This is a genomic window from Bartonella pachyuromydis (assembly GCF_039543065.1).
Taxonomy (GTDB): domain Bacteria; phylum Pseudomonadota; class Alphaproteobacteria; order Rhizobiales; family Rhizobiaceae; genus Bartonella; species Bartonella pachyuromydis.
The window spans coordinates 1-115,343 of sequence record NZ_BAABJA010000002.1 but is presented as its reverse complement, the minus strand read 5'-3'; the positions used below and the strand labels follow the sequence as shown (position 1 = coordinate 115,343).

The window sequence follows — 115,343 nt, the reverse complement described above, 5'->3', positions numbered from 1 at the left end:
TAAGTACAGTAAAAGTTTGTCGAAAAAAGAGGGCGAAAAACGCATACATAAAGAAAAAGCCTTGAAACCTTGTTTTTGAAAAACACTCGAATTTTTTAGAAGAGAAGCGTGAAAAACGAGTTAACATAGGCTGATCTTTTAAAGAGGTACCGGAATTGAGGAAATATATATTAAACCTTGTGAGAGCTATTGTGAAATTCATCTTGCTTCAATAACAGAGCGAGATTATGTTCTATCATGGGGTAATTTATAAAGGCCATTTTTATAAAATAAAAAGAACATTAGAGGGAGTTTATCATGCTCAAGGGAGCCATAACTGCGCTTATTACACCGTTTGATGATAAAGGTGTGATTGATGAGGAGGTATTTTGCAATTTTGTTGAGTGGCAGATTGCACAAGGTATTAACGGTGTAAGTCCTGTTGGAACAACCGGTGAATCGCCGACTTTAAGTCATGAAGAGCACAAAAGGGTCATAGAATTATGTGTTGAACAGGTTGCTAAGCGTGTTCCTGTTGTTGCAGGAGCAGGATCAAACAGCACCAGTGAAGCTGTAGAGCTTGCGCAACATGCACAGAAAGCGGGTGCAGATGCTGTTTTGGTTGTCACTCCTTATTATAACCGGCCTAACCAGGTTGGTTTGTATACGCATTTTTCTTCCATTGCGAAGGCTATTTCTATACCTATTATAATTTATAATATTCCCAGTCGTTCTGCTATTGATATGAGTGTGGAAACGATGAGAGATCTATGTCAAAACTTTAAAAATATCATTGGCGTTAAAGATGCGACGAGCAAAATTGAGCGTGTGAGTGAACAACGTGAAAAATGTGGTAAAGACTTTATACAGCTTTCTGGTGATGATTGTACAGCATTAGGTTTTAATGCACATGGAGGTATAGGGTGTATTTCGGTTTCCTCTAATGTTGCTCCAAAGCTGTGTGCAGAGCTTCAGGCTGCTTGTTTACGTGGTGATTATGAGGCAGCACGTGAATTAAATGATCGTCTTATGCCTCTCAATCGTGCAGTCTTTATTGAACCAAGTCCTGCAGGGATTAAATATGCTGCTACAAAATTAGGGATTTGTGGGAGTGCTGTTCGTTCACCGATTGTTCCATTAGCGGATACCACAAAGAAGATTATTGATGCAGCTTTGCATCATGCAGGTCTGCTTAGAGAATAGTGTAGCCATGAACAAAAAAAAGAACGCCCCAGTACGAAAAATAATTGCAGACAATCGTAAAGCTCGTTTTCATTATGAAATTCTTGATAATATTGAGGCTGGTTTGGTATTACAGGGAGCTGAAGTGAAGTCTTTGCGTTCTAATCATGCCAATATTGCTGAAAGTTATGCGAGCTTTGAAAATGGAGAATTATGGTTAGTGAATAGCTATATTCCTGAATATACGCAAGCTAATCGCTTTAATCATGAACCACGTCGTTTGCGTAAGTTATTAATTTCAAGACGTGAAATGGCACGTTTTTTTAATGCAACTTCTCGTGAAGGAATGACACTTGTTCCTCTCAAACTCTATTTTAATGAAAAAGGACGTGCTAAATTAGAAATTGCTCTGGCACGTGGAAAAAAGCTTCACGATAAACGCGAGACAGAGAAAAAACGGGATTGGGGACGTGAAAAAGCAAGACTTTTAAAAAGCTATGGGTAACAGATTTGTTGTATACTTTTATTATAGCACGATGAAAGAGATTTTAGCATTGATCCAGATATGTCCTTGCTGCTTGGAAAATCTGATGGAACATAGCATCTGTTAAGCGACCAGTGTTGGTGTTATAGCGTGAACAATGATAGCTTGAAAAGATGCGTAATCTACCAATGTTGTTTATTTTTCCATGTCCAAAGGGGTGCGCTAAAATTCTCGCATTAAGAGCACGAAGTGTTGAATGGTGTGCGATGGTACCAAGGGTAATAACAGCTTTAAGCTTGGGAAGATTTGTTAAAAGAGGCGAAAAGAAATATCGGCAAGTGTTAATTTCTTCTCCAGTGGGTTTATTTTCTGGCGGAACGCAGCGAACTGAATTAACAATTGCTGCGTCAATCAATTCAAGACTATCATCGGCCCTTTCTTCGAAGTTTCCTTGGGCAAAACCAAACTTTTTCAGAGTGGAATAAAGCAAATGTCCAGCATAATCACCAGTAAACGGGCGTCCAGTTCGATTTGCTCCCCGTAATCCAGGAGCAAGACCAACAATGAGAAGGCGTGTTGTGGCAGCACCTTTATAGGGAAAGAAAGGGCGCACCGGTGCATTATGCCAGCTTGGTTCTTTAATGCGCCAGTCCGAGATAAATTTATGCAAGCGTGGACATAAATTACAATTTTGCGGCGGTTCTGGGCAAAGCGATGTTGATTGGCAATTCATGAGATAGTATGCATTATCTTTTATAAAAATTCTTTTGAGTTGGTTTATCAAGCTATATGACGAATCATATCTTTGTGAACAACCCTAATGAATACAAATGCGTTATTTAATAACAAACTTTAACACAAAATATCGCTTTTTAGTTTTCAAAAAGTGCTAATTACTTTAGTGGTTTACTTGGTGAATAAGAGAGATGAATGTGACGTCTTATGGGATAAAAGTTTCTATTTTAAAATAATTACATTAGCATGGATAATGTGTATCTAAAATTACCATTATAGCAAAAGATTTTTAATCATTTGAATAATGAGTATAATTTTAAAAGATGTATTTTCCAAAGGAACGAATCGTGTGAGAAAATAAGTATAGTTTTTGTTTAAAACCAGCACTCTTTTTAGCCTCTCATTTTAAACGGTAATAATAGTAGACGGAGAGAGGTTATACCTTTTTAAAAGTTTTCAAGAAGTTTCAAATGAGCTCTTTGAGCAAAAAATATGAAAGCTTGTATTGTTTTTCTTGTGTTTTATTTTGTTTATTGTATATATTCTATCCTTATTATGAAGTTTTTTAATATTTAAGAAAGAAGCATAAATGGCCCGCGTAACGGTAGAGGATTGTGTTGATAAAGTCGATAATCGCTTTGAGCTTGTGCTTTTAGCTGGGCATCGGGCGCGTCAGATTTCACAGGGGGCTCAGATCACTGTGGATCGTGATAATGATAAGAATCCAGTGGTTGCTTTACGTGAAATAGCGGAAGAAACATTATCTCCTGCCGATTTGAAAGAAGATCTTATTCATTCGTTGCAAAAGCATGTGGAAGTGGATGAGCCAGAAATGGCCAGTGAATTTATTACACATTCGAGTGAAGCTGAAAATATTTTTGGAGCCTCAATGGAAGAAGAGGGTGGGGCATTTGATCATATGTCGGAAGAAGAGCTTTTAGCGGGCATTGAAGGTTTAGTCGTTCCGGAGAAGAGTGACGATTATTAATTGCGGCGGTTTGTTACGAGAGTAAATATACTTGTGTCATGCGGTAGTGGTTATTTTTCTTCTTTTATTAATGAAATATTCATATTCAACAAGGATTAAATTGTGAAGATATAAAGGATATACTCGTATGATGCGTCAGTGTGAGCTTGTTGGGCGTGTTAAACGTTACAAGTCTGACGTAGATGAGTCTCTATTAAAGAGGGCCTATGATTATGCAATGCGAAAGCATGGTCATCAGAAACGTGCTTCGGGTGATCTCTATTTTTCTCATCCTTTAGAAGTTGCTGCTATTTTAACGGATATGCGTTTGGATGAAGCAACAATTGCTGTTGCTCTTTTGCATGATACTATTGAAGATACAAGTGCTACACGAGCAGAAATTGATCAACTTTTTGGGGCCGAAATTGGTAAGTTAGTTGAAGGGCTCACAAAACTTAATAAGCTTGATCTTGTATCGAAGAAAGCTGTACAGGCAGAGAATTTGCGTAAACTTCTCATAGCTATTTCTGATGATGTTCGTGTTCTTTTAGTTAAACTTGCTGATCGTCTTCATAATATGCGTACCCTTGGTGTTATGCGTGATGATAAGCGGCGGCGTATTGCTGAGGAAACGATGGATATTTATGCGCCTCTTGCAGGCCGTATGGGGATGCAGGACATGCGCGAAGAGTTAGAAGATCTTTCTTTCTATTATTTGAATCCAGAAGGTTATCGTACGATTACTAACCGACTTTCTGAATTATCAAAGCACAATCGTGATTTACTTTCTCGGATTGAAAATGAACTAGCAAAACTTTTTTTCGAGAATGGCATTAAAGCAGATGTTAAAAGTCGTCAGAAGAAATCTTACTCTGTTTTTCGTAAAATGGAAAGCAAGGCATTATCTTTTGAACAATTATCTGATATTTTTGGATTCCGTGTTATTGTTGACACAGTGAATGATTGTTATCGTGCTCTTGGTGTTATCCATACGACATGGCCGATGGTCCCAGGCCGTTTTAAAGATTATATTTCTATACCAAAGCAGAATGATTATCGTTCTATTCATACCACAATTGTAGGCCCCTCAAGACAACGTGTTGAACTCCAGATTAGAACGGCTGCTATGGATGAAATTGCCGAATATGGCGTTGCTGCGCATTCCATTTATAAAGATCATGGTTCCAATTATTCGACTGCGAAGTTATCAAATGAAACCAATGCCTATGCTTGGTTACGTCAAACGATACAATCTTTGTCAGATGGTGATAATCCAGAAGAATTTTTAGAACATACCAAGCTTGAGCTTTTTCAAGATCAAGTTTTTTGTTTTACTCCAAAAGGTCGGCTAATTGCCTTTCCAAAAGGTGCTACCCCTATTGATTTTGCTTACGCAGTTCATACTGATATTGGTGATTCTTGTGTTGGAGTAAAAATCAATGGTCGTATTATGCCTTTAATGACAAAATTAAAAAATGGTGATGAAGTTGATATTATACGTTCACAAGCTCAAATTCCGCCAGCAGCATGGGAGTTTCTTGTCGTAACAGGTAAAGCGCGCTCAGCTATTCGCCGTGCAACGCGTGCGGCAGTACGTAAACAATATTCAGGTTTAGGATATCGTATACTTGAGCGTTCATTTGAGTATACGGGAAAACAATTTTCAAAAGATGTTCTTAAGCAAGTTTTGCCACGTTTGGCACGTAAAGATGTGGAAGACGTATTGGCGGCTGTTGGACGTGGTGAGTTGCCCTCAGCGGATGTGATTAAAGCAGTTTATCCTGATTATCAAGATCACCGTGTTGTACAAAAATCATCTTTTAAGCCTGGGGAAGAAGGTTGGTTTAACATTGAAAATGCTCAAGGTATGATTTTTAAAGTTCCGGAAAGTGAAAAGGATGCAACTGCAGGGAATCGTCAATCTAAGGCATTACCTATTCGGGGAACCCGTGGTGATATTCCCGTGCGATTTTCTCCTGAAGGAGCAGTTCCGGGAGATCGGATTGTTGGTATAATGCAACCAGGGTCGGGGATTGTCATTTATCCGATACAGTCTTCGGCTTTGATGGCCTATGATGATCAGCCGGAACGATGGATTGATGTTCGTTGGGATATTGATGCTCAAATGAGTGAACGTTTTCCAGCTCGGATTAATATTTTAGCTGTTAATAGCCCTGGTTCTTTAGCTGAAATTACCCAAGTGATCTCTGCGAATGATGCTAACATTCAAAATTTATCTCTTATTCATACCGCACCAGATTTCACAGAAATTATGATGGATCTGGAAGTTTGGGATTTAAAACATTTGAATCGTATTTTTTCTCAGTTAAAAGAGGCTGGTTCGGTGAGTGCAGTACGGCGGGTTCATGGATGAAAAAGAGAGATTTTATGATGAATACACAAGATGTGATTACTATTTTTAAACAAGCAGATGCTATTTTGGAAGGACATTTTATTTTAACTTCAGGCCGTCACAGTGCTATTTATATGCAGAAAGCAAAAGTATTTATGCATGCCGATTTGACGGAGAAATTATGTCGTGGGTTGGCCGAAAAAATCAGAGAAACTATCGAGGATCATATAGATTATGTGGTTGGTCCTGCAATTGGTGGTCTTATTCCCTCCTATGAGACTTCACGTCACCTTGGTGTTCCTTCTCTATGGGTAGAGCGTGTCAATGGTGTATTTGAGTTGCGTCGTTTTGAAATCAAGAAGGGAGCACGGGTTGTGATCGTTGAAGATATTGTAACAACAGGTCTTTCTATTCGTGAGACGGTTGAGGCTTTGGTTGCAGCAGGAGCAGATGTATTGTCGAGTGCGTGTATTCTTGATCGTTCGGGTGGTAAGGTTGATGTTGGAGTTCCCTTGATTGCACTTGCTGAATATGAGATAGCTTCTTATGCTAGTGATGCGCTTCCTGCTGAACTTGCCGCACTCCCAGCGATCAAACCAGGAAGTCGAAACATTTAATTGTCTTTCTATTGTTTTATAGGCAAAAACTGGGAGAAATCCGTTTGAATTGTACAAATTATTTTATTGTCATAGGATATATATTGAGAGTTATATGCTTTTTCGTCGTCGAGAACCAATAGATTTTATAAAGCGTATTCGACTTTGGTTATGGCCACGTCGTTCATTTTCTCGCTCATTTAGCTATATACGTAAACGTATTTTGCGTATATCAGCAACGCCGCATAAAGTTGCCTTGGGATTTTCTATAGGAATTTTTTTAGCTTGTTCGCCTCTCTTTGGTCTGCATATTGTTTTAGCAATATTTTTTTCGTGGGTTTTGCGGGCAAATTTTGCAGCAGCAATCATTGGAACGGTTTTTTCTAATCCACTCACATTTTTGCTTATCGTTATGGCCGATTATAAGATAGGCTATTTTTGCTTATCATTTTTTAGCAATGTAGACGAGATTTCTCTTTCGCAAATTCGTGCTCTGTTTGATGGTTTGACACTGTCAAATGTATCTCTGCTTTTCAAGGGGGCGTGGGTCTCAATTATGAGACCGATGATTTTAGGTGGTACTCTTTTAGGTATTATTTTTAGTAGCCTCTCTTATATAGGTGTTTACAGGGCAATTGCCCGTTTTCAACAAAAGCGATACCAAAGAATTATAAGAAAGAGCGTTTTTGGCAAAAAAAAGTCTGGTGATGTTTTATGATCATTGGTCTTGGAAATGATCTGGTTGATATAAGACGCATTGAGAAAATGTTGATCCGCTATGGTGATCGTTTTGTTCAACGTATTTTTACCGACATTGAGCAGATCAGATCTGAAAATCTTCAAAAAAGATCTTCTTCTTACGCTAAAAGATTTGCTGCCAAAGAAGCATGTGCTAAGGCTTTAGGGACGGGAATTGCTTGTGGTGTTGGGTGGAAAGATATGGGAGTGGTTAATTTACCATCTGGCAAACCGATTATGAAACTAACAGATCGTGCGCAAATGCAATTACAAAAATTATTACCTCCTTCTTGTGAAGCTGTCATTCATCTAAGTATAACGGATGATTTTCCTTGGGCACAGGCATTTGTTATTATCGAAGCACTTCCGCGTGGATAGATATTGTGAGAGATTGTACTTTTATTATTTGAACATTATGATAGAGAATAAATTATATTTGTGATGGGAAGGTGATCTGTAATGATCCAGAAAGAGAAAATGTATAAAAAGGAAGAAAAAGGCGGGGTGCTTGAATTTATTTGGGTTTTGATACAGGCTCTGTTTTTAGCAGCGCTTATTCGGACACTTTTTTTCCAACCTTTCAGTATTCCTTCCGGCTCCATGCGTCCTACGTTGCTTGTGGGAGATTATCTGTTTGTTTCTAAATATGCCTATGGGTATTCTCATTTTTCTATACCTTTTTCGCCTCCTCTTTTTTCGGGGCGTATTTGGGCATCTCAGCCTCAGCGTGGAGATGTTGTCGTTTTTCGTTTACCGAGTGATCCGAGCATTGATTATATAAAACGTGTTGTTGGGCTACCAGGTGATCGTATACAGGTGCGTCAAGGTGTTCTTTATATTAATGATGAGGCTGTTCCACGTCATTTTATGGGGAAGATTGATAATTCTGATATAACAGAGATGAATTACCCTGTTGACGTTTATCGCGAAACACTATCGAACGGTGTAAGCTACGATACACTTGATTTAGCTTTTATTCCAAAAGTTGATGACACGAAAGTCTTTGAAGTGCCACAAGGCTATTATTTTATGATGGGTGATAACCGAGACAATTCCGACGATAGTCGTTTGGATGTCGGCTATGTGCCAGAAGAGAATCTTATTGGTCGAGCAAGTGTGATTTTTTTCTCTATCAGCAATGGATCAAGTGCTTGGCAGATTTGGCGTTGGCCATTCGATATACGCTGGAGTCGTTTATTTTCTTTGATCAATAAAGTTCATGGTTTGCCGCTTGTACAGCAAGGAAACAATAATGAAGCGTCCAGTGATTGATCGGCTTGAGAAGCTGACGGGGCATCGCTTTAGAGATGAAGAGAGATTAAAAACAGCATTAACACATTCTAGTGTTCAAGATTTGGAACAGGAGAATTATGAACGACTAGAATTTCTAGGTGATCGGGTTCTGGGGCTTTTGGTTGCAGAGATGCTGTATCAATGTTTCCCGCAAGCAAGTGAGGGAGAATTATCGGTACGTCTAAACGGTTTAGTGAATGCACACACATGTGCTGACATTGCGCGAGAAATGGGGTTGCCTGATATGATCCATGTGGGTTTCGAGATGAGAAACTTCGAAGGGCGTCGACTTATCAATATGCATGCTGATGTAGTAGAAGCTTTGATTGCTGTGATGTATCTAGATGGAGGATTAGAAAATGTTCGCCCTTTTATTCAAAGATATTGGCAAAGCCGAGCAAAACAGATGGATGCTGGTCGACGTGACGCCAAGACAGAATTACAGGAATGGGCTCATATGCAGGGTAATGTACAACCACATTATCAAATTATAAAGCGTTCGGGACCAGATCATGATCCTGTTTTTATGGTAGAAGTGAGCGTTGCAGGTTTTGCTCCAGAGATTGGGCATGGCAGTTCTAAGAGATATGCCGAAAGAATGGCAGCTGAGAAGATTTTACGACGCGAAGGTGTATGGAAAACAATAGGAAAAAGTGATCATGGATGACGTTATAAAAACGTGTTCTGGTTTTGTTGTACTTATTGGGATGCCTAATGCTGGAAAATCGACATTAGTGAATCAGTTGGTCGGTACAAAGGTTTCAATTGTAACGCATAAAGTACAAACAACACGAACTTTAATCCGTGGTATTGTCATTCATGATAATACGCAAATTGTGTTGGTGGACACACCGGGTGTTTTTCGTCCTCACAAGCGGTTAGAGCGCGCGATGGTGTCTACTGCTTGGGGAAGTGTTAAGAGTGCTGATGTTCTGTTAGTTTTAATTGATGTTCAAAATGGTCTTTCAGATGATGTTTATACAATGTTAGATCATATCAAAGATATTAAACAGGATAAAATCCTCGTCCTTAATAAAATTGATACAGTTGCTAAAGAAACCCTTTTAGCATTAACTGCCAAAATTAATGAGCGTGTTAAGTTTTTGCAAACTTTTATGATTTCTGCTCTCAATGGTTCTGGTTGTAAGGATTTGCTTCATGCGTTGAGTAATATGATGCAGGAGGGGCCATGGTATTATCCAGAGGATCAAATTTCGGATATGCCCATGCGCCATCTTGCTGCTGAAATTACGCGTGAAAAGCTTTTTCTTCGTCTTCACGACGAACTCCCATATTCTTCAACAGTTGAAACAGAAAACTGGGAGGAACGTTCAGATGGTTCAGTTAAAATTAATCAAATTATTTATGTAGAGCGTGATAGCCAGAAAAAAATTGTTTTAGGAGCAAAAGGCGATACAATTAAAGCAATTGGTCAAGCAGCCCGTAAGGAATTAATGGAAATCATGGATCAAAAAGTTCACCTTTTTCTCTTTGTGAAAGTACGTGATAATTGGGATAGCGATCCAGAACGTTACCGTGAAATGGGATTGGATTTTCTGAAATAAAATGAAATGGAAAGAGCAAGCCATTATTCTTGGCACACGCCAATATGGTGAAACAAGTGTTATTCTTGAGATTATGACACGTCAGCATGGCCGTTATATGGGAGTGGTGAAAGGTGGGCGTTCGCGTCGTATGGCAGCTGTTCTTCAACCAGGGAATTTTGTTGAGGCTGAATGGTGGGCACGTTTAGATGAGCATTTGGGACTTTTTCGGCTTGAAGCGCTTAATTTACATGCGGCACGGTTAATAGTTCTACCAGAAGCACTCTATGCTTTACAGTTGATGGCGTTTCATTTGCGTCTTCTTCCTGAACGTGATCCACATCCAAGCTTATATGATCTGTTACATCTTTTTATGCAAAATTTTGAGGAATCATCTGTTATTGCGGAATTGCTGGTACGTTTTGAAATGCGGCTTCTTGAGGAATTAGGCTTTGGTCTTGATTTATCTCGTTGTGCAGCGACAGGGAGCCTAGAAAAACTCTGTTATGTATCACCAAAATCAGGACGAGCTGTTTGTGAGAAAGCAGGATACCCTTGGAAAGAAAAACTTCTTATTCTCCCCCAATTTCTTGTACAAAGAACGACTCGTCCGGTGAATTTTAGTGATATAATAAATGGTTTTATTTTAACGGGCTTTTTTTTAATGCGTCATGTTTGGGAACCACGAGCTGTAAAACAGCCATCGGTGCGTATAAATTTGATACAGTTGTTTGAACGGCGGTTTCGTACCCAAGCATTCATTTATTAATTGAGTAAATGTGAAGAGAATATGAAGATGCAAATCTTAAAAACAATTACTGAAATGCGTCAATATATCGCTAAAGAACGACGTTTAGGCTCTTCAATTGGTTTGGTTCCCACTATGGGAGCACTACATGAAGGTCATCTTGCATTAGTAGAGAAGGCAAGAGCAATGTGTGATCGAAATGTAGTTTCTATTTTTGTTAATCCGAAACAATTTGGTCCTCATGAAGATTTTGATCAATATCCAAGAGATTTGCAGGGTGATTGTGCTTTGTTGCAAAAAGCGGGTGTTGATTATGTTTTTGCACCTTCTACGGATGAAATGTGGCCAATGGGAAATGATACAATTGTAAAGGTAGAAAAACTATCACGTATATTAATTGGGAGATTACGTCCAGGGCATTTTTGTGGGGTCACCAGCGTTGTTGCTAAGCTTTTTAACATTGTTCAGCCAGATAAGGCTTTTTTTGGAGAAAAGGATTTTCAACAAATTTTGATTATTCGACGTATGGTTGAAGATTTAGCTTTTCCTATTGAAATTATTGGTATTCCTATTTTACGTGAAGCAGATGGTGTAGCACGTTCCTCACGTAATCAACTTTTAACATTAGAAGATCGCAAAGCAGCGAGGATTATTCCTGAAAGTGGTAAAGCTGCTGAACAGCTTTATCGCCAAGGAGAACGATCAGTTAACAAATTATGCAAAATTGTTCACGATATTTTACAACAAGAATCGCGCGCAATAATTGAATCCGTAGATTTTCGGGATATGGAAACATTATGTGTTGTCAAAGGAAAACTAGAAAAACCTGCAGTTTTGCTCCTCACTGTTCGCTTTGGTGCTGTGAGGCTTATTGATCAATATATATTGCAAGAGAAGGCGGACAAATGAGTATACATAATAAAACCATGAAACGTATAACTTCTGCTGAGATACGCTCAAGAAAAGGGCAACAGCCAATTGTTTCGCTAACGGCTTATCAGGCTTATAGCGCACGGATTGCTGATCCTTATTGCGATTTTCTTTTGGTCGGTGATAGCGTTGGTATGGTTGTTTATGGGTTTGAAACAACACTTCCTGTTAGTTTAGATATGATGATTTTGCATGGGCAGGCAGTTATGCGTGGCTCTCAAAAGGCTCTTGTTGTTGTTGATATGCCTTTTGGTTCTTATGAAAAAAGTCCAGAACAAGCTTTTTTGAATGCATCGTGTATTCTTGCCCAAACCGGATGTGGGGCAGTGAAGCTTGAAGGTGGTGTTTATATAGCGGAGACAATTGATTTTTTATGTAAACGCGGTATCCCAGTGATGGGACATATCGGGCTTACTCCACAGGCTGTGAATCGTTTTGGTGGTTTTAAGACACAAGGGCGCAACGAGAGTGATTGGCAAAGGATTAAAGATGATGGAGTTGCAATTGAGGAGGCTGGTGCTTTTGCTGTTGTTTTGGAAGGAGTTGTCGAGCCTTTAGCAGTAGAGCTTACAGAAAAACTTTCTATTCCAACGATTGGTATTGGTGCATCTAATCAATGTGATGGACAGATATTAGTTATGGAAGATATGTTGGGCTATTGTAATTATGTACCAAAATTTGTACGTCGTTATGGTGCTCTTGAACAAGCAATGGAAACCGCAATCAAGAATTATGCAGAAGATGTTACATCTCGTGCTTTTCCAGCGGATAAAGAAGTTTATAAACCGAAATAAAATTCCATTTAACATGAAAACTATAACAAGGGAGTCTATTATCAAATGCCTGTGAAGGTATGCAAACACAAAGCCAAAGAATATTTATTGTTTTACAGAGGATTGATAGAAGCTCATACATCTATCCAACCCATATTTGCTCTATTGATAGCTTTATGAGGTTATCGTTTGTAAGTCGACATCTAGAGATCTAGCACTCCCACATATTTGAGATAGAAGATAAGGCGAATAAGAGCTCTATAAGCGGTTCCAATTTTTTGTATATTAGATTGGAGTATGAATATTATGCATACCTGTTTGGGTAAATTTTAAAACAGGGAGGACCGCTTAATTGGGGAAGAATATGAAGGTATAAAGGTAAAAATCAGAGTCCATCTTTATGATCTTCAAAAGTACCCATGACAATATCTTTTCAATAATGAGATTACGCATTGATTTGTACTTTTGTTATTGCTTTTTCATGGGGACATTCCTCACGCAATATAGAGCGTCATTGTGTAGTATATTTATGCGCTTGTTATAAAGCAATATCGTTCAATGTTTTTAAATCCATTTCACGAGCATAGCCTATAAATAGTATAACGATGATTCTATGGTGAACTACCATCTTTATACCTATAAGAAAGTCAGTCTTTAATGTTGCGATAACCCTCGCATTTGAGAATATTAATAAGAGGTATTTTTATTCCTTTTTTAAGTGTTGTGATTCATACATTAATTCTGCTTGTGATATACAGCAAGTGATTTACATTGATTTAATATAAGAGGGTTTAAGACAAGAAAATCTTACTGTCTTTGAAGTTATTGTTGAATATGACAAATAATTATTTATGATTATAAATCAATATGTTATTTATTTTTGATCATAAATGCTCGTTTTTATATATTGCTGATTTATGTTCAATTTGGGCAATGATTTACATATAGTTGATTCATAAAAACACAGTTTTTTTAAATTACTTGTAGGTAGTCTATTATAAAAAAACTTTAATGAAAGAATATCTATTTTTTTGATTTTAAGCGACTTTTTTATTAAGAGACAAGAATTATCAAATATCTATAAGAAGAATAGGGGATGAGAAACTTTCTTTCTCTAGTGATTGCATTCAAAAAGATATTCAGTGAAAGAGGCAGTAACCTCATTATCTTTTAATAAAAACGATTAGAATTAGAAGATGAATGATGCAAAGAGAATGATCATGACTTCTGAGTATCAAGGTCATTAAAACGTCTTAAAAAGGCGTTTTCAATTTGTTGTGTGGAATTGGGTTGTAAATCGAGATCATCGCCCAAAATATTGTCTGGGGAACCAAAATAGCGAAGGGCTTCTTCTGTATTAAATCCAGCAAGCGTAGTAGCTTCGTGGAATGCAGCAATACGGTCAGCTTGTTTAATTTTTTTTAAGAGCTTTTGAGAAGGATTAATAGGGAGAGAAAAACGCATGTGTATAGCATCTTGTATGCGTTTTTCGATGATCTCATATTGTTTTCCAATGACAGCTTTGAAGGGCGAAATAATATCACCAATAACATATTCTGGTGCATCATGTAAAAGAGCATACAGACGTTCAGTGTTGCGCGATTGAGGACAAAGTTTTTGAAATATTTGTTCTACTAACAGTGAATGCTGTGCAACAGAGTAGGAATGGTTGCCTTGCGTTTGTCCGTTCCAACGCGCAACTCGGGCAAGCCCATGAGCAATATCTTCGATTTCAATATCAAAAGGAGAAGGATTGAGGAGATCAAGTCGCCGGCCAGAAAGCATTCTTTGCCAAGCGCGTGCTTCTCCATTTTTTGATAATTCAGCTTTAGCCATTAGTGTGTTTCCACAGTGTCTTCAGAGAAGGTAAAATTCATATTCTCAGGAATGTTTATGGTGACGGAAATATCGTTTACTGTAAAGGGAATACTATTATCTATAGCTTCTTTAACATGGTCAATACGTGTTAAAAGGAGAGCTTCGTTTGCCGCACATGTTCCCAAATAACCCAGTACTTTGCTTCCTGCTTTAATGCTGGAACCTGGAGTTAATTTATGTTGGCTTTTTACAACTAAAATGCGACGGCGTATTGTGCGACGATGGTGCATTCGCGAAACAATTTCTTGTCCAATATAACACCCCTTGTTGAAGGAGAGTCCATTAATTTGATCATAATTAATATCATGCGGAAAGACTTTTCCTATTTCATAATCTTTATCGCTTTCCGCAATTGCATAACGAACACGCAATTGATTCCAATAATCATGATATTCTGAAATCAAAAAAGCTGTTGGTCCATAGGAGCGTATCATTTTTTCTTTTTTAGGAAAGCGTTTATCAATAAAACTTGAATCAAAATTTAAACTATTTGATTCATTATTCCAAGAAACTGTTACAAGTTCTTGTAATGGCTGTGTAATTCCTACTTTTTTATGCAGTTTATAGAGAAGCAGCCGTTTATAGAGAATATCAGCTAAAGGTGCAATAATATCAATTAGATAACCGTCTTCTCTTTTTCCGATAAGAAAATCAGCAATAATTTTTCCTTGTGGGGATAAAAGAGCTCCAGGAAAAATTTCTTGTTGGCCGATTTTTGTTACATCTGTTGTGATAAGAACCTGCAGAAAATCTGTTGCTTCTTCACCTGTAACTTTAATAATCTTGCGGTTTTTTAAGAGCATGGCATTTTGTTTTTCAATCATGGTTCTTGCCTTTCTAGCCAAAGTTACATAATCGATAAAGAAAGATATGTAAGAGGAGCACGGCTATGTTTAAAACATTTGATACAATTTTAAAAGGCGCAACAGTTGTGAATCATGATGGAAGTGGTAAGCGTGATATCGGTATTACAAATGGTCGTATTGCTGAAATTGGTGATCTTACATGTGCATCTGCTGGAGAAGTTATTGATTGTACAGAGTTACATATTTTGCCGGGGATTATTGATAGTCAAGTTCATTTTCGCGAGCCGGGCAATGAACATAAGGAAGATTTAGAAAGTGGTTCCTATTCTGCGGTGTTAGGGGGGGTTACATCAGTATTTGAAATGCCTAATACCAATCCATTAACGACATCGGAAGAAGCATTGTCTGATAAAGTAAAACGTGGATTTCACCGAATGCATTGTGATTTTGCATTTTGGGTTGGTGGAACGCGTGAAAATGCACATGCACTCTCTGAGTTAGAAAGGTTGCCTGGTGCTGCTGGAATTAAAGTGTTCATGGGTTCTTCTACAGGTGATCTATTAGTAGATGATGATGAAAGTGTACGTTTTATTTTGGAAAATACACGTCGTCGTGCGGCGTTTCATTCTGAAGATGAGGAAAGGCTTAGAGAACGTAAAATATTGCGTATTGAAGGAGATGCATCATCGCATCCGATTTGGCGGGATGAGATTGCAGCATTAAAATGTACACAACGTTTGGTAAAAATCGCACACGAAACGAAGGCCAGAATTCATATTTTACATCTTTCTACTGCCGAAGAAATTGATTTTCTAAAAAAACATAAGGATGTAGCAACAATTGAGGTTACGCAGCATCATTTGACGTTAACGGCCCATGATTATCAGCGCTTTGGTACATTAATTCAAATGAATCCACCGATCCGTGAGAGTCGCCACTGTGAAGCTCTTTGGTATGGTGTTCAGCAAGGTATCGTTGATGTGTTAGGTTCTGATCATGCTCCTCATACCATTGAAGAAAAACAACAGCCTTACCCTGCTTCCCCTTCAGGCATGACAGGTGTGCAAACAACAGCAGCAATAATGCTAACACATGTCAATGCAGGAAAGATATCTCTTGAACGTTTTGTTGATCTCACCTCGCATGGTCCTAGCCGCATTTTTGGTATAAGTTGTAAAGGACGCATTGCTGTTGGATATGACGCTGACTTAACCATTGTTGACTTGAAAAGGGAAGAAATGATTACCAATGCATTGATTGGTTCACGTGCAGGTTGGACGCCCTATGATGGTAAAAAGGTTAAAGGCTGGCCTGTTGGAACCATTATTCGTGGTATGCGTGTTATGTGGGAAGGGGAAATTGTTACACCTTCACAAGGCGAACCTGTTAAATTTGTAGAAACTTTGGTGTGACAAAATAAAATTGGTGGTTATTCTATGAAATAATTTCATTTACATAAAGGGTTTTTATGGTGATTTATCGGATAAATATAAAACCATGTTGAGGAGCTATTCTTCAAGAGTTACTATGTTTCTAAAAAAGCAGGTTCATTGTTCTCGTTATTTTTTGTCAATAGGATAATTCAAATCGAAGGTTTGGTCATTTGGGACAGGTTGGTTATTATAATGCGTCAGAAGATTTTCAGATAAGGATCTTCCTTCTTTCATATATTTTTGATTTGCTTCAATGGCTGATTGGGTACAATGATGATAATTTTCTGAAAAAGCACGATACGCGTCATTAAATGCTGCGTAAAAATAAGCGCGTCTTTGTGGCATTGGTTGTTCTGCTTCAATCAGCATATTCATATAATCATACCATTGATTTGTTGGCGTACCACAAAGATTTTGTAAAGAGTGTAGAGCCCCAAAAATTTCTGCTAGCCGTAATAATTTTGTCTCATAGGGTGGCGATTGTTGTGCAAAAGTAGGGGGTAAAGCAAAAAGCAATATAAAAAAAATAATTTTTATCAATATATTACGCATTCATTGTTACTGCCATAAATTTCCATACGATTACCATTGTAAACAAAATGATGCGGATAAAAGAGCTTGTGCATCGTTACCAAGAGAAGACAATTATAAAATTTAGGGCATGAAAGAGAAAAAGGAAAGCCTCATGGGGATATTGCCAATTCTGAGAAAGTTTTGTGTGGTTAAAAATTTCAGTTTTTTGCACATAATCCATTTTTGTATGAATTTACAATATATTGCCTATTGTAGATTTTCTTCTATGATAACGTCCTTATTAAAAAAATATGGATCAATAGAATAGCCCAATCAAATAAAATGGATTGTTTTTCTAACAGATGGTGGATACAGCCTAGGTAAAATGGGGGAGCTATAAGAATTTTACATGACCTGTATAAAAGCTTTAGCTTAAACCATGTAATGCAGTGATTTTTGGTAAAGTTCGCTTGGAGGGGCAGCGAGTCATATCGTTAACGGAGTATAATGATGAGTGAGTTGCGATTTTATAATACACTTACACGTAAAAAAGAAATTTTTACACCGATAGATGCAACAAACGTGCGTCTTTATGTTTGTGGACCAACAGTTTACGATTATGCGCATATAGGAAATGCACGTCCTGTAATTGTTTTTGATATTTTATTTCGTTTATTGCGTTATATTTATGGCAATGAGCATGTTGTATATGCGCGCAATATTACAGATGTGGATGATAAAATTAATGCACGAGCAGCCCACGAATATCCAGAGTTAGTACTTAATGAAGCTATTCGCCGATTGAGTGAGTGTACCTATTCTCAATTTCAACAAGATACAATGGCACTTGGCTGTCTTTTACCGACCAGCCAACCACGCGCAACCGATCATTTAGAGGAAATGCGCTGTTTGATTGAAAGGTTGATTGAAAAAGGGCACGCTTATAAAGCCGAAAATCATATATTATTTTCTGTAAGTAGCATAAAAAATCATCCCCATTATGGATCATTTGCAAAACGCTCGTTGGAAGAAATGAGAGCAGGTGCACGTGTCGATGTTGCTGCTTATAAAAGAGAGGAGATGGATTTTGTTTTGTGGAAGCCTTCTGTGGAGGGAGAACCAGGTTGGGCATCACCAGCAGGAATTTCTGTTTTAGGACGTCCAGGTTGGCATATTGAATGTTCTGCAATGTCGATGGCAAAGTTATTAGAGCCCTATGGTGGTGGTCTGAACTGTAATAATCCGATAGCAAATATTTTTGATATCCATGGTGGTGGGATTGATTTGATGTTTCCTCATCATGAAAATGAGATTGCACAAAGTTGTTCAGCTTTTGGAACTGAGCGAATGGCTAACTTTTGGATGCATAACGGCTTTTTGCAAGTTGAAGGCAAAAAGATGTCAAAAAGCCTTGGCAATTTCATTACTATTCGTTCGATTTTAGAGAGTGATTTTTTTGAATTTAATAATGTGTTAACCGATAAAATAAAGCAAAATTGGGCGGGTTTATCTGCACGTTTTTCAATGTTGCAAACGCATTATCGTGAACCATTAAATTGGACAGCTCAGCGTTTATCCCACTCTAGTAGTGAACTTTATCGTTGGTATGAGTTACTTCGCTGTGAAAGAGAGAAGGTGAACAATAATGAAGTGGTTGATGACACTTTGATAAGCGCACTAAGTGATGATTTAAATACTCCGAATGCATTTGCTCTTTTGCGAAAGTTTTATAAAACAGGGGACATTGTTTCTTTAGCAAATGGAATGAATTTATTTGGGCTGTTGCATCAAGAGTGGGTAGGGGATGTGGAGTGTCCATTGTTTACGCGACAAGCCTCTCTTGATACAAAATTTATTGATCTGCGCATTGCCGAAAGGCTACGACTTATCCATAATAAAGAGTGGGAAGCTGCGGATACAATTCGTGATGAGCTAGCAGCCGAGGGGATTATTTTACAAGATAAAAAAGATCCACAGACTGGTAAGCGTATAACTATGTGGGAAGTGAAGAGATTATGATTGTCCTATTCCAGCAGCTCTCATAAACAAGGGAGAATGTGATGGAATTTGTATATAGTTATGGATATGTTGCACTTAAATTAGCTGTAGGTCTTTTTGCTTTTCTATTTATTTTAAGAACGACGGGTCGCGGTAGTCTTAGTCAGATGACCCCCGTTGATTTGGTGAGCAATTTTGTAATGGGGGGTATTATTGGTGGCGTTATTTATAATCCCAATATTAGTAGTATTCGGTTATTGATTGTTTTATGTATTTGGCAAGCTTTGGTTACAGCTCTTAATTTTTTTGCACGTTATTCGGTTTTTTTTCGTCGCCTTGTTGCCGGAAGAAATGTCACGTTAGTTTTAGATGGTGTCTTTCAAATAGATAAAATTGAGAATTTGGGTCTCAGCGTTAATGATTTAATTACAATGTTGCGCATTAAAGGTTGTAGTTTACACGAAGCTGCCTTTGTTCGTTTAGAAACCAATGGCGATTGCACCATTATTAAAAAGGAAGAAGGTAAAAAATCTACTATTCTAATAGAAAATGGTGAAGTTATTGAAGAAGGACTTAAAGAGATTGGTAAATCAAAGACATGGCTTCAAGCAGAATTGAAAAAAAAGCGTATCAAGGTTGAAAGTTTATTTGCAGCAGAATGGTATGAGCATACAGATCAAAATAATAAACTGTATAAGGGATTATTTCTTGTTCCTTTTTCAAAAAAAGTCTAACCTCAAATGCTTAAGGAGATAGAGCTTATTGGAAGCGATAGAAGAGATGATATGACCAATAAGCAACAACAGGGGAGATCTTATTAGTACCTGTTGAGTAGATGATAAAGAAGTAAAGGCTTTATGAAACGTAATAAAACAATAAAAACTGTATCGTCAGAAACAGGTCAGACATTCCACACACTTTACAATTTATGGCCTTATATGTGGCCAGCGGATCGGCGTGATCTGAAAGTACGTGTTCTATGGGCAGTATTTTACCTTATTTTAGCCAAGCTATTTCTCATCTTGGTACCGTATTTTTTTAAATATGCTACGAATACGCTTGATGCGAACTTTAATCTGCCAGTATGGCTTTCATCCAGCTGGATTATTCCCATCATGCTCGTTTTAGCATATAATATCGCGCGCATTGTTCAGTCCGCATTAAATCAATTACGCGATTCTCTGTTTGCAACCGTTGGTCAACATGCTATTCGTCAACTTGCCTATAAGACTTTTGTACATGTTCATGGATTGTCTTTGCGATTTCATTTAGAAAAACGAACTGGTGGACTTTCTCGTGTAATTGAGCGTGGTACAAAAGGAATTGAAGCCATTGTTAGATTTTCAATTCTCAATACGGTGCCAACGGTTTTAGAGTTCATTTTAACAGCATTTGTCTTTTATATCAACTATGGGTGGTATTATGTCTCCATAGTCGTAATAATGGTTTGTTTATATACTTGGTTTACGATTAAGGCGAGTGATTGGCGTATTCGTATTCGGCAAGAAATGAACACAGCAGATACAGAGGCTAATACGCGTGCTGTAGATTCCCTTTTGAATTTTGAAACAGTTAAATATTTTTGCAATGAATCTCTAGAAGCGGATCGATTTGATTCTTCTATGGCAAATTATGAAAAAGCAGCAACGAAAATTTGGACATCATTAAGCTGGCTTAATTTTGGTCAGGCTCTTATTTTTGGTATTGGAATGACTATTCTGATGTTGATGTCAGCTTACGAAGTTTTTTATAAGACACAAACTTTAGGAGATTTTGTTTTTATTAATGCACTTTTAATACAGCTTTCTATTCCATTAAATTTTATTGGTTCGATTTATCGTGATATTCGGCAAGGGTTAACTGATATTGAAGCCATGTTTGATCTTTTAGATGTTAAGCAGGAAATCGTTGATAAATCAGATTCTCAGCCGTTGGTAGTGGACGGTGGTAATATTCGGTTTAATCGGGTAAATTTCTCCTATGATTCGTCTCGCCAGATACTCAAAGATATCAGTTTTGAGATTCCTAGAGGGAAAACAGTTGCCATTGTTGGTCCATCAGGCGCTGGTAAATCAACTATTTCTCGACTACTTTTTCGTTTTTACGATGTTAACGCAGGCTCTATTACAATTGATGGACAAGATATCCGTGATGTAACGCAAAAAAGTTTACGTGAAGCTATTGGAATGGTGCCCCAAGACACAGTATTATTTAATGATACAATAGCCTATAATATCTGCTATGGGCGTCCCAGTGCGACAGATGAAGAGATGCGCAAAGCTGCTGAAATGGCACAGATATCAAAATTTATTGAAATGCTTCCGGAAGGCTTTCAATCTATGGTAGGTGAACGCGGACTTAAACTCTCAGGGGGAGAAAAGCAACGTGTGGCTATTGCTCGGACATTGTTAAAAGCTCCCCCTCTTCTTATTTTGGATGAAGCAACCGCAGCTCTTGATACGGCAACGGAACAGGAAATTCAACAGGCATTGGATATTGTTAGCCGTGGGCGTACTACATTGATCATTGCACACCGTCTTTCTACCATTATAAATGCTGATGAAATTTTGGTTCTCAAAAATGGTCGTATTATTGAAAATGGGACACATGCAGAGCTCTTACGTAAAAAAGGTCTATATGCTTCCATGTGGAATAAACAGCTTGAAGCATCCCAAGCTGAAGAGAAATTACGTAAAATGCGTGAAGAAGATGAAATGGGCGTTGTTAATCGTAAAAAATAAGCTGCGAAAAATGTGATTTGTGACTATATGGAGTGACTAGTTTCGTACAGAAAGGAATAATGAGGAACAAAAAGGTTTATGACTTATTTAGGTTATACGATGAATAGGAAATTATATGAGTATTCTACAATCTATCCATAATGGTTTTACGCCAATCCATAAAGAAGGTTATCCTTTTATTGTAGCGTTTTTTATTGTTTCGCTTATTCTTGGTTGGATATGGGGGCCATTATTTTGGTGTGGTCTTATTCTTACCGTGTGGTGTATATATTTTTTCCGTGATCCAGATCGTGTGATTCCTTTGAATTCCGATTGGATTATGTCTCCTGCTGATGGGCGTATCTCGTTTGTTGAGCCATGTATTCCACCAGAAGAATTGGGATTAGGTAAAGAAGAGATGATCCGTATTTCTGTGTTTATGGATATTTTTTCATGCCATATTAACCGTATTCCCATAAGTGGTACAATAGAGTCTATCGTTTATCGTCCAGGCCGGTTTATCAACGCTGAACTTGATAAGGCTAGCCAATTTAATGAGCGTAATGGGATGGTGATTGATAGCAAACATGGTAAAATTGGTATGGTACAGATAGCTGGAATGGTTGCTCGGCGGATTGTTTGTTGGGCGAAAGAAAATGATTCCGTTACAGTTGGAGAGCGATTTGGATTGATTCGTTTTGGTTCTCGTCTTGACATTTATATACCCGCTGAAGTGAAGTTGCGCGTTGCAGTTGGCCAAGTAGCAGTTGCTGGAGAAACAGTGTTAGGTTCTTTTGATGAGAAAAGTACTACCACTGACTTTAGATTCGATTAGGGCGAACAATGAAAAATTTTTCGTTATTTTCTTCATTTAATCCTGAAGGACAACATGATGATGTTGCAAATCGGTGGCGTTCACCTACACCAATGCGGTATGTTGTTCCCAATATCATCACTATTTTAGCGATTTGTGCAGGAATGAGCAGTATTCGTTTAGCTTTTGAGCATCGTTATGAGGGAGCTATCTTAATGGTGCTTTTAGCAGCAGTTTTAGATGGTGTTGATGGCCGTATTGCTCGTTTGATAGATGGGACTTCATCTTTTGGAGCACAGATGGATTCTCTTGCTGATGTGGTTAATTTTGGTGTTGCACCTGCACTTATTGTTTATTCCTTTGTTTTAACTCAAGCGCACCAAGTTGGTTGGGTCGCGGCACTTGTCTATTGCGTTGCTTGTTGTTTGCGATTAGCACGCTTTAATGTGATGTTAGATAATCCTGATATACCCAAATGGAAAGAAAGTTATTTTGTGGGTGTTCCTGCACCAGCGGGAGCGTTATTGCTTTTGTTACCTATGTATTTAGGAGCTCTTGGTTTGACTCCAAGTTGGAGTTGGGCATTATTTTTTAGCCTTTATACTGTGATTATTGCGTTTCTTTTGGTTAGCCGTTTACCAGTATGGAATGCAAAAACAATTGGTCAAAATCTAAGACGTGATGTTGTCGTACCATGCATGTTGGGAATGGTTATTTATGTAGGTTTTCTTGCAACCTACACATGGTACACTTTATTGGTCACAGCCATTGGCTATATGATCTTTCTTCCTTGTAGTTTTGTGGCTTATAATAAACGAGCTATTTTGGAAGAAAAAAAAGACAATGTTAAAACTATCCAAGAATCATAGGCTTATTTTCAAAAGAGTTAGGAAAAGTAGAGGAGAATTCAATTCAGGTTGATTATTTCTCTTACGACGAGTAATACCTAGTTGCTTTGTTCATTCATGAATTTATTTTAAAGAGACTTTTTTGTTTCTTCTAATCTTGCTTCACGATGGTGATCGTAAAAGATATAAAGCCGCTGTTTATTGTGCATCCCTATCTGTACGCTACAAGCTAGCGTCATCATTGTATTTATCAGTTTTCAATGTTGTGATTTCTTTTGCATTTAGATGCTTTATGGGAGCGATATTGTTTTTTATTTCTGAGACGACCTTTATCATCAGGCCATTACCTGTTATGGCGTGTGAAAGAAATTTTTTATTTTATAACTAAGAAAGCTTAAAGTGGCAGGCTTTTGACTGTATTTGGCATTATCATGGAAGTTTTTAAAAAATACTTTTATAAATCAGTTCATTAAGTTAATCAGGAGTATGATAATCCATAAAACGATTTTTACGGACATTAAAGAGTTTGCCTGTTTCTTTTAAATCAGGTGAGGATAAATGTACGATCTTTGCAGCGACTTCTCGTGGTGAAGGGAGAGTTTGAGGATCTTCACCGGGCATGGCTTGTGCACGCATAGCAGTGCGTGTTGCACCAGGATCAACACAATTAATCTTGATAGGTGTTTGTTTTAGTTCTTCTGCCCAACAACGTGCAAGAACTTCTAAAGCGGCTTTAGAAGCTGCATAAGGTCCCCAGAAAGCGCGTGCAACATGAGCAACGCTTGAAGATAAGAGAATTGCTCGTCCAGCATCAGATTGACGCAATAAAGGTTCAACAGCTTTCATTAAACGCCATTGGCTGATAAGGTTTATTTGAAAAACATCTTCAAGGACCGTATTGTCAGTATGAGCTATTGGTGAAAGTGTTCCAAGAATTCCTGCATTTGCGACCATAATATCAAGCTTTTGCCAGCGTTTAGCGATTGAAACACTAAGAGTATCGATATTTTCCATATGATGCAAGTCAAGAGGAACAAGTGTTGCACGAGCACCTTTTTTTTGAATTTGATTATCAAGTTCAGTAAGTCCACTAACCGTGCGTGCAAGGGCGATAATATGAGCACCTCGTGTTGCGAGTTCTAAAGATAAATGGTAGCCAATACCTTTCGAAGCACCTGTAACAAGTGCCACGCGACCAACAAGACTAAAATCAAATTTTTTCATTATTAATTTCTTGTTTTAAGGACAGATGGTTGGCGAATTTGAGGGATGTTTTCTTGATCAACTAAATGTGTAGGATAACTTCCGGTAAAATAATGGTCAGTAAATTGTGGATCAGCATTATTTCGTTTTTCTCCTGATACAGCAAGATATAGACCGTCTGTTGAAAGAAATTCTAACGAGTCAGCTCCAACAAAATGACACATAGATTTTAAGTCTGGATATTGATTCGCTAACAAGCTTTCAATATTAGGTGTATCAATACCATAAAAATCAGGATAGAAAATCATAGGGCTAGAAATGCGCATATGAACTTCTTTTGCACCTGCATCACGGAGCATTCGTACAATTTTGAGGGAGGTCGTTCCGCGCACAATAGAGTCATCAACCAGAATAACGCGTTTGCCTTTGATGACAGAACGATTTGCAGAATGTTTTAACTTCACTCCAAAAGCACGAATTTGTTGCGTTGGTTCTATAAAAGTACGGCCAACATAGTGATTTCGAATAATACCAAGTTCAAAAGGAATGCCAATTTCTTGTGCATAGCCAATTGCAGCAGGTGTTCCACCATCGGGAACGGGAACCACAACATCACCCTCACAAGGTGCTTCCTGTGCTAAATGAATCCCCATGTTTTTACGTACAGTGTAGACATTTCGTCCTCCAACAATTGAATCAGGACGCGCAAAATAAACATATTCAAAAAGGCAAAGTTTTTCTGGTTTTTCACTTTCTGATTTTATTATTTTTTTAGTAATTTCTCCATTTTTTTGTATTTCACATATGATAATTTCCCCATTTTTGACATCACGCACATATTTTGCTCCAATAATGTCAAGGGCACATGTTTCAGAACAGAAGATTGGTTTACCATCAAGTTCTCCCATTACAAGGGGTCTAATACCTATTGGATCTCGTGCAGCAATAAGCTTGGTGCGTGTGAGCGCTAACATAGCATATCCCCCTTCCACTTGCCGAATAGCATCAACAAAACGATCAGAAGATGATTCATAGCGTGAACGAGCAATAAGATGGAGAAAAACCTCTGAATCTGATGTTGATTGACAGATAGCCCCCGAGGCAATTAGTTCGCGACGTAATGTAAGACCATTGGTGAGATTGCCATTATGGGCAATTGCAATACCTCCAGCTTTTAATTCCGCAAAAAGGGGCTGAACATTGCGTAACGCTATTTCTCCAGTTGTTGAATAACGGGTATGCCCGATAGCACGATTTCCCGGTAAACGAGCAAGGGTTGCAGGATTTGTATAATGGTCACCAACAAGGCCTAGATGCTTTTCTTGATGAAACATTTTATTATGATAAGAAACAATTCCAGCTGCTTCTTGTCCACGATGTTGAAGTGCATGAAGTCCAAGAGCTGTTAATGTTGCTGCATCTTCATGCCCAAGAATACCAAAAACTCCACATTCTTCATGAAGGGTATCGTCATCCAATAAAAAATCCTGACAGGAAATGTCACTTTTTGTCATCATATTCTTTCGGTTGTAATATCAGGAATGATTATATCATATTCATATGTTATTTGAAACGTTGTATCCGTAACAAACTATTTTCCATTTTGCTGAATTATTTTTTCATGAGAATGCTTATCCTGTGTATGAATATCGTCTTTTTTAAAAAAATTTTCAGCCTTTTCAAGAACAGTATCGAGATTTTTAGGCAGTCTTTCCCAAACTTTTTGTCCCAATGAATCTAAGATGGGTTTTGTTGTGGCATTTTTTAACCAATTTGCTTGGTTTTCTGGCTTTACAAGTGCATTAAGAAGCAACATGCCGATAACTACAATGAATAAACCGCGAAGCGCTCCAAAAACAAAACCGATAATACGATCAAGGATACCAATACGACTATCAATAATAAAATCGGAGATCTTCATTGTAATAATTGAAGTAATAATAAGAACAATAATAAAAATCGTGATCAATGTTGTGATCAATGCAATCATTTTATTAGAGAGATATTGTTCAAAAAAGGGCAATACAGGTTTGAACAAAAAGAGTGTAGCAATAGCTGCAAGTGCCCAAGAAACCAATGACAGCACCTCACGTGAAAATCCTCGGAGCATAGCGAGAAAAGCGGAAAACAGGATGACTGCTACGACAATTCCATCAAGGACTGTTATGATCATTTGTTTGTTCCTTATACATAAAGTTGTATTCTTTTAAGTGAGTATACAAATGCGTTTCTTGTTATGCCATTTTTTATTCTTATAGCAAGGGTCTTTTATCTTTTGTAGAGTTTTTTCTATATTATGATATCTGTTACGTAGAGCATTTTCTACCTGCAGTAAGTGCTGCAACAAGCTCGGGAAGATCAGAGAATGTTCTTTGTTGAAAATTGAGCAATTTCATTGTCTTAGTTGTTGTTGTGGGTTGAACAGCTCCTTGAAACCCTAGTTTTTTTGCTTCATTGATGCGTTGTTTTGAATGCGCAACAGCACGGGTTGCTCCTGAAAGACTGATTTCACCGAAATAGACATAATTTGTTGGAAGAGGAATGTTAGCAAAAGAGGATACCAAAGCTGCTGCAACGGCTAAGTCTGCGGCTGGTTCTGATATGCGATATCCGCCTGCAACATTAAGGTAGACATCGTGTTGTCCAAAGCGAATACCGCAATGCGCTTCTAAAACAGCAAGAATCATTGAAAGACGATTTCCATCCCATCCCACAACAGCACGTCGTGGTGTTCCAAGTGAAGAGGGAGCAACAAGCGCTTGAATTTCTACGAGTATCGGGCGTGTTCCTTCCATTCCTGCAAAAACAGCAGATCCTGGTGCTTTTTCATTTCGTTCACCTAAAAATAGCTCTGATGGATTAGCGACTTCCCGTAATCCTTTATCAGACATTTCAAAAACACCAATTTCATCTGTTGGCCCAAAGCGGTTTTTAACAGTTCTAAGGATTCGATAATGATGTCCACCTTCACCTTCAAAATAGAGAACAGCATCAACCATATGTTCGACAACACGAGGGCCAGCGATTTGCCCATCTTTTGTCACATGACCAACAAGAATAACAGCTGCTCCTGTTTTTTTAGCAAAGCGGATCATTGTTTGAGCACTGATGCGTACTTGTGTGACAGTACCAGGCGCTGAATCGGCTGCATCTGACCATAGAGTTTGAATAGAATCGATAATGACCATATCGAGATTTCTATGTTCGCTTAAGGTTGCAAGAATATCTTCAACATTTGTTTCAGCAGCAAGTTTAACCTTGGTATTGGCAGCTCCAAGTCTTTGGGCACGCAGACAAATTTGTGCAATAGCTTCTTCGCCTGAAACATAGATGATATTATATCCCTTTTGCGATAAAGTTGCAGCTGTTTGTGTGAGTAAGGTTGATTTACCAATACCTGGGTCGCCGCCAACAAGGAGTGCAGATCCACGCACAAATCCTCCACCTGTTACACGATCAAGTTCAGCAATACCAGAATGAATACGTGGAGCATCTTTAAGATTTCCAGAAAGAGATGTAAGAGGAATTACACGCCCTTTACGGATATTTTGTATAGGACCAGTGCCAATACCTCCATTCAGATTTTCTTCAACAAGAGAGTTCCATTCGCCACAAGAATTACATTTTCCAGCCCAACGTGAATAGATGGTTCCACAATTTTGGCAGATAAATTGAGTCCGGCTGCGTGCCATGATGATTTAACCAATTTGTTCTGGAAGATAATGACTATCTGCCAGATCACTAAAGCGTGTGAAATCAGACTGAAAAGCAAGAGGAACGGTTCCTGTTGGGCCGTGGCGTTGTTTTGCAATAATAACGTCGGCTTTTCCCATAATTTTATCCATTTCATCTTGCCATTTTGTATGTTCAAAAGTGCCTAATTTGGGTTCTTCATTTTTGAAATAATATTCTTCACGATAGACGAAAATGACGATGTCTGCATCTTGTTCAATCGAACCAGATTCACGTAAGTCTGAGAGTTGTGGTCGTTTATCGGTTCTATTTTCAACTTGGCGCGAAAGTTGTGAAAGAGCAATGATAGGAATATTCAGTTCTTTCGCCAATGCTTTTAATCCTGTGGTAATTTCTGTAATTTCCTGAACACGATTTTCTGAAGAACGTTTTGAGCCACTTGTCATAAGTTGAATATAGTCAATAAATAAGACATCCAAACCATGTTGCCGTTTGAGACGCCGTGCACGGGCAGCCAGTTGCGTAATTGATATGCCACCAGTTTGATCGATATAAAGTGGTGCTTTTTGTAAACGATTCATAGCGCGAATAATTTTAGAAAACTGCTCTTCTGAAATATTTCCACGACGGATATCAGAAGAAGAAACCTCTGTTTGTTCGGAAATAATGCGGGTTGCAAGTTGTTCTGATGACATTTCCAGCGAGAAGAAACCAACAATACCTCCTTCATTTTCTTGTATTTTGCGATCACGATTACAAGCATTAGCAATATTAAAGGCAATATTGGTAGCCAGTGATGTCTTTCCCATACCAGGACGCCCTGCTAGGATAATAAGGTCGGATGCCTGTAGCCCTCCCATTTTTTCATCAAGTGTTTTAATGTGAGTAGCTATTCCTGATAAGTGGGAAGAACGCTTTTTGGCAGCACTTGCCATGTCAACAGCTTTTTTGATAGCTTCATCAAAATTTTCAAATCCCCCTCCATATTTTCCTTTTTCTGCTAATTCGAACAACTGTTGTTCAACAGTTTCAATTTGTTTAGATGGTGTGAACTCTACAGGAGCATCAAAGGCTGTATTGACAACTTGAGTTCCGAGATTAATCAAGGAGCGTCGGATAAAAAGATCATAAATGACACGTCCATAATCTTCAGTATTAATAATTGTTACTGCTTCTTTTGCTAAACGAACAACATAATTATATACAGTGATATCGCCAATTTTTTCGTCAGCAGGAATAAAGGGCTTGATGGTAACCGGATCTGCAATTTTTCCTTTTTTGATAAGATGAGATAAAACATCGTAAATTTTTTGATGCAGTGGTTCAAAAAAATGTTCAGGTTTTAGAAAATCTGAAACGCGATCATGCGCATCATTATTGATGAGAAGTGCACCAAGCAACGCTTGTTCAGCTTCAATATTATGCGGGAGTTGTTGAAAAGAAGAGTTTTCTTCTTTTGGAGCAGGACTGAAGTTGACAATGCTTGTTTCTTCCATAACGATTTTTTCCACTAAAATTTCACCTTTAGCTATTTTAGGTTCTCAATTGAGTACTGTATACTAAAAGGATATAAAATGAGACCGTCCTTTTAAGTTAAGATAACATTTTTAATTTTTGGAGCCTCTTTTCAATTGCTGATTCACTGTCTGTATATTACCGATAACATCTTATTCCTTTATATTTTATTTTTATAATGTGGAAATTTTAGAGAATATATAAATTTTTCAGATTGCACTTTATGATGTTAAAAGAAAGTACAAGGCTATGTCTCGGGTATTTTGATATTATGTCATTTGAATATCAGTATGAGTAAAATAACTTTTTATGATCAAAATTATTTTAAATTATGGAGGGATGTTGTTGATTTACTGCTTCATTTTATGCGAACATCACTCTTTTGACGAGTAGAAATTTAAACAATTTTTCGTTTCTACTTTAACAAAATGGCAGGTAAGAATATTTTTCTCTTACCGCGTTTATAGTTTTTTGTATAGAATATTTATACTAGATTCTAGATACTGCTTTTCGATAAGAATAGAATTTATTTAATAATAAAACATCAAAGCACTCAACTTCCTTGGTTGAGTGCTTTGATAAAGTATCAATTTCTTAAACAATGTAAAATGTAAGAAAGATAAAAGAACAATTAAGCTTCTTCATTAACACTGTCTGTATCATTTTCATTATTTTTTTCTGTTAATAATTCTTCCTGTTTTTCCTCTATCAACTCTTCTTGAACATCATAGATTGCTTCAGCAGAAGTTAAATTTTCACCTTCTGCTTGTCGTTGTGCTTCACTGGCTGAGCGTGCAACATTGATGGTTACAGAAATTTGAACTTCAGGGTGTAAGCTAATAGTAATAGTATGAAGGCCGATAGTCTTTATTGGATGGTTAAGTTCAACTTGATTTCTACTAATAGAAAAACCTTCATTTGTTATAATTTCAGAAATATCACGTGTTGACACAGAACCGTAAAGTTGCCCTGTTTCACCAGCTGAACGGACGGCAACAAATGATTTATCATCGAGTTTTTCGGCAACTTTCTGTGCTTCGCTTTTGCGTTCAAGATTACGCGCTTCAAGTTGTGCACGTTGTATTTCAAAACGTTTTTTATTAGCTTCATTTGCACGTAAAGCCTTACCTTGAGGTAAAAGAAAATTACGTGCATAACCATCTTTAACTGAGACAATATCACCCATTTGACCAAGACGAGGAATGCGTTCAAGTAGAATAATATCCATAGTTTTTCCTTTCGAACAAATAAATTTAATGAAGTTTTTTGCGTGATTGAAAGTTGTATTGAATAGCTGCCCAAATACCCATTAAAAGCATCATGAAAGAAATAGGGGGAGCAAAAACGACGGTTAAAATGGCAATATACACAAGAGAAAGTATAATAATTCGTCCATTAATTCCTTTCGTAATATTATGGAGATATGCGAGGCCACTGATCGATATGATGACAGTGTATGCAGTGCTAAAAACACGTGTACTCAAATTAACAGGAGGACTCAATTCAATCATTGATGCTATGCAAACAATAATGAAAATAAAAATTCCAGAGATTGGCAGACGGAGAGTTTGGCTCCAATCATCGCGTGGTCTCTTTAACCATTTCATATGTTGTGCTGTTATCATTGAAAAATACAAATTACCAATGAGAAAAATCAAACTATAAATAGTCAAAGCAATAGCAGTAAAAGTTGCCGCATGTGTTATTAAAAACGCACTAAAAGCGTGTATATCAGTTTCCTTAATTGATCCTGATTGTTGCATAGCTTGTGCTATGTTTTCAGTGATTTTTTCTACAATAAGGGGAGTGGATGGACGGGTTTGGATATAAAATCCGATGAAGGTTGCTATAAGAGCGATAAAATTAGTTAAATGAAAAATGACCGATGACAACGGATACCATATCAGAATATTTTCCTTTTGTGTTAGCCGTGCAAGCCCAAGAAGCCAAGAAGCGTAGACAGCAGGAAGGAAAAATAATAGCATAAAGCCAAGAGCAATGTAGATATTAGTGGTGATAATAAGAACAACAGTGGCAATGATCAGCGCAACGATGCTAGCAAATGTTCCTTGACCAAATGCAACAATGAAAAGTGGTAATGAAAGAAAGCAGCCAAGAAGAAGAGAAAAATAAGGAGCAATATTTGCGACACTGATAATTGCCATGCCTATTACAACAGCAAACAATCCCGCTAAAGTACCAGTCATTATTTTATAGACATGAAGGTTTTCCATTTTTTGCTGTCCTGCTTTCTGCAGTTAGAGGCATTACAATGCCCCAACTTTTGGTACTTTATAGATTTTAATATAGCCTATAATCAGGCTATATCGTTAAATACATAAGAAAACTGGGGAATTCCCCCAGTTGGAAAGTTTATCTTATAACGTATGGGAGCAAGCCTAGAAAACGAGCACGTTTAATAGCATTCGCCAACTCGCGTTGCTTTTTCTGACTAACAGCTGTAATTCTTGAAGGAACAATTTTTCCTCGTTCTGAAATATAACGCTGTAACAACTTGACATCTTTATAATCAATTTTAGGAGCATTCGCACCAGAAAATGGACATGTCTTACGACGACGGTGAAAGGGACGACGCGCTGCAGTTTGATTAATATCAGTCATCATTCTATTCCTTCTATAGCATCCTCACGTTGATGACGTGAGGAGCGAGAACGCTCTTCATCTTGACCAATGTGATTATTACGATCAAGGCGTGAAAACGCAATAGATTTCTCTTTTTCGTGTTTTTCTACACGAATAGTCATGTAACGCAAAATATCCTCATTAATACGCATTTGACGTTCAACTTCAGCAATTGCTGCTGCTGGTGCATCAATATTAACCAGCACATAATAAGCTTTACGGTTTTTGCGAATACGATATGCGAGGGGACGTAGCCCCCAATTTTCTACACGCCCAACTTTTCCTCCGTGCGTTTCAATGACACCTTTGTAAACATTCAAAAGTTCATCGATTTGTTGCGGAGCAATATCCTGTCGGGCAAGGAACATATGTTCATAAAGAGCCATTGTTTTGCCTTTCTTCAACTAAACTTTACCGGTTTTAGCGCAAAGCCTCTGCGACTTGTCTTTTTTGGAGATACCAAAGAAGAAAGGACGCGTTTACAATTTGAGACATTCGAGAGCGGAGACACAGGAGGTCGAAAACCTTGTGTTTTCTACTGGTCACTATCCAGTCCTCCGTTCAATCCCCAGCTAAAGTGCCGGCAACAAACATTTGACATTTACAGCTTATCTTTAAAAATAGCAAGTTTATGTGCATAAAAAAACGTATAAAAATTGATTTATTAAATCTTGATATATTGTTCATATCATTTCTTTTCTAAAGAGAAGATGTTGTAAATATAAATATGAAGGAGAAAAGAATGGATTTTTTAAACCAGATTGACATTGAACTTTTGGGAATACTTACAGGCAATCATCAATCTTGGTCAGTTTTAGTATTATTTAGTATCTTTTGTGCAAAATTTTTAATTTATATTATTCCACTACATCTTTGTGCATTATGGTTTTGTGGTGAACAGATGGAACGACGCGTAGCATTAAGCATTTGCGTCAGCATTGGTGTGGCTCTTTTTATAGGTTATCTCATCTCACTTATTTATTTTCACCCACGCCCGTTTGTTGTCGGTTTGACAAGTCCACTCATTCACCATCGTCCTACAGCTTCTTTTCCGAGTAATCATGCCTTGACCATTGCACCTTATACAGCGAATCTGTACTTCTACCGATACAAAGTGGCTTCTAAGTTTGCAGCGGTATTTTTGTGTTTAATCTGTTGGGGGCGTATCTTCGTTGGCGTGCATTATCCTTTTGATGTTATCGCTGGGATTCTTTTAGGAGTTTTTATCAGTTGGGGTGTTATTCAATTTATATCTCCTTATTTCCCTAAGTTTTTATACAAAATTCCACCACTAAAATATAATTTTAAAAGAAATATCCATTTCAAATAAGGCACTTTATCTTGATTTGTGCTGATGAATAAGATCAAAAGAAAATAATTAAATTGCATAATTTTAGGAGTCGATAAATGACTACAGCTTTTATTTTTCCAGGGCAGGGGAGTCAGCTTGTTGGTATGGGCAAAGCGCTTACAGAGCAATTTTTTGCAGCACGGATGGTTTTTGAGGAAGTCGATGAGGCTCTAGGTGAGAAATTATCAGATGTCATTTTTGAGGGACCATCAGATGTTTTGACGTTAACAGCAAATGCACAACCAGCATTAATGGCTGTATCCATAGCTGTTATTCGTGTGATGGAACAATTGGGGCTAAATATAGAAGAAAAGGTGAAATTTGTTGCAGGCCATTCTTTAGGAGAATATTCGGCTCTTTGTGCTGCTGGTACATTTAGTCTTGCGGATACCGCAAAGCTCTTGCGTATTCGTGGCAATGCTATGCAAGCTGCTGTTGGTGTTGGTGAGGGCTCTATGGCAGCACTTATTGGTTTGAGTGAAGAAGAGGTAGAAGAAATTTGCGAAACTGTTTCTGTACAAGGGTTATGTCAGATTGCTAATGATAATGGGGGGGGGCAAATTGTTATTTCAGGTGAAGCGAAAGCTGTTGCGACAGCGGTAGAGGTTGCATCAAAAAAAGGCGCTAAACGTGCACTCCTTCTTCCAGTTTCTGCACCGTTTCATTCGAGCTTAATGCAGCCTGCTGCTGCTGCCATGAAGAAAGCATTTTTGACTGTTAACAAAATGGTTCCTCTTGTTCCTCTGATTGCTAATGTTTCTGTTGCACCAGAAATCGATCCAGAACGTATTGTTACGCTTCTTGTCCAACAAGTGACAGGAAGAGTGCGCTGGCGTGAAACAATAGAATGGATGGGTAGTAATGGGATTGATACACTGTTTGAAGTTGGTTCTGGAAAAGTATTAACAGGTTTATCGCGTCGTATTAACAAGGATATAAAGGGATTAACAGTTGGAACAGTTGAGGAAATAGAAGCAGCACTACAGGTGCTTGGTGTTTAATTTATCAAGGAGTTTAAAAAATGTTTAAATTAACAGGCCGTAAAGCTCTTGTGACAGGGGCGTCAGGGGGAATAGGTGAAGCAATTGCGCGTTGTTTTCATGCGCAAGGGGCAATTATTGGGCTCCATGGAACGCGTGAAGACAAGTTAAAAGAATTGGCAGCAGGCTTAGGACAAGATGTTTTTGTATTTCCTGCTAATCTTTCTGAGCGTCAATCTATTAAGAAACTCGCTGAAACAGCAGAAAGAGAGATGAGTGGTGTTGATATTTTGGTTAATAATGCTGGCATTACCCGAGATGGTCTTTTTGTACGTATGCAAGATCAAGATTGGGATGATGTCTTAGCAGTTAATCTCACAGCTGCTTTTACTTTAACACGTGAGTTAATGCATTTTATGATGCGGCGTCGCTATGGAAGGATTATTAACATAACATCTATAGTTGGTGTTGTCGGAAACCCTGGACAAACAAACTATTGTGCTGCAAAGGCCGGTTTGATAGGCTTTTCTAAAGCATTGGCGCAAGAAATTGCTTCGCGAAATATCACAGTCAATTGTATTGCTCCAGGATTTATTAAATCCGCAATGACTGACAAGCTTAATGAGAAGCAAAAAGAAACCATTATGGCGGCGATTCCAATGAAACGTATGGGGAAGGGAGAAGAAATAGCTTGTGCTGCTGCTTATCTAGCAAGTGATGAAGCGGCATATATGACAGGTCAAACATTACACGTCAATGGCGGGATGGCAATGATTTGAGTATTTGCTTTATTCCACATTGATTTATAATCTGTATTATTTTAGTAGTAATAAATGGAATGGGAAGATGCCCCCATTTTTCTTAATATTGTAGATTGATCAATTTATATCGGAATGTCAGATTGTTTCATTTTATGGGGATATCCACAGGATGTTTTAAATTGTTGCTAAAATCTTTAAAGGTAATACATCTATATGCTTGATAAGATGATCCGATATAGCTAACCAAATTATAGGAAAATAATATAAATTCGAGGATTTCAACATGAGTGATACAGTAGAGCGCGTTAAGAAAATTATCGTAGAGCATCTTGGAGTGAGTGCAGATAAGGTAGTAGAAAATGCAAGCTTTATCGATGATCTAGGAGCAGATAGCCTTGATACGGTTGAGCTCGTTATGGCTTTTGAAGAAGAATTTGGTGTAGAAATCCCAGATGAGGCCGCTGAAACGATTTTCACGGTGGGTGATGCAGTGAAGTTTATCGATAAAGCTTCTGCGTGATGATTGGAAAGCAAAAGCGTAAAGTGCTTTTGCTTTTGTTTTTTGCGATTTTGAATAGAGCTTTGAGAGGTGATCTCAATTCAGGGTTGGAAGTTATGAGACGTGTTGTTATTACTGGTCTAGGGTTAGTATCTCCATTAGCTGGTGATGTCGAATATAGTTGGAAACGCCTTCTTGAAGGAAAAAGTGGTGTTCGGCGCATTACTGAGTTTGATGTATCCGATTTACCATGTCAGATTGCTGCTCGTATTCCCTTAGGCGATGGAACAGAGGGTACACATAATGCCGATTTGTATATGGATCCAAAGGAACAGCGTAAAGTTGATGCATTTATTGTTTATGCAATGGCTGCTGCTGGTCAAGCACTTTCGGATGCTGAATGGTTTCCCAAAAGTGACGAAGATCAAATTTGCACAGGTGTGTTAATTGGTTCGGGAATTGGGGGTATTGAAGGTATTGTTGAGGCTGGCTATACGCTTCGTGATAAAGGCCCTCGGCGTGTTTCTCCCTTTTTTATTCCAGGGCGTTTGATTAATCTTGCTTCTGGCTATGTGTCTATTAAGTATGGTTTACGCGGTCCCAATCATTCTGTTGTAACAGCTTGTTCAACGGGCGCACATGCAATTGGTGATGCAGCACGTTTGATTGCATTTGGTGACGCAGATGTCATGGTTGCAGGGGGCACTGAATCTCCGATAAATCGAATATCTCTTGCTGGTTTTTCTGCTTGTAGAGCTCTTTCCACTTGTCGTAACGATGATCCTGAACGCGCGTCACGTCCTTATGATGCTGATCGCGATGGTTTCGTGATGGGAGAGGGAGCTGCAGTTGTCGTTTTAGAAGAACTTGAACATGCAAAAAAACGTGGCGCTCGCATTTATGCTGAGGTTATTGGCTACGGCTTATCAGGTGATGCCTATCATATTACTGCACCATCAGAGAGTGGTGAAGGTGCACAACGTAGTATGGTGACTGCTTTAAAGCGTGCACAAGTAAATGTAAGTGAACTTGATTATATTAATGCCCATGGAACTTCAACGATGGCAGATACCATAGAGTTGGCCGCTGTTGAGCGTGTTTTAGGGCATTATGCGCCACAAATATCTATGTCATCAACAAAATCATCTATAGGGCATTTGCTTGGTGCTGCTGGTGCGGCTGAGGCTATTTTTTGTGTTTTAGCTATACGTGATAATATAGCTCCAGCAACACTTAATCTTGATAATCCATCAATTGAAACGAAAATTGATCTTGTTCCGCATAAACCGCGTGAACGAAAAATTAATACAATTCTTTCCAATTCCTTCGGCTTTGGTGGAACAAATGCCTCTTTAGTGATGCGGCGCTTTGGGGAATAATAAATTACGTTTTTTCTATTTATGGGTTTTCTGCTTTGTTAGAAAATTATAAGAGTTTAAGTAAGACATTACAGTTGTAATACTTAAAGCTTGCTGAGGGTGAGAATTATGTCCGATGTGAAAAACAAAAAAACACTGAAGGACGTGAATGATTTCTCTTAAAATCATAGAGTAGATAATGGTAGCATGTTAGCACATAAGAAACAAAAGAAGTCGTTTGTTGTACGTAATCCATTGGTTATTCTAGGTCATTTTTTTCTGATGTTTATTGTGGTTATCATTTTAGCCATAAGTATCCCTCTTTATATTGGAAAAACTATTTTTGAAGGAAAGGGAATATCTAAGGAAGAGAAAATCGTTCTGATTTATCCTGGAACAGGCATTCGTGAAATTGCTTCACTCCTTGAAAAACGTGGTCTTATTCGATCGTCAGATGTTTTTGTTTATGGTATTGGTTATCATCAAAAAACAACACATCTTAAGGCAGGTGAGTATTTAATTCCAGCACATGCTTCAATGCGAGATATTATGGATATTCTTGTGAAAGGTAAATCTATTGAATATACCTTTACAGTGCCAGAAGGTCTAACAGTTCAACAAGTTTTCGATCGATTAGCAGATAATGAAGTTTTAATTGGTGATCTTCCAAAGGTTTTACCCCCAGAAGGCAGTTTGATGACGGATACGGTTCGTTTTATTCGTGGAACAACGCGTAAAGAAATTATAAGCAGACTGCGTGAAGGACAGACAAAATTAGTTCATGCTATATGGGCTACACGCTCACCTGATTTACCAATAAAATCTATTGATGAATTTGTTATATTGGCATCAATTGTTGAAAAAGAGACAGGAATTGCAGCAGAGAGACCTAAGATTGCTGCAGTATTTTATAATCGTCTTGCAAAACATATGCGTCTTCAATCTGATCCAACAGTAATTTATGGCCTCTTCGGTGGGAAAGGCATGCCATCCGGTCGTGCAATCTATCGTTCAGATCTTGAGAAAGAAACACCATATAACACGTATAAGACTGATGGTTTGCCGCCAACGGCTATTGCCAATCCAGGTCGGGATTCTTTAAAAGCTGTGGCACAGCCACCAAGTAGTGATGCACTCTATTTTGTCGCTGATGGTTCAGGGGGGCATGTTTTTTCTAGAACTTTAGAGGAGCATAATATGAATGTTCGCAAGTGGCGTGCATTAAAAGCAACACATTAATTTAAAAAAACTCTGTAGAAAACCTATTATTGAAGTTTTGAAAAAGTAGAACAGTATGATGACAGACTTTGATGGTGAACTGTGTGCTAAAAAAAAGAACCAGCGTCGCGGTTTTTTATTGATTCTCTCTTCACCATCCGGAGCCGGAAAATCAACTCTTTCTCGGTTACTTCTAAAAGATGGACAATTAGAGCTCTCTGTGAGTATGACAACACGTCCAAGACGTCCTAGTGAAGTGGATGGCCTTCATTATCATTTTATTTCAAAGAAAGAATTTGAACGCAAGCGTGATGGTGATGAGTTTATTGAATGGGCAGAAGTTCATGGAAATTATTATGGAACTTTGCGTGAAAGTGTTGAAAATGTTTTGAGTGCTGGTCGGGATATGTTATTTGATATTGATTATCAAGGCACACAACAGCTTCAAAAAAAGATGCCAGATGATACTGTGTCTGTTTTTATTCTTCCACCATCCATGAAGGAGCTCATTTCACGTTTACATCGTCGAGCAGAAGATAGCCAAGAGATTATCAATTTACGATTGAAAAATGCACGGACGGAAATGCAACATTGGCGTTCTTACGATTATGTTGTCATTAATGAGGATTTAAATCAGTCCTTGTCACTTATTAAATCGATTTATTTAGCAGAAACAGCAAAACGCGAGCGCTGTTCTTTTCTTGAGTTTTTTGTTGATGGCCTTATTGCCGAAAAGATTGATGAATATTTTGATCGTTTTGAAAAGAAGTAACAAGAAAAAAGTTATACTTTTTAAGTTAGCAAGTTCGCTAAGGTTACAAATTCAGCAATTGAAAGTGTTTCGGCACGGCGTGTTCCATCAATGCCAGCTTTTTCTAAAAGCATTTCTCCTCCAAGAGTTTTAAAATTTTGACGAAGCATTTTTCGTCTTTGTCCAAAAGCGGTTTTTGTTACAAAGCTTAATTTTTGAGCAGAACAGTTGAGAGGTTGTGTGCGCGGAAGAATATGAACAACAGAAGATGTTACTTTGGGAGCTGGTGTAAAGGCTTGAGGAGGCACATCAAAAGCAATTTTAGCAGTTGTCCGCCAGCCAGTTAAGACACTAAGACGTCCATAATGGGCGGATTGAGGCTTGGCAGTAATACGTTTTGCAACTTCACGCTGAAACATCAATGTCATTGATTCATAAAAAGGAGGCCATGGTTCAGCTAACAGCCAATTTAATAAAAGCTGTGTTCCAATATTATAAGGAAGATTTGCAATAATACGTGGTTTTTCTAGAGATGTTTTAAAGAGTGTTAAGAAATTTTGTTTCAATGCATCATTACAAATTATTTTTAGTTTTTGTGGATAGTGCTTTTCTATCTCTAAAAGAGCCGGTATACAACGCTCATCACGCTCTATTGCTGTTACTATGGCTCCTTGTGCGAGCAAAGCACGTGTTAAACCTCCAGGACCAGGACCCACTTCAATAACAGGTTTTCCTTCTAGATTACCTGCTTGATGAGCAATTTTGGATGTTAAATTAAGATCAAAAAGAAAGTTTTGTCCCAAGGACTTATGCGCTTGTAATCCATAGATCTCAATAACTTTACGCAGAGGAGGTAAATTATCTATTGGCATGCTATCAAACTATTTTCTGCAAGTTGATTTGCAAGTTTGAGAGCAGCAATAAAACTTGTGGGAGAAGCTATTCCCTTATCAGCAATATCAAAAGCAGTTCCATGATCTGGAGAAGTACGAATAAAAGGCAGTCCTAACGTGACATTAACAGTAGTATCAAAGTCTAATGTTTTAACAGGAATAAGGGCTTGATCATGATACATGCAAAGGGCAACATCATATGTTTTTCTTGCACATTCATGGAACATTGTATCGGCAGGCAATGGTCCTACAATATTGAGTCCTTTCTTTTTAAGAGTCTCAATTGCCGGAGTAATAATTTCAAACTCTTCTTTTCCTATAGCCCCCCCTTCTCCTGCATGAGGATTAAGTCCAGAAACAGCTAAACGGGGGAAAGCTATTTTAAATCGCTTTTTTAAGTCATATTCAGTAATGAATGCTGTTTGAATAATTAACTGACGAGTGAGCTGTGAAGAAACTTCTTTAAATGGAACATGAACAGTAATTGGTACCGTTTTTAACCGAGGTCCTGATAACATCATAACTGGATGATAACATTTATTGGAGGTTTGATAAGCCAAATTGGCTAAAAACTCTGTATGACCTAGAAATTCAAACCCAGCATCATAAAGATTTTTTTTTGCAATAGGACACGTAACCAGTGCAGAGGCATATCCACTTTGAATCAATTGAACACTACGTTTAATGGCTTCAATGACTCCAGCAGCATTGTTTGGAGAAGGAAAACCTCGTTGATCACTTTGTCGATTTTCCAATGGTATTACAGGAAGAGCAGTGTGAAAGTTTTTTACAGGATTATCTATTCCAACAGCTTCTACCTCAACATCCATCTGTAAAAAACGAGCACGCGAACGAATAATATCTAGATCAGCAAGCAAAACAAAGGGAGGAATTTGATGTGTAACACGCAAATTCCACGCTTTTAATGCTATTTCAGGACCAATTCCGGCAGGATCACCACCGCTAACAACAAGTGCAGTCATTATGAGCTTTGAATACGCGCCACCCGACGCAATTCTTCTAAATATTTCTCGCTTAACTTTTCAAGTTCCTGTGGGCTTTTTTTCTTATTATCTTGAATAGAAAATATCAGACGAGCTACATAATCATCAGAAACTCTTCTTATTTTACAGACAGCTAGTGCTTCAATTCCATCAGATGTTTCTTGAAATTGAGTCATTTTTCCAGCAGGCGTTGCAAGGATAGCCTGCTTCCATGCACTTGGAAGCTGAGGTTCGAGAAATTTCCCTAAGTGGCGGATAGTAACGTCTAAAATGCCTCTTGCTTGATTTTGAGAATTTGCGCATCCACGGAAATGTGCGCGGAAGTTGTTTGCTTCTCTTTGGCGTCTTTCAAAAATTTCTGAACGACGATGTGCAGGAATGACAAAAACAATTCGTTGTAGTGTATATTCATTGGTTGAAGGTTTTATACCACCATTTTTCAATATTCTGCGTACGGCTTCTTGCTCGCTAATCATACCTGTTTCAGTCTGATAACGTGCATGAACAAGGCGACCCCACCCTATTTGTCCACGAATATAATCTTTAAAGTGTTGTACTGTGATATCACTTTGAATCAAGATCTGATTGAGTTGATCAATAGCCATATTATTTTGCATTGCAAAATTTTCAAAAGCTTTATCAACCTCGTCATTGCTTACCTCAATATTTCGGCGCTTTACTTCGCTATTTTTAAGGGTCTCATTGATAAGTTCATTTTTAGCTTGCATAGCAAGATTGCCTTGCTTTTGTTGCAATCTAAGAAAGGCGACCCGCCTTTGGATATCGTAATTTGTGATGGGATTACCATTGACTGTAACAACAATGGCAGTCTGTGCGAAGACCGGTGAAATCAAAAATTCACTTATCATTAGATTGCTTATACTCAAAGATGCAATACACAATAAAGCAAGAATACGCTTTTTGAATTTATTCATGTAGGTCGGCTTTCGCATTATTTTCAATTCCCATTAATTACTTTAAATATACGTTTTTTTTCATAAAAACAATGATAAGTTAAATGATCTATACATTCTCTTTATAAATTTGAGTTTGTCTTTTTTCCTATATCTGCAATTGTACGCAATGAAAGAGAGAAATTAAAGTTTTGCAAAGGTGTCTTCTTTCCTGGATCGGTTATCTGCTGATAACCGAATGTTAGTCCAAAACATTCATCTGTATAGTTTAAGCTGATTCCTCGTTTTATGAATGTACCCGATACTAAATCATAACCAGCATTGCTGTTAATAGACCAATAGTTAGCCAGTTTGATACCTGTTTGAAAAGAAATTTCTTGGCGTTCTTGTGGATATTCATAATCTGGTTGATTTGCGATGTAGGCATATTGTACAGCTGCCCAAAAATTTTTCCATTTCTGAGATGCTTCAATTTCACTACGGCGGATTTTTCCTGTTTTTTTATCAAAACGTCCACGTGTTTCTAGAGAAAAACCACTTTTATGGTTTGCACCAAACATTGCGACATAGTCTGAACGCGTTGCCTCTAAGCTGGAATGAATACCGATATTAACAAAATCTTTTTCTGCAAAAGAATTTTTTCCTGCAAGATGAAAGGATTGTCCAAAAAGACCATAAAGAGACCAATTATCGTTAAAACTTCCAGAATATCTCAGACCTATATTGGCTCTTGTTCCTCCTTCTACACGGTCATAACCAGAAAATTTATCACGTTGAAAAAGGGTCGTTGCATCAAATATGAAGCTTTGCGCATCTTCATTAGGGAGTTGTCCGATATATCTCTCATTATTACGTATAAAAATTTGTGCTGTTGGTTCTATAATATGTGTGGAATTTTCCAATGTAACGAGTAAGGGATAGCGTAACTCTAAACCCGCGGTTGCCATACCACGAAATGCTGAGCGATGAAGAGTAGATGAGAAGTCATTTGTTATATAAGCAGTATCATTTTTGTGTACATTTGTTGTAATGATATCAGCCCGTAAAGAAAGAAGAGGGGTTAAGATAAGTCCACTCTGCATGTTAAAGCGCTTTTTCCATTCAAGCTCGTTTGTGAGACGAAAGCTATTTCCAGCAATACCAGAAAGTCTAGCAGCATTGAGAGGATTTCCATTCCAGTCAGTAGAAGTAAAGTCAGTGTGACGACGATAAATTGATTGTATATTGCTGTGAAAGGTGAGCTCTCCATTATAGATTGGTTCATCTGATATGAAGAAGTAATCAACACGAGGAAGAACCCATGCTTGCCGAGAATGACGTTCATGGGGATTGTTCAACGTCAAATCTTGAACTTTAAAATGGTAGAAACGCATATCAAAATAGTTTTTACCAGCAAGGCCATTCAAATAAAGTTGAGAAAGTTGTATGGGATTGTTATAATTTTCGAGTTTATAGGCACGACTAAAATGTCTATCAGACTGTGCAAAAATATCCCATCCATATGTCCAGTGTGAATTAATACGAAAATCCCCTTTTGTTGCTAGCATATAACGATTTTTATGTTGTGCATCAATTGTATCATTGTCAAACTTATGCGGTTTCATTTGATATATATGCGCGAAGCGAATGTTATAGCTGCCTGTTTTAAAACGTTGACGCCATTCACCTTCGGTTAAAAGCCCTTGTTGAGTATAGAGGGTAGAAGAAAGTGTCAAATCATAATGCGGTGCAAGATTCCAAAAGTAAGAATTTTTTATGCCCATACCGAGATAATCAGCATAGAAAAGATGAGGAACAAGGAAACCGCTAGCACGCTTCACAGTTGGATCATTAAGCTCAAAAGTTGGAAGTTGCAAGATCGGTACACCAAAAACTTCAAAACGGCTATTTTCAAATCGAATTTTTTTGGTAACGTTATTCCAGATGATTTTTCTTGCTTTAATTTTCCAGAGGACTTCTCTATCTGGTTTATAAGAACAAGGTTCACAGGCTGTATAGGAAGCGTTATCGAAGACTGTTATCTGGCTGTTGCGACGTGTAGCACTTGCCGCTGCAAAATGGATATTGTTGGCGGTATCAATACGTAAGGCATTTACGAAACCTTCTCCGAAATCTTTAGTCATATCAATTTGGTTGGAATATATTTTGTTACCATCTTTTTGAGTAACTTGAACATTTCCTTGCGCTATGATTCGTCCTGTTTTTTGATTGTAAGTAACTTTTTTAGCGATAACTTTGTTGCCATCATATTCGATTTGGACATTGCCTTGTGCAGAAACACTGTTTTCATCACGGTTGTAGATGAGTTCGTCTGCAGAGAGTAGAAGAGGACTAATCGGATTTTGGATACGATTTTGAGTAAGAAGAGTAGGGCTTTTAGCATTTACAGAATAGGCTAAAGATACAGCTAAAACACAGTACATAACACTTTTAAAGGTAAGTGCACTTAATTTTGTCAAAATCACTCTTTTACTTATTAATGTGCTCACCTAGCCATCCTCTTTATGGAGTAAAAAAGAGATTCCCAAAAATAATGCAATAATAACTGGTGTCCAAGCTGCAATAATTGGTGGAATATATCCAGCGTTACCAAAAGCTTGCACGAGTACAGAAATAACATAAAGCACGAATCCGGCGAGTACGCCACCAAGAATCAACATTCTAGATTGTCCAAACCTCGTGAAGTTTAAAGATACAGTTGCTGCAATAAGAGTCATTGCCACAAGCAGAGCAGGTAATGCAATCAAAGATTGTAAATACATATCAAAATTATTGGCAGAATAGCCAAATGAACGTGCGATCATAATTTTTTGGGGTAATTGATAAAATGGGATAGTCGCTGGATTTACTAAACGTTCAGTTAAAAATTCAGGTTTTAGATTAGTTTTTATTTGCAATGTTGTAAATTTTTCAGGAGACTGACCTATTTTATAAATTATTCCGTTTGTTAAGTGCCAAGCACCGTTTTTCAATGTTGCCTTTTTAGTGTTAATCCAGTTTTTGACTGTTGCATCATCATTGTATTGTACAAAAGTTGCTTTAATGAGAGAAAGTCCTCGATTGGTGATAGATTTAGCACCAATGGTTGTTCTACCCAAAGATGTTTGTTGTGTTAACCATGGGATACGGGTGTTCTGAAAAGAAGATGTTAAGACATTATTACTACGCCATTCAGTCATCATTTTTTCTGCTTGAGAAAAACCCCATGCGGCAAGAGGATTAATGAAAAGAATTGAAAATAATCCAAAAAGAAAAGCGCCAAAGCAAGCAGGCATGAGAAATTGCCATGCAGAAACGCCAATAGAGCGCGTCACAACAAGTTCGAGTTTTCGATTAAGTGAAATCAGCATGACCATTGCAGAAAACAATGCAATAAAGGGTATCAGTTGCTGCATGATAAAAGGGATGCGTAAAACAGAGATGAAAAAGGTATTTTTTGCCGTATAGTGGGGAAGATGGGATAGCCGACCAGAGTTTTCTGTAAAGTCTATCAAAAGAGCAAGAATAAAAATACCCCCAAAAAAATAACAGGTTGTTTTTAAATAACGTATAAAAAAATACTGTCCGAGTGTCCACCCAATCATGATACCTTATCCGAGGGGTATTGAGATTTTTGATGTTCAAATTTTTTGACCAATTTTTGCAAAACAATTTGAATAACCTCGTAAATTTTTGTGGGAATACCAATGGTATGATTTGTCAAAAGCATAAAAAAAACGAAAGTACTCATTCCTATGGGAGTAATATAAAGAAGAGGAATGTATGCAAGATCACTCTTTGCTTTCTCGGCAAAAAAATATCCTACCCAATACACGAGTAATGAGTAGACAATAGCAGAGAAGTTTGCAGAGTTACGAGCTTGTCGATATGAGCGTGTATTTCCTGCTGCTGCTAAGGAAATGAATGAAAAAACAATTGGATAGAGCCATTCTGTAAGTCTGCGATGAAATTCAGCTTTATATTGGAGTGGTTTTCGTTGATAGTATGGGTCTTTCGGATCAGGATTTAGTAAATAAGAAAGAGGTCGATCTTTCGGATAAAGTGTGGGTGTTTTATCGTTGGGAATGAATTCACTCAAGCTGAAGGTATATGAGCTGAATTGAACGATAGAGACGCTATCATTTTGATGGTTAATCTTTTCTATTTCACCATTATGAAGGATAAGAAAACTGCCACTTTTATTGCTTACAATTGATGCATCTGTTGCATAATAAAAAAGATCAGTCTTAGGATCGCGCTGGTCGGCAATGAAAAGCCGCTTAAGCATTCCGTTTGGATTGCGTTCACCAATTTCTATATAGAGGTTATTGGCGAGTTTTTGGAAGCTACCTTCACTAATGAAAAGATTAATAAGATCAACATGGGCACTTGCTAGCATTTTCCGCATATTAAGACGCGCTTGAGGGACAACAAAATTAGCTATAGAAAAGGAAACACATGATGCAACAATAGCAAGAAGAAGAATTGGTTTCCAAACAGTGCTTTTGGGGAAACCAGAAGCGCTGATGATTGCAAGCTCTGAGTCTTGATTCATTGCTGAAAGAGTACTCGTAATTGCGATTAATAATGCAAATGGAATGACAAGAAAAATAACAGAAGGAACCAATGAAAATGAAAATTGCAACACTGTTAAGAGTGTTTGTCTACTTGTTGTGAGAAAATTTATTCGTGCAAGGATTTGCACTGTCCAACTAATACTAATTGCTGCAATCATGACAGCACTAAACAGGATGAGAACACGTTTCAGGATGTAAAACTCAATAATACGCATAAACAGGGTGACATCCTCACTTCTAAAAGAAGCATTTTACACTGCCTTGGATCAAAAATATAACCAAAATTTAAAATATTCTATATCTTTTACACATTTTTACCAAATAAATAGTGTAGAATAATAACATAAATCAATTCATTGTATAACCTATTTCAGTAATAGGCTATAGAGAAGCTAGAATAAACCTTTTGGTGAAGTTAAGGAATGATAATTTATCTTTTTCTCTCTTTAATGCACGTGAAAAAACAAGTAATATATGCAACCAAGAGAAGAAGAATCGGTATATTTTCAACCATTTTCTTTTACACTGGAGATGGTGGAAGATTTTCCCTAAAAATGTTAACTTTTTATAAAGAGCGATGAGGGCTAAGAGGATGGATATTTTGTTCTATCATTTGACGCAATCAACGTTTGGGGATATTTTGCCAACACTTGTAGAGCGTGCACAGGCTCGTTTTGGTAAGGTCACAATACAATGTGTGAGTAAAGAGCAACGTGATGCTATGGATATGCGTTTATGGGTTTATGCTGATGAAGCATTTATTGGGCATGGGACTGATTGTGATCAATACCCCAATTTACAGCCTGTATTTCTTACCACAGGGCAAGAGAATCCAAATAATTCAAAGATACGTTTTCTTATAGAAGGGGCGATTTGCTCAGATGTCAATTCATATCAACGGCTTGTCGTGATATTTGATGGCAACAATGATGAACAGTTAAATCTTGTTCGAGCACAGTGGAAAAAGTACAAAATAGAAAATCATAATTTAACATATTGGCAACAGACTGAAGATCGCGGTTGGGAAAAACAAGTTTGATGCGTGTAATGTCTGTTGTTTTGATTTTTATAGGACTGATAGGAAACACAACTCCAATATTCTTTATTGCGGAAGAATTAGGAGAAAGCATTAGGCCTTTATTGTGATCTTTCTTTGAGGAATATTGAAAATATGGATTATAATTAGAAAAATAAATGGCAATGATGATGATTGATCGAATTTTGCTTGTTTTATGGGCTGTGATGCTGGCTTTTTTTTGCGTTTCATGGTTGGGGACGACGCATATTCTATCACGAACGTTTTCTGTTGCTTATATTGGCAATATTGCAGATATTTTATTCTTTTTTTTGAGTGCACTGTTTGCTGGAATATTGTGGTTGAGTATATCTCAACCGATGTCTTGGAAAATAAAACTGGCGGCATTTCTGCCGCCAGCACTTGTTTTATTCTTTTTCATTGCATTCTAATTAGAGATTTCCTCTTCTGTAAATCCAACAAAACAAATCAGTGAAATAAAAGAAGCAAGAAGCAGATAATAACCGATATAAGAAGTATCAAAATGTTGCACTAAATATTCAGCAATATAAGGCGCAAGAGATGCACCTACGATACCAGATAAATTGAATGTTACAGAAGAACCTGTGTATCGAATTGCAGTTGGATATGGCGAAGCCAAAACAGCACCAAGAGGACTATAAACCATTCCCATAATTGATAAACCAATAACAGACATGGCAAGGACACCTATAATTCCAGAATTTAAAAAATAAGGAATTGCAAAAGAATAGATACCAGTAATGATTGTGACCAAAATCATCAAAGTTCTACGCTTAATACGATCAGCAAGTTTTCCGGTTATAACGGTAAAAATTCCACAGAAAATGGCACCAATCACTTCTACTTGAAGAGCTTGGTGATATGGAAGTTTCAAGTGATTTGTTGAGTAACTTAATAAATATGCTGTGACCAAATAAAATAAAACAAATGTTGCCATACCAGAAAATATTCCAAGAAATAGGATTCGTGGACATTTTAAAAAGACATCAATGATAGGAACTTTAACACGTTCTTTACTTTGAAGAGTTTTTTTGAATTGAACTGTTTCATTGATTGAAAGACGAACCCACAATCCCACAATCATGAAAATGATTGAGGCAATAAAGGGAATACGCCATCCCCAAGCTAAAAGTTCATCGTGATCAAGAAAGTGCAACAGGCCTAAATAAACAACAATAGATAAGAATAAACCGATTGGAACGCCCAATTGCGGAAACATAGCATACCATCCGCGTTTTTCTGGAGGAGCATTTTCTGTTGCGAGCAAAACGGCTCCCCCCCATTCACCTCCCAATCCCATTCCTTGTCCGATACGGCATATGGTTAAGAAAAAGGGCGCCCACCATCCAGCTGTTTCATAAGTGGGTAGGAAACCAATAATAACGGTTGACAACCCCATAGTAAGAAGAGAGGCAATAAGTGTTGCTTTGCGTCCAATTTTATCTCCAAAATGTCCAAAAACAATTGATCCAAAGGGGCGTGAAAAAAAAGCTGCTCCAAAGATCAGAAAAGATTGCAAAATAGCAAGTTGATCATTTTGTGTTGGAAAAAATACATGAGGAAATATAAGAGCTGCAGCAGTTGCAAAAACATAAAAATCAAAGAATTCAATTGTTGGGCCAATAAGGCTGGCAAATAAAATTCGACGAGGAGAATTTCTGTTGCTTGTACTTTGTGTTTCTGAGTTTATAGACATGAATAGAATGTCCCTTTCAGTATATGACAAATCAAATTATGAAACTAACTCGTTATAATTATAGAAATTTCAAATCAGTGTCGAGTCCGATGTTATTGTGCTACCGTCTATTAGAACAGTGATTATAGTATGAAAAGTATAGCGGATTGTCCTATAAATGTATCCAAATTTAAGACAATGAAAAACCTCTTTCAAATGTTATAGAATATGGAAATCTATTTCGATAAATATGTATTCTCTTAATATCCTATTGGTATTTACTTAAAAATACAGACACGGTTTTAGTCTATTTCAAGAAGCAATTTGATTTTTGATTTCAATAGTTCTTATTTCAAAGATTCAAGAAATCTTTTTGTTGATGCAATTATAACACTTTTAAATTGTATAAAGAATGATTTTATCTTTTGGTTGTGTGTGAGTTTTAAAGCACATATTGGAGTATTCGATGAATCAGAGTTTAGTGCATTAAATGCTTTGTAAAGGATGATTTGTGGCTGTGAAGAATATGAGACTGAGCAGGTACATTGTGTTGTTTTTATTATGCGCTTTTTTCCAATATGTGTTTTTATTTGAAGTCATGGGGTGTGGAGAATGCAATGCAAATTGAGGATAAGTTTTTGGGCATTAATGGCTGGTAGTTTACTTGTAAAAATTGCACATGCTGAGGAAGGAGCGGCACTAGGAGGAAAATCATTAACATCAGTAAGTGTAAGTGGGCAGTTAGGAGAAATGGAAAAGAAGCTCACCAGTGAGAATTTTACAATTAAGGATGGTAAAGTTGAGATCGTCGTGAACGGGCAAGTTTCGCAAGGTACCCATATTCATATATATGGATTACAAAGTGTTGAGTATGGAGGACAAACAGAGGATGCTAAAGTCTTTGGTGGTGAACAAATTGTTGTAGGAGATGGAAGTTACGCTTATAATTCTGAAATTCATGGTGAAGGTGAAACATCGGGGCAACAGAATGTATATGGTGATGGAGCAGCTTTCTTCACCAATATTATGAGTGGAGGAGAACAAAATATTGATACATGGTTCGGAGATATAGGGGGGCTAGCAATCGATACGAAAGTTTTTGCGGCTGGGGTGCAGAATGTTTTTGCGAAAGGTAGGGCAAACACCGTTACTTTGGAAGATGGAGCTCTTCAAAAAGTCTATGCCGGTGGGTATGTGGAAACTCTGACGATTAAGAGTGGAGCACATGCGTTGGTCTATGCTGGGGCGACATTAGAAGGGGAAACAAAAGTTAATGGTTCTGGAAAGCTCTATCTTTATGCTGGAGATAAGGGGCAGCAAACGAAAGCAGAAGAAATTATTTTAAAGGGAAAAGAGTCCCAATTACATTCTATTGCTACTAAAATTGATGGCTCAAGCTCTCTCATTGGGAAGTTAAGTGGTGAAGGGAGTGTTATTTTCACTTTTGATTCTAAGGAATCAAGCCCATATTATTCATTGCTTTATATTTCTCAGCTTTCAGGGAATATAAATTTTAATTTTAGGGCTAATTTTGCAGAGAGCTACGGTGATTACCTTATCATTGAAGAAGGAGAAGGGAACCATACAGTAAAAATCACGGATTCTGGTAGAGAAATTACCACTTCTTCTTTCAAAGCAGTTGATTTAATTACAGATAAAAGTGGCAATGCTCATTTTTCTTTAACAAACCATTCCGATAAAAAAACGGATGTTGTTGATGGTGGAACATATTTATATGATTTGAAAAAGAAAAATAATGCAAATGGAGGAGGAGCGATTTGGTATTTGGCTGCTGCAGAAAAGGTTACTACTTCTTTAACACCTTCATCTAAGACGGAGTTGCCTATGACGGAATCCCTTGGGAAAGAAAAGGATATAACAGTTTTCCAAGATCCTATAGTCAGTTCGTATGCAGGCGATTCCAGTTTTTATACAGATGATTTCATTATGAAAAGGGAAGAAGAAGTTCTGCAAAGCTCCGTCATCAATGAAAATGAGACAGTTTATATTTCTGATGATGGAGGTTTATATGCTGGTAAATGGTCTCTTAACACTACGGTTGAGAAATCTGGAACACTTTATGTTGAGGCAGGTGGGCTCAGCAAGAATACGACACTTCTGGATGGTGGTTCTGAGATTGTGGCAGAACAAGGCATTTCGGAATCTACTATTGTTTATGAAGGTGGAAAACAAAGTGTAGAGGGAGGAGGATCTGCATTGAAAGCTACAATTTATGGTGGTGAGCAGTTTATTTTCGGAGATGGTTATGTGAATGGTGGGATCGTGGGAAGCAGTGCCTATAACACGACAATTTACGGACAAGGTGAAATACCAGGATACCAGAACGTGTATGATGATGGGATGGTTGTTGGAACAAGAATTATGGAAGGAGGGATACAAATTCTTGGTAAATGGTTTCCAGACGATGAGGGCTTTACAGAAAAAAGTGGTGGTTTAGCGATCAATACTGAGATTTTCACGGGTGGTGCGCAGCGTATTTTAGCAGGAGGTGAAGCGGATACAGTGATTTTACGCGCTGGTAGTTTTCAAGAAGTCCATGCTGGTGGAACTGTGAAAAATCTAACGATTGAAGGTGGAGCAAATTCGTGGGTCTTTGCTGGTGCAAGGCTAGGAGGAGAAATAACGATTAAAGATTCTGGTCATCTCCATCTTTATTCTGGAGATGATAAGGATGAGACGACAGTAGAAAATATTAATTTAGAGGGTGAAAAGGCTAAATTATACTCTATTGCTGGTGGATATGAAGACGCGAGTACGCGCATTCAGAAATTGGGCGGTGTGGGGAAGGTTATTTTTAAGTCAGCAAGGTCTGATTTATATTATTCTCAGCTTTATGTTGATGAACTTTCAGGGAGTTTACATTTTAAGTTTCATGTGAGCCTTGCAGAAGGAGAGGGTGATTATCTCTCTATCAAGAATGGTTCAGGGTATCATACAATAAGCATTATCGATTCTGGTGTTGAAATTGTTAATCCTTCTTCAACAAATCTTGATTTAATTGTTGATCAAAGTGGAAAAGCGTATTTTACTCTGAAAAAAATTTCTGGGGTAAAAATAAGCACTGTTGATGCTGGAACCTATACATATGGTTTAAAACAAAAAAACGGTCAGGATAGAAATGAAAAGATTTGGTATTTATCAGCAGTCTACATTGATAATTGGCCACCTAGGAGCAGTTGGCTACGTAGGAGTAGATCTCGGCGAAATTTAGAGCAAAATCACTCAAATTCCTCTCCTTTCACTGTATCATCTTCAGAAAATCAGGCTAGTGTGACGTTACCTCCAGCAAGTCACTCTCATCTTTCATCTGAACAACAACAGGTTGGTGTTTCAGCAGATGCTTCGTTGACAACGGATCAAATGGCTTTGCGTCCAACTGTTCAGGAGCAAGCTTCTTCCCAAGCGCGTGAGGAAACATTCCAGCCTCGTTTCTTGACCTCTCCCTCTACCGATGCCGTGTTGTCTATGTCTGTGTCTCCAGCAGTTATTTTTCATAACGAGTTGCAAACTGTACGTGCGGGAAGAGGCGTTCTAGATAAAAGTCAAAAAAATGCGGGTTTCTGGACATATGCCATTAAAAGCAAAGAAAACATTGCAGCAAAGCATATAGATTTTAAACTTGAGCAAACAGGAATAGTGCTAGGTCTCAATGGTTTAAGTGAATGGGAGAATGGGGATATTTATATCGGTGGTTTCGGCAGCTATGATCGAGCAAATATTGAGCATGCACGTGGTGGTGTGGGTGGCATCAATACTTATGGCATTGGAGGTTATGTCACTTATTCTGATCATAGTGGATGGTATCTAGATGGTCTTGTTAAATATAATCGTTATCAAAATAGTCTGAAAGCTGTTTCAACGAATGGTATAGCAATTGAGGGAAATTATGATCAGTGGGCAGTGGGGACATCATTTGAAACGGGTTATCGCCTTAAACTATCTCAGTACAGTTGGTTACAGCCTTATGGGCAATTCACGTGGTTGCAAGTTAAAGGCCAAGAAATCAAACTTTCGAATGAAATGATGGGTGATATCAAACCCTTCACATCACTTCGTAGTGAGGTTGGTCTATCCTTGGGATATGAATTTGGAACGACGACAGCTGGTTCTTCTCTAGCTTACATTACGGCATCTTGGTTGCGCGAGTATAAAGATGACAACCACACGACAATTAATCAACAGCATCAATTTACCACAGATTTATCAGGCAATGCAGGCAAATTAGGAATTGGATTAAGCAGTATAGTAAGCGAGCAATTAAAGCTTTATGCACAGGTCCATTATGTAAAAGGACGTAAGACAAACCAGTCGCTTCAGGGAATCTTAGGGGTACGCTACAGCTTCTAAATATATGTTTTTAAAATAAAATATCCGATTCGTAATTGGGAAAAGATTTTTTAGAAAATATTGATGTATTTTCGCATCGGTTATGCTTTTTAATGGTGTAGGGTGTCTTTTTATCTGTTGCTTTTTCTATTTTGTAGGGAATCTTTGAACGGTTAAAAAAGCAAGAGAACAACTTTATGCACTCTCAATTAAAAAAGAGCATTCTAAAAAACATAAAGAGTTGTTTCTTGTAAGAGATAAAGAGAATATTCAAGAGAATTAATACAATCATAGGTTGAAAATATATTTTGCAGAGCTAATTACACTTGATGTCTGCTCAGGCGTGAAGGGGGGAGGATATAACTATGCAAAATAAGTGGAAAGGAAGTTGTTGGGCTCTCATAGTATGTGGTTGTTTTGTGAAAATGGCTGCTGCAAGTGAGCGGGGGGAACAACTTTTTTGTCAACCTTCAAGCTATAAAAATGAAAAAATCTCTCATATCCACTATAATGAAGATGTGAGAAAAAAAGAATGTATAAAAGTCAGAACATCTGGGAGCTCTGTTGTTGTAGAGCCCTTTGATGAAACGGGATTTTTTGAAAAGCTGAGTGTAATTCCTACCAGTAAAAACACTGAAATATTGCTTAGCAAGCTGCAAAATCTCAGTAAAAATAATGATATCAATGCTGGACAGAATGTGCAAGGGAGCAATATTGCAATGCTTAAAAATCCTGAGCTTATCTTTATAAGGGATGGAGCTCTTTTGGAAAATTTTGTACTCGATAATGATGGCAAAGCTTATATTTCGAATGATGGTATAAAAGATGATCCAGGGCGGTCTATCAATAATACGGTAAAAAATGGTGCAGAGATTTATGTTTATGCGGGAGGTATTAGTGAGAATAGCAATATTGAGCATGGCGGAACTGAAAATGTTCAGGCTTTAAAGGGAAAACAAGGCTTTTCAAAAAATGCTGTCATTAAAGAAGGAGGGCGGCAAAGTGTTGAGAATGGAGGAAAAGTAGAGGGGACTAAAATTTATGGAGGTGAGCAGCTCGTTTTTGGAGAGGGGGATGTTGGTGGACAAATTAAGGAGAGTAGTGCTTCTAATACGGTCATTTATGGTCAAGGCGAGACATTGGGGCAACAAAAGGTCTATGATGGGGGAATAACTTGGAATACCAAAGTTATGAGAGGTGGCATACAAGAGATTGCAAAAAAATCTCAAAATGCAAAAAATGGTGGTACTGCATTTAATATACAAATTCTCGGTGGTGGTAAACAGCGAGTCTTAGAAGGAGGAAAAGCTGTTGGTGTCGTTTTAAATGAGACGGCCATTCAAGAAATATATGCTCATGGATCTGTAAAAAGTCTGACAGTAAATAATGAAGCAAAATCATTTGTACATGCTGGGGCAACATTAGAAGGTAAAACCCTAGTAAATCATTCTGGACAACTTTACCTTTATGCTGGAAATGATCAGCATCATACCACAGTAGAAGATATTGTTTTAAATGGAAAAGATACAAAGCTGTACGCTATCACGGATGAGTTTGATGGCAAAAGCTCTTTGATTGAGAAATTAACTGGTGAGGGGAGCGTTATTTTTACCTTTACTGGTTCTGATCCTTATTACTCACAACTTCATGTTAATAATCTTTCGGGTAGCCTACATTTCGCATTTAATACCACAATTGCACATAATCGAGGCGATTATCTTCTCATTGAGAATGGTAAAGGTACTCACACAATAAGTGTTGCGGATTCTGGAGTGGAAATCACCGATCCTTTTTCAAATAAGCGTGATTTAATTATGGATCAAAGCGGTGGCTCACATTTTTCTCTGACAGATCTCTCTGGTGAAGAAATTCATGCTGTTGATGGGGGAACCTATATATATGATTTGAAACAGAGGAAGGATGAAAATGGCAAAACTTGGTTTTTGTCTGCTAATCGGGTGAGTGGACCAGACCCTTCACTTCCGGATCCAACAGATTCATTATCTCCTGGTTCATCAACAACGCCTTCAGTTGATGCAGTGCTCTCTACAGTAGTAGCTCCTGGACTGATTTTTAACAATGAGCTGGAAATTGTGCGTACGACGAGAGGGCTTTTAGATCAAAAAAGAAAAGATACAGATTTATGGGCTTATGTGATTAAGAGTAGAGAACGTGTTGCCACGGGTCATACAAATTTTAAGCTTGAGCAGACAGGTTTCGTGTTTGGTGGTGATCTGTTAAACGAACTCACACATGGAGATTTATATGTTGGTGGTTTTGGCAGTTATGATCAAGCACGTGTTACACATAAACGAGGCGGTGATAGCAATCTAAACACTTATAGCATTGGCGCTTACGTAACGTATTTTGATCATCATAGATGGTATTTAGATGGTGTTTTGAAGTATAATTATTACCGAGATAATCTAAAAGCCATTTCAACAAATGGTGTAGTTGTTCAAAGTGATTATAATCAATGGGCAATAGGTGGATCATTTGAAATAGGCTGTCGTTTTGAGCCAGCACAAAATACTTGGATGCAACCTTATATCAAACTAATAGGTTTGCAGGTTGAAGGCAAAAAAATTACGCTTTCTAATGGAATGAAAGCTGATATAAGTCCTTCAACTTCATTGCGTAGTGAAGTTGGGCTAACGGCAGGGCATAAATTTATTGTGAGTGCAGAAACTTCATTAACAGCCTATATTATGGCCGCTTGGTTACGTGAGAATGTAAATAATAACCATACGACAATTAATAATCGGCATAAATTTATCACAGACTTGTCAGGAAATGCGGGTAAGCTTGGAATTGGTGTGAACAGTTTGGTTAATGATAAATTAACGCTTTATGCGGAGGCACATTATCTGAAAGGACATAAGATAAAACAGTCACTTCAAGGTATTGTGGGATTACGCTATAGTTTTTAAAATATGTGTTTACGCTCCCAATTAGCTTGAGAAGTGGGATTGTTTTGTAAGTTAAAAATTTCAATGTTCAGCGAGATTTTTTGTAAATGTAAAGACAATGATGATCTTGCCTTTTACTCAAAAATAAAATCATTTGCTTTATCAATGATGAGAACTGTTACATTATGCCCTTCCATTCAGGGCATAATTTGCATTTTGTGAAACTATACAGCCTTAGATACAAAGAGTCTTTATGTGATTCACATATGTACAACTTATGGTCGCTATATACAAAATATACACTAATAAATTGTATTTAGACATAAATAAAACACATTATGATACATTCTAAAGTGGACTATCACCGCGATAGCAGAGTATTTTCTAATGGTTTAGAATGGAGTGTGAATGATGTATAATAAATACAGATTGAGTTTTTCGCTATTATTGATCAGCACTTGTCTTGGGCAATCTGCAAGTGCAACTGAGAGAAAGAATGAAGAGCTAACGAATATGGAAAGTATAACGGTAGGGGGGACAGTACCAAAAGGCTCTGTACTGATTACTACTCTTGTTAGCAGCAAGATTGTGATTGGAGATGGCAGTGTTGAGGTTGTTGAGAATGGAGCAACTTCTGTAGATGCTACTATTGAAGAAGAGGGAATGCAGATAGTTACACGTGGTGGAATTGCGATGCAAACTAAAATCTACGGTGGTCAGCAGTTTGTTCATGAAGAAAAAAATCTTGATCTTAAAAATGTAGAGAAACCAAGCAGTGCATATAATACCACAGTTACTGGTAGTAATGGGCGAGTTGGACAGCAGAACATATATGATAGCGCATGGGCTTGGTATACAAAAGTGGAAAGCGATGGAGAACAAAATCTTTACATGGGACAAAGAAAAGAAGGAGGAAAATCAATGTATGCTGAGATTTTGGGAAATGGTAGGCAACATGTTTTAGCAGGAGGAGAATCGTTTGGTACTATCTTGAAGGATCGAGCTATTCAGGTCGTATATCCCCATGGATATATAAATAGTTTAACGATTAGCGACTTTGCCAGCTCGTGGCTGCATGTTGGTGCACAGAACGTAACAGGAGAAGTAAGAGTCAATAGTGGCGGAAAACTTTATTTGTTTGCTGGTGATAGGACAAATCATACTACTAAAAAAATAATTCATGTACAGAAAAGACCTGATGAAATAATATTTGAGGTTGGAGAGCGGAATATCGGAGAAAAACCGCAGATTGCAATTAAGGATTTAGGTGGTAATGATGGAACCGTGATTTTTAATTCTATTCCATATGATCCACGACATATTTCACTTCGTGTTGAAAGGCTTTCAGGGAGTTTACATTTCCAGTTCAATATAAATACTACAGGTGGCAGCGATTACTTGTCGATTGATGAAGGTACAGGTAATCACAAAATAAGTGTTACCGATTCTGGTCGGGAAATTACAAGTACTCTCTCACAAAAGAATGGTTTAACGAGTGGAACCAATTTAATTACCGTTAGAAATGGAGACGCTAATTTCACTCTGGAAGACCGTGTTGGCACTGTAATAGAATCTGTTGATGGTGGTGCTTATATGTATACTTTGCAGAAGAGAGAGAGATGTGCTCATTCTAGTGGTGATTTCACAATTTGGTATTTAGGTTTAAGTACTGAAAGTCCAGAAAGTTCGAATACTGGAATACAGTGTGGAAATAAAAACAAGAAACAAAAGGTTACGACTTTTTCAAGTTCTTTATCTACTGATACGGGGAAAGGATCTCACCGAGGATCTTCTTCTCGGGGGAAAAAGCTTGGTAACAGACAGGTATCTCGTCAACGTCCTCCGCGCCATTTAAAAGATGCGCAGAGTACTTCAGGCCTTTCAGTATCTTCATCTTCAGAAAATCAGGCTAGTGTGACGTTACCTCCAGCAAGTCACTCTCATCTTTCATCTGAACAACAACAGGTTGGTGTTTCAGCAGATGCTTCGTTGACAACGGATCAAATGGCTTTGCGTCCAACTGTTCAGGAGCAAGCTGCTGCCCAAACGCGTGAGGAAATATCAAAGCCTCGTTTCTTGACCTCTCCCTCTACCGATGCCGTGTTGTCTATGTCTGTGTCTCCAGCAGTTATTTTTCATAATGAGTTGCAAACGATACGTGCGGGAAGAGGCGATTTAGACAGAAATCAAAAAAATGCGAGCTTCTGGACATATGCCATTAAAAGCAAAGAAAACATTGCAGCAAAGCATATAGATTTTAAACTTGAGCAAACAGGAATAGTGCTAGGTCTCAATGGTTTAAATGAATGGGAGAATGGGGATATTTATATCGGTGGTTTCGGCAGCTATGATCGAGCAAATATTGAGCATGCACGTGGTGGTGTGAGTGGCATCAATACTTATGGCATTGGAGGTTATGTCACTTATTCTGATCATAGTGGATGGTATCTAGATGGTCTTGTTAAATATAATCGTTATCAAAATAGTCTGAAAGCTGTTTCAACGAATGGTATAGCAATTGAGGGAAATTATGATCAGTGGGCAGTGGGGACATCATTTGAAACGGGTTATCGTCTTAAACTGTCTCAGTACAGTTGGTTACAGCCTTATGGGCAATTCACGTGGTTGCAAGTTAAAGGCCAAGAAATCAAACTTTCGAATGAAATGATGGGTGATATCAAACCCTTCACATCACTTCGCAGTGAGGTTGGTCTATCCTTGGGATATGAATTTGGAACGATGACAGCAGGTTCCTCTCTAGCGTACATTACGGCATCTTGGTTGCGCGAGTATAAAGACGACAACCACACGACAATTAATCAACAGCACCAATTTACCACGGATTTATCAGGCAATGCAGGTAAGTTAGGAATTGGTTTAAGCAGTTTATTAAGAGATCAATTAAAGCTTTATGCAGAGGCTCATTATGTCAAAGGACGTAAGACGAACCAGTCCCTTCAGGGCATTTTAGGGGTGCGTTATAGCTTCTAAATTTCTGCTTATTTTTTAGATTTTTCTTTCCATGTGTATGTGGGGAGGGAGCGAGATGTGCGGTGTTGAGGGTACCATCTTTCAAAGAGATTGATCTTTTGATAAAGTCCATATGTTTTTTCTGTGTATTGTTTTTCTTGTATTTTCTCCCCTATTCAATGATAATTTTAGAGAGAAGCATTTAAGATGATGCAAACAATCCAAAATGATAAGAAAAGCAGTGGTACTGTTTATAAGAAATCAGTGATCACGAACATGTCTATTATTGACTAAAATTCATACAAGCCAATGCATGTTTTTAAAATTTGCTATGGAGATTCTTTCACAGTCCCTTGGCAAAGAGCTTCTTGCTCGTTATAGAACAGCCAGATAATGTTATATAAAGGTGATCAAATGGCTGTAGAACGTACTTTTTCTATGATTAAACCAGATGCAACGCGTCGTAATTTGACAGGGACAATTACCAAAATGCTTGAAGATGCAGGATTGCGTGTTGTTGCATCTAAACGTGTGTGGATGAGCCGGCGTGAAGCGGAAGGATTTTATGCTGTTCATAGGGAACGCCCATTTTTTAGCGAATTGGTTGAGTTTATGTCTTCTGGTCCAACAGTTGTACAAGTTTTAGAAGGTGAAAATGCAATAGCTAAAAACCGTGAAGTAATGGGCGCTACAAACCCTGCGGATGCACAAGATGGGACAATTCGCAAAATCCATGCTTTGTCAATTGGCGAAAATTCTGTTCATGGTTCAGATAGTCCTGAAACAGCGAAAGTAGAAATTGCTTTTTGGTTTTCAGAGTTGGAAATCGTTGGTTAATAAAATCATATATAAAAAATGGAAAATCCTGCAATATACTGTTTCAGGATTTTCCTTATGAGGTTTATAGATTTTTTAAATTGATGTGGTGCTTGCAATTTTTATGTGATAACGTGTTTTAAGCCCGCACGAAAATAATCCCATCCTGTCCACAACGTAAGAAGAGCAGAAATCCACAACATAGTAATACCAAATTCTACTGTGTAGGGGAGAATTTTATTACCAGCTGGTCCTGCTAGGAGAAGAACGATAGCTATCATTTGTACAAAAGTTTTCCATTTTGCAAGACGAGAAACAGGAACACTCACCTTCAATTCCGCCAAGTATTCACGTAATCCGGATACAAGAATTTCTCGACAAAGAATAATAATAGCTGCCCATAATGTCCATCCAGCAATCGTGCTATCTGCGGCTAGCAATAGCAAACAGGCAGAAACGAGAAGCTTATCCGCAATGGGGTCTAACATGCGACCAATATTGGATGTCTGTTCCCAAATACGAGCAAGATAGCCATCAAGAAAGTCAGTAATAGAGGCCATAATAAAAATAGAAACAGCAATCCAACGTGCAATATCACTTGATTGCAGTCGTCCTTCTAAAAAAAAGCAAGCAACAACCATTGGCACCGCGATGATCCGTGCATAAGTGAGAATATTTGGAAAAGAAAAAGTATGATTTTTCATAGAGTAATTTTCAATTCTTTGTAGGATATGACTTATTATATAAACGTAACAAGGCAAATATTATGAAACAAGCTTATTTTTCATTAAAATAGTTATGAATTTTTTTGGCAATGGTGGCAGAAATTCCTATCACTTTTGTTAAATCTTCGAGTGAAGCACCGGCCACAGCTTTGGCACTTCCAAAATGATGCAGCAATGCACGCTTTCTTGTTGGACCAATATTTTCAATTTCATCAAGTGGGTTTTTGAATGTTGCTCTTTTTCGTTTTTCTCTGTGTATTCCAATTGCAAAACGGTGTGCTTCGTCGCGTAGACGTTGTAAAAAATAAAGGATAGGATCACGTGGGGGTAGTGTAAAGGGTGTTTTACCCTTGATAAAAAAACGCTCACATCCCGCGTTACGGTCAACACCTTTAGCTATTCCAACAACTGTGATGAGGTCGTTTATTTTTAATTCAGAGAGTATTGTATGTACGCTATTAATTTGTCCTTCACCACCATCAATCAGAATAAGATCAGGCCAGACAGGAACGAAATCATCGCTTTTCTCTTTTACAGTATTGCATGTATGAGGCAGATCATGCTCTTTGATAAGACGTGAAAATCTTCGTTTAATAACTTCTTTCATCATACCAAAATCGTCACCAAGAGTGATATTAGTCGAGCGAATATTGAATTTGCGATATTGATTTTTAATAAATCCTCTATGATCTGCAACAATCATTGCACCTACCGCATTAGTCCCCATAATATGGGAATTGTCGTAGACTTCTATCCGGCGTGGAGTATGAGACATTTGGAATATTTCAGCAAGCCCTTGAAGCAATTTTGTATGTGTAGCTGTTTCAGCAAGTCTGCGTCCAAGTGCTTCATGAGCGTTGATAAAAGCATGATTAACAAGAGTTTTTCGTTCACCTTGTTTGGGTAAAGAGAGAAGTATTTTACGATTTGCTTTTAGACTGAATGCCTCTGTAAGAAGTATCTGTTCTTCGATAGCTTCAGATAAAAGAATAAGTTTTGGAAGTGGCTTATCATCGTAGAATTGAGCAAGAAAACTCGCTAAAATTTCACTACGAGAAAAAGATGGATCTGCTTTAGGAAAATAGGCCCGGTTTCCCCAATTTTGTCCCATGCGGAAAAAAAACACCTGTATGCAAGTCACTCCTTCTCGCTGCGCAATTGCAAAGACATCAGCTTCTTGTATCGTTTGAGGGTTAATACCCTGATGGCTTTGTATGTGAGAGAGAGCCGACAAGCGATCTCGATAGGAAGCTGCTTGTTCAAAGTTAAGGTTTTCTGCAGCTTGATGCATAGCTTTAACCATATCACTTTTAACAGATTGGCTTTTTCCTGAAAGAAAAGCTTTTGCTTCTCTTACGAGTTCTGTGTAATCACTTTCACTAATTTCATTTGTGCAAGGCGCAGAACATCGCTTAATTTGATAAAGTAAACAGGGGCGCGTACGGTTTTCAAAAACTGAATCGCTACAAGTTCGTAGTAAAAAAGCACGTTGTAAAACATTGATTGTTTGTGTCACTGCACTTGGAGAAGCAAAAGGACCAAAATAATGGGCTTTTCTTGTTCGGGCACCACGATGTTTGTAAAGTGCAGGCGCGTGGTGATCATCAGTGATAATAATATAAGGAAAACTTTTATCGTCACGCAATAACACATTAAAACGTGGATGTAATCTTTTAATAAGGTTAGCTTCTAAAAGGAGTGCTTCTGTTTCCGTATGGGTGACGACAAATTCCATATGATATGTTGCACGAATCATTCTGGAAATACGGTTGTTATGCCCTTGTTCACGCGTGTAGTTTGAAACGCGTTTTTTAAGATTACGTGCTTTACCAACATAGAGAACATCGCCATTATCATCAACCATCCGATAAACCCCTGGCTTATGCGGAAGATATTTGACAAATTCTTGTATAAGTTTGGCACCTTTAAATTGACTTTTATCATTTTCTTGATTGGCATTGTCCCATATAATGGGCGAGAGAAAAAAGAGATTTTCTCTTTCATTTTTAGGACAAGCTGTATTATTTTTTAGAATCATTCAGTTTATCCGAAAGCATTTTATGTTGATCTTATAAAATGTTTTTATTTATCAAAGCCTATTATTTATGTAATACTCGCCATTTTTCTATAATTATGACATGAGATCGTTTAATTTGGGAGTGATTACTCTTCAAAAAATTGAGGCTAGTTTCTAAAAACAGTTCTGCAAGTTCACCAACATTCTTCATCAGTAATGCAAGTTTATATGAAAGCAAATCCTGTCTTAAAAAATAAAATTTTCACTGCTAACGATAACGTGTATTAAGAAATAAAATAGTTTAAAAGGTCTATAAAACCAAGATCCTTAATATTACAATCTTTCTAAGCAACGCAAAAATTTCGATTTTTATCAAGAAAATTTTGACTTAAAACGGAATTTAAATGAAAATCTAACATAATGAATGTTCTTTTTGGATCCATTGATGAATTATCCTCGCATATTTATCTTGTCCAAGACGATGAAGAAGAAAAGGAGTTAGTTTTTTCATTTCTTCTTCCAAAAGATAGGGAGGATTGATAAGAATGATCCCACTTCCATTCATTGTGGGTGGTATTGAACTTTTTCGAACACGCATTTCGAGTTGTAAAATTTGGGGGATTCCTGTTTGATAAAGTGCATGAAGAAAATTATCAATTTCTCTGTCATATTTAACAGGATACCATAGAGCATAAATTCCTCTAGGAAAGCGACGATATGCTTTCATCAATCCATCAATAAGACGGGAAAATTCACCAGTTTTTTCAAAAGGAGGATCAACAAGGATCAATCCTCGCTTTTCTTTTGGAGGCAGGTGCGCATTTAAAGAAAGCCAACCATCTAAATGCAGAACTTTTGTTTGATAATCACCAGCAAAATTTTTTGCTAAAATACGATAATCTTCATCATGGAGTTCAATTGCGGTCAGTCGGTCTTGTTTACGTAATAATTGACGAATAACAACAGGAGAACCAGGATAGAAGAGGAGTTCTTTTTCTCCGTCATTAAGTAAATCAATAATATTACACCATGGAGAAAGGAGTGTTTTTAAATCTTCTGGAATAGGGGCTGAAAAAATTCGTTGGACACCTTCACGCCACTCTCCAGTTTTATATGCCTCTAAAGAAGAGAGATCATATATGCCAATTCCAGCATGCGTATCTATAACTCGAAAAGCTTTTTCTTTGCGTTTAAGATATTCTACAATGCGGGTGACAATAATGTGTTTAAAGATATCAGCAAAATTGCCAGCATGATAAATATGCCGATAATTCATGAATAAATTCTACCATATATAACTGCTTACTCAATTTCTCTATTAACACAGGATAATAGTTTTATCTCAACAATTTTTTTTGTAGAGATCAAACAATTACAAAAGTGTATAGATTTCGTGATAAAATACTGATGTCATGGTTTTATAATTATTTGCTATATTTAAGTGATTCACAAAATTTGTATGAACGAGATAAATAATCAGCATTTTGCATCTTTTATAAGAACATAGACACGAAGAAAGAACGGATTTAAATCATTTATTCTTTATTTTTGTGAAGGAGTTTTTTAATTATTGATGTCTTAAAAAAATCATAAAAAAGACAAGCTAGTTGAAGCAATAACAAAAATCACCAAAATTGTAAAAATAAGCTTTTACGTTGAGCAACGAGCTTATCAACAAGTTTAGAATTGATACACTTAAGATACCTGATAAAAAGACTAATAACGTGCTTTGATAAAGTTGCTATAGTATTTTGAAAAAAAACAGCAAAATTATGATTATGGTGTGTAGAGAATTTCTTCTGCCAACATTTAATTGAGTGAGAGTACAAATTTCACGTTTATATATGAAATGATCAAGTTATGTATAATATTGAAATACAGCTTAAAAAAATTAACATAGGATAGATGAGAAGTGTTAATAAAACGAGAAACTCTTGATCAAAATAATACTAAATTATTGCGATAATGTTCGAAAAAAACATGATTATTGATATTTCCGGTGTTATTGTAAAAAAGCGTTCATTATGAAACATAAGCCTTAGGCTTTTATTCTATTCGCCCGCAATGTAAGGACGGAACATGATGTTAAGGTGTTTACTGCTTCTTTACGTGAGGTGAGTAAATCTGATGATATTTTTATTGATTAGGAGGGGAAAGAGTACGACCTTTGTTTCTATCTCTGTTACTACACTATACAGCTGTTACAACATTGGAGAAACTGCATAAAAAGGATCAAGAGATAGAAATTTGTGCTCTCTGGGGATGTCTCGACTTCATGCTTTTGATTCAGTAAAATTGAGCATCAATGCTAATCGCTTTCTTATTTTATATCTTCCTATAAGAGGAGCACATGATATTATTGAAACAGGTACTTACGCGCAGAAAAAACAGTTACAGCTTTAGGATATATGGTGATTTAAGGCCTTATTGATAAGGGTGGGTTACTGGTGATGAAACATGTTCTCGGATATGGATAAGCACTTTCTGATACGCATATTATTACAAGATGTGAATATATATTTATCCTCGTTGAAGGGGTTTAGTATTTGTTTGTCAGACGAACCTACCATGTTCAAGGGGCCAATTTGTGATGAAAAGGTCGTTAAAATACCGTTGCTCATGGCTTTTTCTACATCGCGTTTGATATTTTAGAAAAACACGATTTTATGATGCTTGTTCAAAATTTAGCTAATTTACCAGCTGCAATGGTAGCAGATATTGTCTATGAAACAATTGATGATAAAGTTCCTACAATATTGTCTAAAAAAGTTATTGAAAACACTTTTTGTAACAAGATAGGCTTTTATGGGCGTTAAGAAAGAAGTTTTCAAGCCTTTTGCATTTTGTTTGAAACGGTCTATTATTTAAACTGATCTAGTTTTTTATAATATAATCAGAAAAAGAAAAGACAGGATAGAAAGTGAGTTTACAATAAAAAGTGTATAATTGCCTTTAACTGGAGAAAAAAATATACAAGTAAGATACGATTATATTTGATGCATGTCTTCAGAATGAGCATAAACAAGTGTACTCAAATTAAAAAGCAGAGAGAGAGTGATGGGTAATATTTTTTCACCAACGCATTTAATTGTAATTTTGTTGATTATCCTTGTTCTTTTTGGACGTGGCAGGGTTTCTGAATTAATGGGTGATGTTGCTAAGGGGATTAAAGCTTTCAAAAAAAATATGAAGGAAGAAGAGGACGCTATCGAAGATAAGCATGAAATGGTTGATACCTCTCAAATAATAGATGTTGAACTTCAACAATCTAAATCATTGGCGTTAAAGCGTACGCCAGTGCGTAAAAAAGCTTCTCCTTCCTCTAAAAGAGGGAAGACATCTGTCGCTAAAAAACAGCATATAGAACAATAAAGACGTGATCGCAGTCGTACATTATTTTTGAATGAGAAAGTCGAGTATAAACGATGTTTGGGATTGATGGACCAGAATTTCTCCTGATCTTACTTGTTTTCATCGTTGTCGTTGGACCAAAAGATTTACCTAAAATGTTAAAGACAATGGCAAGAGCAATAGCTTATGTCCGTTCAACAGCAAAAGAATTTCGTCACCAATTTGATGATGCAATGAGACAAGTTGAGCTTGATGATTTACAAAAGACATTATCGGATATTAATAATCTTAATCTAAAGAGTAAGTTGACAGAGACTTTTAATCCTATTCATGATGCAGTGGAGGATATCGGCAGTAATTTTGATGGAAAAACAGTACACCATAAATCAGAAAAAGAAATTTTAGGATGTGATCAAAACAAAGCCAATGAAGATTTAACTATACCTGTTGATGCTCATAGTTCTGGAAGTCCTTCTTTAATTTCCAAAAGTAGAGTAGGTGAGTTATGAATGTTAAGAAGGATGAAGTTGATGCCAATATGGCTCCACTTTTAGAACATTTGCTTGAACTGCGTCAGCGAATTATTGCTGCTATTATTGCATTTTTGATAGCTTTTATTCTGTGTTTTCTTGTCAAAGATTATATCTTAAATTTTTTGATATGGCCTTATCAATGGGCAATGAAAATATCAGGTGGTAATCCTGAGAATATTCGTCTACAATCAACACAAGTCTGGGAAACTTTTTTAACGAAGATGAAACTGGCTGCTTTTGGAGCGATTATTTTATCTTTTCCCTATACAGCTTTTCAATTTTATAGTTTTATCGCACCGGGACTTTATAAAAATGAGCGTATGGCTTTTTTGCCATTCCTCATTGGTGGGCCGATTTTGTTTTGTATTGGAGGAGCATTTGTTTATGCTTTGTTAGCACCAATTATGCTTTGGTTTAGCCTTTCTCAGCAATTTCTTCCAGATATTCATTTAAGAATAGAGTTTATTGTTCGTATTTCCGATTATTTGAGCTTTATGACGTCATTTATTCTCATTTTTGGTTTGATTTTTCAATTACCTCTTGTAACAAGTCTTTTAACGAGAGTTGGACTTTTAACCTCTCATGGTTTGGTCTCAAAAAGAAAGTGGGCTATTCTGATCTCTTTTATAATTGCAGCAATAGTAACGCCATCGGATTTTTTTACTATGTTTGCAGTGGCTTTACCAACTATAGCTCTTTATGAGATTTCAATTTTAATTGCTTACTGTATAGAAAAAAGACAAAAAGTCTCTTAAGAGAAGTTTATATCCTGTATGGTAGAAAACGAATAGAAACGATGCAAATGAGGAATGTTGATGCTTGATATTAAGTGGATTCGTGAAAACCCTGAAAAATTAGATAAAGCACTGGAGAATAGAGGCGTTGAACCACAAGCGGACAGATTAATAAAACTTGATCTTGAGCGTCGGTTACATGTTGCTAAAGTGCAATCAGCGCAAGAGCGTCGCAATGCAATTTCAAAGGAAATAGGACAAGCTTTAGCAGCGTGCGATCAAAAAACAGCTGAACGTCTTAGAGCTGAGGTTGAAGAGATTAAAATCTTTCTTTCTTCGGCGACCGTGGAAGAAAAGCAGTTGACTGAAACTATTGAAGAGGCCCTTTCAGCACTTCCCAACATTCCATTGGATGATGTCCCAAAAGGTAGAGATGAAAGCTATAATGTTGTTATTCGGCATTTTAGTACGCCTCCGACATTTGATTTTACACCGAAGGAGCATTTTGATCTTGGTCAAAATCTTAAACAGATGGACTTTGAACGCGCAAGTCGTTTATCAGGGACACGCTTTACAGTGCTTTCAGGAGCTTTGGCGCGACTTGAACGTGCATTAGGTCAATTTATGCTTGATATGCATGTTGATGAGCATGGCTATACAGAAGTTTCAACACCTCTTCTTGTTCGTGATGAGATTGTTTACGGAGCAGCACAATTGCCCAAATTTGCTGATGATCTGTTTCGGACAACAGATGGTCGATGGCTTATCTCTACAGCAGAAGTACCGTTAACCAATTTGGTAAACAATGAAATTCTTGAAATGTCAGATTTACCACTGCGATTTTCTTCTTTAACTCCCTGTTTTCGCTCGGAAGCAGGTGCGGCAGGCCGTGATACGCGTGGTATGTTGCGTCAGCATCAGTTTTGGAAGGTGGAGATGGTATCTATTACTACTGAAGAGCAGTCTTTAATGGAACTAGAACGTATGACAGAGTGTGCAGAAAATGTGTTGAAACGTCTTGGTTTGCCTTTTCGCACGGTGGTTCTTTCTACAGGTGATATGGGTTTTGCTGCACGTAAAACTTATGACATTGAAGTTTGGCTTCCAGGGCAAGGATGTTATCGTGAAATTTCCAGTTGTTCAATTTGTGGAGATTTTCAAGGGCGACGCATGAATGCGCGTTATCGTAAAGAAGGCGATAAAATATTGCACTTTGTACATAGTCTTAATGGTTCTGGTACAGCTATAGGGCGTTGCCTTATCGCTGTTCTTGAAAATTATCAGCAAGCTGATGGATCAATTATTGTTCCAGATGTTTTACAACCTTATATGAAGGGCGTGCGTTCTATTACTGCTTAATTTTATAAAAAAGAGAACCGATATATGTTTATTGCTGAGAAATGATGACGTATAAACATGGGGTTTTGCCATTTTTTTAAATGAGTTGTACGTACGGTAAGGGTACCACTTCATTGGAGAATGAATGACGCTATGGGGCAAAAGAGTATTTTACGATTTCGTGAGGAATTGGCTGGTCTTGTACTAAAAATGCGTAGCAAAGGAATTGATGATGTTCGTTTTTTTTCGGCATTGGAAAAAATTCCGCGTCAACAGTTTGTTGCTTCTTCTTGGTTCAACAGTGCTTATGATAATAAAATTATTCCTATCGAGTGTGGTGAATATATTGAGCGTTTAGAAGAGCAGCTCTTAATTCTTTTTGCTTTATCGTTGAAGAAAAAACATCGTGTTTTAGAAATTGGTACAGGATCTGGTTTTTGTACTGCTCTTATGGCATGTCTGAGTGGCCGCGTTACAACAGTTGATCGTTATAAAACATTGGTTGATTTGGCATGCCAAAGATTTCAAAGTTTAAGGCTTGAAAATATTGTTATCCGGCAGATGGATGGAAGTTGCACAGTGACAAGTTTAGGATCATTTGATCGTATTCTTATTTGGCCTTCACGTTCTGATGAACCACAAGAATTTCTAAATCTTTTAGCTGAAAATGGGATTTTGATTCAAGCTATAGGCCCTGATGAAGGGGCACAAAAGATGACACGTTATACAAAAATTGGCAGCCAATTTGAGTGTTTAGAAATGTTTCAAGTGCGTTATCAACCTTTTATTAAAGGCACTGCGGAAATACTTTAATTTGTTTAGGTTTAAGATACTAGGCGAACTTTTTCCCTTTTTTGTTTTTACGATAAATTCATTTTGATTTTATTATAAAGATATTTATGAATAAAATATCGAATTTTAACTCTTAGGTAATATTAAAAAGCTTTAATAGAGTGAGTTGAGTATTGACGAGTGGGCAAAACTATGTGGTTAAAGGTTTTGGGTAGTATTTTTCGGGGTTATTTTCAAAGAATAGCTTTTTTAGTGATGATAATGATTTTTGCGGGGTGTAGTTCTGGTACGCAGCGCTTTGCTAATATTTTCTCTCATCGTACAGTATCATCTCGTTCAAATATATCTACACCTGTGCCTGTAAATCCGCAAGCATCACCGTATGGTGGTATGATACAAAGCTCTGAGTTGCCACCAGTGGATCAGAGGGATGTTTCATGGACAGGTGATGATATTGGCTATGATTCTCCACAACAAGGAGGAGTGTCTTCTGATAGCCAAATTATGGGGACCCCACCACGCAATCTTGGAACGCTTTCCCGTTCACAAATAGATAATTCTCCAATTTTTCGGCGAGACTCTTATATTGTTCAAAGTGGTGATACACTGTTAAGCATTGCACGGCAAATAGGAGTGAGTGTTGAAGCATTAAAATTAGCAAATGGTATAAGCAATAATTCGATTTATATTGGTCAAGTGCTTGTGGTTCCAAGAAAAGGCACACTAGCAACTTCGAATACCTATAATGATGGTAGGAGAATATCAACAGCAGAATCTTCACGTCAGTCTCAAGTCACGTCTTCTACAAGGTACCAGAAGGTTCCCCCCATATATAAAGCGCCTGTCACAACTTCCTCTTCTGCAAAGATGAACAGTTTAAGTATTGAGAAAAATTCTTCTAAACAGATGATGCAATTAAATCATGAAACTGGTTCATCAAATGCAGTGACGAATACGGATAATATTGTTACTCCGCAAGCCACAGGAATTTCTAAGATGCGTTGGCCTGTAAGAGGGCGTTTATTAAGTCAGTTTGGTCAGAAAAAAGGAACGGCAACTAATAGAGGGATAGATATTGCTGTGCCTGAAGGCTCGTCGGTAAAAGCAGCGGAAAATGGTGTTGTTATTTATGCGAGTGATGGGCTAAAAGAGCTAGGCAATGTTGTTATGATTCGACATGAAAACAATATTATTACTATTTATGGATGTAACAGTAAGCTTGTTGTGAGCAAGGGACAAAGGATACAGCGCGGAGATGAGATTGCTAAATCAGGTATTTCAGGGAATGTTAAAACACCGCGCGTTTATTTTGAGGTGCGTAAGAATTCCTTACCTGTCGATCCTACCAAATATTTAGAAAACTAATTCATTTTAAAAGTCTATGGTTTGCATGGCTTTCAAAGCAAAGCAATTACTTTTCTTAGAAAATATTTCAATGAAAAAATCATGTATTTAAGAAGAGCAATCAGTTTGATTTGTTAGAAGGGAATGCGATTGTTTTGTATTCTTTATTTTCCAGTTAATAAGGATGTTTATGGTATATAGAAGAAAAATAAATCTGTTTCTTAAAGGTGTTTTCTCGTTGCTTTCTGTCTCGTAAGGAATTATTTCCTTAACTATAGAACTATGATTACATTGTGTTGTTATCATTTTGTATGACAACTCCTCTGGGAGAGTTTTTTCTGAGCTAAAAATCTATTTTAATAGAGTGGGAAATACCTGAAGTTTAATCTATAGGAGATAAAAATGTTTATAACTAACGCTTATGCTCAAGTTGCAAGCGGTGTTTCCAATGGGACCTCACTTGTCAGTTTTGTCCCATTTATTTTAATTTTTGCAATTATGTATTTTTTTATAATTCGTCCCCAGCGTTTACAAATGAAAAAGCGCCAAGAAATGCTTGATGCTGTACGTCGTGGTGATACTGTTATAACGGGTGGTGGTATTATCGGCAAGGTTACAAAAGTTTACAATGAGAGTGGTGAATTAGAGGTTGAAATTGGTGATGATATGCGTATTCGCGTTATCCGCTCAACATTAACAGATGTTCGCGTTAAAGGAGAACCTGTTACGGAAAAAAAATCAAAACTCAATCCTAAACCAAAAACATTACAAAAATCTAAAACTAAAACAAAGGAAAATATAAGCATCTCTAAAGAGAAGACAGCTGTGTCAAAGGAAAATGAATCTTAAGGTGTAATTAGGGTACGTTATTTTCAATGTTTTTTATAAAAATAAATAAGTTTTGTACAAAAGATATTCGGCCTATGGGGAGTTTTGTGGTCGATAAACGAATGTAATTTTTTGTTTTCTGCGGATTATTAAGACCATTAAGAAAGTAATTATTTTATTTGTGCGGTATTATAGAAAATTTTTCTATCCTTTAGATAGGGACGTTGTTTCCTATAGCAGAAGTCGTTGTTTTTAGTGAATGGGCTAAGATAAATTTTTTGATAAGTATATTTAAACAAATGCAGCATTTAACAGCATCTTATAATAATTTTTTAGAAAATCTAAAAACAGATTTTTAATCTATTACTTAAGATAAGAACAAACCGATTGAAACGTCTCATTGAGTAAATGCCGTATACTATCCGTCTGTATGGTCATGAGAGTATTTTATATGAAAGATTTTGCATCAGTATTGCTATGTGGATATATGATATAATATATCAATGTTTATTACAGATCCTTTGCTGATTTTTAGAGGTGAGAGGAAAAATGCAATTAAGTTATCAAAAATAAGGGGTATTTTTGATGTTTCATGCAATTCAAATCCGTGAAGCACATTTTCCAAGACGTGCACCTATTGATGCTTATGGAAATGGTGGATTTCGTTTTGCCGATATGTCCCATAGAGGGTCTATTATTTGTGTACCATCAGGTATTTATGGTATCGATATGGTAGGACCTATTCCTACTCAAAATGATATATCTCGAATTTTAGAAGAGGCATCTGAGATTGAAGTTTTACTCATAGGTACTGGAGTTGAATTATTGCGATTACCTGAAGAATTACGGGTGCTTTTACGGGAAAAGCGCATCTCATCAGATACAATGAGTACGGGGGCAGCTGTGCGTACATTTAATGTTTTGTTGGCTGAAGACCGTGCAGTTGCTGCATTATTGTTTGCGGTAGAGTGATATCTTATTTAAGAGAAGCAATATATTAGTTTAAAGTCGGAAATTTTGTAGTTATTGATCCGTTATCTTCTCTTTATATAAGAAAATTGAATATTATCTTATATGTGGTTAAAAAGCATTGTGGCTTTGACTGTATGAAAGGATAGTGAGCACTCAATGCGTTATTATAAGCTGTCATTATGCTTTTTATGTAGAGAAAGCAATTGCTCAATTACGAGAAAAAATGAGTGATGTGATTACTGCATTTCAATTTGGGAACAGAAAAACAAAATCTATTAGAGAGATGGTTTATTTTATCATAATGGAACTGCTTCTTAGATAGAAAACGGTACGGGATGAAAATATCAATAAAGCGCTAACAAGAAGAGTGCTTATTAGTTTAGAAGCTGCGCTATTGAACCATATTATATGTTGCAAATACAGAACAATTCTATAGCACAGATTAGCAGAGCACTCCATTAAAAACAGACTTTTGTGATTCATATTTATCTTAAAATACAAAAATCATTTATCGATAGAGATATTTTCGGTAGGTAGAGATGAGAATATAAGAAGGAAGCTGCTAAGGAGCGTAGAGAACATCAAAAAATAATTCAACAGAGAACAAATTATGAAAACTTATACTTTAGATGATGTTGCAGTATTAATCGATAAATATAATGATCTTATTAATTTCGGTACTGCAGAGTATGCACCTGATGATATATTGATTGAAAAAGCAGAGAAAACTCTCGGTTTGCAGTTTACATCCTCCTACAAAAATTTTTTAAAAAATTACGGAGGAGGAGAAATTGGTTATGAGGTAATTTTTAGCATTTATAAGGCAAGTTTTGAGGGTTGTACTCTTGATGATATTGTTTATTATCATATAACGGATATAGAAAAAAGCTTTTGCAAAGTTATAACAGTTTGTTGGGTGTGATACTGGTTTTGAAGAAACTTTTTATTTTGATTACTTTCAGTTTCGGAATGGAGGGTGTCCGCTCTATCTTAAGTTATCACCTAGCGATTCCCAGTATTACACAGGTAATTTTTATGAGCTTTTATGCAAAAAATTAAGGACTATGCAGGCGTGAACAATGATGCAACAGAAATTTTAAAAAACTTGGCTGGAAGGCTTATCGCGATGAGGTATGTCCTTTGCTCACTACCATCTTTCCGATCGCGTTGTCAGCATTGGTTGTGATATAAAACATTATGGGGAAAGTGGCGAAGAGTTTCGGCTTTTTTTACCAACCTCACTACTGCTGCCTAGCTGTAAAGTAAAGTCAACTTTTAAAAGATAAAAATGCTTTATGTATTTGGGTTAGCAAAAATACCCAGAAAAGAAATCTTATTAGATTTATAGAGGTATATTTGAAGAATTTATTCTTCTCAGTGTGTTTTCTTATCTATCATTTTTAAATGTGAATAAAAAGAGGGTATTAATTGTTTAAAAAGGAAGTTAAGAGGTGTCATAGAATGATAGATTCTCTTCCTTATTATCTTGATATTTTACGTGCCACAGATCGTGATCGCTATATATCGGTTTTGTTTGCGCCTAAAAAAAAACGCAGAGCATTAGCTGCTCTTTACGCTTTTAATGTAGAAGTTTCTCGTATTCGTGAAATCGTACATGATCCGCTTATCGGTGAGATACGATTACGTTGGTGGTATGATGCTCTTGCTCATGGTGAAATGCAAAAGAGTAAAAATAATCCGATTTTGGATGATTTGCTTGCTGCAATGACTCTTTTTGATTTACCTAAAACAGCTTTTTTACGTTACTGTGATGCGCAGATTTTAGATCTTTACCACAATCCGATAGAGACTCTGCATGATCTTGAGTTTTATTGGGGTGAAACAGCGAATATTATTTTACAGCTTTCTTGTCAGATATTGGCACCTAGTGTAGCAAAAGATTTTATAAATGTCTGTGAACATGGAGGAATTGCACAAGGACTAAGTGGTGTGTTGCGGCTTTTATCATTCATGCAATCACGATATCATTATTATTTACCTTCTGATGTACTAAAGGCTGTAGGAGTGGAGAGGGGAGATTTAGAGTCTCATCGTGTCAGTAATAAACAGAAATGCCATATTATTGAAGCTATGGTAGCGTTATCGCGAGATCATTATACAAAATTTTATGAACATTCTCATACTTTGCCTAAAATGCTTAAACCAGCATTTCTTCCATTGGCAATTATACCAGCATCTCTTCAAAGAGCGCAGCAGTTGGGATCTGCAGTTTTTCAAGAAAGCGCAACTTTGCCATTGATCCATCGCTATTGGATGATAACATGGACAGCAATAAGCGGTAATTTCCCCCAAATATTGTAGAGGGTAAAAGGAATATTCTTCAAAAGCAGTAGAAACAATAAATCTATTGAAAATACTATATATTATGAATACAAATTGTTTTTATACTATCTTGCTACTCATGCCTTGATAATGATTCTCATTCAAACAATGAGAAATGAGATTTATGAAAATGAGATTTATAAAGTTGGAGATGGCATATATTCCCTTTGTTTTTTGTTCATTTTTTAGTGCTGTATATCAGCAGATAATGTAAAAAACACAAAAGGTAAGATGAAGTTTATACAATACATAAGCTCATTTTCTAGCTTTGAGAGAAGCTTCTTCAAAACGGACATTTGAGATTGAAATTTTGTTACTCAACAGTAAAATATAGAACTGATATATCATTTTCCAATAAAAGATGATTTTTCTGATGAGATTATATTATAAAGTTTATAGAAAAATCTGTGGTTGGAGACAGACAGCGCATGTACAAATTATAAAGCTATAAAGGATTATGTTTATTATGAGGATATTCATAGAACAAGTTTGTGTGGAGTACGTCTTCTTTTGTCGTGAGGACGCGATACTCAAAATCATCCTCACTTCTTTTCCATAGATGCACAAGTTCACAGAAAACTTTATATTTTTACAGATATTATTCGTTCTGACACTACGAAAAACCTCTTTTTCTTTCTTACATACAAAAGAATCTGTGATTATCTTTTTATCACGTAAAAATACAAATGACTCACTCCATTTTATTGGAGAGTATTAAAGATTTGCTGATAATTAGTGCGATTAATTTCCAAAGGGTGCTCTTTATTGGCAACTTGTAACATTTCTAACTTTAGATCTTCTCTTATCATCATATCTATATTAGCACGAATATGAGGTAAGAGGGTATTAGGAGTGATATCTTGAGGCATGGTTACAGTCTTTATTTGATATACAATACGGTTTGTTGTAACTGGACCTTTTACTATGCCATAATGACCTTTTGGAGCAGAAAATAATGCTTTAACACCTTCAAGACCCAAAATTTCAGATGGATCTTGGCGTCGTAGAGCTTGTGTTGTTTGTTTTATGACACCAAGTGTATGGGCAAGAGAAATAAGACTTTTCCCTTCAGTGAGTTGTTTGAGAGCACTTTGGGCTTTTTCGTCAAGCAGGCGTTGAATTTCTTCACTTTTCCATTGAGAAAGAACATCTTTCTTGGTTTCTTCAAGTGTTCTATCGCGGGCGGGGATGATTTTATCTACCCTATACCAGAGATAGCCATCTTTTTGAAGAAAAAGAGGATCAAGGTCGACTCCTTCATTTGCTTGATAAATGGCATTTAGTACAACATCTTTTTGGGGTAAATCAGTGATTATTGTACCTTCGATTGTTTTTCCTGTTTTATCAAGAGTGATTGTCCGAAGAGATAATTTATATTGATCAGCAAGTTCTTTAAGAGAAGCGCCTTCAAAACGGGCATTTTCAATCGCTGTATAATTATTACGCATGATATCTATAGCACGACTTTGGGCAAGTGTTTGTCGAATATTTTTTTCGGCCTTTTCAAAAGGAAGAGAGACTGAAGGTTCAATATGTATGACGCGAACGATAACAGGACCTTGTAAATCATTGATTATAGCACTGATTTGGCCTTGTTTAAGTTCAAAAACATCAGATGCTAGATGACTAGGGAGTTCACTTTCTGTGAAAGGCCCTTTTTTTATCTCACTAAGAGTTTTGTGCTCAGCTTCAACTAACGCCTCAAAACTCAATCCATCAGCTATTTTTTTTGCTGCATTATCGGCAGCTTCGCGGGTAGGGAATCGCAATTCTTCAATGGTACGTTTTTCAGGAATCATAAAACGTGAAGTATTTTGAGTATAATAAGCTTTAGTTTCATCTTCCGAAATATTTTCAGGTTTCACAATATCAGATGATGTCATAGATAACAAAGAAACAGTACGGTATTCGGGAGCACGAAACTCATTTTTATGTGCTTCAAACCACTTTTGCAATGTTTCTTGATCAGGGTTAGAAATTGTTCCTTTTTCTTTTAAATCAATAACGAGATAATCAGCAGTACGGGTTTCTCCTTGATAAAGAGCAAGGGCTTTATAGAAGAGGTTTGGAGCCTTCATTCCAGACAACGAAGCCGAAATGAGCTGGTTACGCTTTTCGTTTTGCGTGTAATAATCAAGAAAATTACTTTCGCTAACACGTAACTGCTTAAGATAATTACGAAACAAATTTTGATCAAAGATACCATTTGTTTGAAACATATTATCAGCACTCAAAATACGAGCTATTGCATCTTTTGAAAGACTAATTTTCATTTTACGTACCTGTTCATCAAACAGTACATCGTGTTGTAATTTATTAAAAACAAAAGCGGGGATTTTATATTGCTGCATTTCATTTGGTGTAAACATTCGTCCAATATGAGATGCAAGCGCTAAACGTGTGCTTTGATCAACCAGTGAAAGACGATAATCATCAACAGTTATTGTGGATTTTCCAGAAGTAATAAGGTCTTTTTCCCTCTTTGTGTGTAATTGTGGTATTCCCCACAAAAGGATGAAACATAAGAGCAAAATAGCAAGGAAAATTCTAGAAACCCAAGAATTTGCAGCATTTCTTAAGACGTCAAGCATCGTTCAATTCCATTTTTAACATGAATTACTATCAAAGCAGTGATGGAATTTGCAATAAAGAAATAAAAGATGCAAGCTTAAAGACTTGCTTTCATTTTATAATTTGGTACCTAAAGACAAATAATGTGTTGTGATAGTTTTTGAGGTGAAAATATGTCTCCAAATATTCGGCCGTTTATCGCTGGAAATTGGAAAATGAATGGAACAGGTGAATCACTTGGAGAATTGCGTGCCATTGCGGCTGGCGTGAGCTCTGATTTAGGCCGTTTATTTGAAGCACTTATTTGTGTTCCCGCAACACTTTTATCACGTGCTTCTGATGCATTGGGTGGTGAAACCCTCCTTTTAGGGGGGCAAAATTGTCATTTTGATGATCATGGACCTTATACTGGAGATATTTCAGCTTTTATGCTAAAAGAAGCAGGAGCAAGTCATGTCATTATTGGGCATTCGGAACGTCGCACAGTTTACCAAGAAAATGATGCAATTATTTGTGCAAAAGTGCAAGCGGCGTGGCGAGCGGGCCTTGTTGCTCTTGTTTGTATTGGTGAAACATTGGAGGAGCGCAAAAATAACAAAGTCTTGGATATTCTCACACGCCAGCTTGATGGTTCTTTGCCAGATGATGCAACCGCAGAGAATATCATTATCGCTTATGAGCCTATATGGGCTATAGGTACGGGCAATACGGCTACTGCGGCCGATGTAGCGCAAGTGCATAATTTTATTCGTGATAAAATGCATTCTCGTTTTGGTAATGAAGGGAACAAGATGCGATTGCTCTATGGGGGATCAGTAAAGCCATCTAATGCTTTTGAGCTTTTGAGTACTGATCATGTTAATGGTGCTTTGATAGGTGGAGCAAGCTTAAAAGCAACTGAGTTTTTAACTATTTGCGATGTTTATCGTAAATTATAACAGAAGAATCTTGGTTTCCCCTTGGATTATGCGTTATTTACGTGTAAATAGCCATGAAAAGTTATTTGAAGAGCAGGATTTATGCAAACAGTACTTATTATTATCCATTTTTTGATCGTTATACTTTTGGTTGGTGTTATCTTAATTCAACCTTCAGAGGGAGGCGGTCTTACTGCAAATAGTGGTTCTGGGTTAATGAGAACACGTGGATCTAAGAATCCATTAACGCGTTTGACCGCTATTTTGGCATGTTGTTTTTTTGCAGCGTCCATAGGCCTTACCGTAGTGAGTAATATATCAAATTCCAGTTCTGATATTCTCAAGCGTATTCCGGCGAATTTAGAACAAAACTCTACAAATAAAGGAACGCCAGAAACAGCACCATCATCGGATGATAAATCTCAACCTTCTATTCTTGAACAGCTAGGAGGTGTTTCAACGCCGACTCAAGAGCAAAAGCAGCCTACAAATCCTGCAACAGAAAATCCTGTACCACCGGCCCTTGAAAGTCCGATACCAGAAAGTGATACAAAGTAGTTTTTTCAAAAGAAGATAAATTTTTAAAAGGTGATTTTTTCACCTTTTTTATTTTAGAGAAGAAAACAGTTTATTGTTGCATTTTTTGCTGGAAAAATTGTTATAAACTGCTTATCACCATAAGCCCATGGCACGTTATATTTTTATTACTGGTGGTGTGGTTTCTTCTCTTGGAAAGGGCATCGCTGCGGCAGCGTTAGCTGCGTTATTACAAGCTCGTGGGTACCGTGTAAGGCTTCGTAAACTTGATCCTTATTTGAATGTTGATCCAGGTACGATGTCACCTTATCAACATGGTGAGGTATTTGTGACTGACGATGGAGCAGAAACGGATCTTGACCTTGGCCATTATGAGCGTTTTACTGGGCGTTCTGCAAATAGCCAAGATAATATCACAACAGGGCGTATTTATCGTAATATCATTGAGCGAGAACGACGCGGTGATTATTTAGGGGCAACCGTTCAGGTTATTCCTCATGTTACCGATGAAATTAAGAAATTTATTACTAGCGGGAACGAAGAATTTGACTTTGTTTTGTGTGAAATAGGAGGAACGGTTGGTGACATTGAAGCGATGCCTTTTTTAGAAGCGATTCGTCAGCTTCATAATGAGTTACCAAGCCATAATGTTGTTTATCTACACCTGACATTAATGCCTTATATTCCTTCGGCGGGTGAATTAAAAACCAAACCAACACAACATTCTGTTAAAGAATTACAATCAATTGGTATTGCACCTGATATTTTGTTGGTGCGTGCAGATCGACCTATTCCAGAAACAGAGCGAAGTAAATTATCACTTTTTTGTAATGTTCGTCAGAATGCTGTTATTCAAGCATTGGATATGCCAACAATTTATGATGTTCCCATAGCATATCATAAAGAAGGGTTAGATTCAGAAGTTCTTTCTGCTTTTGGCATGGAACCAACACCTAAGCCAAAAATGGAGCGTTGGGAAGATATTACACATAGAATGCATCATCCTGAAGGGGAAGTGACAATTGCCGTTGTTGGAAAATATATCGGATTAAAGGATGCTTATAAATCCCTTACAGAAGCAATTGCCCATGGTGGTTTAGCCAATAAAGTAAAGGTTAATATTGAGTGGCTTGATGCGGAGCTTTTTGAAAAAGAAGATCCTACATCCGCGTTACACAAAGTGCATGGGATTTTGGTTCCTGGTGCTTTTGGGGCGCGTGGTGCAGAAGGAAAGATTCGCGCAATTCAATTTGCTAGGGAACATAAAGTTCCGTTTTTCGGCATTTGTTTTGGCATGCAATTAGCTTGTATAGAAGTTGCGCGCAATATTGCACAGATTGAGAATGCTTCATCAAGTGAACTTTGTGAAACCGAAAATCCGATTGTAGGTTTGATGAGGGAATGGCTCAAAGGGGATGTTCTTGAGAAACGTGCACAATGTGGTAACCTTGGTGGTACCATGCGCCTTGGTGCTTTTGCTGCTGAGTTAAAAGAAAAGAGTCAAATTGCCAAAATTTATGGGATGACAAGGATTTATGAACGGCATCGTCATCGCTATGAGGTGAATATTGATTATAAAGATACGCTAGAACAGTGTGGTTTGATTTTTTCTGGTATGTCTCCTGATGGTATTTTACCAGAAGCAGTAGAATATACAGATCATCCATGGTTTATTGGTGTTCAATATCATCCAGAGTTAAAATCACGTCCATTTGATCCACATCCACTTTTTTCTTCTTTTATTGAAGCCACTGTAGAACAAAGTCGATTGGTTTAGTTGATAAATGAAGTTATTTGCTTTTTGAGGGATAAAATGTCTGAACCAGCTGCCCCAAATGCTCTTGTAAAAGTTGGAAATGTTGTTTTTTCAAATGAAACACATTTTTCATTAATTGCAGGACCATGTCAGATAGAAAGTAGAGACCATGCTTTTGAAATGGCTGGCCGAATTAAAACAATTACCGATCAAGTTGGTATCGGGTTTGTTTATAAGTCAAGTTACGATAAAGCCAACAGGACATCTTTGAACGCGGCACGTGGCGTTGGTCTTGAAAAAGCCATGGCTATTTTTTCTGATTTGAAAAAAGAATTTGATTGTCCGATCTTGACTGATGTGCATACAGAAGAGCAATGCACAATTGTTGCTTCCACAGTAGATATTTTGCAAATCCCTGCTTTTTTATGTCGTCAAACAGATCTTTTGATAGCAGCAGCTAAAACGGGACGTGTTATCAATATTAAAAAAGGTCAGTTTTTAGCGCCGTGGGATATGAAAAATGTTTTAAGAAAAGTCACACAAAGTGGTAATCCAAATGTTATGCTTTGTGAGCGAGGAACCTCATTTGGTTATAACAGGCTTATTTCTGACATGCGTTCATTACCTATTCTACGTTCATTTGGTGCTCCTGTTATCTTTGATGCAACACATTCTGTTCAAGAACCAGGTGGTCAAGGCGATTCATCTGGTGGACAGCGTCAATTTGTTGAAGTTTTGGCGCGCGCTGCTGTTTCGGTTGGGGTGGCAGGTATTTTTTTAGAAACGCATCAAGATCCCGATAATGCACCTTCTGATGGACCTAATATGGTTAAAATTGAGCATCTACAAAGATTGCTTGAGACTTTAATGGAATTTGATTATTTATCCAAAAGGGTTAATTAAATATACAATTATAGGGGATGTTGCATCATTATGGTGTTAAAAATAAATCGAGGGTTTTGTTGGATGAGGAAACGCACATGACTATAATTGTCGATATTATTGGACGTGAAGTGCTTGATAGCCGAGGGAATCCAACGGTAGAAGTTGATGTTCATTTGGAAGATGGAGCTTTTGGCCGTGCTCTTGTTCCCTCTGGTGCATCAACAGGTACTCATGAAGCTATTGAGCTTCGTGATGGTGGTATGCGTTATCAAGGAAAGGGTGTTGAGAAAGCGGTCTCTGCAATAAATGGCGAAATTCTTGAAGAACTTGGTGGACGAGATGCGAAAGATCAAATCGCCATTGATAAAGCAATGATTGCTTTGGATGGCACACCAAACAAAGCGCGTCTTGGTGCGAATGCACTTCTGGGTGTTTCATTGGCAGTTGCAAAAGCGGCAGCAAATTCATTAAGTTTGCCTTTATATCGTTATATTGGTGGTGCACATGCGCATGTTCTTCCCACACCTATGATGAATATTATTAACGGTGGTGTTCATGCTGATAACCCGATTGATTTTCAAGAATTTATGATTATTCCTGTAGGAGCGCCTACAGTGAAAGAAGCCATCCGCTATGGTGCTGAAATTTTTCATACCTTAAAAAAACGCTTACAAGACGCAGGTCATAATACCAATGTTGGTGATGAAGGTGGTTTTGCGCCACAGTTTAAAAGCGCAGAACAGGCAATTGATTTCATTATGGAATCTATTGTAGCGTGTGGATATCAAGCAGGTGAACAGATTGCTCTTGGTTTAGATTGTGCTGCAACCGAATTTTATAAAGATGGTTCGTATTTTTATAAAGGTGAGAGTAAATGTCGTGATGTGGGGGAACAGGTAGATTATTTAGCGCGACTTGTTGAAACTTATCCCATTATTACCATTGAGGATGGGATGGCTGAGGATGATTGGCAAGGTTGGAAGTTACTTACGAATTCGATTGGTGCAAAATGTCAGCTTGTTGGAGATGATTTATTTGTAACAAATTCTACACGTTTGCGCGATGGTATCAAAATGGGAGCCGCCAATTCTATTCTTATCAAAGTAAATCAGATTGGTACGTTGAGTGAAACGCTTAATGCTGTAGAAACAGCGCATAAAGCAGGTTATCGTGCCATTATATCTCATCGTTCAGGTGAAACAGAAGATTCTTTTATTGCAGATCTTGCTGTTGCAACGAATTGTGGACAGATTAAAACGGGTTCACTTGCACGCTCAGACAGATTAGCAAAATATAATCAACTCATTCGTATTGAAGAAATGCTAGGTAATCAGGCATATTATGCTGGTCGTTTGCATCGTTGATCGTGATGAACATAAAATTTGAAATTATGATATCATTGGGATTGTAAGTTTAATTGTGGGAGAAAGGGGGGCAAAGATTTTATAGGTGTTAAAAGATGAGAGGTATAATTATCAGTCAAGATCAGGGAACTTATCTCGTTTCTGGGGATGATGGTAGGCGTTATCAATTTGCGACTTGGGATTGGCTAGGAAAAAATCCACCAAGAGTAGGTGATAACATTGATTTTGTCTGTGAAGGGGATAATGTTAATTCTGTTTTTCCATTGTTACAGCAAGATACAGAGCCTTCAAAGCCAATGTTATCGCTCATTTGTTGGGTCTCTGGTGTATTTGGTGTTCATCGTTTTATGGTTGGTAAAGTGAAAACTGGTGCTTTAATGCTTGTTCTCTCTTTAACACTTGTGGGCTTGATGATTACAGGGATTTGGACAATTGTTGACTTTATAGTCATTATCGCAGGAAAATTTACTGACAAAGATGGGAAGCAAATTACACGTTGGTAGAAATTTTTCATTACAAATAAAATATAAAGAGCAAATAATATTATTTACTTTTTTACAGTAAATGTATCAAATGCGTAGTAAAAAAATCGCTTTAGTGTGTATCTTTGTTAAGATATTAAGAAAATTATGCACAATTGACATAAGAATGTAGAGAAAAATTTTGCATATTTTATATGAATAAGGTAATAGTGCAAATCAGTTAGTGTGTTTTGTACTATTATTTTATAGCGGTGGGAAATTTAAGGTCATTGGGAGAAATTTTAAGCTATTTTCATTGTCATGTTTATTTTGTGAGTACAGCTTGTGTTCCTCTTTTGGGCCAACAACCATCAGAACAACCACAAGCGATAGTGGCGATTGTTTGTTGATTTTTTTGGTTTATTGGGGATTCATCGCTTCATGGTTGGTAAAGTTGGAACGGGTGTTTTAATGCTTATTCTGTCTCTATCAGTTATTGAGTTGGCTGTGACTTTGATTTGGCACGTCATTGATCTTATATTTATTTTAACAGGAAAATTTACTGACAAAGATGGGAATAGAGTCACAAATTAGTGAAGAGCGAATATTAATATAAAAGTAGATAATATGGCATAGCTTTATTATGGCGTGGTCGCTCAGCATATAATAACAAATCATTTGCACGTTGTAGATTTAGTAATGAGGTATTAATCAAAATTATGCATAGTCGGGCAAGATATTAAGAAGATTTTTCTATAAAGACTGTGCTATTATATGTGGACAAAGCAGAAACGCAGATCAGCCAAAGTGCGCCTTGTGCTCCCAATTATGACGGTGGGAGTGTTGAGCTATTTCAGTTATCATATTTACCATGGTGAGTATGGATTGTATTCGCGCAGTGAAGTTAATCAATATATTGTAGAATTAGAAGAAGAACTTCATAAAGTAGAATCTGAGCGGATGTCTATCGAAAAGCGTATTGCTCTTTTACGTAACGGGCACATTGAAAAAGATATGTTAGATGAGTATATTCGGAAAAATTTAAATTTTTCCAAGCCAAATGAGCTAACAATCCTAACACCTTGAAAATGATGTTAAAATTCAATGGAAAGTCACTCAGTTTTAAAAAATATTTTAAAACAACTGTCTGTGATAGCATTTGAGCTGATTGATAATGCTTGTAACTTTTGTTCGTAACGGTTATTCCTAAACAATCATAAAAGGGAGTTTAGTATGGCAGAAAAATCTAAAAAAGGTTCTGCATCAGTGGTGCACACTGCATTATCAAACGCCACAAAGAGAGCACCAATAGCGCATTTTACAAAAAAAGAAGAAATTGATGCTTATCGTGAGATGCTTTTAATTCGTCGCTTTGAAGAAAAGGCGGGGCAGCTTTATGGTATGGGGTTTATTGGTGGGTTTTGTCATCTCTATATTGGGCAAGAAGCTGTTGTTATTGGAACATTGCAGGCTGCAAAAGAAGGTGATCAGGTTATCACGTCTTACCGTGATCATGGACATATGTTGGCGGTTGGTATGAGCCCTCGTGGTGTCATGGCAGAATTAACGGGGCGTCGGGGTGGCTTTTCTAAGGGGAAAGGGGGATCGATGCATATGTTTTCAAAAGAAAAGAATTTTTATGGTGGGCATGGCATTGTTGGTGCCCAAGTTCCAATTGGCTCTGGGTTAGCATTTTCGAATCAGTACCTTGGTAAAGACAATGTGACATTGGTATATTTTGGTGATGGTGCTGCCAATCAGGGACAGGTTTACGAAAGTTTTAATATGGCTTCGCTTTGGAAGCTTCCTGTTATTTATATTATTGAAAATAATCAGTATGCTATGGGAACATCCGTTGCGCGTGCATCGGCAGAAACTGATTTTTCTCGTCGTGGTCTTTCTTTTGAAATTCCAGGTATTGTTGTTGACGGTATGGATATTCGAGCAGTAAGAGGGGCTGCTGATGAAGCGATTTCTTGGGCACGCTCAGGAAAAGGACCAATTATTCTCGATATGCAAACTTATCGTTATCGTGGTCACTCCATGTCTGATCCAGCAAAATATCGCTCAAAAGAAGAGGTTCAAAAAATAAAAGAAGAACACGATCCTATTGATCAAGTAAAGAATCGGATTCTTGAACAGGGTTTTGCCAGTGAAGACGATTTAAAATCTATTGATAAAGAGGTACGTGCAATTGTTGCGGATGCGGCAGATTTTGCACAACTTGATCAAGAGCCAGATGCTTCTGAGCTCTATACTGATGTTTTAGTTTGATGCGAGGGAAGCAAGTATGTCTATTGATATTTTGATGCCTGCGCTTTCACCAACCATGGAAGAAGGTAAATTATCTAAATGGCTCAAGAAAGAAGGCGATAAAGTGAGCTCTGGTGATATTATTGCTGAGATTGAAACAGATAAAGCTATGATGGAAGTAGAGGCTGTCGACGAAGGTATTCTTGGTAAAATTTGTGTGCCTGAAGGTTCTGAAGGTGTAAAGGTTAACACCGTTATTGCAGTATTATTAGAAGAAGGTGAAACTGTTGAGGACATTTCACAAACGGATGATTCTCTGAGTATGCATAAAAAAATGGAGAACGATACTTCTTCTTTTTCTTCTTCAGTGCCACAACTTCCTCTTTTGAGTACTCTTCCTGATTTTGATATTCCAGCGGGGACAAAAATGATTACAATGACGGTGCGCGAAGCACTTAATCAGGCTATGTCTGAAGAAATGCGGCGTGATGAAAAGGTTTTCCTCATGGGGGAAGAGGTAGCGCAATATCAAGGTGCTTATAAGGTTAGTCAAGGTTTATTGGAAGAATTTGGTGCACGTCGCGTTATTGATACACCAATTACAGAACATGGTTTTGCAGGATTGGCTGTTGGTGCTGCTTTTGGGGGATTGCGTCCCATTGTCGAGTTTATGACATTTAATTTTGCCATGCAGGCGATTGATCAAATTATTAACTCTGCAGCGAAAACCCGCTACATGTCTGGTGGACAAATGACTGCTCCTATGGTTTTTCGTGGTCCTAATGGTGCGGCTGCGCGCGTTGGCGCTCAACATTCTCAGTGTTATGCTGCTTGGTATAGTCATGTTCCAGGTCTTAAAGTTGTTATGCCTTACAGTGCTGCCGATGCAAAGGGATTACTAAAAGCTGCTATTCGTGATGACAATCCCGTGATTTTCCTTGAAAACGAGATTTTATATGGTCATCAGTTTGATGTTCCTCAAATAGATGATTTTATTTTACCCATCGGGAAAGCGCGTATCCATAAATTGGGACAAGATGTCACGATTGTTGCTTGTGGGATTGGTATGCATTATGCGGTTCAAGCGTTGCCAGAAATTGAAAAACTTGGTATTGATGTTGAATTAATTGATTTACGAACTATTCGTCCGATGGATCTTCCAACAATTATTTCTTCAGTCAAAAAGACAGGTCGCTTGGTAACCATTGAGGAGGGGTATCCTCAGTCATCTGTTGGAACAGAAATAGCAACACGTGTTATGCAACAGGCTTTTGATTATCTTGATGCGCCAATTGCTACCATTTCTGGGAAAGATGTTCCGATGCCTTATGCTGCGAATCTTGAAAAGTTAGCTTTGCCTAGCACTTCTGAAATTGTTGAAGCCGTTAAGGCTGTGACTTATAGAGCATAATGGAGGAAAGCACTATGCCCATTAAAATTACCATGCCTGCGCTTTCTCCAACAATGGAAGAGGGAAATTTATCAAAATGGAATGTGAAGGTAGGAGATAAAGTTTCTTGTGGTGATGTTATTGCTGAAATTGAGACAGATAAAGCAACAATGGAAGTAGAAGCTGTTGATGAGGGAACAGTTGCCAAAATTGTCATTCCTGCTGGAACGCAAGGCGTCAAAGTAAATAGTTTAATTATCATTTTAGCAGAAGAAGATGAAGATTTAGCTGATGCGGTCAAAATTGCAGAAGAAAGTTCTTCTTCTTTTGCAATTAAGGGATCAGAGGGTTCAAAACAGACGGATTCAAAGACGACACAAATATCTCATGTGTCATCGGTTCAGCAAATAATACAGCAGGATAAAAAGGATAGGCGTCTTTTTGCTTCTCCTTTGGCGCGGCGATTAGCAGCTCAAGCTGGTCTTGATTTATCAGCTGTTTCTGGCAGTGGTCCCCACGGACGTATTATCAAACGCGATGTAGAAAAAGCCATGAGTGGTGATATTTTAATAACTTCTCCATCACAAACTAGCCCCTTGGCTGGGGTAGGTTCATCTGACGAACAGATACTGAAGCTCTTCAAAGAGGACGAATACACATTCACATCTCATAATAATATGCGTAAAACAATCGCCAAACGTTTGGTTGAATCAAAACAGACCGTACCGCATTTTTATGTGACAGTGGACTGTGAGCTCGATGCCTTATTAGAACTGCGTGCGCAATTGAATGCTGCTGCACCAATGATTAAAACGCAAGACGGGTCTAAGCCTGCTTATAAGCTTTCCGTTAATGATATGGTTATTAAAGCTGTAGCACTTTCTTTGAAAGCTCTTCCCGATGCTAATGTTTCTTGGCTTGAAGGTGGAATACTGCATCATAAATATTGTGATGTTGGAGTGGCTGTTTCTGTTCCAGAGGGATTAATTACACCAATTGTTCGCCATGCAGAGGAAAAATCTTTATCAATGATTTCTAATGAGATGAAGGATTTTGCAAAACGTGCACGTGAGCGCAAGTTAAAAATGGAAGAATATCAGGGAGGGACGACGGCTGTATCAAATATGGGGATGTATGGTGTAAAAAGTTTTTCTGCTATTCTTAATCCGCCTCATGCGACGATTTTTGCTGTTGGTGCAGGTGAGCAACGTGCCATTGTTAAAAGTGGTACATTAGGGATTGCGAGCATCATGTCTGTTACACTTTCCGTTGATCATCGTGCTGTGGATGGTGCACTAGCAGCAGAGCTTGCACGAACTTTTAAGAAGATGATTGAGAATCCATTAACAATGCTCATTTGAGCTATTTAAAAGTGCTTCGCATAAATTGTTTGTATGCGTGATATGTTAAATGGTAAAAGCGGATTTAAAGAGTTTGAAGAGTGGTATTACTGCTGATTTTGTAAAGGCGTTTTATGTGAAGCTTAGAGTGAAGGACATAAGAAAATTTTGTCATATTGTTTTTTTAGTTTTAAGCTCAAAGAATATGTATCCGTTTTGTATATATCCATGGAGGGATTACTGTGGTAAATCTTTATGATGTAATTGTAATTGGATCTGGACCTGGCGGATATGTAACCGCAATTCGTGCGGCACAATGTGGTTTCAGGACTGCGATTGTGGAACGTGAGCATTTAGGTGGGATTTGCTTAAATTGGGGCTGTATTCCAACAAAAGCACTTTTGCGTTCAGCAGAAATAAAACATTTTACAGAACATGCGAAAAATTATGGTTTAAAGCTTAATGGTTCCATTGAAGTAAATATAAAAGATGTTGTGGCGCGTTCGCGCACAGTTTCAGGACGTTTAAATGCTGGCGTTGGTTTTTTGATGAAAAAAAACAAAATTGATATTATTTGGGGTGAAGCAAAACTTACCAAGGCCGCAAAAGGAAATCAGCTCGCAGAAATTTTGGTTTCTGCGTCTTCTAAACCGATTATGCAACCGCAAAATCCAGTGCCTAAAGGCACATTAGGAGAAGGGATTTATCAAGCAAAACATGTTATTATTGCAACGGGTGCACGTCCTTGTATCCTTCCTGGTATTGAACCAGATGGAAAGCGCATTTGGACTTATTTTGAAGCGATGATTCCACACACGATACCGAAATCACTTTTGGTCATGGGGTCTGGGGCAATTGGCATTGAGTTTGCCTCTTTTTATCATGATATGGGAGCAGAGGTCACTGTTGTTGAAATGATGCCTCACATCATGCCGGCTGAAGATATCGAAATCTCCACATTTGCTCGTAAACAGTTGGAGAGAAGAGGTATTCGCATTCTTAGCCAAGCAAAAGTAACAAAGGTTGCAAAAGCTACTGATTCTCTTACTGCACATATTGATGTGAAAGGTAAGACAGAAATGATTACAGCTGATCGATTGATTTCAGCTGTTGGGGTTCAGGGTAATATTGAAAATTTGGGACTAGAAACATTAGGTATAAAAACTGATCGTGGATGCATTTTGACCGATGAGTGGAGTTGGACAGGTGTAGAGGGTATCTATGCTATTGGTGATGTCGCTGGTCCACCTATGTTAGCACATAAAGCAGAAGAAGAAGGTGTGATATGCATTGAGCGTCTTGCAGGTTTGGAGAATGTTCATCCGCTTGATAAAAGAAAAATTCCAGGCTGTACATATTGTACACCGCAAGTTGCTTCCGTAGGGCTTTCGGAGGCAGCAGCAAAAGAAGCAGGTTATGATATACGTATTGGTCGTTATTCCTTTTCAGCGAATGGCAAAGCGATTGCTTTGGGTGAAGATCAAGGACTAGTGAAAACTATTTTTGATAAGAAGACGGGGCAGCTTCTTGGTGCACATATGGTAGGGGCAGAGGTCACAGAACTGATACAAGGTTTTGTCATTGCTATGAATTTGGAAACAACCGAGGAAGAATTGATGCATACTGTCTTTCCACATCCGACATTGTCGGAAATGATGAAAGAAAGTGTATTGGATGCTTATGGTCAAGTTTTGAATGCTTGATGACTGGATTGTATGAAAAACTTTGTGTTTAATTTTTCATTGGCGTTCCATATTGATAAGGCAAAGGCTTAAATGGTTACGGTTGTTGATAGAGTTACGAATAGACGTTTGCGTCATCCTGAGAAAGCACATCGTCCAGATACAAACATTCAAAAAAAACCAGATTGGATTCGTGTAAGAGCACCAACATCACAGGTATATAAGGAAACGCATGCTATTGTACGTGCTCATAAACTCGTAACCGTATGTGAAGAAGCAGGTTGTCCCAATATTGGTGAATGTTGGAGCCAGCGTCATGCCAGCTTTATGATTTTGGGTGAAATATGTACGCGGGCATGCGCGTTTTGCAACGTTGCAACAGGTATTCCACTTGCTGTTGATGAGAATGAGCCAGAACGCGTGGCAGATGCTGTTGCACGGATGGAATTAAAACACGTTGTTATTACATCGGTTGATCGGGATGATCTTGCTGATGGTGGTGCTGAGCATTTTGCGAAAGTTATTTATGCAATTCGTCGTAAAGCCCCCAAGACAACAATTGAAGTCCTCACACCTGATTTTCGTCATAAGGATGGAGCTTTGGAAATTGTTGTTTCTGCTAAACCTGATGTTTTTAATCATAATTTAGAGACAGTTCCTTCTAAATATTTAAAGGTTCGTCCAGGAGCGCGTTATTTTCATTCGATTCGTCTTTTGCAGCGCGTGAAAGAACTTGATCCAACGATTTTTACAAAGTCAGGAATTATGGTTGGACTTGGAGAAGAACGAAATGAAATTCTTCAATTGATGGATGATTTACGCTCTGCTGATGTTGACTTTATGACAATTGGGCAGTATTTGCAGCCTACACGAAAGCATCATCCAGTTATTCGTTTTGTAGCTCCTGAAGAGTTTGAGTCTTTTGCCAAGATTGGTAAAGTGAAGGGTTTTTTACATATGGCTTCCAATCCTTTGACCCGTTCATCACATCATGCAGGTGATGATTTTGCGATTTTGCAAAAGGCGCGTGATGAGAAATTTGCCTTACAGAGATAGTTATGCCGACTTTTACAACACATCGGCAGATTGCCCATAGTGCCCGTGAAATGTTTGATCTTGTCGCAGATATTGAACGCTATCCTGAATTCGTACCAATGTGTGAGGCTTTAATAATCCGTTCTCGCAAAGAATGTGAAGAAAAAACATTGCTTCTTGCTGATATGATTGTTGGTTATAAAGTTATTCGAGAAAATTTCACGACCCAAGTATTTCTTCAGCCGAAGAAAAATCTTATAGAGGTTAAATATATTGATGGTCCATTCAAATACCTTGAAAACCGTTGGGCCTTTCATGATATTGAGAACACCAATTCATGTAATGTAGAATTTTTTATTGATTATGAATTCAAAAGTAAAATGCTTAAGTTGGTGATGGGCTCAATGTTTGACATTGCTTTTCACAGATTTACCGATGCTTTCGAAATGCGTGCACATCAAATTTATGGATCTCCGATAACATAATTCATTCAGTTGATATTTTTGCATAATACTGGCTGCATATCATATAGTTACTGCATTTGTAATGACATGAAGTCTGGAAAACCAATGTAGAAAGTTTCATTGGAGAGATTGCAAAATCATTTTCAAAGCATTTTCAACGGCTGCATAACGAATAGTTTTACGATCAAGATTGCCAAAGCGCATTTCTTTATGGATGGTGCTGTGATTTTTGTAAGCGACAGCGAAATGCACAAGCCCCACAGGTTTATCAAGAGAGGCTCCTTTGGGTCCTGCAATTCCTGTTACAGAAACGGAAATTCCAGCGTATGAATGTTTTAATCCACCCTCTGCCATTGCAAGAGCAACTTCTTTTGAAACAGCACCATAGGTTTTTATAAGTTCAGCATCTACGCCAACAAGACGTGTTTTGGCTTCATTTGAATAAACAACAAACCCACAATCGAGTACATCGGATGATCCTGCAATATTGGTGAGGTTTGCAGCAATGAGCCCCCCTGTGCAAGATTCAACAGTTGTTAAAAGCAAACCTTTTTGGCGGCAAGCTTTAAGGACCTCAGCTGCTTGTTTTTCACAAAAATATGTCATTTGGGAATTTGTCCTGGATAAAGGACGCTTACTGTTGCAAAGGCAGCAATACCTTCACTACGACCTATAAATCCAAGTTTTTCATTTGTTGTTGCTTTGATGGAGATTCGATCGGATGAAATGGTGAGTATATTCATAAGATTTTCTATCATTGCACGACGATATAGGCTGATTTTAGGTTCTTCGGCGATCAGTGTAATATCAACATTAGCAATACGACCACTTGCTTGTTTAACAAGATCAAGAGCATGACGGAGAAAAATTTCTGAAGATGCATCTTTCCATTGAGGATCAGAAGGGGGAAAATATGTACCGATATCTCCTGCTCCTTGCGTTGCAAGAAGAGCATCTGTTAATGCGTGAAGAGCGACATCAGCGTCGGAGTGTCCATGCAATTTTTTATGAAAAGGAATTTCTATACCACATAATATGAGAGCTGTTCCTTCTTCGAAGGCGTGAACATCATAGCCATTGCCAGTGCGGACATCAGGGAATATTTGCATTTTTTTCTGAAGATATAAATGTGCAGTATCAAAATCTTCGTACCATGTAATTTTTATATTGTTAGGATCACCAGGAACAGTACGCATAGGAATCCCAAACCATTCAGCGATAGCAGAATCATCAGTGAATTTTTTTTTACCATTTTGTTTCGCTTTTTCATGGGCAGCCAAGATATCTTTGAAGGGAAAACATTGGGGCGTTTGTGCATTATAAAGATGGCTGCGTGGAATTGTTTCTACAACATGATGCGTACTATTTACACGTTTGAGAGTGTCAGAGATAGCAAGAACAGGAAGAACACCTTCTTGGTTGGTGAGGCTGGTATGGATTTTCTCGAGGAGTTTATGTTCGATAAAGGGTCGTACACCATCATGAATATGCACATATTGGGGATTAAAATTTTTAAGTGCATGAAGCCCATGTAAGGTGGATATTTGACGTGTAGCACCTCCTTCAACGATGATGAGCTGTTCTTTAAAATTGGCGACAGCTTGCTCACAGATTTGATAGTCTTCAGGATGAATAACCAAGATAATTGTTGTGATAGCTGGATGCTGTAAAAAACAACGCACAGTATGACAAATAACCGGCTCCTGTCCAAGAATCCGGTATTGTTTTGGAATTTTTTGTGGAGATCCTGCTCGTTTCCCGCGTCCAGCGGCTAATATTATTGCTGCAATAGAAATATTTAATCTCCTTTTATTATTTAGTTTATTGTTTTATGACCATCACTTTTAAATGGCTTTTGAAAAGTTGGGCGTTTTAGATCCGCAAGAGATATGACTGATAATACGTCAAAAAAAGCATTTAATGCTTTTTGAAGTGCAGTATTTAAACCACAGAAATCGATCAATGGACAATGAGATTCTGTAGTATCGAAACATTCTGCCATAGAAAAATTATCTTCTGTTACTTTCACAACATCAGCTACCGAAATTTCTGTTGGGGGTTTAGCCAATTTAACACCTCCATTGCGTCCCCGCACTGTTTGTATAAAACCTGCTTCAACAAGTGGTTGAAGGATCTTAAATAAAAAAAGCTCGGAAACAGCGTAGGCTCTCGCAATTTCTGAAATACGACTGAGAGATTCTGGATTATCTGCACAGTACATGAGCATTCGGAGTGCATAATTTGTCTGTTTAGTTAACCGCATTTCATCTCCTCTCTAACTATCACCGGAAGCATTTTATTTGAAAAATATTTTGAAAATTAAAAGTTCTTTCTCTTTCTGATAAATTATCTCTCTATTTTAAATGCGGTACTGGACTTGTCAATTTTTGTTACAAGAGGTTATATGAGAACAATGGGATAAAGGGTATATAAGCTAATCATGAATACAACATCTGTAATGAATCTCCAAGAGGTAGATCACAATACTTATAACGATGAGTTGTATCGTTTAAGTAAGGTGTATATTTTTTTAGGTATCACAATTATTGTGTTGGCTTTGCTTACAGCGTCTGTTTCATTTGTTATTCTTATTGGATTAACCCCTGTTGTTCCCAGTAGAACTGTAACCCTCATTCTTATAGGGATTAATAGTATTTGGGTTTTAGGGCTTGTGAGCATTGTTTTTTATGAGATGATCCCTATCATTCGTGCATGGCGTTCGAGGCGTGCTGGTTCTCGTCTTCATGTGCGCCTTATTTCGTTGTTTGCACTTGTTGCAACAATGCCAGCTGTTGCTGTAGCTCTTGTATCGGGGCCAGCATTGAATCTAGGACTTGATCGATGGTTTGATACGACAACACGGCAAATTGTTGGTTCTTCTATCGATTTAGCGAATGCATATGCGGATGAAATGCTGCAAAATTTGAAAAATTTGTCCTATGCTATGGCCTTTGCCCTTGATAATAAAAAGCTTTTAGAGCGTAATCCAGCTGAATATAGGATGCAGTTGACCCGTCATGCTATAGGGCGCAATCTACGTGGTGCATTTTTGTTAAGTTCGAGCGGAACTGTTTTTATATCGAGCAATTTTGGTGATGAGGATAAATTGCCAATTCCTCCTTCCAATCTTATTGAGCGTGCAACGAGTGCGAGGCCTTTTTCTTTTCAACCGGGAGTTCATGATTATTTTGGCATTATTTTAAAATTTACTAACATTCCCAATACGTTTTTATATTTGGTACGCGATGTTGATAAAGAAGTTTTATCTGCTTTACGTTTGACGGAAGTCAATACAGATCGTTATCGTGATTTAAATGAAAATCGTCTGCTGACGCAAATTGCATTTGGTATGCTTTATCTGTGTCTTTTTTTTAGTTTATTCTTATCAGCTATTTGGGCGGGTATTGCTGTTGCTGATCGTTTGGTACGTCCTATACGTCTTCTTATTAGTGCTGCGGACGATGTGGCTTCTGGTAATATGGAAGTTTTTGTACCAGTTCGTGCAAGGGATGGGGATATTGGGCAATTATCAAAAACATTTAATTACATGGTTAGTGAATTGAAAAGTCGGCGCAATGAATTGATTGCAGTTCGCGATCAAATTGACGAAAGGCGGCGTTTTTCTGAAGCTGTTTTGTCTGGTGTAACAGCAGGGGTAGCTGGTATTGACGATAATGGCGATATTACAATTATCAATCGGTCTATGGAAACAATGTTCGATATTCGTTCTGAACAAGTTGTTGGCCAAAGTCTTTTATCATTAAGTGCTGAAATTTGGCAAGTTTTTCAACTTGCACGTTCGCTAGAACGAAAGAATCATCGTGAACAAGTAACTTTAAGTGTGGCAGGACAAGAACGTGTTTATAATGTGCAAATTACCATGGAAGAAGATGATGGACAGGGGCAATCTTGGGTTTTAACCATTGATGATATTACAGATCTTGTTGCGGCACAACGGACATCGGCGTGGGCAGACATTGCGCGCCGTATTGCACACGAAATCAAAAATCCACTTACACCCATTCAGTTATCGGCTGAACGTATTCGTAAACGTTACAACAAAGTTATTACACAAGATAAAGAAGTTTTTGAACGATGTATTGATACGATTATTCGTCAAGTTGGAGATATTGGGCGTATGGTTGATGAATTTTCTTCTTTTGCACGTATGCCCAAACCGCAAATGAATGCTTTAGATATACGCGAATTACTGCGTGAAGCATGCTTCTTGATAGAAGTTACACGACATGATATTTATTTTGAGCAAGATTTAGGAAATACACCACTTGTAGGTGCATTTGATAATCGTCTCATTGTGCAGGCTTTTTGCAATGTTATCAAAAACGCGAGTGAATCTATAGATTCAGTTATGCGAGAGGAAACTATTCACGGTCATATTCTTGTACGTTCTTATTGTAAGAAAGGATGTGTGATTGTGGATGTTATTGATAATGGTAAAGGGCTTCCTAAAGAGCAAAGGCAAAAATTATTAGAACCCTACATAACAACACGAGAAAAGGGAACAGGACTTGGGTTAGCTATTGTGCGCAAAGTGATTGAAGATCATGGTGGTTTTATGGAGTTGCATGATGCGCCGAAAAGTTTTTATGAAGGTCGTGGTGCAATGATTCGTTTGATGTTCCCCTCGGATGGGGCTAAGCGTAGTAGTTTTGCACAAGATACAAGTGATAAGATAGGGGAATAGAATGGTGTCAGATATCTTAATTGTTGATGATGAAGCAGATATTCGTGAGCTTGTTGCTGGTATTTTAGATGATGAAGGTTATGAAACACGTGTTGCTTGTAACTCTGATGAAGCCTTAGCACAAATTAGTGAGCGTATTCCGAAACTTATTTTTTTAGATATTTGGTTGCAAGGAAGTCGTCTTGATGGTTTAGCGTTGCTTGATGAAATTAAAACGCGATATCCTGCTCTTCCAGTGGTTATGATTTCTGGTCATGGTAATATTGAGACAGCTGTTTCTGCTATAAAACGGGGGGCGTATGATTTCATTGAAAAACCTTTTAAAGCTGATCGGCTTGTTTTGGTTGCGGAACGGACTCTTGAAAACTCAAGTTTAAAGCGCGAGCTTTTAGAATTACGAAAACGCTCAAATGAGACCTTAGAACTTCTTGGAACATCGACAGTTATAAAGAATTTGCGCCAAATCATCGAAAAAGTAGCACCAACAAATAGTCGTATCATGATTACAGGTCCTTCAGGTGCGGGAAAAGAAATGGTTGCACGTGCTATTCACGCACTTTCGACGCGTTCGAATGGGCCATTTGTTACTATAAATGCCGCAACAATAACGCCTGAAAGAATGGAAATAGAATTATTTGGCAGTGAAATGGAGGGAGGAGAGCGTAAAATTGGGGCATTAGAGGAAGCGCATGGTGGGATATTATATCTTGATGAAATTGCTGATATGCCCCGTGAAACTCAAGGGAAGATTCTTCGGGTTTTGACAGGGCAGACATTTGAGAGGGTTGGCGGTACAAAACGGGTTAAGGTGGATGTTCGTATTATTTCTTCTACGGCGCAAAATCTCGAAAATCTCATTTCTGATGGGCGTTTTAGAGAGGATCTATTCCATCGTCTTTCGGTTGTTCCTATTACTGTTCCACCACTGTCAGCGCGTCGTGAAGACATTCCAGAACTTATACACCATTTCGTTAAAACAATATCGCAGCAGGTTGGTATTAAGCCGCGTGAAATTAGTGATGATGTGATAGCTATTTTACAAACGCATGCTTGGCCAGGTAATGTACGGCAATTACGCAATAATATTGAACGCCTTCTCATTCTTGTGCGTGACGGTGATGGCCCAATAACAGCGGATTTTCTTCCTAGTGAAGTGAGCGATTCTTTGCCACGTATTCAAGTGGACACAGATGAAAGTATCATGGATTTACCGTTGCGTGAAGCAAGGGAATTGTTTGAAAAGAGGTATTTAGTGGCGCAAATTGGGCGTTTGGGTGGAAATATATCGCGTACCGCTGAATTTATAGGTATGGAACGTTCAGCGTTGCATCGCAAACTTAAAGCGCTTGGAGTTTCTTAAGGTTATGCGTGTTATTATTTGTGGAGCAGGACAGGTTGGTTATGGGATAGCAGAGCGTCTTGCTGCTGAAAATCACGATGTCACTGTTATCGATATTGAAACAAGATTAATTGAAAAAATCCGTGATACATTGGATGTAAGAGGTTTTGTTGGTCATGGTGCACGACCTGAAGTTCTTTTAGCTGCCGATGCAGATAAAGCGGATATGTTGATTGCCGTAACGTTATTTGATGAAGTTAATATGGTAGCTTGCCAAGTAGCGCATTCCTTGTTTAATGTTCCCACAAAAATAGCGCGTATTCGTGCGCAATCTTATTTAGAACCACGCTATAAAACGCTTTTTTCTAGAGAAAATATTCCCATTGATGTGGTTATTTCGCCAGAAGTTGAAGTTGGAGAAATGGTTCTACGTCGTATTGCTTTGCCTGGTGCCATAGATGTTCTTTATTTTTGTAATGATGATATTGTTGCGTTAGCCTTAGAGTGTATGGAAGATTGTCCAGTTATTAATACGCCGTTGCGGCAATTAACAGAGCTTTTTCCAGATCTTCGCACAACAGTTACTGCTATTAAGCGTGGTTCAGAATTATTGATTGCGCATTCAGAAACGCAATTGCGCGTTGGCGATATAACCTATCTTGTTGTTGCGCGTGATCAAATGCGTCGGGCAGTCGGTCTTTTTGGCCATAAAGAACAAGATGCTCATCGTATGATTATTGCAGGAGGTGGTCACATTGGTCTTTATGTTGCTCAAGCGATTGAAAAGCGCTTACATAAATTAAAATTAAAAATTATAGAATCAGATAGAGAGAGAGCACTCACAATTGCGGATCAACTTGAAAAAACAACGGTTTTATATGGTAACGTATTAGATCCAGTGATTCTTCAAGACGCTAGAATTGATCAGGCTGATTTAATGATTACGTTAACCAATCAGGATCAGGTCAATCTCTTAAGCGCTATTATCGCAAAAAGATTGGGATGCAAAGCCAATATGGTATTGATCAATAATGTTGCTTACCAAGAATTTAGCCGTGCAGTTGGTGTGGATGCTTATCTTAATCCACATAGTGTTACCATATCGAGAATTTTGCAACAAATGCGTCGTGGTCGTATTCGTGCGGTTCATTCAGTTTTTAATGGGCAGGCAGAAATCATTGAGGCTGAAGTAATGCAAACCTCTTCATTGGTTGGTAAATCATTGTCGGAACTTGGTTTATCAGATGGTTTGAGAATTGGTGCAATTTATCGCAATAAGACAATCATCCAGCTTTCGGCAGATACACGTATTTTAGCTGGTGATCGGATTGTGATTTTTGCTCTTGTTGAGAGTGTCCGTGATGTAGAACAGCTCTTTCGTGTTAGTTTAGAATATTTTTGATCTATTGCCTATGGATATTTGCACTTTTTGGTATAGGGGACAATTGAGATTGGTTGATAGACTTTGTTTATCTTCAATGATCAAAACAGGGCAACGCGTTAAGCTTTTTAGTTATGATAAAAAAATAGATAATCTTCCTGCTGGTGTTGAATTATGTGCAGCAGAAACAATATTACCACGCTCAGCAATTTATCGCCTTGATCCCAATTTTACTGATGATAAACCAAGGTGTACAATTGTTCAGTTTTCGGATTTTTTTCGTGTTATGTTGATGAAATATCAGCAGGGTGTTTGGTTAGATACAGATGTTTACCTCGTGAAACAATTTCATCCAGATCCAGATAAAGTTTGGTTTGCAAAAGAAAATGCTGTAAGAGTAGGTGTCTCTGCACTTTATCTTCCTCCCTATAACCCTATTATAAAAGTGTTTGAAGATTATTGGTCAGGCACAGAAATGATTCCTCATTGGCTTGGTTTTAAACGTCGTGTTTGGAAACCATTTTGGTTGAAGAGGAAAAAAATGCCAATTTTACCAAGAAATCTTGGAGTTACAGTATTTGGTAATGATGGTATTTCGCGGTTAGCCAAACGATATGGTTTTTTTCATCAAGCAAAGGAAAAAGAAACTTTTTATTATTGGACAGGACGAAAAACGGAATATATTTTTGATCCAGCTTTTGGCATTGAACCGCTTACAGATTCACGTTTAATAGGGTTTCATATTCACAGAAAGATGAGGACTACTCAAAAACCTCAAGAAGGGAGTTTTTATCATTGGGCAGTGTCTCGTATTCCTGATGCACATAATTTTTTCAGGTAGAGTTATTATTGCTATTTTAACCACTGGGATTTTAATCTTTCTTAAAAGAGCATTGATTATGGCTTGCCTAACAGAGTAATGTTAGCCTATGGAGAAAACATTGAATGCGTAAAGAGCGATTATTATATGAACGGAAAGTGAAAATATGAGTGATCCAATGAAAACAGCATTAAGCCTTGTGCCTATGGTTATTGAACAAACCAATCGTGGTGAGCGGGCCTATGATATTTTTTCCCGTCTCCTAAAAGAGCGGATTATTTTTATTAATGGTCCCGTTGAAGATGGTATGGCGATGCTTGTTTGTGCACAATTACTTTTTTTGGAAGCAGAAAATCCTAAGAAGGAAATTAGTCTTTATATTAATTCACCTGGTGGTGTCGTAACATCTGGTATGGCAATTTATGATACTATGCAGTTTATTCGCCCTCCTGTTTCCACGCTTTGTATGGGGCAGGCTGCCTCTATGGGGTCGTTACTTTTAACAGCTGGCGCAAAAGGTCACCGTTTTACATTACCCAATGCACGGATTATGGTGCATCAACCCTCTGGTGGTTTTCAAGGTCAGGCTTCAGATATTGAACGACATGCACAAGATATTATAAAGATGAAGCGGCGTTTAAATGAAATTTATGTTCAACATACAGGCCAAGATTATGAGATTATTGAGAGAACTCTTGATCGTGATCATTTTATGACAGCAGAGGAAGCTAAGCAATTTGGTTTAGTTGATAATGTTATACAATATCGTGCAGAAACCGAAAAAGACGAAAAAGATTAAGAGTTTTTATAGAAAAACGCATTACTTTAAAGAAAGAGTTTTGTAAAAATATTGCGAAAAGCAAGAGAAAAATATCTAAAGATAATATGGCACGCAAGTTTTTTTATATGTCTTATAGTTTTCTTTATGAAAGACTTCCTTTGAAAAGACGAAGTATTCATATATCGTGGTGAAAGGAAAGAGAAATGAGCAAAATTGGCAATAGTGGGAACGAATCAAAAAATACTCTCTATTGCTCATTCTGTGGCAAAAGTCAGCACGAGGTGCGTAAGCTTATCGCAGGTCCAACAGTATTCATTTGTGATGAATGTGTAGAGCTTTGCATGGATATCATTCGAGAAGAAAATAAATCTTCTGGGATTAAGGCGCGTGATGGTGTTCCTACTCCGCAGGAAATTATAACAGTTCTTGATGACTATGTTATTGGTCAGCAACATGCAAAGCGTGTGCTTTCTGTTGCTGTTCATAATCATTATAAGCGACTTGCGCATCAGTCTAAGAGCAATGATATTGAGTTAGCGAAATCAAATATTCTCCTTGTTGGTCCAACCGGATGTGGTAAAACTTATCTTGCACAAACATTGGCACGTATTATTGATGTGCCTTTTACCATGGCAGATGCGACCACTTTGACTGAAGCAGGCTATGTGGGGGAGGATGTTGAGAATATTATTCTAAAACTTCTTCAAGCTGCTGACTATAATGTTGAACGTGCACAGCGTGGCATTGTTTATATCGATGAAGTTGATAAGATTTCTCGTAAAGCTGAGAATCCTTCTATTACAAGAGATGTTTCGGGGGAAGGTGTTCAACAGGCATTATTAAAAATTATGGAAGGAACGATTGCTTCAGTTCCTCCTCAAGGTGGGCGTAAGCATCCGCAACAAGAGTTTCTTCAAGTGGATACAACAAATATTTTATTCATTTGTGGAGGGGCTTTTGCTGGTTTGGAACGGATTATTTCAGGACGTGGTGAAAAAACTTCTATTGGTTTTTCTGCTATTGTTAAAGCACCTGATGAACGTTGTGTTGGTGAGATTTTTCGTGATTTAGAGCCTGAAGATCTCATAAAATTTGGTTTAATACCAGAATTTATTGGCCGTCTTCCTATTGTTGCTACCTTGGAAGATTTAGATGTTAACGCTCTTGTGCAAATTTTATCACAGCCTAAAAATGCGTTGGTAAAGCAATATCAACGCCTTTTTGAGATGGAAAATGTTGAATTAGCATTTCATGAAGATGCATTACGGATGATTGCTAAGAAGGCAATTGAGCGTAAAACCGGTGCGCGTGGTTTGCGTTCTATTATGGAGAAGATACTTCTTGAGACAATGTTTGAGTTGCCAGCTCTTGAGGGTGTTCAAAAAGTTGTTATTTCGAGTGATGTAGTTGATGGGAAGGCACGTCCTCTTTATATTTATTCAGAACGTGCGGAAGACAAAGAAAATGTATCGGCATGACATTGTGTGGTATGAGAAGTAGTCATGGCACAATTTGAGGAAGGATGTTTATAGATATTATAGTCATAATGCTTGATTTATATATTCCCAGTCACCACGTCATGGATTGTGGAAAGCTGAAGTTTTTCTAAGAATGGGCTTGTGTAGTGGATAGGATCATAGGCTCCAGAAAGGAGAGTTATGCAATATATTGATGAAAAGACAGATGAAGGAAGGGAAGGGATTTATGCTGTTTTGCCCCTTCGCGATATTGTTGTCTTCCCACATATGATTGTTCCGCTTTTTGTGGGCCGAGAAAAATCAATTCGTGCTCTTGAAGAAACGATGGCGGTTGATAAACAGATACTGTTGGTTACACAGAAAAATGCTTCTGATGATGATCCAAAATCAGAAGATATTTATGATATTGGTACTTTCGCGAATATTCTTCAACTGTTAAAGCTTCCTGATGGAACGGTAAAAGTTTTGGTTGAAGGTACAGCGCGTGCAAAAATTAGCCAATTTTCTTTGAGTGAAGATTATCATCAGGCCTTTGCAACTGTTACGGAGGAACCTAGAGAGAATGATGTTGAGATTGAAGCTCTTTCAAGATCAGTAATTGCTTATTTTGAAAATTACGTAAAACTGAATAAGAAAATTTCTCCTGAAGTTGTCAATGCTATTAGCCAGATTGATAATCCTTCTAAGCTTGCCGATACGATTGCTTCTCATTTGATGATTAAACTTTCAGAGAAGCAAAAGATATTAGAACTATTGCCTGTACGCGACCGCCTTGAACGTGTTCTTTCTTTCATGGAAGGAGAAATTTCTGTTTTACAGGTTGAAAAGCGTATTCGTTCGCATGTAAAACGGCAAATGGAAAAAAACCAACGGGAATATTATCTCAATGAGCAGATGAAGGCTATTCAGAAAGAGTTAGGAGCGGGTGATGATAGTCGCGATGAGCTTTCTGAATTAGAAGAACGCATCAAAAAGACAAAACTCTCTAAGGAAGCACATGAAAAAGCTGAAGCCGAGCTCAGAAAATTACGGAACATGTCTCCTATGTCTGCGGAGGCGACTGTTGTACGTAATTATCTTGATTGGTTGTTGGCAATGCCTTGGGGTAAAAAGTCAAAGATTAAAAATAATTTAGATTTTGCTGAAAAGGTCATGAATAATGAACATTTTGGTCTTGAAAAAGTTAAAGAGCGCATTGTTGAATATTTAGCAGTACAAAGTCGAGCATCAAAAATAAAAGGCCCTATTATTTGTTTACTAGGTCCTCCTGGTGTCGGGAAAACATCATTAGCGCGCTCTATTGCAAAAGCAACAGGGCGTGAATATGTCCGTATTTCATTGGGGGGAGTGCGGGATGAAGCAGAAATTCGTGGACATCGCCGAACATATATTGGCTCAATGCCTGGAAAAATTATTCAGTCTATGAAAAAAGCGAAAAAGTCTAATCCGCTTTTCTTGCTTGATGAGATTGATAAAATGGGACAGGATTTTCGTGGAGATCCTTCATCAGCTTTATTAGAAGTGCTTGATCCTGAACAAAATGGTACATTTATTGATCACTATCTAGAAGTTGAATATGATCTTTCTGATGTCATGTTTATAACAACTGCTAATACGCTTAATATTCCAAGTCCATTAATGGATCGTATGGAAATTATCCGTATTGCCGGTTATACTGAATGTGAAAAAATGGAGATTGTTAGGCAACATCTTTTACCAAAAGCATTAAAAGATCACTGTTTATCTAAAAAAGAGTTCAGCGTGTCTGATGGTGCAATAAGGTCTATTATTCAGTTTTATACACGTGAAGCAGGGGTTCGTAACCTTGAGCGTGAATTAATGAAGGTAGCACGTAAATCCGTTACAAAAATTCTTAAAACGCATCAAAAATCTGTAAAGATTACGGAAGATAATATTAATGATTTCCTAGGTGTTAAACGTTATCATTATAATCAGATTGAAGGTGAAAATCAGATTGGTGTTGTTACTGGGCTTGCTTGGACAGAGGTTGGTGGAGAGCTATTAACCATTGAAGGAGTTATGATGTCTGGAAAAGGCAAGATGACTGTAACTGGGAATCTACGCGATATCATGAAAGAATCAATTTCAGCCGCAGCATCTTATGTACGTTTTCGTGCAGTTGATTTCGGTATTGAGCCTCCGCTTTTTGATAAACGCGATATTCATGTTCATGTTCCAGAAGGAGCTACACCAAAAGATGGTCCATCAGCTGGAATTGCAATGGTGACAGCAATTGTTTCAGTATTAACAGGGATAGCAGTACATAAAGACATTGCAATGACTGGTGAAATTACTTTACGTGGGCGTGTTTTACCAATCGGTGGATTAAAAGAAAAATTACTTGCAGCTCTCCGAGGAGGTATAAAGAAAGTACTTATTCCTGAAGAAAATGCAAAAGATTTAATTGATATTCCTGATGATGTTAAAAATAATATGGAGATTATTCCAGTAAATCACGTGAGTGAAGTTTTGAAATATGCTTTAGTTCGTTTTCCTGAACCGATTGAATGGACAGAGCCTTCCTCGGTACCTGTACCTATTAGTACAGAAAACGAGAATGAAGGAATACAGATTGCACACTGATTCATTAATCTTATTTGCAACCGTGTTTTCTAAGCGGCAGCAGGTCTTTTCGTAGATGTTTGTCTGTTTATTTTGAAAAAAAATAAAAAATTCCGTGAATAACTGTGATTATTGCTAAAAAAACAATGTTTTGTATAAAAATAAGGCTTCTGTTTGCTGTACTTTTCAATAAACTGATCGGTGACACGGTTAAGTTGTGTTATCCGGTAATATAGGGAAAGGAAATATTTTATGAATAAAAGTGAATTGGTTAGTTTAGTTGCTGAAAAGGCAGGGGTTTCAAAAGCACAAGCTGGTTCTGTTGTCGATGCTTTTATCGCTTCTGTAACTGAGGCTTTGGCTTCAGGGGGAGATGTTCGTCTTCCAGGTTTTGGTTCTTTTGAAGTTTCTCATCGCGCAGCTACAAAGGGGCGTAATCCTTCCACTGGTGCTGAAATTAATATTCCAGCGCGTTCTGTGCCTAAGTTTTCTGCAGGAAAAACTCTAAAAGAAGCTGTTAATAAAAAATAATTTGAACTACACTAAAAAAAAACCCGATTTATTTATAAACGGGTTTTTTTAGGAGTTTTTCTACATGTATTTTTCGCGTAAAAATTTATAGCGTGTGTCTGCTTCTTTACTTCAAGGCTATATCCTAAAGGAACATTTTTCAAAGAACATAAAGGCTCATTTTACAGTATTATCCGTGATAGTATAATACGAAACTCATTGTATACCACTGTCTTTACGCTTATGAAGCAACTAACTGATATATTACACTATTTGCTAGCTCCCAACGTTGCAACAGCTTTTGCATATGAGGATCTTTATGAAAGGTGTTTTTCTTATCTTTTGAGGAGCTTTTCCTGATACGTTAATCCCGTTTGTGATGTGCAAAAATAAATAGTTGTGATTGATTTAGCGTAGGCAGATCTGAAATGAGAGATTTTGATGATATCTTGTTCTATTCATCTAATGTCTAGGATAATGAATTATCCATATAAATCAATATTTACCATTTTAAATGGCTTTTTTAGATTTGATAAAGTATGATGTATGTAGAATATGTTTCTTTGATGCTTTCAATAAAATATTGAAGTGTTGAGGTTTCTGTGAATTGTAAGGATTGTTTTCCTTTTATTATGCAAATATATTAGAGTATTTTCGCATGGCAAAAGTGATAAAAATCAATTATTATAAAGAAATTTATATATGTTTGATATCGCTTATGGCTGGAGCGTATTTCATGTCATAATATCCTTCAACTGATTGAAATATTTGAGTTTTTTTGTTAGGGTGGAGGATTTCATTTATATAAAATATCTTTAAAAACTCTTACCCTGTTTAAATAAAATAATAAAAATAGCATGGTGCTTATGTGCTAACAAATGAGTATCATAAAAAGCACTTGAGGACGATTTTCTACGAGAATCCGAGAAATATAGAGTTCTTTTGAACAGGCTGGAAGCATAAGAGTATATTTTCATAAAGGGGAATTATTTTTCTCTGCCAACCACTGAGTACAATCATTTAAGGCTCTGGCAGTTAGTGCTTGTTTTTTTGCTAATTTTTTTTCTTTGCTTGCTAAGCGTTTTCCTGAGTGCTTAACGGAATCTATAGGCGGGAAAAGTCCGAAATTGATATTCATTGGTTGAAAGGATTGTCTTCCTTTTTCTTGTACAACAATGTGTCCACCTGTAATATGATTCAAAAGAGCACCAAATGCTGTGGTTAATGGTGGTAGACAAGGGGTTTTATGGTGATATTCAGCAGTGGCAAAACGCCCAGCAAGAAGCCCTATTGCAGATGATTCTACATAACCTTCACAGCCAGTAATTTGTCCGGCAAAACGCAATTGTGGTCTTTGTTTTAAGCGAAGGGTTTGATCAAGAATAATAGGTGAATTAAGATAAGTATTACGGTGAAGTCCACCAAGGCGTGCAAACTCAGCTTTTTCAAGACCAGGGATCATTCTAAAAATGCGAATTTGTTCACTATATTTTAGTTTTGTTTGAAAGCCGACCATATTATAAAGGGTTCCAAGCTTATTATCTTGGCGTAATTGGACAACGGCATAAGGTTTAACGGTGGGATTATAGGCATTGGTTAGTCCCATAGGTTTCATAGGGCCATGTCTGAGGGTTTCAAGTCCGCGTTCAGCCATCACTTCAATTGGCAAGCATCCATCAAAATAGGGTGTCTTTTCAAAGTCGCGGAATTCTGTTTTTTCTGCATTTTTTAACGCTTGAATGAATGCTTCATATTGTTCTTTATTAAGTGGGCAATTAAGATAATCCTTTCCTGTTCCCTCAGGTCCAATTTTATCATAGCGAGACTGATACCAACAAATGTCTAAATTAATACTATCCGTATAGATAATGGGCGCGATAGCATCAAAAAAAGAAAGGGCTTCTATTCCAGTTATAGTTTGTATTGTCCGTGCAAGTTTTGGTGAGGTAAGAGGACCAGTTGCAATAATAATATGCTGCCAATTCTCAGGAAAGTTTTCAATTTCCTCACGTTCTATTGTTATAAGAGGGTGATTTTCGAGTGCTGTCGTAACGGTTTTTGAAAATCCATCGCGATCCACTGCAAGAGCACTTCCTGCTGGTACTTTGTTGGCATCAGCAGCTTTCATGATCAGAGATTTTGCTAGTCGCATTTCGTTATGGAGAAGTCCTACGGCATTTGTTGAAGAATCATCGGAACGAAATGAGTTTGAACAGACCAGTTCAGCAAATTGATCGGTTTTATGAGCAGCAGATTTTTTTTGTGGTCGCATTTCATGCAAAATAACGGGGATTCCTGATTGAGCGATTTGCCAGCTTGCTTCACTACCAGCAAGGCCACCACCGATAATATGGATTGGAGTATTGAATATCTTTAACATAACTTGTTTTTAGCGAAAGTCACTCTGTATGAAAAGAGTAGATTTTGTTTCTACAATTTATTAAGAGTAATGTGTATTGAGATTTTTTTAATATATTTGTTTGCTTTTTTTCTTTAATTAATGGTATAGAAACGCCGCTTATATAAGGTTACTGGCTTGTAAGTTTGAGCGGATGTGGCGAAATTGGTAGACGCACCAGATTTAGGTTCTGGCGGGAGACCGTGGGGGTTCGAGTCCCTCCATCCGCACCAAAGGAATTTTTGGAGCACGAGAGATGTCTTATGTGTTTGGAGTTCCGCTTCATGTTAGTTTAACACTCAAGTGTTAGAATGTGGTTATTATCAGAGTAGGTTTATCCCTCTCCTTAAGAAAAATGAAGGTTGTTTAATGCAGGTTACCGAGACGCTTAATGAAGGACTGAAGCGCGAAATTAAGATCGTGGTTCCGGCGAGAAATTTAGAAGAAAAATTAAATGAACGGTTGGATCATACCAAGGGTAAGATCAAGCTGAATGGTTTTCGTCCCGGTAAGGTGCCAGCTGGATACCTACGAAAGATGTATGGTAAGTCTTTTATGGCGGAAATTCTCAATGAGATTGTGAGTGATGCGCCCCGTTCTATTTTAGCTGATCGTGGTGAACGTTCAGCAATGCAGCCGCAAATTGATATAGTTGAAGATGAAAAAATTCTTGATGGTACAGTCGATTTTGTTTTTAGTTTAAAATATGAGGTTTTGCCAAAATTTGAAATTAAGAACTTTGAACATATTGAGATTACTCGTGAAATTGCGGCTATTCCTGAGCAAGAGATTGATGATCAAGTAAAGCGTGTTCTTTCTTCTACACGGAATTATTCACTAAAGGATGGTCCTGCTGAAGAAGGGGATCGTGTTACAATAGATTATCTTGGTAAGCTCGAAGGTGTTCCGTTTGAGGGTGGAGCAGATAATGGGGCGCAATTGATTCTGGGCTCAAAGCAATTTATCCTTGGTTTTGAAGAGCAATTAATTGGTGTAAAAGCAGGTGATACGAAAACTATTTCTGTTCGATTCCCTGATAATTATAGTGCAGTGCATTTAGCTGGTAAGGATGCAGAATTTGATATTACCGTTAAAACTGTTTCTCAATCGGATGAGTTAAAAATTGATGATGAAGCAGCACAAAAAGTTGGTTTGGAATCTCTGGAGCGTTTGCGTGAAGTTGTTCGAGGACAAATTGAAAGCCAATATGGTTCAATGACACGTCAAAAAATTAAGCGTCAGATTCTTGATGCTTTAGATGCTGATTATGATTTTGAGATTCCTGAAGGACTTTTAGAAATTGAATTTAATAACATATGGGCCCAAGTTAATGATGATTTAAAAAAGGTTGGGCGCAGTTTCGAAGATGAAGGCGTTACAGAAGAGCAAGCGCGGGAGGAATATCGTGTGCTTGCACAGCGTCGTGTTCGTCTCGGTTTGGTACTGTCTGAAATCGGTATCAATGTTGGTGTTAATGTAAGTGAAGATGAACTAAAAGCAGCAGTTTTTGATCAGGTTCGTCAGTATCCTGGACAAGAAAAAGAGATTATGGATTTTTTCCGTAATACTCCAGAAGCTGTTGCAAATTTACGTGCTCCGATTTTTGAGGAAAAAGTCATTGATCATTTGCTGGCAAAAATAAAAGTTATAGATAAAGAGGTAACAGTTGAAGAGTTGATGAAGGAATATGATGAGCTCGATTTAACTGAAAAAAAGCCGTCAAAGAAAAAATCTGCGGTGAAAGAAAAAGCTGTAGAGAAAGCACCAGCCAAGAAAAAGGCACCTAAAAAAAGTTAATATTTACGAAAACAGAACAAGCCCGATAAGATCGGGCTTTTTTGTAAGATTTTTATTCTAGGCTTGCACTTAGTGTGGTTTTAGATTAGCCATCAGGTGTATTTGGAAAATATTGATAGTGGATTAGAAATGAGCATCGTTGATACGCGCACTCCTGATTCTAAGCGTTTTATTTCTGGAGTTACAGGTGATTGGGAAGTTATCATTGGCATGGAGGTTCATGCGCAAATCATCTCGGATTCAAAACTTTTTTCAGGTGCGTCAACCAAGTTTGGTGCAGAACCAAACAATCATGTATCACTTATTGATGCAGCCATGCCTGGTATGTTGCCTGTTCTTAATCGGGAGTGTGTTCGTCAAGCAGTTCGAACGGGTTTAGGATTAAGGGCACATATTAATTTAAAGTCTGTTTTTGATCGTAAGAATTACTTTTATCCAGATTTACCGCAAGGATATCAAATTTCTCAATTTCGTTATCCAATTGTCGGAGAGGGAAAGATTATCATATCTGTTGGTCCAGATTCGCATGGTCAGTTTGAGGATGTTGAAATTGGGATTGAACGGTTGCACCTTGAACAAGATGCAGGAAAGTCGATGCATGATCAGCACCCAACGATGTCTTTTGTGGATCTTAACCGTGCTGGTGTTGCTCTTATGGAAATTGTTTCTAAACCAGATATGCGCTCAGCAGATGAAGCTAAGGCCTATATGACAAAGTTGCGTACGATTGTTCGTTATTTAGGAACTTGTGATGGTAATATGGATGAAGGGTCCATGCGTGCGGATGTTAATGTATCTGTTCGTCGTCCTGGTGAAAGTTTTGGAACGCGTTGTGAAATCAAAAACGTGAATTCTATCCGCTTTATTGGCCAAGCGATTGAGTATGAAGCACGTCGTCAAATTGCTATTTTAGAAGATGGTGGTGTCATAGATCAAGAAACGCGACTTTTTGATGCAACGAAAGGTGAAACGCGGTCTATGCGTTCAAAAGAGGAAGCGCATGACTATCGTTATTTCCCTGATCCTGATCTTTTGCCGTTGGAATTTGATCAAGACTTTGTGGATTCTTTGGCAGCTGATTTGCCTGAATTGCCTGATGATATAAAAGCACGTTTTGTCAAGGAGATGGGATTAACAGCATATGATGCCTCTATTCTTGTCGCAGAAAAGGCCATTGCTGATTATTTTGAACAAGTAGCTCATGGGCGTGATGGAAAAATCGTTGCCAATTGGGTGATTAATGATCTTTTGGGCGCTTTAAATAAACATAATCGTGAGATTAATGAGACACCAATATCACCAGATCAACTAGGGAGCATTATTGATCTTATTAAAGAAGGAACGATTTCTGGAAAAATTGCGAAAGATCTCTTTGAAATTATTTGGCATGAAGGTGGAGATCCGCGTCAGATTGTAGAAGAACGCAATATGAAGCAGGTAACAGATACAAAGGCTATAGAAAAAGCTGTAGATGAAATTATCGCCAATAATGCTGATAAGGTTGTCCAAGCAAAACAAAAACCTGCTTTAGCTGGTTGGTTTGTTGGACAGGTTATGAAAACTACTGGTGGGAAGGCAAATCCTCAAACTGTTAATGAGTTAGTTAAAATGAAACTTGGCATAGATTAAGTTCTATGGGGCTAGAAGAAAGCCTATAAATGTGATACTTTCCAATGTAGGCGGTGTGGGTGCGCACCTATCGAATGGAGTTATCAATAATTGCAAGCGTCATGATAAGTTGATTCCATAAATATATTAAAAATGGACGAGAAGATGGCTATTTTTTTGAAGCAAATCTTTACATGGTGGAGTGGAAATACCATCAATACACGATTTTTTACATGGCGCAAAGGCAAGCGGATAGGGGAAGATCAGTTTGGGAATGTTTATTATGAGGGGGGAAGGCATAAAGATGGTTATCCCCGTCGTTGGGTTATTTATAAAGATTATTCTGAAGCGTCTACAATTCCACCGGGATGGCATGGTTGGATCCATCATCGTTGTGCGTGTCCACCAACACAGGAGGATTATCGCCCGTATGAGTGGGAAAAGCCTCATGTTGCTAATATGACAGGGACAAGTGAGGCATATCGTCCAAAGGGAGCTATTCCTTACAGTGGTGAGCGCTCTTGTGTGTATGAAGATTATGATGCATGGTCACCTAAAAAGTGAAATATTTTGATGGGTGTGTATTTTTCTTATTTGCACTATTTTATGAAGAAAATTTTTAGATGCGATTGATTTGATGTGATGAAAGTTTTTTTACGTTTGGAATTGAGACGTTTTCCTTATCGTTTTTTCATGGGAGTTGTGGTAGCCTTTTCCATAGTTTGTAGAGTGCAGGCCGAGCGTGTGAGTAATGGCATTGCTATCTTTGCTGGTCTTGATAAAATTACTGGTCAGACGACACTCTTTGAAGTTTCTCTTGGTGAAGTTTATCAATACGGTGCTTTGCAAGTAACGCCACGGGCGTGTTATACGAGCTCCAAAGATGAGCCTACTCATACGACTGGTTTTGTTGAAGTTAATGAGATCACATTAGATAAAAAGGTACGGCGTATTTTTACAGGATGGATGTTTGTAGATAGTCCTGGCTTGAATGCTGTCGAACATCCTATTTATGATATTTGGTTAAAAGACTGTAAACAGAGTTCTCAAAATCTATCCATTCAATGATCTTTTATATGCATGATATATTGAAGATTTTGTTTGTTTTATAATTTTATCTTAAAGCAGTTAAATGCAATTTTAAAAATGAGAGCGGTTAAACTCTGAAGGGGGGATTTATTTAAAAGACAGATGATCTGTTTTGCAATTATGATAGTTATTTATAAAAATATCGCTCTCAAAAGAGGGAACCTGTGTAAATTTATAAGATTTTTTCCTCTTCTGGTAGAAACTTTTCTTTTATTGAGCATATTAAACAACTAAATGATCAAAATTATCTTATCTCTATAAGAGAGATCTAAGACAAATGAATGATTTCAATTTAAGTTTAGTATGCTGCCGTCACTTTGTGGATGATATTTCTTCAATATTCATTTCGTTCAAAATATTCTGTGCGCGATATAAGCGTTTTATACAGCAACATTGATAAGTTAGGTGCAGTAGAGAAATAAGGTTACATTTAAAATAGCTCTATTGTCAAAACTGATACATCTATTTTGGACAAAGGATAATGCGTTTACCAGAAAATATGGGATTTTATACAATGAAAAATAGCAATCACCAATATAACAATATATCATTTTTTCCCAAACAGCCTAAAGAGCCATTATTGAATGTCCCATTTATTATAGTTTTTTTGATTGCACTTTGTTTTTGTATCTATCTTGTTCCTCAATATTTATTTTCTCGCCTACTCTATATTAAAAGTCTTGAGCTTTTTTCATTCATACCAATATTATTTAAAACTGAACCGTTAGCATTTTTCCATACGATTGTTAGTTATTCATTCATGCATAGTAGTTTTCAACATGTTGCGATGAATATGGTTTGGCTTTTGGTTTTTGGTACTCCTTTAGCAAGGCATTTGGGTGGTTTACGTTTTTTAATATTTTGGATGTTAACAGCGATTATAGCTGTGTTGAGTTATTTTGTATTTCACCAAGAGAGTGGGATATCGCTGGTTGGTGCATCGGGTGCAGTATGTGGAATGATGGGAGCTCTTGCACGTTACGGTTTTTCTCGAACCTATTTTGGGAGTAGTACGCAGTATAAAAGATTTTTAAGTCCTTTATTGCCTATTAAAAAAACTTTGCGTTCAAGGAGGGTACTTGTTTTCATAAGTGTATGGCTAAGTGTTGATTTTATCATGGGTATTTCCTCTGTTCTATTAAAAGAAGATAGTGTTCAAATCGCGTGGGAATCTCATATTGGCGGTTTTTTTTCAGGTTTTTTATTGATTGGTTTCTTTGATACTTCGTGGAAGAAATTAAAAACTATGATCTAAGATATTTATGAGCTGCGTAAAGTGCTATTATTGCTGCATTTGAAACATTTAATGATTTAATATTTCCTGGCATATCAAGGCGTGTTAATGCACAAACAGTTTCACGTGTTTTTTTGCGTAAACCTTTTCCCTCTGCACCTAAAATAAGAGCAATTTTTTTTCCTGTTAATGCTGTTTCTAGAGGGTGGTCACCTTCAGAATCAAGACCAAAGCTAGTAAATCCTGCTTTATGGAGTTCTTGGAGTGCTTCAACGAGGTTTCGTACGGTGATATAATGAATAAGCTCCAAAGCTCCAGAGGCGGCTTTAGCAAGCACGCCACTTTCTTGAGGTGAGTGGCGACAAGTCGTAATAAGTGCACCAGCTTTAAAGGCAACAGCAGAGCGCATAATAGCACCAACATTATGTGGATCTGTAATTTGATCCATTACCACGACAAGATCGGTGTTTGTTAATTCAGACAATTGGCATGGTTTAAGGGGGATAGTTTCTGCAACAACACCTTGATGAACTGCATCACTTCCAACAAGATCATCGAGTTGTTTTGGGGAGCATAATGTAACAGGACAAGGTAATTGTGATTCGGGTATATTTAATCGTTTTAAGGCATTAGCAGTGACATAGAGAAAGCTAAAAATTCTTTTTGGATTTTTTAAAGCGGACTGAACAGCATGGATACCATAAAGACGGATTGTACCTTGTTGCAAGGGAGCTGCTTTCTTTTTAGGGCGTGTGGTAGATTGAGAAGAAAAGCCCTTTGCATCGCGATATTGGCGACGTAGACGGGCATAATGAGAATTTTTTGACATTTTTTGTTTCATAGCTTCCTTATAGCGTTTTAAAAGGAGAAATAGATAGACAAAAACTGTAATTTTAAAAATTATTAGTAGGAAATTTGTACAGAATTGTATTTATTCTGTTGACAGATAGGCTCGTAATCGTCATAACCGCTCCACAGCCAGTTTGAATTGAATGGTATCAAATTTTGGTTGTCGTGATGCCTTGTCGCGCAACTTTGCTGATGGAATGGAGGGGTGCCCGAGTGGTTAAAGGGGGCGGACTGTAAATCCGTTGCGTATGCTACGTTGGTTCGAATCCAACCCCCTCCACCATTCATCAAAGGAGAGTTAGTAGGTAGTTATGCGGGTATAGCTCAATGGTAGAGCAGCAGCCTTCCAAGCTGAATACGCGGGTTCGATTCCCGCTACCCGCTCCAAAAAGTTGCTAGTGATTGGGCTTGTGAGTATGATGGAAATATCCTCCCATCATAAATGGGGTGGGTTGTTCATTTGTAAGAGTTATAAGGTTTGGCTGAGATAGCAATCTAGTTTACTTCAGTTTTACAGAGCTGTTTTTAGGTGCTAACACAAGAGAACAGAATAAGAGATTAATGGCGATGGCAAAGAGCAAATTTGAACGCACGAAACCGCATGTTAATATAGGAACGATTGGTCACGTTGATCATGGGAAGACTTCGTTGACAGCAGCGATTACGAAATATTTTGGTGAATTTAAAGCCTATG

Annotated in this window: 100 protein-coding genes, 3 tRNA genes and 2 pseudogenes (1 of these 105 running past the window's edge); 75 read left to right on the top strand and 30 right to left on the bottom strand. The window is 37.6% G+C overall.

From position 1 onward, the window contains the following. Window positions 1-49 carry the start of a lytic transglycosylase domain-containing protein gene (locus tag ABD917_RS02375; RefSeq protein WP_345118489.1) on the bottom strand. The gene continues 2,057 nt to the left of window position 1, outside the view, so the window shows 49 of its 2,106 coding nt (coding positions 1-49); its start codon is at window positions 47-49; its stop codon lies off the left edge, out of view. Between the two features lie 248 nt (window positions 50-297). Here ABD917_RS02375 and dapA point away from each other — a divergent pair, with 248 nt between their 5' ends. Beyond that, entirely contained in the window at window positions 298-1,182 is an 885-nt protein-coding gene (dapA, locus tag ABD917_RS02370) for a 4-hydroxy-tetrahydrodipicolinate synthase (RefSeq protein ID WP_345118488.1), read from the top strand. 7 nt (window positions 1,183-1,189) lie between these two features. After that, window positions 1,190-1,666, top strand: a complete 477-nt coding sequence (gene smpB / locus ABD917_RS02365) for an SsrA-binding protein SmpB (RefSeq protein WP_345118486.1) — start codon at window positions 1,190-1,192, stop codon at window positions 1,664-1,666. Window positions 1,667-1,709: 43 nt separating this feature from the next. Here the strand turns inward: smpB and ABD917_RS02360 are convergent, their stop codons facing one another. Next, complete coding sequence (locus tag ABD917_RS02360) at window positions 1,710-2,378, bottom strand: uracil-DNA glycosylase (RefSeq protein WP_345118484.1); 669 nt, start codon at window positions 2,376-2,378, stop codon at window positions 1,710-1,712. Between the two features lie 591 nt (window positions 2,379-2,969). Here ABD917_RS02360 and rpoZ point away from each other — a divergent pair. The 11 genes from rpoZ to panB all read left to right on the top strand — a co-directional run bounded on the left by rpoZ (window position 2,970) and on the right by panB (window position 12,343). Beyond that, window positions 2,970-3,368 carry a DNA-directed RNA polymerase subunit omega gene (gene rpoZ / locus ABD917_RS02355; RefSeq protein ID WP_345118483.1) on the top strand — a complete coding sequence of 133 codons (399 nt, stop codon included), beginning with the start codon at window positions 2,970-2,972 and terminating at the stop codon, window positions 3,366-3,368. Window positions 3,369-3,495: 127 nt separating this feature from the next. Then, complete coding sequence (locus ABD917_RS02350) at window positions 3,496-5,721, top strand: RelA/SpoT family protein (protein WP_345118482.1); 2,226 nt, start codon at window positions 3,496-3,498, stop codon at window positions 5,719-5,721. Window positions 5,722-5,738: 17 nt separating this feature from the next. Continuing rightward, window positions 5,739-6,317: an orotate phosphoribosyltransferase gene (gene pyrE, locus ABD917_RS02345; protein WP_345118632.1), complete on the top strand. Its 579-nt coding sequence runs from the start codon at window positions 5,739-5,741 to the stop codon at window positions 6,315-6,317. Window positions 6,318-6,411: 94 nt separating this feature from the next. After that, window positions 6,412-7,014 carry a DUF2062 domain-containing protein gene (locus ABD917_RS02340; protein WP_345118480.1) on the top strand — a complete coding sequence of 201 codons (603 nt, stop codon included), beginning with the start codon at window positions 6,412-6,414 and terminating at the stop codon, window positions 7,012-7,014. After that, window positions 7,011-7,412, top strand: coding sequence for a holo-ACP synthase (acpS, locus tag ABD917_RS02335; protein WP_345118479.1), 402 nt, complete (start codon window positions 7,011-7,013; stop codon window positions 7,410-7,412). The genes ABD917_RS02340 and acpS overlap by 4 nt, the downstream gene beginning before the upstream one ends. A gap of 81 nt (window positions 7,413-7,493) precedes the next feature. After that, window positions 7,494-8,306 (top strand): signal peptidase I, encoded by an 813-nt coding sequence (gene lepB / locus ABD917_RS02330; protein ID WP_345118478.1) that lies wholly within the window; start codon window positions 7,494-7,496, stop codon window positions 8,304-8,306. Continuing rightward, a complete protein-coding gene (gene rnc / locus ABD917_RS02325) occupies window positions 8,287-8,994 on the top strand; it encodes a ribonuclease III (protein ID WP_345118477.1) in 708 nt (235 codons plus the stop codon). Before lepB ends, rnc begins: the two co-directional genes overlap by 20 nt. Further along, window positions 8,987-9,892: a GTPase Era gene (gene era / locus ABD917_RS02320; RefSeq protein ID WP_345118476.1), complete on the top strand. Its 906-nt coding sequence runs from the start codon at window positions 8,987-8,989 to the stop codon at window positions 9,890-9,892. Before rnc ends, era begins: the two co-directional genes overlap by 8 nt. Before the next feature lies 1 nt (window position 9,893). Beyond that, window positions 9,894-10,640: a DNA repair protein RecO gene (recO, locus tag ABD917_RS02315; protein WP_345118475.1), complete on the top strand. Its 747-nt coding sequence runs from the start codon at window positions 9,894-9,896 to the stop codon at window positions 10,638-10,640. 21 nt (window positions 10,641-10,661) lie between these two features. Then, entirely contained in the window at window positions 10,662-11,528 is an 867-nt protein-coding gene (panC, locus tag ABD917_RS02310) for a pantoate--beta-alanine ligase (protein ID WP_345118474.1), read from the top strand. Continuing rightward, entirely contained in the window at window positions 11,525-12,343 is an 819-nt protein-coding gene (gene panB / locus ABD917_RS02305; protein WP_345118473.1) for a 3-methyl-2-oxobutanoate hydroxymethyltransferase, read from the top strand. The genes panC and panB overlap by 4 nt, the downstream gene beginning before the upstream one ends. 1,197 nt (window positions 12,344-13,540) lie before the next feature. Here panB and ABD917_RS02300 read toward each other — a convergent pair. Next, window positions 13,541-14,158: a YfbR-like 5'-deoxynucleotidase gene (locus ABD917_RS02300; protein ID WP_345118472.1), complete on the bottom strand. Its 618-nt coding sequence runs from the start codon at window positions 14,156-14,158 to the stop codon at window positions 13,541-13,543. After that, window positions 14,158-15,024: a CAF17-like 4Fe-4S cluster assembly/insertion protein YgfZ gene (gene ygfZ / locus ABD917_RS02295; protein ID WP_345118471.1), complete on the bottom strand. Its 867-nt coding sequence runs from the start codon at window positions 15,022-15,024 to the stop codon at window positions 14,158-14,160. The genes ABD917_RS02300 and ygfZ overlap by 1 nt, the downstream gene beginning before the upstream one ends. Window positions 15,025-15,089: 65 nt before the next feature. On the opposite strand from ygfZ, the gene ABD917_RS02290 reads away from it, so the two are divergent. Continuing rightward, complete coding sequence (locus tag ABD917_RS02290) at window positions 15,090-16,418, top strand: dihydroorotase (protein ID WP_345118469.1); 1,329 nt, start codon at window positions 15,090-15,092, stop codon at window positions 16,416-16,418. Between the two features lie 147 nt (window positions 16,419-16,565). On the opposite strand, the gene ABD917_RS02285 is transcribed toward ABD917_RS02290, so the two are convergent. After that, entirely contained in the window at window positions 16,566-16,991 is a 426-nt protein-coding gene (locus ABD917_RS02285; RefSeq protein WP_345118468.1) for a TIGR02301 family protein, read from the bottom strand. A 471-nt stretch (window positions 16,992-17,462) separates the two neighbouring features. On the opposite strand from ABD917_RS02285, the gene cysS reads away from it, so the two are divergent. From cysS to pssA, 5 genes are all read left to right on the top strand, one after another. Further along, window positions 17,463-18,971 (top strand): cysteine--tRNA ligase, encoded by a 1,509-nt coding sequence (cysS, locus tag ABD917_RS02280; RefSeq protein ID WP_345118631.1) that lies wholly within the window; start codon window positions 17,463-17,465, stop codon window positions 18,969-18,971. Window positions 18,972-19,012: 41 nt separating this feature from the next. Continuing rightward, a complete protein-coding gene (locus ABD917_RS02275) occupies window positions 19,013-19,684 on the top strand; it encodes a DUF421 domain-containing protein (protein WP_345118467.1) in 672 nt (223 codons plus the stop codon). A 123-nt stretch (window positions 19,685-19,807) separates the two neighbouring features. Further along, window positions 19,808-21,691, top strand: coding sequence for an ABCB family ABC transporter ATP-binding protein/permease (locus tag ABD917_RS02270; protein WP_345118466.1), 1,884 nt, complete (start codon window positions 19,808-19,810; stop codon window positions 21,689-21,691). Between the two features lie 115 nt (window positions 21,692-21,806). Next, window positions 21,807-22,505: a phosphatidylserine decarboxylase gene (locus ABD917_RS02265; RefSeq protein ID WP_345118465.1), complete on the top strand. Its 699-nt coding sequence runs from the start codon at window positions 21,807-21,809 to the stop codon at window positions 22,503-22,505. Window positions 22,506-22,513: 8 nt separating this feature from the next. Further along, on the top strand, window positions 22,514-23,353 hold the full coding sequence (gene pssA, locus ABD917_RS02260; RefSeq protein ID WP_345118464.1) for a CDP-diacylglycerol--serine O-phosphatidyltransferase: 840 nt from the start codon (window positions 22,514-22,516) through the stop codon (window positions 23,351-23,353). Window positions 23,354-23,806: 453 nt separating this feature from the next. Here the strand turns inward: pssA and ABD917_RS02255 are convergent, their stop codons facing one another. The 9 genes from ABD917_RS02255 to rpsF form a co-directional block, all read right to left on the bottom strand. After that, window positions 23,807-24,556, bottom strand: a complete 750-nt coding sequence (locus ABD917_RS02255) for an SDR family NAD(P)-dependent oxidoreductase (RefSeq protein WP_345118463.1) — start codon at window positions 24,554-24,556, stop codon at window positions 23,807-23,809. A 2-nt stretch (window positions 24,557-24,558) separates the two neighbouring features. Next, window positions 24,559-26,052, bottom strand: a complete 1,494-nt coding sequence (gene purF / locus ABD917_RS02250) for an amidophosphoribosyltransferase (RefSeq protein WP_425548540.1) — start codon at window positions 26,050-26,052, stop codon at window positions 24,559-24,561. Between the two features lie 74 nt (window positions 26,053-26,126). Next, a complete protein-coding gene (locus ABD917_RS02245; protein WP_345118462.1) occupies window positions 26,127-26,708 on the bottom strand; it encodes a CvpA family protein in 582 nt (193 codons plus the stop codon). 133 nt (window positions 26,709-26,841) lie between these two features. Further along, the gene (radA, locus tag ABD917_RS02240; RefSeq protein ID WP_345118461.1) at window positions 26,842-28,227 is read right to left on the bottom strand and encodes a DNA repair protein RadA; all 1,386 of its coding nucleotides are present in this window, start codon (window positions 28,225-28,227) and stop codon (window positions 26,842-26,844) included. A gap of 6 nt (window positions 28,228-28,233) precedes the next feature. Beyond that, a complete protein-coding gene (locus tag ABD917_RS02235; protein WP_345118629.1) occupies window positions 28,234-29,724 on the bottom strand; it encodes a replicative DNA helicase in 1,491 nt (496 codons plus the stop codon). A 650-nt stretch (window positions 29,725-30,374) separates the two neighbouring features. Beyond that, window positions 30,375-30,971: a 50S ribosomal protein L9 gene (gene rplI, locus ABD917_RS02230; RefSeq protein WP_345118460.1), complete on the bottom strand. Its 597-nt coding sequence runs from the start codon at window positions 30,969-30,971 to the stop codon at window positions 30,375-30,377. A 25-nt stretch (window positions 30,972-30,996) separates the two neighbouring features. Beyond that, on the bottom strand, window positions 30,997-31,977 hold the full coding sequence (locus ABD917_RS02225) for a hypothetical protein (RefSeq protein ID WP_345118459.1): 981 nt from the start codon (window positions 31,975-31,977) through the stop codon (window positions 30,997-30,999). A 139-nt stretch (window positions 31,978-32,116) separates the two neighbouring features. Then, the gene (gene rpsR, locus ABD917_RS02220) at window positions 32,117-32,365 is read right to left on the bottom strand and encodes a 30S ribosomal protein S18 (protein WP_005865668.1); all 249 of its coding nucleotides are present in this window, start codon (window positions 32,363-32,365) and stop codon (window positions 32,117-32,119) included. Further along, window positions 32,365-32,772, bottom strand: coding sequence for a 30S ribosomal protein S6 (gene rpsF / locus ABD917_RS02215; RefSeq protein WP_345118458.1), 408 nt, complete (start codon window positions 32,770-32,772; stop codon window positions 32,365-32,367). Before rpsF ends, rpsR begins: the two co-directional genes overlap by 1 nt. Window positions 32,773-33,128: 356 nt before the next feature. On the opposite strand from rpsF, the gene ABD917_RS02210 reads away from it, so the two are divergent. From ABD917_RS02210 to gmk, 7 genes and pseudogenes are all read left to right on the top strand, one after another. Next, a complete protein-coding gene (locus ABD917_RS02210) occupies window positions 33,129-33,716 on the top strand; it encodes an undecaprenyl-diphosphatase (RefSeq protein WP_345118457.1) in 588 nt (195 codons plus the stop codon). A 77-nt stretch (window positions 33,717-33,793) separates the two neighbouring features. Then, window positions 33,794-34,738 carry an ACP S-malonyltransferase gene (fabD, locus tag ABD917_RS02205; RefSeq protein ID WP_345118456.1) on the top strand — a complete coding sequence of 315 codons (945 nt, stop codon included), beginning with the start codon at window positions 33,794-33,796 and terminating at the stop codon, window positions 34,736-34,738. A gap of 20 nt (window positions 34,739-34,758) precedes the next feature. Beyond that, window positions 34,759-35,496 (top strand): 3-oxoacyl-[acyl-carrier-protein] reductase, encoded by a 738-nt coding sequence (gene fabG, locus ABD917_RS02200; protein ID WP_345118455.1) that lies wholly within the window; start codon window positions 34,759-34,761, stop codon window positions 35,494-35,496. A gap of 265 nt (window positions 35,497-35,761) precedes the next feature. Then, window positions 35,762-35,998, top strand: a complete 237-nt coding sequence (locus tag ABD917_RS02195; protein ID WP_273759517.1) for an acyl carrier protein — start codon at window positions 35,762-35,764, stop codon at window positions 35,996-35,998. A 95-nt stretch (window positions 35,999-36,093) separates the two neighbouring features. Continuing rightward, a complete protein-coding gene (gene fabF, locus ABD917_RS02190) occupies window positions 36,094-37,356 on the top strand; it encodes a beta-ketoacyl-ACP synthase II (RefSeq protein ID WP_345118628.1) in 1,263 nt (420 codons plus the stop codon). A 108-nt stretch (window positions 37,357-37,464) separates the two neighbouring features. After that, window positions 37,465-38,574 (top strand): annotated as a pseudogene (gene mltG, locus ABD917_RS02185) (endolytic transglycosylase MltG). A 58-nt stretch (window positions 38,575-38,632) separates the two neighbouring features. Continuing rightward, on the top strand, window positions 38,633-39,325 hold the full coding sequence (gene gmk / locus ABD917_RS02180) for a guanylate kinase (RefSeq protein ID WP_345118627.1): 693 nt from the start codon (window positions 38,633-38,635) through the stop codon (window positions 39,323-39,325). Between the two features lie 20 nt (window positions 39,326-39,345). Here the strand turns inward: gmk and rsmA are convergent, their stop codons facing one another. From rsmA to lptF, 6 genes are all read right to left on the bottom strand, one after another. Beyond that, the gene (gene rsmA, locus ABD917_RS02175) at window positions 39,346-40,176 is read right to left on the bottom strand and encodes a 16S rRNA (adenine(1518)-N(6)/adenine(1519)-N(6))-dimethyltransferase RsmA (protein ID WP_345118454.1); all 831 of its coding nucleotides are present in this window, start codon (window positions 40,174-40,176) and stop codon (window positions 39,346-39,348) included. Continuing rightward, window positions 40,167-41,180, bottom strand: coding sequence for a 4-hydroxythreonine-4-phosphate dehydrogenase PdxA (gene pdxA, locus ABD917_RS02170; protein ID WP_345118453.1), 1,014 nt, complete (start codon window positions 41,178-41,180; stop codon window positions 40,167-40,169). Before pdxA ends, rsmA begins: the two co-directional genes overlap by 10 nt. Beyond that, window positions 41,180-42,136, bottom strand: coding sequence for a SurA N-terminal domain-containing protein (locus ABD917_RS02165; protein WP_345118452.1), 957 nt, complete (start codon window positions 42,134-42,136; stop codon window positions 41,180-41,182). Before ABD917_RS02165 ends, pdxA begins: the two co-directional genes overlap by 1 nt. 101 nt (window positions 42,137-42,237) lie before the next feature. Continuing rightward, complete coding sequence (locus ABD917_RS02160) at window positions 42,238-44,604, bottom strand: LPS-assembly protein LptD (RefSeq protein WP_345118451.1); 2,367 nt, start codon at window positions 44,602-44,604, stop codon at window positions 42,238-42,240. After that, complete coding sequence (gene lptG / locus ABD917_RS02155) at window positions 44,605-45,699, bottom strand: LPS export ABC transporter permease LptG (protein WP_345118450.1); 1,095 nt, start codon at window positions 45,697-45,699, stop codon at window positions 44,605-44,607. After that, window positions 45,696-46,886: an LPS export ABC transporter permease LptF gene (gene lptF / locus ABD917_RS02150; RefSeq protein WP_345118449.1), complete on the bottom strand. Its 1,191-nt coding sequence runs from the start codon at window positions 46,884-46,886 to the stop codon at window positions 45,696-45,698. Before lptF ends, lptG begins: the two co-directional genes overlap by 4 nt. A 377-nt stretch (window positions 46,887-47,263) precedes the next feature. On the opposite strand from lptF, the gene ABD917_RS02145 reads away from it, so the two are divergent. Further along, the gene (locus ABD917_RS02145) at window positions 47,264-47,710 is read left to right on the top strand and encodes a DNA polymerase III subunit chi (protein ID WP_345118448.1); all 447 of its coding nucleotides are present in this window, start codon (window positions 47,264-47,266) and stop codon (window positions 47,708-47,710) included. A 164-nt stretch (window positions 47,711-47,874) separates the two neighbouring features. Next, on the top strand, window positions 47,875-48,138 hold the full coding sequence (locus ABD917_RS02140) for a hypothetical protein (RefSeq protein ID WP_345118626.1): 264 nt from the start codon (window positions 47,875-47,877) through the stop codon (window positions 48,136-48,138). Here the strand turns inward: ABD917_RS02140 and ABD917_RS02135 are convergent. After that, complete coding sequence (locus ABD917_RS02135; protein ID WP_345118447.1) at window positions 48,135-49,424, bottom strand: MFS transporter; 1,290 nt, start codon at window positions 49,422-49,424, stop codon at window positions 48,135-48,137. The genes ABD917_RS02140 and ABD917_RS02135 overlap by 4 nt on opposite strands. A gap of 591 nt (window positions 49,425-50,015) precedes the next feature. Between ABD917_RS02135 and bafA (ABD917_RS02130) the strand changes: the two genes are divergently transcribed. From bafA (ABD917_RS02130) to ndk, 4 genes are all read left to right on the top strand, one after another. Then, complete coding sequence (gene bafA / locus ABD917_RS02130) at window positions 50,016-53,771, top strand: BafA family autotransporter (protein ID WP_345118446.1); 3,756 nt, start codon at window positions 50,016-50,018, stop codon at window positions 53,769-53,771. 344 nt (window positions 53,772-54,115) lie between these two features. Further along, window positions 54,116-56,680 carry a BafA family autotransporter gene (bafA, locus tag ABD917_RS02125; protein WP_345118445.1) on the top strand — a complete coding sequence of 855 codons (2,565 nt, stop codon included), beginning with the start codon at window positions 54,116-54,118 and terminating at the stop codon, window positions 56,678-56,680. Window positions 56,681-57,070: 390 nt separating this feature from the next. Further along, a complete protein-coding gene (gene bafA, locus ABD917_RS02120) occupies window positions 57,071-59,650 on the top strand; it encodes a BafA family autotransporter (protein WP_345118625.1) in 2,580 nt (859 codons plus the stop codon). 393 nt (window positions 59,651-60,043) lie between these two features. Continuing rightward, a complete protein-coding gene (ndk, locus tag ABD917_RS02115) occupies window positions 60,044-60,466 on the top strand; it encodes a nucleoside-diphosphate kinase (protein WP_345118444.1) in 423 nt (140 codons plus the stop codon). 101 nt (window positions 60,467-60,567) lie between these two features. Here the strand turns inward: ndk and pgsA are convergent, their stop codons facing one another. From pgsA to ABD917_RS02100, 3 genes are all read right to left on the bottom strand, one after another. After that, on the bottom strand, window positions 60,568-61,149 hold the full coding sequence (pgsA, locus tag ABD917_RS02110) for a CDP-diacylglycerol--glycerol-3-phosphate 3-phosphatidyltransferase (protein ID WP_345118443.1): 582 nt from the start codon (window positions 61,147-61,149) through the stop codon (window positions 60,568-60,570). A 73-nt stretch (window positions 61,150-61,222) separates the two neighbouring features. Continuing rightward, complete coding sequence (gene uvrC, locus ABD917_RS02105) at window positions 61,223-63,208, bottom strand: excinuclease ABC subunit UvrC (protein ID WP_345118442.1); 1,986 nt, start codon at window positions 63,206-63,208, stop codon at window positions 61,223-61,225. A 391-nt stretch (window positions 63,209-63,599) separates the two neighbouring features. After that, complete coding sequence (locus ABD917_RS02100) at window positions 63,600-64,463, bottom strand: 23S rRNA (adenine(2030)-N(6))-methyltransferase RlmJ (protein WP_345118441.1); 864 nt, start codon at window positions 64,461-64,463, stop codon at window positions 63,600-63,602. A gap of 986 nt (window positions 64,464-65,449) precedes the next feature. On the opposite strand from ABD917_RS02100, the gene ABD917_RS02095 reads away from it, so the two are divergent. From ABD917_RS02095 to ABD917_RS02040, 12 genes and pseudogenes are all read left to right on the top strand, one after another. Next, window positions 65,450-65,590 carry a hypothetical protein gene (locus tag ABD917_RS02095; RefSeq protein ID WP_345118440.1) on the top strand — a complete coding sequence of 47 codons (141 nt, stop codon included), beginning with the start codon at window positions 65,450-65,452 and terminating at the stop codon, window positions 65,588-65,590. A gap of 263 nt (window positions 65,591-65,853) precedes the next feature. Continuing rightward, window positions 65,854-66,003: a hypothetical protein gene (locus tag ABD917_RS02090; RefSeq protein WP_345118439.1), complete on the top strand. Its 150-nt coding sequence runs from the start codon at window positions 65,854-65,856 to the stop codon at window positions 66,001-66,003. 241 nt (window positions 66,004-66,244) lie between these two features. Continuing rightward, window positions 66,245-66,559, top strand: coding sequence for a twin-arginine translocase TatA/TatE family subunit (gene tatA, locus ABD917_RS02085; RefSeq protein ID WP_345118438.1), 315 nt, complete (start codon window positions 66,245-66,247; stop codon window positions 66,557-66,559). 53 nt (window positions 66,560-66,612) lie between these two features. Further along, window positions 66,613-67,047, top strand: coding sequence for a Sec-independent protein translocase protein TatB (tatB, locus tag ABD917_RS02080; RefSeq protein ID WP_345118437.1), 435 nt, complete (start codon window positions 66,613-66,615; stop codon window positions 67,045-67,047). Then, a complete protein-coding gene (gene tatC / locus ABD917_RS02075) occupies window positions 67,044-67,826 on the top strand; it encodes a twin-arginine translocase subunit TatC (protein WP_345118436.1) in 783 nt (260 codons plus the stop codon). Before tatB ends, tatC begins: the two co-directional genes overlap by 4 nt. A gap of 60 nt (window positions 67,827-67,886) precedes the next feature. Next, complete coding sequence (serS, locus tag ABD917_RS02070; RefSeq protein ID WP_345118435.1) at window positions 67,887-69,164, top strand: serine--tRNA ligase; 1,278 nt, start codon at window positions 67,887-67,889, stop codon at window positions 69,162-69,164. Between the two features lie 132 nt (window positions 69,165-69,296). Further along, the gene (locus ABD917_RS02065) at window positions 69,297-69,956 is read left to right on the top strand and encodes a protein-L-isoaspartate(D-aspartate) O-methyltransferase (protein WP_345118434.1); all 660 of its coding nucleotides are present in this window, start codon (window positions 69,297-69,299) and stop codon (window positions 69,954-69,956) included. Between the two features lie 171 nt (window positions 69,957-70,127). Next, entirely contained in the window at window positions 70,128-71,300 is a 1,173-nt protein-coding gene (locus ABD917_RS02060; RefSeq protein ID WP_345118433.1) for a peptidoglycan DD-metalloendopeptidase family protein, read from the top strand. 381 nt (window positions 71,301-71,681) lie between these two features. Next, complete coding sequence (yajC, locus tag ABD917_RS02055; protein ID WP_345118432.1) at window positions 71,682-72,128, top strand: preprotein translocase subunit YajC; 447 nt, start codon at window positions 71,682-71,684, stop codon at window positions 72,126-72,128. A gap of 564 nt (window positions 72,129-72,692) precedes the next feature. Continuing rightward, window positions 72,693-73,079 (top strand): Mth938-like domain-containing protein, encoded by a 387-nt coding sequence (locus ABD917_RS02050; protein ID WP_345118431.1) that lies wholly within the window; start codon window positions 72,693-72,695, stop codon window positions 73,077-73,079. 610 nt (window positions 73,080-73,689) lie between these two features. Continuing rightward, window positions 73,690-74,155 (top strand): annotated as a pseudogene (locus ABD917_RS02045) (SMI1/KNR4 family protein). Between the two features lie 385 nt (window positions 74,156-74,540). Further along, window positions 74,541-75,401, top strand: coding sequence for a phytoene/squalene synthase family protein (locus ABD917_RS02040; RefSeq protein ID WP_345118430.1), 861 nt, complete (start codon window positions 74,541-74,543; stop codon window positions 75,399-75,401). Window positions 75,402-76,123: 722 nt separating this feature from the next. On the opposite strand, the gene ABD917_RS02035 is transcribed toward ABD917_RS02040, so the two are convergent. Further along, the gene (locus tag ABD917_RS02035; protein ID WP_345118429.1) at window positions 76,124-78,013 is read right to left on the bottom strand and encodes a peptidyl-prolyl cis-trans isomerase; all 1,890 of its coding nucleotides are present in this window, start codon (window positions 78,011-78,013) and stop codon (window positions 76,124-76,126) included. Between the two features lie 153 nt (window positions 78,014-78,166). Here ABD917_RS02035 and tpiA point away from each other — a divergent pair, with 153 nt between their 5' ends. The 14 genes from tpiA (at window position 78,167) to ABD917_RS01965 (ending at window position 92,098) form a co-directional block, all read left to right on the top strand. Beyond that, the gene (tpiA, locus tag ABD917_RS02030) at window positions 78,167-78,931 is read left to right on the top strand and encodes a triose-phosphate isomerase (protein ID WP_345118428.1); all 765 of its coding nucleotides are present in this window, start codon (window positions 78,167-78,169) and stop codon (window positions 78,929-78,931) included. Window positions 78,932-79,012: 81 nt separating this feature from the next. Then, window positions 79,013-79,468: a preprotein translocase subunit SecG gene (secG, locus tag ABD917_RS02025; protein ID WP_345118427.1), complete on the top strand. Its 456-nt coding sequence runs from the start codon at window positions 79,013-79,015 to the stop codon at window positions 79,466-79,468. Between the two features lie 127 nt (window positions 79,469-79,595). Beyond that, complete coding sequence (gene pyrG / locus ABD917_RS02020; RefSeq protein WP_345118426.1) at window positions 79,596-81,224, top strand: CTP synthase; 1,629 nt, start codon at window positions 79,596-79,598, stop codon at window positions 81,222-81,224. A 36-nt stretch (window positions 81,225-81,260) separates the two neighbouring features. Beyond that, on the top strand, window positions 81,261-82,106 hold the full coding sequence (gene kdsA / locus ABD917_RS02015) for a 3-deoxy-8-phosphooctulonate synthase (protein WP_345118425.1): 846 nt from the start codon (window positions 81,261-81,263) through the stop codon (window positions 82,104-82,106). Window positions 82,107-82,183: 77 nt separating this feature from the next. Further along, entirely contained in the window at window positions 82,184-83,452 is a 1,269-nt protein-coding gene (eno, locus tag ABD917_RS02010) for a phosphopyruvate hydratase (protein ID WP_345118424.1), read from the top strand. Window positions 83,453-83,547: 95 nt separating this feature from the next. Next, window positions 83,548-83,955 carry a TM2 domain-containing protein gene (locus ABD917_RS02005; protein WP_345118423.1) on the top strand — a complete coding sequence of 136 codons (408 nt, stop codon included), beginning with the start codon at window positions 83,548-83,550 and terminating at the stop codon, window positions 83,953-83,955. Window positions 83,956-84,354: 399 nt separating this feature from the next. Beyond that, complete coding sequence (locus ABD917_RS02000) at window positions 84,355-84,507, top strand: hypothetical protein (protein WP_345118422.1); 153 nt, start codon at window positions 84,355-84,357, stop codon at window positions 84,505-84,507. Between the two features lie 180 nt (window positions 84,508-84,687). Next, entirely contained in the window at window positions 84,688-84,999 is a 312-nt protein-coding gene (locus ABD917_RS01995) for an FtsB family cell division protein (RefSeq protein WP_345118421.1), read from the top strand. A 147-nt stretch (window positions 85,000-85,146) separates the two neighbouring features. Continuing rightward, complete coding sequence (gene pdhA, locus ABD917_RS01990; RefSeq protein ID WP_345118420.1) at window positions 85,147-86,187, top strand: pyruvate dehydrogenase (acetyl-transferring) E1 component subunit alpha; 1,041 nt, start codon at window positions 85,147-85,149, stop codon at window positions 86,185-86,187. A gap of 16 nt (window positions 86,188-86,203) precedes the next feature. Further along, window positions 86,204-87,577 (top strand): pyruvate dehydrogenase complex E1 component subunit beta, encoded by a 1,374-nt coding sequence (locus ABD917_RS01985; RefSeq protein ID WP_345118419.1) that lies wholly within the window; start codon window positions 86,204-86,206, stop codon window positions 87,575-87,577. A gap of 14 nt (window positions 87,578-87,591) precedes the next feature. Beyond that, window positions 87,592-88,917 (top strand): pyruvate dehydrogenase complex dihydrolipoamide acetyltransferase, encoded by a 1,326-nt coding sequence (locus tag ABD917_RS01980; protein ID WP_345118418.1) that lies wholly within the window; start codon window positions 87,592-87,594, stop codon window positions 88,915-88,917. A gap of 221 nt (window positions 88,918-89,138) precedes the next feature. Continuing rightward, complete coding sequence (gene lpdA, locus ABD917_RS01975) at window positions 89,139-90,599, top strand: dihydrolipoyl dehydrogenase (RefSeq protein WP_345118417.1); 1,461 nt, start codon at window positions 89,139-89,141, stop codon at window positions 90,597-90,599. A 72-nt stretch (window positions 90,600-90,671) separates the two neighbouring features. After that, the gene (gene lipA / locus ABD917_RS01970) at window positions 90,672-91,634 is read left to right on the top strand and encodes a lipoyl synthase (RefSeq protein ID WP_345118416.1); all 963 of its coding nucleotides are present in this window, start codon (window positions 90,672-90,674) and stop codon (window positions 91,632-91,634) included. A gap of 2 nt (window positions 91,635-91,636) precedes the next feature. Then, window positions 91,637-92,098, top strand: a complete 462-nt coding sequence (locus ABD917_RS01965) for a type II toxin-antitoxin system RatA family toxin (RefSeq protein WP_345118415.1) — start codon at window positions 91,637-91,639, stop codon at window positions 92,096-92,098. A 96-nt stretch (window positions 92,099-92,194) separates the two neighbouring features. On the opposite strand, the gene ABD917_RS01960 is transcribed toward ABD917_RS01965, so the two are convergent. The 3 genes from ABD917_RS01960 to rirA are packed head-to-tail and all read right to left on the bottom strand — an operon-like array spanning window position 92,195 to window position 94,340. After that, a complete protein-coding gene (locus ABD917_RS01960; RefSeq protein WP_345118414.1) occupies window positions 92,195-92,683 on the bottom strand; it encodes a CinA family protein in 489 nt (162 codons plus the stop codon). Continuing rightward, on the bottom strand, window positions 92,680-93,873 hold the full coding sequence (locus ABD917_RS01955) for a bifunctional 2-C-methyl-D-erythritol 4-phosphate cytidylyltransferase/2-C-methyl-D-erythritol 2,4-cyclodiphosphate synthase (RefSeq protein WP_345118624.1): 1,194 nt from the start codon (window positions 93,871-93,873) through the stop codon (window positions 92,680-92,682). Before ABD917_RS01955 ends, ABD917_RS01960 begins: the two co-directional genes overlap by 4 nt. A 20-nt stretch (window positions 93,874-93,893) precedes the next feature. Further along, complete coding sequence (rirA, locus tag ABD917_RS01950; RefSeq protein WP_345118413.1) at window positions 93,894-94,340, bottom strand: iron-responsive transcriptional regulator RirA; 447 nt, start codon at window positions 94,338-94,340, stop codon at window positions 93,894-93,896. Window positions 94,341-94,517: 177 nt separating this feature from the next. On the opposite strand from rirA, the gene ABD917_RS01945 reads away from it, so the two are divergent. The 8 genes from ABD917_RS01945 (at window position 94,518) to ABD917_RS01910 (ending at window position 105,695) form a co-directional block, all read left to right on the top strand. Then, window positions 94,518-96,782 (top strand): sensor histidine kinase NtrY-like, encoded by a 2,265-nt coding sequence (locus ABD917_RS01945; RefSeq protein WP_345118412.1) that lies wholly within the window; start codon window positions 94,518-94,520, stop codon window positions 96,780-96,782. A 1-nt stretch (window position 96,783) separates the two neighbouring features. Next, the gene (gene ntrX, locus ABD917_RS01940) at window positions 96,784-98,142 is read left to right on the top strand and encodes a nitrogen assimilation response regulator NtrX (RefSeq protein ID WP_345118411.1); all 1,359 of its coding nucleotides are present in this window, start codon (window positions 96,784-96,786) and stop codon (window positions 98,140-98,142) included. A gap of 4 nt (window positions 98,143-98,146) precedes the next feature. Continuing rightward, window positions 98,147-99,523, top strand: a complete 1,377-nt coding sequence (trkA, locus tag ABD917_RS01935; RefSeq protein WP_345118410.1) for a Trk system potassium transporter TrkA — start codon at window positions 98,147-98,149, stop codon at window positions 99,521-99,523. A 10-nt stretch (window positions 99,524-99,533) separates the two neighbouring features. Further along, window positions 99,534-100,343, top strand: coding sequence for a glycosyltransferase family 32 protein (locus tag ABD917_RS01930; protein ID WP_345118409.1), 810 nt, complete (start codon window positions 99,534-99,536; stop codon window positions 100,341-100,343). Between the two features lie 145 nt (window positions 100,344-100,488). After that, window positions 100,489-101,121, top strand: a complete 633-nt coding sequence (gene clpP, locus ABD917_RS01925) for an ATP-dependent Clp endopeptidase proteolytic subunit ClpP (protein WP_345118408.1) — start codon at window positions 100,489-100,491, stop codon at window positions 101,119-101,121. A gap of 185 nt (window positions 101,122-101,306) precedes the next feature. Continuing rightward, window positions 101,307-102,581, top strand: coding sequence for an ATP-dependent Clp protease ATP-binding subunit ClpX (gene clpX, locus ABD917_RS01920; RefSeq protein WP_345118407.1), 1,275 nt, complete (start codon window positions 101,307-101,309; stop codon window positions 102,579-102,581). Between the two features lie 180 nt (window positions 102,582-102,761). After that, window positions 102,762-105,185 carry an endopeptidase La gene (gene lon, locus ABD917_RS01915; protein ID WP_345118406.1) on the top strand — a complete coding sequence of 808 codons (2,424 nt, stop codon included), beginning with the start codon at window positions 102,762-102,764 and terminating at the stop codon, window positions 105,183-105,185. A 231-nt stretch (window positions 105,186-105,416) separates the two neighbouring features. After that, window positions 105,417-105,695 (top strand): HU family DNA-binding protein, encoded by a 279-nt coding sequence (locus ABD917_RS01910; protein ID WP_345118405.1) that lies wholly within the window; start codon window positions 105,417-105,419, stop codon window positions 105,693-105,695. A gap of 952 nt (window positions 105,696-106,647) precedes the next feature. Here the strand turns inward: ABD917_RS01910 and trmFO are convergent. Then, window positions 106,648-108,054 (bottom strand): methylenetetrahydrofolate--tRNA-(uracil(54)-C(5))-methyltransferase (FADH(2)-oxidizing) TrmFO, encoded by a 1,407-nt coding sequence (gene trmFO, locus ABD917_RS01905; protein WP_345118404.1) that lies wholly within the window; start codon window positions 108,052-108,054, stop codon window positions 106,648-106,650. 168 nt (window positions 108,055-108,222) lie between these two features. On the opposite strand from trmFO, the gene ABD917_RS01900 reads away from it, so the two are divergent. From ABD917_RS01900 to ABD917_RS01875, 6 genes are all read left to right on the top strand, one after another. Next, window positions 108,223-108,305: transfer RNA gene (locus ABD917_RS01900), tRNA-Leu, on the top strand. Between the two features lie 136 nt (window positions 108,306-108,441). Continuing rightward, window positions 108,442-109,869, top strand: coding sequence for a trigger factor (gene tig, locus ABD917_RS01895; protein ID WP_345118403.1), 1,428 nt, complete (start codon window positions 108,442-108,444; stop codon window positions 109,867-109,869). 129 nt (window positions 109,870-109,998) lie between these two features. Further along, window positions 109,999-111,498 (top strand): Asp-tRNA(Asn)/Glu-tRNA(Gln) amidotransferase subunit GatB, encoded by a 1,500-nt coding sequence (gene gatB / locus ABD917_RS01890; protein WP_345118401.1) that lies wholly within the window; start codon window positions 109,999-110,001, stop codon window positions 111,496-111,498. Between the two features lie 144 nt (window positions 111,499-111,642). Beyond that, the gene (locus tag ABD917_RS01885) at window positions 111,643-112,041 is read left to right on the top strand and encodes an NADH:ubiquinone oxidoreductase subunit NDUFA12 (protein ID WP_345118400.1); all 399 of its coding nucleotides are present in this window, start codon (window positions 111,643-111,645) and stop codon (window positions 112,039-112,041) included. Window positions 112,042-112,119: 78 nt separating this feature from the next. Further along, window positions 112,120-112,545: a DUF2155 domain-containing protein gene (locus ABD917_RS01880; RefSeq protein WP_345118399.1), complete on the top strand. Its 426-nt coding sequence runs from the start codon at window positions 112,120-112,122 to the stop codon at window positions 112,543-112,545. A 535-nt stretch (window positions 112,546-113,080) separates the two neighbouring features. After that, window positions 113,081-113,821 (top strand): rhomboid family intramembrane serine protease, encoded by a 741-nt coding sequence (locus ABD917_RS01875; protein ID WP_345118398.1) that lies wholly within the window; start codon window positions 113,081-113,083, stop codon window positions 113,819-113,821. Here ABD917_RS01875 and ABD917_RS01870 read toward each other — a convergent pair. Next, complete coding sequence (locus tag ABD917_RS01870) at window positions 113,811-114,641, bottom strand: TrmH family RNA methyltransferase (RefSeq protein WP_345118397.1); 831 nt, start codon at window positions 114,639-114,641, stop codon at window positions 113,811-113,813. The two genes, ABD917_RS01875 and ABD917_RS01870, sit on opposite strands and share 11 nt — an antisense overlap. Before the next feature lie 207 nt (window positions 114,642-114,848). Between ABD917_RS01870 and ABD917_RS01865 the strand changes: the two genes are divergently transcribed. From ABD917_RS01865 to ABD917_RS01855, 3 genes are all read left to right on the top strand, one after another. Next, window positions 114,849-114,932 (top strand) — tRNA-Tyr (locus tag ABD917_RS01865). 30 nt (window positions 114,933-114,962) lie between these two features. After that, window positions 114,963-115,036: transfer RNA gene (locus tag ABD917_RS01860), tRNA-Gly, on the top strand. 180 nt (window positions 115,037-115,216) lie between these two features. After that, window positions 115,217-115,343 (top strand): GTP-binding protein (locus ABD917_RS01855; RefSeq protein ID WP_234924853.1); only part of this gene is annotated, 127 nt, incomplete at its 3' end.

What these genes read in the sequence shown, in the direction of transcription:
- pssA (WP_345118464.1), top strand. Translation starts at nt 22,514, where the DNA reads ATGAAAAATTTTTCGTTATTTTCTTCATTTAATCCTGAAGGACAACAT.
- ABD917_RS02285 (WP_345118468.1), bottom strand. Translation starts at nt 16,991, where the DNA reads ATGCGTAATATATTGATAAAAATTATTTTTTTTATATTGCTTTTTGCT.
- ABD917_RS02225 (WP_345118459.1), bottom strand. Translation starts at nt 31,977, where the DNA reads ATGGAAAACCTTCATGTCTATAAAATAATGACTGGTACTTTAGCGGGA.
- pyrE (WP_345118632.1), top strand. Translation starts at nt 5,739, where the DNA reads ATGAATACACAAGATGTGATTACTATTTTTAAACAAGCAGATGCTATT.
- gatB (WP_345118401.1), top strand. Translation starts at nt 109,999, where the DNA reads ATGAGCATCGTTGATACGCGCACTCCTGATTCTAAGCGTTTTATTTCT.
- ygfZ (WP_345118471.1), bottom strand. Translation starts at nt 15,024, where the DNA reads ATGATTGAAAAACAAAATGCCATGCTCTTAAAAAACCGCAAGATTATT.
- smpB (WP_345118486.1), top strand. Translation starts at nt 1,190, where the DNA reads ATGAACAAAAAAAAGAACGCCCCAGTACGAAAAATAATTGCAGACAAT.
- ABD917_RS01885 (WP_345118400.1), top strand. Translation starts at nt 111,643, where the DNA reads ATGGCTATTTTTTTGAAGCAAATCTTTACATGGTGGAGTGGAAATACC.
- rpsF (WP_345118458.1), bottom strand. Translation starts at nt 32,772, where the DNA reads ATGGCTCTTTATGAACATATGTTCCTTGCCCGACAGGATATTGCTCCG.
- rsmA (WP_345118454.1), bottom strand. Translation starts at nt 40,176, where the DNA reads ATGCCAATAGATAATTTACCTCCTCTGCGTAAAGTTATTGAGATCTAT.
- tatC (WP_345118436.1), top strand. Translation starts at nt 67,044, where the DNA reads ATGAATGTTAAGAAGGATGAAGTTGATGCCAATATGGCTCCACTTTTA.
- ABD917_RS01910 (WP_345118405.1), top strand. Translation starts at nt 105,417, where the DNA reads ATGAATAAAAGTGAATTGGTTAGTTTAGTTGCTGAAAAGGCAGGGGTT.
- pdxA (WP_345118453.1), bottom strand. Translation starts at nt 41,180, where the DNA reads ATGACTGCACTTGTTGTTAGCGGTGGTGATCCTGCCGGAATTGGTCCT.
- tatB (WP_345118437.1), top strand. Translation starts at nt 66,613, where the DNA reads ATGTTTGGGATTGATGGACCAGAATTTCTCCTGATCTTACTTGTTTTC.
- ABD917_RS02040 (WP_345118430.1), top strand. Translation starts at nt 74,541, where the DNA reads ATGATAGATTCTCTTCCTTATTATCTTGATATTTTACGTGCCACAGAT.
- ABD917_RS02135 (WP_345118447.1), bottom strand. Translation starts at nt 49,424, where the DNA reads ATGTCTATAAACTCAGAAACACAAAGTACAAGCAACAGAAATTCTCCT.
- bafA (WP_345118445.1), top strand. Translation starts at nt 54,116, where the DNA reads ATGCAAAATAAGTGGAAAGGAAGTTGTTGGGCTCTCATAGTATGTGGT.
- acpS (WP_345118479.1), top strand. Translation starts at nt 7,011, where the DNA reads ATGATCATTGGTCTTGGAAATGATCTGGTTGATATAAGACGCATTGAG.
- secG (WP_345118427.1), top strand. Translation starts at nt 79,013, where the DNA reads ATGCAAACAGTACTTATTATTATCCATTTTTTGATCGTTATACTTTTG.
- lon (WP_345118406.1), top strand. Translation starts at nt 102,762, where the DNA reads ATGCAATATATTGATGAAAAGACAGATGAAGGAAGGGAAGGGATTTAT.
- pgsA (WP_345118443.1), bottom strand. Translation starts at nt 61,149, where the DNA reads ATGAAAAATCATACTTTTTCTTTTCCAAATATTCTCACTTATGCACGG.
- recO (WP_345118475.1), top strand. Translation starts at nt 9,894, where the DNA reads ATGAAATGGAAAGAGCAAGCCATTATTCTTGGCACACGCCAATATGGT.
- pyrG (WP_345118426.1), top strand. Translation starts at nt 79,596, where the DNA reads ATGGCACGTTATATTTTTATTACTGGTGGTGTGGTTTCTTCTCTTGGA.
- cysS (WP_345118631.1), top strand. Translation starts at nt 17,463, where the DNA reads ATGAGTGAGTTGCGATTTTATAATACACTTACACGTAAAAAAGAAATT.
- ABD917_RS02035 (WP_345118429.1), bottom strand. Translation starts at nt 78,013, where the DNA reads ATGCTTGACGTCTTAAGAAATGCTGCAAATTCTTGGGTTTCTAGAATT.
- ndk (WP_345118444.1), top strand. Translation starts at nt 60,044, where the DNA reads ATGGCTGTAGAACGTACTTTTTCTATGATTAAACCAGATGCAACGCGT.
- dapA (WP_345118488.1), top strand. Translation starts at nt 298, where the DNA reads ATGCTCAAGGGAGCCATAACTGCGCTTATTACACCGTTTGATGATAAA.
- ABD917_RS02100 (WP_345118441.1), bottom strand. Translation starts at nt 64,463, where the DNA reads ATGAATTATCGGCATATTTATCATGCTGGCAATTTTGCTGATATCTTT.
- ABD917_RS01965 (WP_345118415.1), top strand. Translation starts at nt 91,637, where the DNA reads ATGCCGACTTTTACAACACATCGGCAGATTGCCCATAGTGCCCGTGAA.
- ABD917_RS02300 (WP_345118472.1), bottom strand. Translation starts at nt 14,158, where the DNA reads ATGGCTAAAGCTGAATTATCAAAAAATGGAGAAGCACGCGCTTGGCAA.
- ABD917_RS02060 (WP_345118433.1), top strand. Translation starts at nt 70,128, where the DNA reads ATGTGGTTAAAGGTTTTGGGTAGTATTTTTCGGGGTTATTTTCAAAGA.
- lipA (WP_345118416.1), top strand. Translation starts at nt 90,672, where the DNA reads ATGGTTACGGTTGTTGATAGAGTTACGAATAGACGTTTGCGTCATCCT.
- ABD917_RS02000 (WP_345118422.1), top strand. Translation starts at nt 84,355, where the DNA reads ATGGTTGGTAAAGTTGGAACGGGTGTTTTAATGCTTATTCTGTCTCTA.
- ABD917_RS02145 (WP_345118448.1), top strand. Translation starts at nt 47,264, where the DNA reads ATGGATATTTTGTTCTATCATTTGACGCAATCAACGTTTGGGGATATT.
- clpP (WP_345118408.1), top strand. Translation starts at nt 100,489, where the DNA reads ATGAGTGATCCAATGAAAACAGCATTAAGCCTTGTGCCTATGGTTATT.
- ABD917_RS02005 (WP_345118423.1), top strand. Translation starts at nt 83,548, where the DNA reads ATGAGAGGTATAATTATCAGTCAAGATCAGGGAACTTATCTCGTTTCT.
- ABD917_RS02360 (WP_345118484.1), bottom strand. Translation starts at nt 2,378, where the DNA reads ATGAATTGCCAATCAACATCGCTTTGCCCAGAACCGCCGCAAAATTGT.
- rpsR (WP_005865668.1), bottom strand. Translation starts at nt 32,365, where the DNA reads ATGACTGATATTAATCAAACTGCAGCGCGTCGTCCCTTTCACCGTCGT.
- trkA (WP_345118410.1), top strand. Translation starts at nt 98,147, where the DNA reads ATGCGTGTTATTATTTGTGGAGCAGGACAGGTTGGTTATGGGATAGCA.
- pdhA (WP_345118420.1), top strand. Translation starts at nt 85,147, where the DNA reads ATGGCAGAAAAATCTAAAAAAGGTTCTGCATCAGTGGTGCACACTGCA.
- ABD917_RS01875 (WP_345118398.1), top strand. Translation starts at nt 113,081, where the DNA reads ATGAAAAATAGCAATCACCAATATAACAATATATCATTTTTTCCCAAA.
- ABD917_RS02275 (WP_345118467.1), top strand. Translation starts at nt 19,013, where the DNA reads ATGGAATTTGTATATAGTTATGGATATGTTGCACTTAAATTAGCTGTA.
- rplI (WP_345118460.1), bottom strand. Translation starts at nt 30,971, where the DNA reads ATGGATATTATTCTACTTGAACGCATTCCTCGTCTTGGTCAAATGGGT.
- ABD917_RS01930 (WP_345118409.1), top strand. Translation starts at nt 99,534, where the DNA reads ATGGATATTTGCACTTTTTGGTATAGGGGACAATTGAGATTGGTTGAT.
- tatA (WP_345118438.1), top strand. Translation starts at nt 66,245, where the DNA reads ATGGGTAATATTTTTTCACCAACGCATTTAATTGTAATTTTGTTGATT.
- ABD917_RS02050 (WP_345118431.1), top strand. Translation starts at nt 72,693, where the DNA reads ATGTTTCATGCAATTCAAATCCGTGAAGCACATTTTCCAAGACGTGCA.
- purF (WP_425548540.1), bottom strand. Translation starts at nt 26,052, where the DNA reads ATGATGACAAAAAGTGACATTTCCTGTCAGGATTTTTTATTGGATGAC.
- rnc (WP_345118477.1), top strand. Translation starts at nt 8,287, where the DNA reads ATGAAGCGTCCAGTGATTGATCGGCTTGAGAAGCTGACGGGGCATCGC.
- bafA (WP_345118446.1), top strand. Translation starts at nt 50,016, where the DNA reads ATGCAATGCAAATTGAGGATAAGTTTTTGGGCATTAATGGCTGGTAGT.
- ABD917_RS01870 (WP_345118397.1), bottom strand. Translation starts at nt 114,641, where the DNA reads ATGAAACAAAAAATGTCAAAAAATTCTCATTATGCCCGTCTACGTCGC.
- fabG (WP_345118455.1), top strand. Translation starts at nt 34,759, where the DNA reads ATGTTTAAATTAACAGGCCGTAAAGCTCTTGTGACAGGGGCGTCAGGG.
- ntrX (WP_345118411.1), top strand. Translation starts at nt 96,784, where the DNA reads ATGGTGTCAGATATCTTAATTGTTGATGATGAAGCAGATATTCGTGAG.
- rirA (WP_345118413.1), bottom strand. Translation starts at nt 94,340, where the DNA reads ATGCGGTTAACTAAACAGACAAATTATGCACTCCGAATGCTCATGTAC.
- uvrC (WP_345118442.1), bottom strand. Translation starts at nt 63,208, where the DNA reads ATGATTCTAAAAAATAATACAGCTTGTCCTAAAAATGAAAGAGAAAAT.
- rpoZ (WP_345118483.1), top strand. Translation starts at nt 2,970, where the DNA reads ATGGCCCGCGTAACGGTAGAGGATTGTGTTGATAAAGTCGATAATCGC.
- ABD917_RS02140 (WP_345118626.1), top strand. Translation starts at nt 47,875, where the DNA reads ATGATGATTGATCGAATTTTGCTTGTTTTATGGGCTGTGATGCTGGCT.
- eno (WP_345118424.1), top strand. Translation starts at nt 82,184, where the DNA reads ATGACTATAATTGTCGATATTATTGGACGTGAAGTGCTTGATAGCCGA.
- ABD917_RS02265 (WP_345118465.1), top strand. Translation starts at nt 21,807, where the DNA reads ATGAGTATTCTACAATCTATCCATAATGGTTTTACGCCAATCCATAAA.
- ABD917_RS02255 (WP_345118463.1), bottom strand. Translation starts at nt 24,556, where the DNA reads ATGAAAAAATTTGATTTTAGTCTTGTTGGTCGCGTGGCACTTGTTACA.
- ABD917_RS02245 (WP_345118462.1), bottom strand. Translation starts at nt 26,708, where the DNA reads ATGATCATAACAGTCCTTGATGGAATTGTCGTAGCAGTCATCCTGTTT.
- tig (WP_345118403.1), top strand. Translation starts at nt 108,442, where the DNA reads ATGCAGGTTACCGAGACGCTTAATGAAGGACTGAAGCGCGAAATTAAG.
- lptG (WP_345118450.1), bottom strand. Translation starts at nt 45,699, where the DNA reads ATGATTGGGTGGACACTCGGACAGTATTTTTTTATACGTTATTTAAAA.
- lptF (WP_345118449.1), bottom strand. Translation starts at nt 46,886, where the DNA reads ATGCGTATTATTGAGTTTTACATCCTGAAACGTGTTCTCATCCTGTTT.
- tpiA (WP_345118428.1), top strand. Translation starts at nt 78,167, where the DNA reads ATGTCTCCAAATATTCGGCCGTTTATCGCTGGAAATTGGAAAATGAAT.
- ABD917_RS02195 (WP_273759517.1), top strand. Translation starts at nt 35,762, where the DNA reads ATGAGTGATACAGTAGAGCGCGTTAAGAAAATTATCGTAGAGCATCTT.
- bafA (WP_345118625.1), top strand. Translation starts at nt 57,071, where the DNA reads ATGTATAATAAATACAGATTGAGTTTTTCGCTATTATTGATCAGCACT.
- ABD917_RS02065 (WP_345118434.1), top strand. Translation starts at nt 69,297, where the DNA reads ATGGGGCAAAAGAGTATTTTACGATTTCGTGAGGAATTGGCTGGTCTT.
- radA (WP_345118461.1), bottom strand. Translation starts at nt 28,227, where the DNA reads ATGGCACGCAGCCGGACTCAATTTATCTGCCAAAATTGTGGAACCATC.
- ABD917_RS02165 (WP_345118452.1), bottom strand. Translation starts at nt 42,136, where the DNA reads ATGAATAAATTCAAAAAGCGTATTCTTGCTTTATTGTGTATTGCATCT.
- gmk (WP_345118627.1), top strand. Translation starts at nt 38,633, where the DNA reads ATGACAGACTTTGATGGTGAACTGTGTGCTAAAAAAAAGAACCAGCGT.
- lepB (WP_345118478.1), top strand. Translation starts at nt 7,494, where the DNA reads ATGATCCAGAAAGAGAAAATGTATAAAAAGGAAGAAAAAGGCGGGGTG.
- ABD917_RS02270 (WP_345118466.1), top strand. Translation starts at nt 19,808, where the DNA reads ATGAAACGTAATAAAACAATAAAAACTGTATCGTCAGAAACAGGTCAG.
- panC (WP_345118474.1), top strand. Translation starts at nt 10,662, where the DNA reads ATGAAGATGCAAATCTTAAAAACAATTACTGAAATGCGTCAATATATC.
- ABD917_RS01880 (WP_345118399.1), top strand. Translation starts at nt 112,120, where the DNA reads ATGAAAGTTTTTTTACGTTTGGAATTGAGACGTTTTCCTTATCGTTTT.
- fabD (WP_345118456.1), top strand. Translation starts at nt 33,794, where the DNA reads ATGACTACAGCTTTTATTTTTCCAGGGCAGGGGAGTCAGCTTGTTGGT.
- ABD917_RS02090 (WP_345118439.1), top strand. Translation starts at nt 65,854, where the DNA reads ATGATGCTTGTTCAAAATTTAGCTAATTTACCAGCTGCAATGGTAGCA.
- clpX (WP_345118407.1), top strand. Translation starts at nt 101,307, where the DNA reads ATGAGCAAAATTGGCAATAGTGGGAACGAATCAAAAAATACTCTCTAT.
- ABD917_RS02095 (WP_345118440.1), top strand. Translation starts at nt 65,450, where the DNA reads ATGTCTCGACTTCATGCTTTTGATTCAGTAAAATTGAGCATCAATGCT.
- ABD917_RS01980 (WP_345118418.1), top strand. Translation starts at nt 87,592, where the DNA reads ATGCCCATTAAAATTACCATGCCTGCGCTTTCTCCAACAATGGAAGAG.
- panB (WP_345118473.1), top strand. Translation starts at nt 11,525, where the DNA reads ATGAGTATACATAATAAAACCATGAAACGTATAACTTCTGCTGAGATA.
- ABD917_RS01960 (WP_345118414.1), bottom strand. Translation starts at nt 92,683, where the DNA reads ATGACATATTTTTGTGAAAAACAAGCAGCTGAGGTCCTTAAAGCTTGC.
- ABD917_RS02350 (WP_345118482.1), top strand. Translation starts at nt 3,496, where the DNA reads ATGATGCGTCAGTGTGAGCTTGTTGGGCGTGTTAAACGTTACAAGTCT.
- ABD917_RS02235 (WP_345118629.1), bottom strand. Translation starts at nt 29,724, where the DNA reads ATGGAAGAAACAAGCATTGTCAACTTCAGTCCTGCTCCAAAAGAAGAA.
- ABD917_RS01945 (WP_345118412.1), top strand. Translation starts at nt 94,518, where the DNA reads ATGAATACAACATCTGTAATGAATCTCCAAGAGGTAGATCACAATACT.
- fabF (WP_345118628.1), top strand. Translation starts at nt 36,094, where the DNA reads ATGAGACGTGTTGTTATTACTGGTCTAGGGTTAGTATCTCCATTAGCT.
- yajC (WP_345118432.1), top strand. Translation starts at nt 71,682, where the DNA reads ATGTTTATAACTAACGCTTATGCTCAAGTTGCAAGCGGTGTTTCCAAT.
- kdsA (WP_345118425.1), top strand. Translation starts at nt 81,261, where the DNA reads ATGTCTGAACCAGCTGCCCCAAATGCTCTTGTAAAAGTTGGAAATGTT.
- ABD917_RS02210 (WP_345118457.1), top strand. Translation starts at nt 33,129, where the DNA reads ATGGATTTTTTAAACCAGATTGACATTGAACTTTTGGGAATACTTACA.
- ABD917_RS01985 (WP_345118419.1), top strand. Translation starts at nt 86,204, where the DNA reads ATGTCTATTGATATTTTGATGCCTGCGCTTTCACCAACCATGGAAGAA.
- era (WP_345118476.1), top strand. Translation starts at nt 8,987, where the DNA reads ATGGATGACGTTATAAAAACGTGTTCTGGTTTTGTTGTACTTATTGGG.
- ABD917_RS02340 (WP_345118480.1), top strand. Translation starts at nt 6,412, where the DNA reads ATGCTTTTTCGTCGTCGAGAACCAATAGATTTTATAAAGCGTATTCGA.
- ABD917_RS02290 (WP_345118469.1), top strand. Translation starts at nt 15,090, where the DNA reads ATGTTTAAAACATTTGATACAATTTTAAAAGGCGCAACAGTTGTGAAT.
- serS (WP_345118435.1), top strand. Translation starts at nt 67,887, where the DNA reads ATGCTTGATATTAAGTGGATTCGTGAAAACCCTGAAAAATTAGATAAA.
- trmFO (WP_345118404.1), bottom strand. Translation starts at nt 108,054, where the DNA reads ATGTTAAAGATATTCAATACTCCAATCCATATTATCGGTGGTGGCCTT.
- ABD917_RS01995 (WP_345118421.1), top strand. Translation starts at nt 84,688, where the DNA reads ATGTGGACAAAGCAGAAACGCAGATCAGCCAAAGTGCGCCTTGTGCTC.